Origin of the sequence: Azospirillum himalayense (assembly GCF_042657465.1) — a bacterium.
Classification (GTDB): domain Bacteria; phylum Pseudomonadota; class Alphaproteobacteria; order Azospirillales; family Azospirillaceae; genus Azospirillum; species Azospirillum himalayense.
This window is the reverse complement of sequence record NZ_JBHSLC010000010.1, coordinates 179,566-293,615: the sequence shown is the minus strand read 5'-3', so window position 1 is coordinate 293,615 and position 114,050 is coordinate 179,566. Positions and strand designations below refer to the sequence as shown.

General features: G+C 68.1%; 99 protein-coding genes (2 of these 99 only partly in view). 41 read left to right on the top strand and 58 right to left on the bottom strand.

The genetic code is table 11. The features are described 5' to 3' along the window. Positions 1-868, bottom strand: the 5' portion of a protein-coding gene (locus ACFPMG_RS08595) for a RimK family protein (protein ID WP_376994754.1). It extends 614 nt beyond the left edge of the window; 868 of the gene's 1,482 nt are visible here — the first part of the coding sequence; the start codon lies at positions 866-868; the stop codon falls past the left edge of the window. Beyond that, positions 868-2,061, bottom strand: coding sequence for a ribosomal protein S18-alanine N-acetyltransferase (gene rimI / locus ACFPMG_RS08590; RefSeq protein ID WP_376994753.1), 1,194 nt, complete (start codon positions 2,059-2,061; stop codon positions 868-870). Before rimI ends, ACFPMG_RS08595 begins: the two co-directional genes overlap by 1 nt. Before the next feature lie 301 nt (positions 2,062-2,362). Here rimI and ACFPMG_RS08585 point away from each other — a divergent pair, with 301 nt between their 5' ends. The 5 genes from ACFPMG_RS08585 (at position 2,363) to ACFPMG_RS08565 (ending at position 10,146) form a co-directional block, all read left to right on the top strand. After that, entirely contained in the window at positions 2,363-4,861 is a 2,499-nt protein-coding gene (locus ACFPMG_RS08585) for a glycogen/starch/alpha-glucan phosphorylase (RefSeq protein ID WP_376994752.1), read from the top strand. 285 nt (positions 4,862-5,146) lie between these two features. Further along, entirely contained in the window at positions 5,147-6,175 is a 1,029-nt protein-coding gene (locus ACFPMG_RS08580) for an aspartate-semialdehyde dehydrogenase (RefSeq protein WP_376994751.1), read from the top strand. A gap of 166 nt (positions 6,176-6,341) precedes the next feature. Continuing rightward, complete coding sequence (locus ACFPMG_RS08575) at positions 6,342-7,949, top strand: peptide chain release factor 3 (protein WP_376994750.1); 1,608 nt, start codon at positions 6,342-6,344, stop codon at positions 7,947-7,949. Between the two features lie 219 nt (positions 7,950-8,168). Then, positions 8,169-9,746 (top strand): sensor histidine kinase, encoded by a 1,578-nt coding sequence (locus ACFPMG_RS08570; RefSeq protein WP_376994749.1) that lies wholly within the window; start codon positions 8,169-8,171, stop codon positions 9,744-9,746. Then, positions 9,739-10,146: a response regulator gene (locus ACFPMG_RS08565; protein WP_376994748.1), complete on the top strand. Its 408-nt coding sequence runs from the start codon at positions 9,739-9,741 to the stop codon at positions 10,144-10,146. Before ACFPMG_RS08570 ends, ACFPMG_RS08565 begins: the two co-directional genes overlap by 8 nt. A gap of 10 nt (positions 10,147-10,156) precedes the next feature. Here ACFPMG_RS08565 and ACFPMG_RS08560 read toward each other — a convergent pair whose 3' ends face one another. The 8 genes from ACFPMG_RS08560 to ACFPMG_RS08525 form a co-directional block, all read right to left on the bottom strand. Continuing rightward, positions 10,157-10,936, bottom strand: coding sequence for a LamB/YcsF family protein (locus ACFPMG_RS08560; RefSeq protein ID WP_376994747.1), 780 nt, complete (start codon positions 10,934-10,936; stop codon positions 10,157-10,159). Then, positions 10,933-12,030 (bottom strand): 5-oxoprolinase subunit C family protein, encoded by a 1,098-nt coding sequence (locus ACFPMG_RS08555; protein WP_376994746.1) that lies wholly within the window; start codon positions 12,028-12,030, stop codon positions 10,933-10,935. The genes ACFPMG_RS08560 and ACFPMG_RS08555 overlap by 4 nt, the downstream gene beginning before the upstream one ends. Then, complete coding sequence (pxpB, locus tag ACFPMG_RS08550) at positions 12,027-12,749, bottom strand: 5-oxoprolinase subunit PxpB (protein WP_376994745.1); 723 nt, start codon at positions 12,747-12,749, stop codon at positions 12,027-12,029. The genes ACFPMG_RS08555 and pxpB overlap by 4 nt, the downstream gene beginning before the upstream one ends. A gap of 11 nt (positions 12,750-12,760) precedes the next feature. Continuing rightward, positions 12,761-14,062, bottom strand: coding sequence for a TRAP transporter large permease (locus tag ACFPMG_RS08545; RefSeq protein ID WP_376994743.1), 1,302 nt, complete (start codon positions 14,060-14,062; stop codon positions 12,761-12,763). A 3-nt stretch (positions 14,063-14,065) separates the two neighbouring features. After that, positions 14,066-14,575 (bottom strand): TRAP transporter small permease, encoded by a 510-nt coding sequence (locus ACFPMG_RS08540; RefSeq protein ID WP_376994742.1) that lies wholly within the window; start codon positions 14,573-14,575, stop codon positions 14,066-14,068. Between the two features lie 158 nt (positions 14,576-14,733). Continuing rightward, on the bottom strand, positions 14,734-15,720 hold the full coding sequence (locus tag ACFPMG_RS08535; protein WP_200478972.1) for a TRAP transporter substrate-binding protein: 987 nt from the start codon (positions 15,718-15,720) through the stop codon (positions 14,734-14,736). Positions 15,721-15,739: 19 nt separating this feature from the next. After that, positions 15,740-16,585 (bottom strand): putative hydro-lyase, encoded by an 846-nt coding sequence (locus ACFPMG_RS08530; RefSeq protein WP_376994741.1) that lies wholly within the window; start codon positions 16,583-16,585, stop codon positions 15,740-15,742. Positions 16,586-16,628: 43 nt separating this feature from the next. After that, on the bottom strand, positions 16,629-17,591 hold the full coding sequence (locus ACFPMG_RS08525) for a LysR family transcriptional regulator (RefSeq protein ID WP_119507067.1): 963 nt from the start codon (positions 17,589-17,591) through the stop codon (positions 16,629-16,631). Positions 17,592-17,754: 163 nt separating this feature from the next. On the opposite strand from ACFPMG_RS08525, the gene ACFPMG_RS08520 reads away from it, so the two are divergent. Continuing rightward, a complete protein-coding gene (locus ACFPMG_RS08520; protein ID WP_376994740.1) occupies positions 17,755-18,939 on the top strand; it encodes an efflux RND transporter periplasmic adaptor subunit in 1,185 nt (394 codons plus the stop codon). Further along, complete coding sequence (locus ACFPMG_RS08515) at positions 18,936-22,058, top strand: efflux RND transporter permease subunit (RefSeq protein ID WP_376994739.1); 3,123 nt, start codon at positions 18,936-18,938, stop codon at positions 22,056-22,058. Before ACFPMG_RS08520 ends, ACFPMG_RS08515 begins: the two co-directional genes overlap by 4 nt. A 137-nt stretch (positions 22,059-22,195) precedes the next feature. On the opposite strand, the gene ACFPMG_RS08510 is transcribed toward ACFPMG_RS08515, so the two are convergent. Next, on the bottom strand, positions 22,196-23,083 hold the full coding sequence (locus ACFPMG_RS08510; protein WP_376994738.1) for a LysR substrate-binding domain-containing protein: 888 nt from the start codon (positions 23,081-23,083) through the stop codon (positions 22,196-22,198). Positions 23,084-23,328: 245 nt separating this feature from the next. On the opposite strand from ACFPMG_RS08510, the gene ACFPMG_RS08505 reads away from it, so the two are divergent. After that, complete coding sequence (locus ACFPMG_RS08505) at positions 23,329-24,096, top strand: sulfite exporter TauE/SafE family protein (RefSeq protein WP_376994737.1); 768 nt, start codon at positions 23,329-23,331, stop codon at positions 24,094-24,096. A 4-nt stretch (positions 24,097-24,100) separates the two neighbouring features. Here ACFPMG_RS08505 and ACFPMG_RS08500 read toward each other — a convergent pair whose 3' ends face one another. Genes ACFPMG_RS08500 through ACFPMG_RS08490 form a run of 3 tightly spaced genes read right to left on the bottom strand, consistent with a single transcriptional unit; the run spans position 24,101 to position 29,065 of the window. Beyond that, positions 24,101-27,232 (bottom strand): efflux RND transporter permease subunit, encoded by a 3,132-nt coding sequence (locus tag ACFPMG_RS08500; RefSeq protein ID WP_376994736.1) that lies wholly within the window; start codon positions 27,230-27,232, stop codon positions 24,101-24,103. A gap of 16 nt (positions 27,233-27,248) precedes the next feature. Beyond that, positions 27,249-28,409 (bottom strand): efflux RND transporter periplasmic adaptor subunit, encoded by a 1,161-nt coding sequence (locus ACFPMG_RS08495; RefSeq protein WP_376994735.1) that lies wholly within the window; start codon positions 28,407-28,409, stop codon positions 27,249-27,251. Further along, on the bottom strand, positions 28,406-29,065 hold the full coding sequence (locus ACFPMG_RS08490) for a TetR/AcrR family transcriptional regulator (RefSeq protein WP_376994734.1): 660 nt from the start codon (positions 29,063-29,065) through the stop codon (positions 28,406-28,408). Before ACFPMG_RS08490 ends, ACFPMG_RS08495 begins: the two co-directional genes overlap by 4 nt. A gap of 341 nt (positions 29,066-29,406) precedes the next feature. Between ACFPMG_RS08490 and ACFPMG_RS08485 the strand changes: the two genes are divergently transcribed. The 3 genes from ACFPMG_RS08485 to ACFPMG_RS08475 all read left to right on the top strand — a co-directional run bounded on the left by ACFPMG_RS08485 (position 29,407) and on the right by ACFPMG_RS08475 (position 33,795). After that, a complete protein-coding gene (locus ACFPMG_RS08485) occupies positions 29,407-30,486 on the top strand; it encodes a lytic transglycosylase domain-containing protein (RefSeq protein WP_376994733.1) in 1,080 nt (359 codons plus the stop codon). A 267-nt stretch (positions 30,487-30,753) separates the two neighbouring features. Next, positions 30,754-32,703, top strand: coding sequence for a methyl-accepting chemotaxis protein (locus ACFPMG_RS08480; protein WP_376994732.1), 1,950 nt, complete (start codon positions 30,754-30,756; stop codon positions 32,701-32,703). Positions 32,704-32,805: 102 nt separating this feature from the next. Further along, entirely contained in the window at positions 32,806-33,795 is a 990-nt protein-coding gene (locus ACFPMG_RS08475; RefSeq protein WP_376994731.1) for a small ribosomal subunit Rsm22 family protein, read from the top strand. A 3-nt stretch (positions 33,796-33,798) separates the two neighbouring features. Here ACFPMG_RS08475 and ACFPMG_RS08470 read toward each other — a convergent pair whose 3' ends face one another. Beyond that, on the bottom strand, positions 33,799-34,917 hold the full coding sequence (locus ACFPMG_RS08470) for a DNA topoisomerase IB (protein WP_376994730.1): 1,119 nt from the start codon (positions 34,915-34,917) through the stop codon (positions 33,799-33,801). A gap of 130 nt (positions 34,918-35,047) precedes the next feature. On the opposite strand from ACFPMG_RS08470, the gene ACFPMG_RS08465 reads away from it, so the two are divergent. The 3 genes from ACFPMG_RS08465 (at position 35,048) to ACFPMG_RS08455 (ending at position 38,333) form a co-directional block, all read left to right on the top strand. Next, on the top strand, positions 35,048-35,359 hold the full coding sequence (locus ACFPMG_RS08465) for a hypothetical protein (RefSeq protein WP_376994728.1): 312 nt from the start codon (positions 35,048-35,050) through the stop codon (positions 35,357-35,359). Between the two features lie 74 nt (positions 35,360-35,433). Then, positions 35,434-37,059, top strand: coding sequence for an alpha-glucosidase family protein (locus tag ACFPMG_RS08460; protein ID WP_376994727.1), 1,626 nt, complete (start codon positions 35,434-35,436; stop codon positions 37,057-37,059). A 167-nt stretch (positions 37,060-37,226) separates the two neighbouring features. Beyond that, positions 37,227-38,333 (top strand): TRAP transporter substrate-binding protein, encoded by a 1,107-nt coding sequence (locus ACFPMG_RS08455; protein WP_376994726.1) that lies wholly within the window; start codon positions 37,227-37,229, stop codon positions 38,331-38,333. A gap of 61 nt (positions 38,334-38,394) precedes the next feature. Here the strand turns inward: ACFPMG_RS08455 and ACFPMG_RS08450 are convergent, their stop codons facing one another. Further along, the gene (locus ACFPMG_RS08450) at positions 38,395-39,015 is read right to left on the bottom strand and encodes a glutathione S-transferase family protein (RefSeq protein WP_376994725.1); all 621 of its coding nucleotides are present in this window, start codon (positions 39,013-39,015) and stop codon (positions 38,395-38,397) included. A 206-nt stretch (positions 39,016-39,221) separates the two neighbouring features. On the opposite strand from ACFPMG_RS08450, the gene ACFPMG_RS08445 reads away from it, so the two are divergent. Continuing rightward, entirely contained in the window at positions 39,222-41,048 is a 1,827-nt protein-coding gene (locus ACFPMG_RS08445) for an extracellular solute-binding protein (RefSeq protein ID WP_376994724.1), read from the top strand. Between the two features lie 17 nt (positions 41,049-41,065). After that, positions 41,066-41,470: a response regulator gene (locus tag ACFPMG_RS08440; protein WP_376994723.1), complete on the top strand. Its 405-nt coding sequence runs from the start codon at positions 41,066-41,068 to the stop codon at positions 41,468-41,470. A 12-nt stretch (positions 41,471-41,482) separates the two neighbouring features. Here ACFPMG_RS08440 and ACFPMG_RS08435 read toward each other — a convergent pair whose 3' ends face one another. Next, positions 41,483-41,605 (bottom strand): hypothetical protein, encoded by a 123-nt coding sequence (locus tag ACFPMG_RS08435; protein WP_376994722.1) that lies wholly within the window; start codon positions 41,603-41,605, stop codon positions 41,483-41,485. Positions 41,606-41,690: 85 nt separating this feature from the next. Between ACFPMG_RS08435 and ACFPMG_RS08430 the strand changes: the two genes are divergently transcribed. Next, a complete protein-coding gene (locus ACFPMG_RS08430) occupies positions 41,691-42,143 on the top strand; it encodes a hypothetical protein (RefSeq protein ID WP_376994721.1) in 453 nt (150 codons plus the stop codon). A 57-nt stretch (positions 42,144-42,200) separates the two neighbouring features. On the opposite strand, the gene ACFPMG_RS08425 is transcribed toward ACFPMG_RS08430, so the two are convergent. Then, positions 42,201-43,397: an E22 family MetX-like putative esterase gene (locus tag ACFPMG_RS08425; protein WP_376994720.1), complete on the bottom strand. Its 1,197-nt coding sequence runs from the start codon at positions 43,395-43,397 to the stop codon at positions 42,201-42,203. 103 nt (positions 43,398-43,500) lie between these two features. Next, the gene (locus tag ACFPMG_RS08420) at positions 43,501-43,821 is read right to left on the bottom strand and encodes a heavy metal-binding domain-containing protein (protein WP_014197078.1); all 321 of its coding nucleotides are present in this window, start codon (positions 43,819-43,821) and stop codon (positions 43,501-43,503) included. Positions 43,822-44,041: 220 nt separating this feature from the next. On the opposite strand from ACFPMG_RS08420, the gene ACFPMG_RS08415 reads away from it, so the two are divergent. From ACFPMG_RS08415 to ACFPMG_RS08390, 6 genes are all read left to right on the top strand, one after another. Further along, complete coding sequence (locus tag ACFPMG_RS08415) at positions 44,042-44,677, top strand: XRE family transcriptional regulator (RefSeq protein ID WP_376994719.1); 636 nt, start codon at positions 44,042-44,044, stop codon at positions 44,675-44,677. A 340-nt stretch (positions 44,678-45,017) separates the two neighbouring features. Further along, positions 45,018-45,959, top strand: coding sequence for a YqaJ viral recombinase family protein (locus tag ACFPMG_RS08410; RefSeq protein WP_376994718.1), 942 nt, complete (start codon positions 45,018-45,020; stop codon positions 45,957-45,959). Between the two features lie 31 nt (positions 45,960-45,990). Beyond that, on the top strand, positions 45,991-46,785 hold the full coding sequence (locus ACFPMG_RS08405) for a hypothetical protein (protein WP_376994717.1): 795 nt from the start codon (positions 45,991-45,993) through the stop codon (positions 46,783-46,785). 39 nt (positions 46,786-46,824) lie between these two features. Beyond that, positions 46,825-47,136 carry a hypothetical protein gene (locus ACFPMG_RS08400; protein ID WP_041812243.1) on the top strand — a complete coding sequence of 104 codons (312 nt, stop codon included), beginning with the start codon at positions 46,825-46,827 and terminating at the stop codon, positions 47,134-47,136. Positions 47,137-47,175: 39 nt separating this feature from the next. Then, entirely contained in the window at positions 47,176-47,496 is a 321-nt protein-coding gene (locus ACFPMG_RS08395; protein WP_376994715.1) for a hypothetical protein, read from the top strand. 90 nt (positions 47,497-47,586) lie between these two features. Then, a complete protein-coding gene (locus ACFPMG_RS08390) occupies positions 47,587-48,222 on the top strand; it encodes a LysE family translocator (protein ID WP_376994714.1) in 636 nt (211 codons plus the stop codon). Positions 48,223-48,253: 31 nt separating this feature from the next. On the opposite strand, the gene ACFPMG_RS08385 is transcribed toward ACFPMG_RS08390, so the two are convergent. Then, a complete protein-coding gene (locus ACFPMG_RS08385; protein WP_376994713.1) occupies positions 48,254-49,363 on the bottom strand; it encodes a diguanylate cyclase domain-containing protein in 1,110 nt (369 codons plus the stop codon). 106 nt (positions 49,364-49,469) lie between these two features. Beyond that, positions 49,470-51,839 (bottom strand): Tex family protein, encoded by a 2,370-nt coding sequence (locus ACFPMG_RS08380; protein ID WP_376994712.1) that lies wholly within the window; start codon positions 51,837-51,839, stop codon positions 49,470-49,472. Positions 51,840-52,234: 395 nt separating this feature from the next. On the opposite strand from ACFPMG_RS08380, the gene hyfB reads away from it, so the two are divergent. Genes hyfB through ACFPMG_RS08350 form a run of 6 tightly spaced genes read left to right on the top strand, consistent with a single transcriptional unit; the run spans position 52,235 to position 59,424 of the window. Continuing rightward, positions 52,235-54,268: a hydrogenase 4 subunit B gene (gene hyfB / locus ACFPMG_RS08375; RefSeq protein WP_376994711.1), complete on the top strand. Its 2,034-nt coding sequence runs from the start codon at positions 52,235-52,237 to the stop codon at positions 54,266-54,268. Then, complete coding sequence (locus tag ACFPMG_RS08370) at positions 54,265-55,221, top strand: respiratory chain complex I subunit 1 family protein (protein WP_376994710.1); 957 nt, start codon at positions 54,265-54,267, stop codon at positions 55,219-55,221. The genes hyfB and ACFPMG_RS08370 overlap by 4 nt, the downstream gene beginning before the upstream one ends. Position 55,222: 1 nt before the next feature. Then, a complete protein-coding gene (locus tag ACFPMG_RS08365) occupies positions 55,223-55,885 on the top strand; it encodes a hydrogenase-4 component E (RefSeq protein WP_376994709.1) in 663 nt (220 codons plus the stop codon). Then, a complete protein-coding gene (locus ACFPMG_RS08360; protein ID WP_376994708.1) occupies positions 55,882-57,339 on the top strand; it encodes a hydrogenase 4 subunit F in 1,458 nt (485 codons plus the stop codon). The genes ACFPMG_RS08365 and ACFPMG_RS08360 overlap by 4 nt, the downstream gene beginning before the upstream one ends. Positions 57,340-57,349: 10 nt before the next feature. Continuing rightward, the gene (locus ACFPMG_RS08355; protein ID WP_376994707.1) at positions 57,350-58,891 is read left to right on the top strand and encodes a hydrogenase large subunit; all 1,542 of its coding nucleotides are present in this window, start codon (positions 57,350-57,352) and stop codon (positions 58,889-58,891) included. Between the two features lie 11 nt (positions 58,892-58,902). Beyond that, positions 58,903-59,424: an NADH-quinone oxidoreductase subunit B family protein gene (locus tag ACFPMG_RS08350; RefSeq protein ID WP_376994706.1), complete on the top strand. Its 522-nt coding sequence runs from the start codon at positions 58,903-58,905 to the stop codon at positions 59,422-59,424. A gap of 72 nt (positions 59,425-59,496) precedes the next feature. Here the strand turns inward: ACFPMG_RS08350 and ACFPMG_RS08345 are convergent, their stop codons facing one another. From ACFPMG_RS08345 to ACFPMG_RS08250, 20 genes are all read right to left on the bottom strand, one after another. Further along, positions 59,497-60,729: an extracellular catalytic domain type 1 short-chain-length polyhydroxyalkanoate depolymerase gene (locus tag ACFPMG_RS08345; protein ID WP_376994705.1), complete on the bottom strand. Its 1,233-nt coding sequence runs from the start codon at positions 60,727-60,729 to the stop codon at positions 59,497-59,499. A gap of 167 nt (positions 60,730-60,896) precedes the next feature. Next, on the bottom strand, positions 60,897-61,316 hold the full coding sequence (locus ACFPMG_RS08340) for a CopG family transcriptional regulator (RefSeq protein ID WP_376994704.1): 420 nt from the start codon (positions 61,314-61,316) through the stop codon (positions 60,897-60,899). A gap of 181 nt (positions 61,317-61,497) precedes the next feature. Next, positions 61,498-62,307 carry a nucleoside triphosphate pyrophosphohydrolase gene (mazG, locus tag ACFPMG_RS08335; protein WP_376994703.1) on the bottom strand — a complete coding sequence of 270 codons (810 nt, stop codon included), beginning with the start codon at positions 62,305-62,307 and terminating at the stop codon, positions 61,498-61,500. A 584-nt stretch (positions 62,308-62,891) separates the two neighbouring features. Next, positions 62,892-63,311 carry a hypothetical protein gene (locus tag ACFPMG_RS08330; protein WP_376994702.1) on the bottom strand — a complete coding sequence of 140 codons (420 nt, stop codon included), beginning with the start codon at positions 63,309-63,311 and terminating at the stop codon, positions 62,892-62,894. Positions 63,312-63,387: 76 nt separating this feature from the next. Further along, complete coding sequence (locus ACFPMG_RS08325) at positions 63,388-63,663, bottom strand: hypothetical protein (RefSeq protein ID WP_376994701.1); 276 nt, start codon at positions 63,661-63,663, stop codon at positions 63,388-63,390. Between the two features lie 133 nt (positions 63,664-63,796). Next, on the bottom strand, positions 63,797-64,609 hold the full coding sequence (locus tag ACFPMG_RS08320; protein WP_376994700.1) for an inositol monophosphatase family protein: 813 nt from the start codon (positions 64,607-64,609) through the stop codon (positions 63,797-63,799). Continuing rightward, a complete protein-coding gene (locus ACFPMG_RS08315; RefSeq protein WP_376994699.1) occupies positions 64,606-65,136 on the bottom strand; it encodes a hypothetical protein in 531 nt (176 codons plus the stop codon). The genes ACFPMG_RS08320 and ACFPMG_RS08315 overlap by 4 nt, the downstream gene beginning before the upstream one ends. A gap of 97 nt (positions 65,137-65,233) precedes the next feature. Continuing rightward, positions 65,234-65,518: a hypothetical protein gene (locus ACFPMG_RS08310; RefSeq protein WP_035675976.1), complete on the bottom strand. Its 285-nt coding sequence runs from the start codon at positions 65,516-65,518 to the stop codon at positions 65,234-65,236. A 172-nt stretch (positions 65,519-65,690) separates the two neighbouring features. Continuing rightward, positions 65,691-66,950, bottom strand: coding sequence for a GTPase HflX (gene hflX, locus ACFPMG_RS08305; RefSeq protein ID WP_376994698.1), 1,260 nt, complete (start codon positions 66,948-66,950; stop codon positions 65,691-65,693). A gap of 52 nt (positions 66,951-67,002) precedes the next feature. After that, positions 67,003-67,251, bottom strand: coding sequence for an RNA chaperone Hfq (hfq, locus tag ACFPMG_RS08300; RefSeq protein WP_035675971.1), 249 nt, complete (start codon positions 67,249-67,251; stop codon positions 67,003-67,005). Positions 67,252-67,346: 95 nt separating this feature from the next. Next, on the bottom strand, positions 67,347-68,045 hold the full coding sequence (locus tag ACFPMG_RS08295; RefSeq protein WP_376994697.1) for an HAD family hydrolase: 699 nt from the start codon (positions 68,043-68,045) through the stop codon (positions 67,347-67,349). Beyond that, positions 68,042-68,905: a D-amino-acid transaminase gene (locus ACFPMG_RS08290; protein ID WP_376994696.1), complete on the bottom strand. Its 864-nt coding sequence runs from the start codon at positions 68,903-68,905 to the stop codon at positions 68,042-68,044. Before ACFPMG_RS08290 ends, ACFPMG_RS08295 begins: the two co-directional genes overlap by 4 nt. Positions 68,906-68,947: 42 nt before the next feature. Then, positions 68,948-70,324: a Trk system potassium transporter TrkA gene (gene trkA, locus ACFPMG_RS08285; protein ID WP_014197050.1), complete on the bottom strand. Its 1,377-nt coding sequence runs from the start codon at positions 70,322-70,324 to the stop codon at positions 68,948-68,950. A 207-nt stretch (positions 70,325-70,531) separates the two neighbouring features. After that, positions 70,532-70,840: a hypothetical protein gene (locus tag ACFPMG_RS08280; protein ID WP_376994695.1), complete on the bottom strand. Its 309-nt coding sequence runs from the start codon at positions 70,838-70,840 to the stop codon at positions 70,532-70,534. 359 nt (positions 70,841-71,199) lie between these two features. Next, positions 71,200-72,600: a nitrogen assimilation response regulator NtrX gene (gene ntrX, locus ACFPMG_RS08275; RefSeq protein WP_376994694.1), complete on the bottom strand. Its 1,401-nt coding sequence runs from the start codon at positions 72,598-72,600 to the stop codon at positions 71,200-71,202. Then, entirely contained in the window at positions 72,590-74,911 is a 2,322-nt protein-coding gene (locus ACFPMG_RS08270; RefSeq protein ID WP_376994693.1) for a sensor histidine kinase NtrY-like, read from the bottom strand. The genes ntrX and ACFPMG_RS08270 overlap by 11 nt, the downstream gene beginning before the upstream one ends. 186 nt (positions 74,912-75,097) lie before the next feature. After that, positions 75,098-76,543 carry a nitrogen regulation protein NR(I) gene (gene ntrC, locus ACFPMG_RS08265; protein WP_306704216.1) on the bottom strand — a complete coding sequence of 482 codons (1,446 nt, stop codon included), beginning with the start codon at positions 76,541-76,543 and terminating at the stop codon, positions 75,098-75,100. After that, entirely contained in the window at positions 76,540-77,742 is a 1,203-nt protein-coding gene (locus ACFPMG_RS08260) for a two-component system sensor histidine kinase NtrB (RefSeq protein WP_376994692.1), read from the bottom strand. Before ACFPMG_RS08260 ends, ntrC begins: the two co-directional genes overlap by 4 nt. Beyond that, positions 77,742-78,728 (bottom strand): tRNA dihydrouridine synthase DusB, encoded by a 987-nt coding sequence (dusB, locus tag ACFPMG_RS08255; protein WP_376994691.1) that lies wholly within the window; start codon positions 78,726-78,728, stop codon positions 77,742-77,744. The genes ACFPMG_RS08260 and dusB overlap by 1 nt, the downstream gene beginning before the upstream one ends. 125 nt (positions 78,729-78,853) lie before the next feature. Further along, positions 78,854-79,669 carry a cytochrome C assembly family protein gene (locus tag ACFPMG_RS08250; protein ID WP_040134121.1) on the bottom strand — a complete coding sequence of 272 codons (816 nt, stop codon included), beginning with the start codon at positions 79,667-79,669 and terminating at the stop codon, positions 78,854-78,856. 198 nt (positions 79,670-79,867) lie between these two features. Between ACFPMG_RS08250 and ACFPMG_RS08245 the strand changes: the two genes are divergently transcribed. Beyond that, positions 79,868-81,064 carry a bifunctional 2-C-methyl-D-erythritol 4-phosphate cytidylyltransferase/2-C-methyl-D-erythritol 2,4-cyclodiphosphate synthase gene (locus ACFPMG_RS08245; protein ID WP_376994690.1) on the top strand — a complete coding sequence of 399 codons (1,197 nt, stop codon included), beginning with the start codon at positions 79,868-79,870 and terminating at the stop codon, positions 81,062-81,064. A 60-nt stretch (positions 81,065-81,124) separates the two neighbouring features. Next, positions 81,125-81,628: a CinA family protein gene (locus tag ACFPMG_RS08240; RefSeq protein ID WP_376994689.1), complete on the top strand. Its 504-nt coding sequence runs from the start codon at positions 81,125-81,127 to the stop codon at positions 81,626-81,628. A 13-nt stretch (positions 81,629-81,641) separates the two neighbouring features. On the opposite strand, the gene ACFPMG_RS08235 is transcribed toward ACFPMG_RS08240, so the two are convergent. From ACFPMG_RS08235 to ACFPMG_RS08200, 8 genes are all read right to left on the bottom strand, one after another. Beyond that, on the bottom strand, positions 81,642-82,109 hold the full coding sequence (locus ACFPMG_RS08235; protein ID WP_376994687.1) for a type II toxin-antitoxin system RatA family toxin: 468 nt from the start codon (positions 82,107-82,109) through the stop codon (positions 81,642-81,644). 44 nt (positions 82,110-82,153) lie between these two features. Beyond that, positions 82,154-83,110, bottom strand: coding sequence for a lipoyl synthase (gene lipA / locus ACFPMG_RS08230; RefSeq protein ID WP_137116308.1), 957 nt, complete (start codon positions 83,108-83,110; stop codon positions 82,154-82,156). A gap of 262 nt (positions 83,111-83,372) precedes the next feature. Further along, complete coding sequence (gene lpdA, locus ACFPMG_RS08225; protein ID WP_137105200.1) at positions 83,373-84,770, bottom strand: dihydrolipoyl dehydrogenase; 1,398 nt, start codon at positions 84,768-84,770, stop codon at positions 83,373-83,375. Between the two features lie 13 nt (positions 84,771-84,783). Then, on the bottom strand, positions 84,784-86,130 hold the full coding sequence (locus ACFPMG_RS08220; RefSeq protein WP_376994685.1) for a pyruvate dehydrogenase complex dihydrolipoamide acetyltransferase: 1,347 nt from the start codon (positions 86,128-86,130) through the stop codon (positions 84,784-84,786). Positions 86,131-86,143: 13 nt separating this feature from the next. Further along, positions 86,144-87,541 carry a pyruvate dehydrogenase complex E1 component subunit beta gene (locus ACFPMG_RS08215; RefSeq protein WP_114860155.1) on the bottom strand — a complete coding sequence of 466 codons (1,398 nt, stop codon included), beginning with the start codon at positions 87,539-87,541 and terminating at the stop codon, positions 86,144-86,146. Between the two features lie 78 nt (positions 87,542-87,619). Next, the gene (pdhA, locus tag ACFPMG_RS08210; protein WP_014198781.1) at positions 87,620-88,636 is read right to left on the bottom strand and encodes a pyruvate dehydrogenase (acetyl-transferring) E1 component subunit alpha; all 1,017 of its coding nucleotides are present in this window, start codon (positions 88,634-88,636) and stop codon (positions 87,620-87,622) included. 212 nt (positions 88,637-88,848) lie between these two features. Next, entirely contained in the window at positions 88,849-89,220 is a 372-nt protein-coding gene (locus ACFPMG_RS08205; protein ID WP_014198780.1) for an FtsB family cell division protein, read from the bottom strand. A 164-nt stretch (positions 89,221-89,384) separates the two neighbouring features. Further along, entirely contained in the window at positions 89,385-89,801 is a 417-nt protein-coding gene (locus ACFPMG_RS08200; RefSeq protein ID WP_014198778.1) for an acyl-CoA thioesterase, read from the bottom strand. A gap of 122 nt (positions 89,802-89,923) precedes the next feature. Here ACFPMG_RS08200 and parE point away from each other — a divergent pair, with 122 nt between their 5' ends. Then, positions 89,924-91,912: a DNA topoisomerase IV subunit B gene (gene parE, locus ACFPMG_RS08195; protein WP_376994684.1), complete on the top strand. Its 1,989-nt coding sequence runs from the start codon at positions 89,924-89,926 to the stop codon at positions 91,910-91,912. A gap of 124 nt (positions 91,913-92,036) precedes the next feature. Next, positions 92,037-92,594, top strand: a complete 558-nt coding sequence (locus ACFPMG_RS08190) for a hypothetical protein (RefSeq protein ID WP_376994683.1) — start codon at positions 92,037-92,039, stop codon at positions 92,592-92,594. Between the two features lie 18 nt (positions 92,595-92,612). On the opposite strand, the gene ACFPMG_RS08185 is transcribed toward ACFPMG_RS08190, so the two are convergent. Together ACFPMG_RS08185 and ACFPMG_RS08180 are read right to left on the bottom strand one after the other, a co-directional pair. Further along, on the bottom strand, positions 92,613-93,317 hold the full coding sequence (locus tag ACFPMG_RS08185; protein ID WP_376994682.1) for an alpha/beta fold hydrolase: 705 nt from the start codon (positions 93,315-93,317) through the stop codon (positions 92,613-92,615). A 19-nt stretch (positions 93,318-93,336) separates the two neighbouring features. Further along, positions 93,337-93,879 (bottom strand): hydrolase, encoded by a 543-nt coding sequence (locus ACFPMG_RS08180; protein ID WP_376994681.1) that lies wholly within the window; start codon positions 93,877-93,879, stop codon positions 93,337-93,339. 277 nt (positions 93,880-94,156) lie between these two features. On the opposite strand from ACFPMG_RS08180, the gene ACFPMG_RS08175 reads away from it, so the two are divergent. From ACFPMG_RS08175 to ACFPMG_RS08160, 4 genes are all read left to right on the top strand, one after another. Then, positions 94,157-95,719 carry a DEAD/DEAH box helicase gene (locus tag ACFPMG_RS08175; protein ID WP_376994680.1) on the top strand — a complete coding sequence of 521 codons (1,563 nt, stop codon included), beginning with the start codon at positions 94,157-94,159 and terminating at the stop codon, positions 95,717-95,719. Between the two features lie 5 nt (positions 95,720-95,724). Further along, entirely contained in the window at positions 95,725-95,967 is a 243-nt protein-coding gene (locus ACFPMG_RS08170) for an Lrp/AsnC ligand binding domain-containing protein (protein ID WP_014198771.1), read from the top strand. Positions 95,968-96,139: 172 nt separating this feature from the next. After that, positions 96,140-98,545 carry an LPS-assembly protein LptD gene (locus ACFPMG_RS08165; RefSeq protein WP_376994678.1) on the top strand — a complete coding sequence of 802 codons (2,406 nt, stop codon included), beginning with the start codon at positions 96,140-96,142 and terminating at the stop codon, positions 98,543-98,545. Positions 98,546-98,641: 96 nt separating this feature from the next. After that, the gene (locus tag ACFPMG_RS08160) at positions 98,642-99,367 is read left to right on the top strand and encodes a hypothetical protein (protein WP_376994677.1); all 726 of its coding nucleotides are present in this window, start codon (positions 98,642-98,644) and stop codon (positions 99,365-99,367) included. An 8-nt stretch (positions 99,368-99,375) separates the two neighbouring features. Here the strand turns inward: ACFPMG_RS08160 and ACFPMG_RS08155 are convergent, their stop codons facing one another. From ACFPMG_RS08155 to ACFPMG_RS08140, 4 genes are read right to left on the bottom strand one after another with little or no spacing between them, the layout of a single operon-like run. After that, on the bottom strand, positions 99,376-101,388 hold the full coding sequence (locus ACFPMG_RS08155; RefSeq protein WP_376994676.1) for an O-linked N-acetylglucosamine transferase, SPINDLY family protein: 2,013 nt from the start codon (positions 101,386-101,388) through the stop codon (positions 99,376-99,378). A gap of 13 nt (positions 101,389-101,401) precedes the next feature. Beyond that, positions 101,402-101,737, bottom strand: coding sequence for a YdbL family probable chaperone protein (locus tag ACFPMG_RS08150; protein WP_376994675.1), 336 nt, complete (start codon positions 101,735-101,737; stop codon positions 101,402-101,404). Beyond that, positions 101,734-102,000 (bottom strand): YnbE family lipoprotein, encoded by a 267-nt coding sequence (locus ACFPMG_RS08145; RefSeq protein ID WP_376994674.1) that lies wholly within the window; start codon positions 101,998-102,000, stop codon positions 101,734-101,736. The genes ACFPMG_RS08150 and ACFPMG_RS08145 overlap by 4 nt, the downstream gene beginning before the upstream one ends. Next, entirely contained in the window at positions 101,997-103,442 is a 1,446-nt protein-coding gene (locus ACFPMG_RS08140; protein ID WP_376994673.1) for an intermembrane phospholipid transport YdbH family protein, read from the bottom strand. Before ACFPMG_RS08140 ends, ACFPMG_RS08145 begins: the two co-directional genes overlap by 4 nt. A 234-nt stretch (positions 103,443-103,676) precedes the next feature. Here ACFPMG_RS08140 and ACFPMG_RS08135 point away from each other — a divergent pair, with 234 nt between their 5' ends. Further along, positions 103,677-104,228, top strand: coding sequence for a peptidylprolyl isomerase (locus ACFPMG_RS08135; RefSeq protein WP_376994672.1), 552 nt, complete (start codon positions 103,677-103,679; stop codon positions 104,226-104,228). A gap of 117 nt (positions 104,229-104,345) precedes the next feature. On the opposite strand, the gene ACFPMG_RS08130 is transcribed toward ACFPMG_RS08135, so the two are convergent. Continuing rightward, a complete protein-coding gene (locus ACFPMG_RS08130; RefSeq protein WP_376994806.1) occupies positions 104,346-106,997 on the bottom strand; it encodes a serine/threonine-protein kinase in 2,652 nt (883 codons plus the stop codon). Positions 106,998-107,278: 281 nt separating this feature from the next. On the opposite strand from ACFPMG_RS08130, the gene ACFPMG_RS08125 reads away from it, so the two are divergent. Next, a complete protein-coding gene (locus tag ACFPMG_RS08125) occupies positions 107,279-108,217 on the top strand; it encodes an aldose 1-epimerase (RefSeq protein ID WP_376994671.1) in 939 nt (312 codons plus the stop codon). A 16-nt stretch (positions 108,218-108,233) separates the two neighbouring features. On the opposite strand, the gene ACFPMG_RS08120 is transcribed toward ACFPMG_RS08125, so the two are convergent. Both ACFPMG_RS08120 and ACFPMG_RS08115 read right to left on the bottom strand, forming a co-directional pair. After that, a complete protein-coding gene (locus ACFPMG_RS08120; RefSeq protein WP_376994670.1) occupies positions 108,234-109,043 on the bottom strand; it encodes a lysozyme inhibitor LprI family protein in 810 nt (269 codons plus the stop codon). A gap of 12 nt (positions 109,044-109,055) precedes the next feature. Continuing rightward, positions 109,056-110,120, bottom strand: coding sequence for a hypothetical protein (locus ACFPMG_RS08115; protein WP_376994668.1), 1,065 nt, complete (start codon positions 110,118-110,120; stop codon positions 109,056-109,058). A 122-nt stretch (positions 110,121-110,242) separates the two neighbouring features. On the opposite strand from ACFPMG_RS08115, the gene ACFPMG_RS08110 reads away from it, so the two are divergent. After that, a complete protein-coding gene (locus ACFPMG_RS08110; RefSeq protein ID WP_376994667.1) occupies positions 110,243-113,587 on the top strand; it encodes a transglutaminase family protein in 3,345 nt (1,114 codons plus the stop codon). 128 nt (positions 113,588-113,715) lie between these two features. After that, positions 113,716-114,050: the 5' portion of a circularly permuted type 2 ATP-grasp protein gene (locus ACFPMG_RS08105; RefSeq protein ID WP_376994666.1), read on the top strand. 2,260 nt of this gene lie beyond the right edge of the window; 335 of the gene's 2,595 nt are visible here — the first part of the coding sequence; its start codon is at positions 113,716-113,718; the stop codon falls past the right edge of the window.

The window sequence follows — 114,050 nt, the reverse complement described above, 5'->3', positions numbered from 1 at the left end:
CGGCCAGATAGACCTTGTTGGTGCATTTCAGGATCGAGTTCGGATCGTCGATCACCGGCATGCCTTCCGTCGCCGCCTTCTTGGCGAAGCGGTAGGTGTGGTGGTCGAGATTCGTCGTCTCGCGGATGAACAGCGCGTCGAACTCGGCGAGGCGGGCGTAGTCCTTCTTCTCGATCAGTTCGACCGCGATGCCCAGGCTTTCCCCGGCCTTGACGAATTTCTGGAGCGCGCGCGGGCTGGAGGGAGGAAGCTCCTCCTTCGGATTGTGCAGGATGGCCAGCGTGTAGCGCGGCGGCGCCTTGGTCGCCGGCTCCCGCCAGGACGTCCGGGTGTAAGCGTCGAGCGCCGCCTGGAACAGCGCTTCCTGGTCGGGGCGCAGGTCGGCCAGCGAGAGGGGCTCCAGGGCGTGAACGGTCCAACCGTTCTTCAGCCGCACCTGGACCTTCAGCAGGGGGCAGCGGAACAGGTCGAAGATCGTTCGGGCGATGTCCTGGAACCGCGCGTCGTCGGCGTGGCCGAAGAAGAGCGTCAGGTTGAAGGAGGCCTCCGGCGGGTGGTCCATCCGCTTGATGGCCTTGCGCAGCGCCTCCTCCACCTCAGCCAACTGGGCGCGGTAGAAGGTCTTCTGCGACAGGTCCAGGATGGTCCGGACGGAGGGGATCACCCGCTCGCCGCGCGCCTCCGCCAGCAGCGAGACGTAATAGCCGGTGCCCAGATAGCGGTAGCTGCGCGACAGGTTCAGCACCCGCGCGCCGCGCGGCGCCTGCTCCGGGTGGGCGATGTAGTCGCGGGCGCTGATCACCGGCAGCCCGTCCTTCGCCCATTTCACGTCCGCCCGGCGGTCGACGACCAGGAGATGCGCGGGCATCAGTCGGCGGACCCATCGGCGGCCCGATCAGAGAGCTGGGGGCGGAGGAGAAGGGCGGCCTTCAACTGGGCCTTTCCGTAGCGGGCCATGCGCTCGAAGTCGGCTTTCGGGATCGGCATGTTCATCCGGTCGATGTGAGCGTGGTGACGGTCGTACACAAGCGGATCATGAACATAGAGAAAGCGGTCGTCGGCACCGGTCACGACGACCCAATGCGGAAATTTTTCGTGATAGATCCGGTAGGAGCTGATGAGCACGATGGGGATGGCCCCGCCCGCCACCGCGTCGGCCATGTCCTGGGCGGTCAGGGTGTTGTGGCGGACGGTGGCGCCGCTGCCCTCCAGCTCGTCGAGGAAGTCCTCGTGCACGATGCGCATGACCTCCTTCTTCTCGTCGCTGCGCACGCTGTCCAGGAAGGGGGTGGCGTTGTCCTTGATGTGGATGTCCACCGCGAAGCCGCGCCGCGCTGCCGCCAGCGCCAGCCCGAACGGGCCGCAGCCGCCATGGCCGGAGGTCATGAAGACCGTGGTGGATTCCCGCCACAGGCGGATTTCCAGCTTCCGCCCCAGCTCGATCTCCGTGGGCTTCAGCGCCTTCATCGCCATCATCAGGGCCGACGGGCCGCAGGTGAAGTCCAGGGTCTGCTGGTAGTAGGGGACCAGGGGTCCGCCCAGCGGCGCGCTGGGACCGCTGTGGCCGAGGCGCTTTTCCAGCCGCAGCGCCTCCATGTGGTCTTCGTAATAGTCGGTGTAGACGCCGAACTCGCGGTAGCCGGCCTTCTTGTAGAGATCGATCGCCGCGGCGTTGTCGCGCCGTACCTCCAGCCGCAGGTAGATGCAGTCCCGCGAGCGGGCCGCCTGCTCCGCCGCGGCGAGCAGCCGTTTGGCGACGCCCTGGCCGCGGTGGTCGGGATCGACGGCGAAGGAGTAGAGCCGGGCGAGCGAGGTGCCGGAATGGAAGGACACCAGCGCGTAACCGACCACCACGCCGCTGTGGACTTCCACAAGGCCTGTGGCCTTGGCTTTCGTGAGCAAATATTGAAAACTACGTCGGGTCAGGCGGTCGGTGGCGAAACACCGCTCCTCGATGGCCAGCAGCGCGGCGATGTCCGCCGGCTGGGCCTGACGGAGCAGGATGGTGGCGTCGCCGGGAAGCTCCTGGCGAGAGTCCGCAGATACGGTATTGTCGAGCATCGGGAGGTTCAAAGAGGCTGACACGGACGCCATCTTACTCCCTCCAGCGGGGCTTCGCAGCGATTACCGAGCTTCGGTGCGCCGCGGGGGTGGTTCCCATTTTGGCACAGCGCGTGTGGCACAAGGGCAAGTCTTGGCTGTTGCTCTGGACGAACGGCCTAGCCAATTCGGCAGGCCAATTCGACTGGTTGGCGCAGCGACTTAAACGTTGCTTAACCATGGACCCCGGAAACTGCCGCCGATGGAAGACCGGCTAAATAACCGCCGCTCCAGTTGGCCCTGGAAAGAAGAAAGTCAAGACATGGACGCTCGGTATAAGTCCCGCGAGATCGAACGCCGCAGTCTGGATGTCGACGGGCTGAAGCGCTCGTTTCTGGAGTGGCTGGTTTATTCCGTCGGCAAGGACGCGCGGGCGGCGACCCGGCGCGACTGGTTCCACACCGTGGCGCTCGCCGTGCGTGACCGCCTCGTGGACCGTTGGATGGACACGACGCGGACCTATTACCAGCAGGACGCCAAGCGCGTTTACTACCTATCGCTGGAATTCCTGATCGGTCGCTTGCTGACCAACAGCCTCGCCAACCTCGGCATCACCGACCAGTGCCGTCAGGCGCTCGACCGCATCGGCCTGAACCTCGACGACGTGGTGGAGGCTGAACCGGACGCCGCGCTCGGCAACGGCGGCCTCGGCCGTCTCGCCGCCTGCTTCCTCGACAGCATGGCGTCGGAAGCGCTGCCCGGCTACGGCTACGGCATCCGCTACGAGTTCGGCCTGTTCGAGCAGCGCTTCGAGCATGGCTGGCAGGTCGAGTATCCGGAGCAGTGGCTGCAGTTCGGCAACCCGTGGGAGTTCCCGCGTCCGGAGGTTCTGTATCCCGTCCAGTTCTACGGCCGCGTCGAGGAGTTCCGGGATTCAGTGGGCGAGCGCGCCTACCGCTGGGTCGACGCCGAGCGCGTGCTGGCCATGGCCTACGACACGCCGGTGGTCGGCTACGGCGGGGACACGATCAACACGCTGCGCCTGTGGTCGGCCCGCGCCACGCGCGACTTCAACTTCGGCCACTTCAACGACGGCGCCTACATGAAGGCGGTCGAGCAGAAGGTGCTGACCGAGAACCTGAGCCGCGTCCTCTACCCGAACGACGCGACGGAGGGCGGCAAGGAGCTGCGGCTGAAGCAGGAGTATTTCTTCACCTCCGCCTCGCTGCAGGACATTCTGCGCCGCTATCTGCAGCACCATTCCAATTTCGACAGCCTGCCCGACAAGGCGGCGATCCAGCTCAACGACACCCACCCGGCCATCGGCATCGCCGAACTGATGCGGCTGCTGGTGGATCAGCACGGCGTGGTCTGGGACAAGGCGTGGGACATCACCCGCGCGACCTTCTCCTACACCAACCACACGCTGCTGCCGGAAGCGCTGGAGGCGTGGCCGGTGCGCATGATGGAGCGCGTGCTGCCGCGCCACATGCAGATCATCTACGAGATCAACGCCAAGTTCCTGAACCGCTCCAAGGCGCGGGCGGCGGGCGACAACGGGCGGCTGTCCCGCCTGTCGCTGATCGACGAGCGCGGCGACCGCCGGGTGCGCATGGGCAATCTGGCCTTCCTCGGCTCGCACAAGGTCAACGGCGTGTCGGCCCTGCACACCGAGTTGATGAAGCAGACCGTCTTCGCCGACTTCCACGCGGAGTTCCCGGAGCGCATCAACAACAAGACCAACGGCATCACCCCGCGCCGCTGGCTGCATCAGGCGAACCAGCCGCTGGCCGCACTGATCACCAGCCGCATCGGCAACGGCTGGATCAAGGACCTCAGCCAGATCAGCGCGCTGGCCGAGAAGGCCGACGATCTGGTCTTCCGCGAGGAGTTCCGCCGCGCCAAGCGCAAGAACAAGAAGCGGCTGGCCGCCTACATCGCGCGCCAGACCGGGGTGGACGTGCAGGTCGACAGCCTGTTCGACGTGCAGGTCAAGCGCATGCACGAGTACAAGCGCCAGCTCCTGAATATCCTTCAGGCGATCGCGCTGTACAACGAGATGCGCGACAACCCGACGGTATCCTGGGTGCCGGTGACCAAGATCTTCGCCGGCAAGGCGGCGCCGAGCTATCACATGGCCAAGCTCATCATCAAGCTCATCAACGATGTGGCGAAGGTGGTGAACCATGACCCGTCGGTGCACGACAACCTGAAGATCGTGCTGCTGCCGAACTACAACGTCACGGCGGCGGAGATCATCATGCCGGCAGCCGACCTGTCGGAGCAGATCTCCACCGCGGGCATGGAGGCGTCGGGCACCGGCAACATGAAGCTGGCCCTGAACGGCGCGCTGACCATCGGCACGCTGGACGGCGCCAACGTCGAGATCCGCGAGCATGTGGGCGACGACAACATCTTCATCTTCGGCCTGACCGCCGAGGAGGTGAACGACCTGCGGGCCAGCGGCGGCTTCAACCCGCGCGAGGTCATCGCCTCCAACCCCAGCCTGAAGCGGGCGCTCGACATGATCTCCACCGGCGTCTTCTCGCCGGACGATCCCCACCGCTACCACCCGATCCTCCAGGCGCTGACCGACGGCGGCGACCATTTCCTGGTGACGGCGGATTTCTCCGACTACTGCCAGGCGCAGCAGGCGGCCATGGACCTCTACCGCGACCAGGAGGAATGGACGCGCAAGGCCATCCTGAACACGGCCAACATGGGCTGGTTCTCCTCCGACCGCACCATCATGGAATACGCGACGGAGATCTGGGACGTGCATCCCGTGAAGCCGGAGCATCCTGCCGAAACCGAGACCTGACGCGGCCCGGTCCGGGGTCGGACAAAAATTGTGCTGCGAAGGCGCGGGCGCTTTACAAGCCCCGCGCCTTTCGTTTATCTACCAAGTTATGAATCGCTCGCTCGCCATCACCACCACCACTACCAAAACGACCCGCTCCGGCGGGCCGTCGGATGGTGGCGTGCGTTGATCGAGTAAGACGCTTCACCCACCACGAAGGCCCCGCCGGACACGGACGGGGCCTTGGTGCATCCGGGGCCGCCGTCCACGCTCGATCCGGGCAAGACCAAAGGACGGACCACACCCATGAGCACCTCTTCCCCTTCTCCCCGCCGCGTCGCCATCGTCGGTGCCACGGGCGCCGTCGGCCGCGAGATGGTCGATGTTCTTCACCGCCGTTCGTTCCCGGTCGCGGAACTCGGCCTGTTCGCGTCGGAGCGCAGCGCCGGCCGCACGGTCGAGACCCCGTTCGGCGAGAAGACCCTCGTGGCGTTCGACGTCGAGAAGGTGAAGGGCTACGACATCGTCCTGCTCGCCGTGTCCGGCGATTTCGCCAAGGAGCACGCGCCGGCCATCGCCGCGGGCGGGGCGCTGGTGATCGACAACTCCTCGGCCTTCCGCTACGACGACAACGTCCCGCTGATCGTGCCGGAGATCAACGCCCACGCCATGGGCGCCATCGAACAGGGCAAGGGGAAGCTGATCGCCAACCCGAACTGCACGACCGCCATCGCCGTCGTGGCGCTCGGGCCCCTGCACAAGGCCTTCGGCCTGAAGCGCGTCATCGTCTCCACCTATCAGGCGACCAGCGGCGCCGGTGCGGAGGGCATGGCCGAGCTTGAGGAGCAGACCCGCAACCAGCTCGACGGCAAGCCGGTCGTCAACAGCGTGTTCCGCCACCCGATCCCCTTCAACCTGATCCCCCAGATCGACGCCTTCCAGGAGAACGGCTACACGAAGGAGGAGATGAAGGTGACCTGGGAGACCCGGAAGATCCTGGAGATCCCGGACCTGCCGGTGAGCTGCACCGCCGTGCGCATCCCGACCTACCGCGCCCATTCCGAGGCGATCACGGTCGAGACGCTGTCGCCGGTGACCCCGGACGCCGCCCGCGCCGTTCTGGCCGACGCGCCGGGCGTGGTGGTGAAGGACGTGCCGGTGGACGGCGTCTACCCGATGCCGCTGAACGCCACCGGCCAGTTCGACGTCGAGGTGGGCCGCATCCGCACCAGCCTGATCTTCGGCGACCACGGCCTCGACCTGTTCGTCTGCGGCGACCAGCTCCTGAAGGGTGCGGCGCTCAACGCCGTCCAGATCGCCGAGCTGAGCCTGTAAGACATCCCGGAACCCTTCATCCCTCCATCCGACGGGTGGGAGGGATGAAGGCTGGAACGGGCCGGTCTTCGCTGCTATCTATAGGTCCGAACGAAGAGGGCCGTGGGGCGTTCCGCCTCCCGGCCCTCTTCGCCGTTGTCTGCACCGCTGAGTTACGGGAACGCGCATGTCCGAGCTTCTGGACGCTGTTTCCCGGCGTCGAACCTTCGCGATCATCGCGCACCCCGACGCCGGCAAGACCACCCTCACCGAAAAGCTGCTGCTGTTCGGCGGCGCCATCCAGATGGCCGGCGCCGTGAAGGCCCGCGGCGAGCAGCGCCGCGCCAAGTCGGACTGGATGAAGGTGGAGCGCGAGCGCGGCATTTCCGTGACCGCATCCGTCATGACCTTCGATTACGAGGGGCGCACCTTCAACCTGCTGGACACGCCGGGCCACGAGGACTTCTCGGAGGACACCTACCGGACGCTGACCGCGGTGGACAGCGCCGTCATGGTGATCGACGGCGCGAAGGGCATCGAGAGCCAGACCTTGAAGCTGTTCGAGGTCTGCCGTCTGCGCGACGTGCCCATCGTGACCTTCTGCAACAAGATGGACCGCGAGGCCCGCGACCCCTTCGACCTCATTTCCGAGATCGAAAGCTCGCTGGCGTTGGAGGTTACTCCGGCGAGCTGGCCCATCGGCATGGGCCGCGACTTCCTGGGCTGCTACGACCTGATCCGCGACCGCCTTATCCTGATGGACCGCACCAAGGGCGACGAGATCGACGACGGCATCGAGTGCAACGGCCTCGACGACCCGCGCCTCGACGAGCTTCTGCCGGACCACGCGGTGGCAAAGCTGCGCGAGGAGGTGGAGATGGCCCGCGGGCTGATGCCGCCCTTCGACTTGGAAGCCTATCGTGCCGGCCATCTGACGCCGATCTATTTCGGCTCGGCGATCAACAACTTCGGCGTGCGCGAGCTTCTCCAGGGCTTGGCCGAGAACGCCCCGCCGCCGCGCCCACAGCCGGCGGAGCAGCGCTCGGTCCAGCCGGACGAGGGCAAGTTCAGCGGCTTCGTGTTCAAGGTCCAGGCCAACATGGACCCCAACCACCGCGACCGCATCGCCTTCGTGCGCATCTGCTCGGGAAAGTTCAAGCGCGGGGCCAAGCTAAAGCATGTCCGGTCGGGCAAGCTGATGGCGGTGAACAACGCCGTGCTGTTCCTGGCCCGCGACCGCGAACTGGCGGAAGAGGCGTGGCCCGGCGACATCATGGGCATCCCCAACCACGGCAGCTTGCGCATCGGCGACACGCTGACCGAGGGCGAGGATCTGCGCTTCACCGGCGTGCCGAGCTTCGCGCCGGAACTGCTCCAGCGCGTCCGTCTGGAAGACCCGATGCGCGTGAAGCACCTGCGCAAGGCGCTGGAGCATTTCGCGGAGGAGGGTGCCTCGCAGGTGTTCAAGCCGCTGACCGGAGCGGACTGGGTGGTCGGCGTGGTCGGCCAGCTGCAGTTCGAGGTTCTGGCCGCCCGCATCGAGGCGGAATACGGCCTCGCCGCCCGCTTCGAGGGGGCCGGCGTGGACGCCGCCCGCTGGATCGAGACGGACGACGAGGACCAGCTCAAGAAGTTCCTGGACCTCAACCGCTCGGCGGCGGCAGAGGACCATGACGGGGCGTTGGTGTTCCTGGCCCGCAACGCCTGGCACCTGAACCGCACGCAGGAGGATTTTCCGGCACTGCGCTTCCTGAAGACCCGCGAACAAAACCGCAAGGTGCACACCGCGGCGTAACGCACATCCGAAACCATGCGGAGCGCGCCGACCAAAGGCTGGTATCGCGTTCCGCGTGTTGCCCCGCCCGTCTGATTCGAGTAGCGTTCGCCGATGCAGCCTCCGCGGCATGGTGCCGCAAGGCGTTGTGCTTCAAGGTTTCGGGGCGAGATCAGAGAAACGGCGGCGTTTCCGGACCCGGCTGGGCCGCGGACGGTGAGCGAAAAAAAGAGGGGCGGCATGTTCGGTGGCGTGGAAGCCTTCTTCGACACCAGCGCGTACTTGCCTCACGGCGTGTGCCTGTTCTGGCGTCCGGAAATCCTGACCCTGCACATCGTGTCCGATGTGCTGACCGGCTTGTCCTATTATTCGATCCCGGTGGCGCTGCTTTACTTCGTACTGAAGCGCCGAGACGTCGCCTTCACCTGGATCGTCTGGCTGTTCGCCGCCTTCATTCTGGCCTGTGGCACGACGCATTTCTTCAGCCTGTGGACCTTGTGGTACCCTGACTACGCCGTGGAAGGCATCGTCAAGGCGCTGACCGCGATGGTGTCCGTGCTGACCGCCGTCGCCTTGTGGGTGCAGATGCCCAAGGCCCTCGCCCTGCCCAGCGCCACGCAGCTCGCCGACGCGAACGGAGCCCTTCAGCGCGAGATTGAGATCCGGCGTCAGGCCGAATTGCGCTACGCCAGCTTCTTCAACAATCTGGCGGAGGGGTTGTTCGTCGTCACGGTGCTGCCGGATGGGGACTTCGCCTTCGACACGCTGAACCCCGCCCACGCGCGGGCGACGGGGATCGACCCGGAGACCATCCGCGGCCGGCTGGTCCGTGAGGCCGTTCCGCCGGAAACCGCCAAGGCGGTGATCGAACGCTACAGCGCCTGCGTCGCCGCGAGCGGTCCGATCGATTACGAGGAGACGCTGGACCTTCCCGTCGGACGGCGAACCTGGCACACCGTTCTGGTGCCGGTGCGCGGCGCGGAGGGGCGGGTGGTCCAGATTTTGGGCAGCTCCCGCGACATCACCGACCGCAAGAGGCTTCAGGAGGAACTGGTCCAGACCTCCAAGCTGGCGACGCTGGGCACGCTCGCCGCCGGCATGGCCCATGAGATGAGCCAGCCCCTGAACATCATCCGGATCTGGGCGGAGAACGCCCTGTCGCGCCTGCGCGACGGCGACACCGACACCGCGCGCCTGGACAAGGTGCTGACCATCATGTCGGAACAGGCGGAGCGCATGGGCCGCATCATCGACCATATGCGCACCTTCAGCCGCCGCGACGGCGCCACCCAGCGCTTCGACCCTGCGGCCAGCGTCCGTTCCTCCGTCGAGCTGGTGACCAACCAGTTCGCCTTGGAGAACATCGAGGTCTTGAGCGACGTCCCGGCCATCGACTGCGTCACGCGCGGTCGCCCGCTGCAATTGGAGCAGGTGCTGGTCAATCTGCTGTCCAACGCGCGCGACGCCATTCTGGAATGGCGCGCAGACCCCGACGGGTCGCCCGCCGCCGGGCGGATCGCCGTTGGGATGCGCTGCGACCTGACCGCCGGCCGGGCTGTCATCACCATCACCGACGATGGCGGCGGCATCGATCCGGACATTCTGCCGCGCATCTTCGACCCCTTCTTCACGACCAAGGAGGTCGGGAAAGGGTCCGGCCTCGGCCTGTCCATCGGCTATGGCATCGTCGATTCCATGGGCGGGCGGATCGACGCGGCGAACGTGACCCATGACGATGGAAGCCGCGGCGTCCGTTTCACCATCACCGTGCCGGTGTCCCATCCCTCCGTTCAGGACGTGGAGCGCGCTCATGCCTGACCCCGTCACCGCTCCGTTGCATGTTCTGGTGGCCGAGGACGAAGCCTTGGCCGCGATGGCGCTGGAGGATTTCCTGTCCCGCAAGGGATACCGGGTGACTCTGGCCCAGGACGGCCAGGAGGGGCTGGAGCGCTACAGCGCCGACCCCGCCGACCTCGTCATCACCGATCTGCGCATGCCGCGGATGGACGGCCGCGCCCTGATCCGCGAGCTGCGGATCAGGGCCGCCGGGCTGCCGATCCTGGTGATGACCGGCTTCCTGTCGATGGAGGCGGGAGAAGACGACCTGACCGCCGATCGCTGGCAGCCGTTGGTGGTGCTGCGCAAGCCGGTCAGCCCGCAGATCATCCTGGACACGCTCGCCAGCCTCGCCCAGGCGGCGAAGCTGCGGCCCGCATGACCGCAGCGCGTTAGAAACGGTCCCGCAGCTCCGGCAGCGGAACGATGCGGACCCCCTTGGCCTCCAGCGTGCGGCGCAGGTTGCCGGCCATGGCGACAGCGCTCGGCTCGTCGCCGTGGACACAGACGGAATGGACGGTGCAGGGAATGCGCGTGCCGGTGACCGACAGGATCACGCCCTCCTCCAGCATGCGCAGGACGTTGGCCGCCGCCATGTCCGGGTCGTGGACCATCGCGCCGGGCTGGCCGCGCGGCACGAGGTTTCCGTTGTCGTCGTAGGCGCGGTCGGCGAAGACCTCCTCCGCCGTGGGCAGGCCCAGCGTGCGCCCGGCCCGCGCCATCTCCGAGCCGGCGGTGGCGAGGTAGATCAGCGAGGGATCGACGCCCTTGATCGCCCGCCCGATCGCCAGGGCCAACCCCTCGTCCACCGCCGCCATGTTGTTCAGCGCGCCGTGCGCCTTCACATGGGTGACCGTGCCGGCGGCGCCGGCGGCGATGCCCATCAGGGCCCCGATCTGATAAGCCACCATCGCCTCCACCTCGGCCGCCGACATCCGCAGGGGGCGGCGCCCGAAGCCCTGGAGGTCGGGGTAGGAGGGGTGGGCGCCCAGGCTGACACCCTTCGCCACCGCGTTCCGGACGGTCCGGGTCATCACCAGCGGGTCGCCGGCGTGGAAGCCACAGGCGATGTTGGCGGAAGCGACGATGCCCAGCATGGAGTCGTCGTCGCCGATGTCGTAGGCGCCGAAGCCCTCGCCCAGGTCGGCGTTCAGGTTCACGGTGATGGTCATGGTGCCCTCCCGCACATCTGTTCTTGGTTCAGGATGTCGCCGTTGCCGTTGACGATGTCGACGACCCCGGACACGAGGTTCTCCGCGTAGAGCGCCTCCAGATCGACGCCGCCAGCCGGGCGCACCGGACGGATGGCGCGGACCCAGGCGGCGATGGTCTGCTCCTGGCGCCGCCGGATGGCCTCCGCCTCCTCCACCGTGACGGCGCGGAAGCTCAGGGCGCCGCCGGGGCTCAGCCGGCCGACGCGGGGCAGGTCGGCGGAGATCACCGTGGCGATCTTGGCGTAGCCGCCGGCCGTCTGGTGGTCGTTCAGCAGAAGAATCGGCTGGCCGTTGCCCGGCACCTGGATGGAGCCGGTGACCAGCCCGTCCGACGGGATGTCGGCGGAGCCGGTGTGGGCCAGCGTCGGCCCGTCGAGCCGCAGGCCCATGCGGTCGGCGTCCTTGCCGACGCGGTAGGTGGCCGACAGGAAGGTCTCCACGGCCTCCGCCGTGAAGCGGTCATCCTGCGGGCCGAGCACCACCCGCACCGGCCCGCCGCCATAGTCCGGCGGTTCCGGCAACTCCATGTCGGCACCCGGCGGGGCGTCGTTTCGGTTGAGCGGCAGGCGCGTCCCGTCGCCCAGCGGCTTGCCGCCGAGCGGCCCGATGCCGGCGCGCACGTAGATGGAGAGGCTGCCCAGGAACGGCTCCAGCGCGAAGCCGCCGGCCACCGTCAGGTAGGCAACCGCCGCCCCGGTGACGGCGCCCAGCTTCAGCACGTCGCCGCGCGCCAGCGTGTGGCTGCGGTGGGATTCCAGCGGCTGGGGCGATTGCCCATCGCGCTCCAGGCTCAGCGCCATCGGGCCGACGACGGCGACGCGCACGCCGTCGGCCTCCACCTTCAGCGCCGGACCGAGCAGGGCGATCTCCACCCCCGCGGTGCCCGGCGGGTTGCCGACCAGCGCGTTGGCGAGGCGCAGGGCGATGGGGTCGAGCGCGCCGGCCACCGGCATGCCGAGTTCCTGATGACCGAAGCGGCCGAGGTCCTGGATGGTGGCGAACAGCCCCGGCCGGACGACGGTGAGGCAGGGCGCAAGGGCGGGCGTGCTCATGGCGCGGCCCTCAGCGTGTCGGGATCGAAGCGTCCCGCTGCGGCCTCGGCCGACAGCGCGTCGAAGCGGGCGCGGTCCACCGCCTCGAAGCGCACCCGGTCGCCTGCGGCCAGCAGGACCGGGGAAGGGCGGGCGCCATCGTAGAGCGGCACCGGGCAACGCCCGATCAGGTGCCAGCCGCCGGGGCTCTCCCATGGGTAGACAGTGGTCAGCCGCCCGGCGGTCGCGACCGACCCCGCCGGTACGCGGACCCGCGGCTCGCTGCGCCGTGGCTTCTCCATCTCCGCCGGCAAGTCGCCCATGTAGGCGAAGCCCGGCATGAAGCCCAGCATGTAGACGAAATACTCGGTCGATCCGTGGAGAGCGATCAGCCGCTCCGCCGACAGGCCGAGCGAGGCGGACAGCTCCGCGAGGTCCGGGCCGAACTCCGGGTCGTAGCAGACGGGCAGCCGCCACAGGCTGCCTTCGACCGGGGCGTCCCCGGCATGGGCGAGTTCCGCCTCGACGGCGGCCTGGACCTCCCGGCGGCTGGTGACCGCCGGGTCGTAGACGACCTGGAGCGAACGGAAGGTCGGCACCGTCTCCACCAGACCCGGCGGGGCGGCAGCCTTCAGCCGGGCGTGCAGAGCCATGACGCGGGCGTTGGTCGGGCGGTCGATGCCCTCGCCGAACTCCACGTTGAAGGCCGTGTCGCCCGCCGTGGTGAAACGGACGTCCATGATGCCGCTCCTCACCCGATCATCAGCGAGGGCAGCCACGACACCATGCCCGGGAAGATCCAGAGCAGGGCCACCATGACGATCATCATCAGGAAGAAGGGCAGGCTGGCCTTGGCGATGGTGAAGATGTTCTTGCCCGTCATCGACTGCAGGACGAACAGGTTGAAGCCCACCGGCGGGGTGATCTGGGCCATCTCCACCACGATGATGATGTAGATGCCGAACCACAGCAGGTCGATCCCGGCGTTCTGCACCATCGGCAGGATGACCGAGGTGGTCAGCACGACCATCGAGATGCCGTCGAGGAAGCAACCCATGACGATGAAGAACAGCGTCAGCACGACCAGCAGCGACGCGGTGGAGAGCTGCATGGAGGTGATCCACTCCGCCAGCAGGCGCGGGATGCCGGTGTAGCCCATGGCGACCGTCAGGAAGGCCGCCCCTGCCAGGATGAAGCCGATCATGCAGGAGGTGTGCGCGGCACCCAACACGCTGTCGCGGAAGGTCGCCCAGCTCATCGTGCCGGTGACCAGCGCCAGCAGCAGCGATCCCAGAACGCCGATGCCTGCGGCCTCCGTCGGCGTGGCTATGCCCGCGTAGATGGAGCCGAGCACGCCGGCGATCAGCAGCATGACCGGGATCAGCGACCCGGTATCGCGGATCTTCTCCGTGAAGCTCTGGTGCGCCTCCCGCGGAGGCACGCGGTCGGGGTTCAGAAGCGACCAGCCGCCGACATAGAGCATGAACAAGCCGGTCAGCACGATGCCTGGGATGACGCCGGCGATGAACAGCCGGGCGATGGACACGTCCGCCGCCACGCCGTAGACGATCATGATGATCGAGGGCGGGATCAGCAGGCCCAGCGTTCCGGCGCCGGCCAGCGAGCCGACGATCATCATCGGGTCGTAGCCGCGCCGGGTCAGTTCCGGGATGGTCATCCGCCCGATGGTCGCGGCGGTCGCGGCGGAGGAGCCGGAGACGGCGGCGAAGATCGTGCAGCCGACGATGTTGACGTGCATCAGCCGTCCCGGCAGCCAGCCCGTCCAGGGCGCCAGCCCCTTGAACATGTCCGACGAGATGCGCGTTCGGAACAGGATCTCGCCCATCCAGATGAACAGGGGCAGGGCGGTCAGGGTCCAGCTCGTGCTGGCGCCCCAGATGTTGGTCGCCATGACCATGCCGACGGGGCGGGTGGTGAACAGCGCCATGGCGACGAAGCCGACGCCGGCGAGCGCCAGGGCCACCCAGATGCCGGTCCCCAGCATCAGGAGCATCGTCACCACGACGACGATGGAAGCGGTTGTCTGGTCCATCGGTCAGCCCTCGCTCTGCATGCCGGCGCTTTGATAGGAGGCCTCGCGCCCCCGGATCACCGCCAGCAGGTCGTCGAGGAAGGCGATCACAAGGATCACCAGCCCAACGGCCATGGCGGCCTGCGGAATCCACAGCGGAATGGGCAGCACGCCCTGTCCCAGATCGCCGAAATCGTAGGAATCGTACGTCATGCGCAGCCAGTACCACGCGAAATAGCCGCTCAGCGCCGTGCCGAAGCCGAGGCAGACCAGTTCCACGACACGGCGGGGGCCGCCGCGCAGCCGGTCGACCAGCACGCCGACGCGAATGTGCGCGCCGCGGCGCAGCGCCGGACCGAGCATGAGGAAGAAGGAGGCGGCCATGCAGTAGCCGGCCAGCTCGTCGGCTCCCGGCACCATGCGGTTGGCCAGCCGGGCGAAGACCTGGGACACGATCAGCACGGCGATCAGCACCAGGAACACCGCGCCCAGGATCTCGGCGGCGCGGTAAAGGAAGGTCAATGCGGTGCGCATGGCGCGACCACCTCCGGGTAGGGCGGGCGGGATATTTTTTTGGTGGTGGGCGTATTGCCCCCACCCCGGCCCTCCCCCGCTAACGCAGGGGAGGGAGTTTAAATCCCCTCCCCTGCGAAGCGGGAGAGGGTTAGGGTGGGGGCCAGCGTCGCCGCCGCTTACTTCCGGAAGGCCGAAATGATCGCCTCGCCGTCGGCGCCGGCGGCCTTGGTCCACTCGTCGGTCATCGTCTTGCCGATGGCGGCGAAGCCGTCCTTGATCGCCGGGGACGGGGTCAGCACCTTCATGCCGTTGCCGGACAGCGTCTGGTTCAGCTCCGCCGTCTTCTTCTCCCACTCGGTCCAGCCGGTGGCCTCGGCCTTGGCGGCGGCCTGCTCGACGGCCTTCTTCGTGGCGTCGTCCAGGCCCTTCCAGACCTCGGTGCTGACGAACACCATGTTGCGCGGCAGCCAGGCCTGCACGTCGTAATAGACGTTCACGAAGTCCCACGCCTTGGTGTCGACGCCGGTGGCGGCGGAGGTCATCATCGCGGTGACGATGCCGGTGCCGAAGGCCTGCGACACCTCGGCGGCCTCGATCTTGGTCGGCACGGCGCCGGCCAGTTCGGCGATGCGGGTGGTGGCCGGGTTGTAGGCGCGGAACTTCTGCCCCTTCAGGTCGGCGACGGAGGCGATCTCCTGCTTCACGTAGAGGCCCTGCGGCGGCCACGGGATCGAGTAGAGGAGCTTCAGGCGCTGACGCTCCAGCTTCTTCTCCAGATAGGGCTTCGACGCCTCGTAGAGCTTCTTCGAGGCGGCGAAGTCGGTCGCCAGGAAGGGCACGGAATCGAGGCCGTAGAGCGGGTCCTCGTTCGCCCAGGAGCTGATGAGGACCTCGCCGATCTGCGCCTGGCCCGACTGGACGGCGCGCTTGATCTCCGGATGCTTGACCAGCGAGCCGTTGGAATGGACGGTGATCTGGATCTTGCCGTTGGTCGCCGCCTTCACGTCCTCGGCGAACTGGCGCACCGTGATGGTGTGCAGGTTCGTGTCGGGATAGGGGGTCGGCATGTCCCAGGTCTCGGCGAAGGCCGCGACCGGGGTGGCGCAGAGGCCGATGCCGAAGGCGGCGGCGGCGAGGCGGGTCCGCAGGGTGATCGCGGTCATGTGATGAAGCTCCCTGTTCTTATCGGAAAAGTTGCGCGACCGAAGGGGACACGCCCTCCAGCTCGGCGTTCAGCCGGTCGGTGACCAGCATGTGGCCGGGGCTGTGGGCGATGGCGAAGGGCAGGCGGGCGGCGGCGAGCGCCACCTGGGGGGTGACCCCGCAGGCCCAGAAGACGGGGACCTCGCCGGGGGCGAGCGGAACGGCGTCGCCAAACTCCGGCTGCGACAGGTCGCGGATGCCGAGTGCGGCCGGGTCGCCGATGTGGACCGGCGCGCCGTGGACGGCGGCGTAGCGCCCGGTCACCGCGGCGGCGCGCTCGGCCTGGGCGGGCGTCATCGGACGCATCGACACCACCATGCGCCCGGCGAAGGGCGGAACGGCCACGCAGTCCCGGTCGGTCACGTACATCGGCACGTTGCAGCCGCGCTCGATGTGGCGGACCGGCAGGCCGGCGGCGAGCAGCGCCTCCTCGAAGGAGAAGGAGCAGCCGATGGCGAAGGCGACCAGATCGTCGCGCCAGACCGACAGCAGGTCCTCCGGCTCCTCCGCCAGCCGGCCGTCGCGGTAGACGCGGTAGCGCGGGAAGTCGGTGCGCAGGTCGAGGTCCGCGCCCAGCTCCGCGAAGCGGTGATCGCCGGGCCGCGACACGGCGAGCAGCGGGCAGGGCACCGGGTTGGCGCGGCAGAAGCGCTCGAAGGCGGGGGCCACTTCGGCGGGGACGATGGCGAGGTTCGCCTGAACATGGCCGGGCGCCAGCCCGGCGGTCGGCCCGCGATGCTCCCCCCGGCGGATCGCCAGACGCGCCAGCAGGGCGGCGGACGCGGCGCCGGTCGGAGACGGGGTGCTTGGGGTCACGGACTGCATGGCCGGCAAAACCTCGGTGACCGAACTGTTGTGTCCTAAGGGTTCACGCATCGGACCGATCCGTCAAATTTTCATTTTGGATCGTTTGCGATAAACGGCGTTTATCGGTCGGCGCCCCGTGCCGCTGCGCCCGCACAATCTCCAAGGCCATATCCGCCACGATGGGCACCAGCGGGTTGTCGCTGTCCACCGGGTGGCAGATGGTGAAGTCGAGGTCGGGCAGCGGGTCCTCCGCCGGGATCAGCCGCAGCAACCCTTCCGCCAGTTCACGCTCGATCACCGCGGGCGGGATGGCGCTGATGCCGATGCCGTCCAGGGTCATCCGCACGATGCTGGCGAGCGAGCTGTTGCCATAGAAGCGCAGCGGCGGCAGGCCGGGCCGCTTGAACATCTGCTGGATGGCCACCGACGGCTTGGTTTGCCGGGAAAAGGTGATGACGGGGTAGCGCGCCAGATCGGCCAGCCCCAGCCGTCCGGCGGGCAGGTCCAGCGAGGGGCTGGCCACCCAAGCCATGGGGTAGCTGCTCAGCGCCTCGTTGCGCATGTCCGGCTCGGCCACCGGCCCCAGCATGAAGGCGATGTCGAGGTCGTGCGCCAGCAGCCCGTTGCGCAGATGGATGGAGGTGTCCACCTCGATCTCCAGGCTGACCAGCGGGAAGCGGTTGTGCAGCCGCTCGATCAGGCGGCTCAGCCAGGTGTGGACGATGGTTTCCGCCACCCCCAGCCGGATCAGCCCGCGCAGGGTCGTCGATTCGGCGACCGCATGCACCAGCTCGGCCTGAAGCGTCAGCATCCGCTCGGCGTGGTCCAGCAACTCCATGCCCTTCAGCGTCAGCGTCACCCGCCGCGTGCCACGGTTGAACAGCTGGACGCCCAACTCCTTTTCCAGCTGGGCGATGCGGGCGGAGATGGCGGGCTGGGTGGTGTTCAGCCGTCCCGCCGCGGCGCGGAAGCCGCCCAAACGGGCGATCCACACGAAGGCTTCCAAATTCTTTAGGTCCAGCATCGCCGAATCGCTCCGCAGCCCATACCCGCTGTTACAGTCTGTTACCAAATGGCTGTAGGATGGACATTAACCTGCAAAGCCTCTCCTGCGATAATGGGCCGCATTGCCTTATGGCGGGATGGCGCGCTCCGGCCGGACCGGGCAGCCCCACCGGGAGTTCGATGTGACGAAACGCATAGCGCTGTTTGCGCTTCTGCTGGCCGCGCTGATGGGCGGCGGTTACTGGTACACGCATCGGGCGGGCGGGGCCGACGCGCAAACGGCGAAGGCCGCCGCCCCGGCCGGACCGCGCGCCCTCCCGGTGGTCATCCGCACGGTTGAGCAGCGCGCGGTGCCGGAGCGGCTGGGCACCATCGGCTCGGTCCAGCCGGTGGCCGCCATCGCCATCAAGGCGCGCGTCGATTCGGTGGTCGAGACGGTCCATTTCACCGAGGGGCAGGAGGTGAAGGCGGGCGACCTGCTGTTCACCCTCGACTCCCGCGCGCTGGAGGCGCAGCTCCGCCAGGCCCAGGCCAATCTGGAGCGCGACCGCGCCAACCTCGACAAGGCGCGCGGCGACGTGAAGCGGTACGAGCAGCTCGTCCGCTCCAACACCGTCGCCCGTCAGCAGTACGACGCCGCGGTGGCCGCCGCCGACGCGCTGGAGGCCACGGTGAAGGCCGGGCAGGCGGCCATCGAGGCGGCCAAGGTCTCGCTCAGCTTCACCCGCATCGCCGCCCCCATGGACGGGCGCACCGGTGCGGTGAACGCCAAGCCCGGCACGATGGTCCGCGCGGCGGACGCCACGCCGCTGGTCACGCTGACCCAGCTCCGCCCGATCACCGTCGCCTTCAACGTGCCGGAACGCCACCTGCCGACCATCCGCGCGGCGATGGAGACGAGCAAGCTGTCCGTCACCGCCGGCATCCCCGGCGCCGCCGTGCCGCCCGCCGAGGGCGTCCTGAACTTCGTGGACAGCCAGGTCGACCAGCAGACCGGCACGATTCTGGTGAAGGGCCAGTTCGAAAACGCCGACACGCGGCTGTGGCCCGGCCAGTTCGTCGACGTGGTCCTGACCCTGCGGGTCGAGCCGCAGGCGCTGACGCTGCCGGAGGAGGCGGTGCAGACCGGCCAGCAGGGCCGTTTCGTCTATGTGGTCAAGCCCGACGACACGGTGGAGATCCGCAATGTCACCGTGGCGCGCAGCCAGGAGGGCACCGCCGTCATCGCCGACGGGGTGCAGGCCGGTGAGCGCGTGGTGGTCGACGGCCAGTCTCGCCTCTATCCCGGCGCCAAGGTCGCCGCCGCCAAGAACGGCGGCAAGGATGGCACCAACGGCAAGGCTCCGCTCACCGGAGGCGCGTCATGACCCTCTCGGAACTGTGCATCCGCCGTCCGGTGATGACCATCCTGCTGACGGCGGCGCTGGTTCTGGGGGGCCTCGCCGCCTACCGCCAACTGCCCGTCGCGGCGCTGCCGCGGGTGGATTTCCCGGTCATCAACGTCTCCGCCACGCTGCCCGGCGCCAGCCCGGAAACCATGGCGGCGTCCGTCGCCAGCCCGCTGGAGCGTGAGTTCTCGACCATCGCCGGCATCGACACGATCACCTCGACGTCGAGCCTCGGCAACACCTCGATCACCATCCAGTTCGTCCTGGAGCGCGACATCGACGCCGCCGCCCAGGACGTGCAGGCGGCCATTGCCCGCACCCAGCGCCGCCTGCCGGCGGAGATGACCACCGCGCCCAGCTACCGCAAGGTGAACCCGGCCGACCAGCCGGTGCTGATGCTGGCGCTCTCCTCGCCGACGCTGACCCTGTCGGCGCTGAACGACTTCGCGGAAACCGCGGTCCAGCCCAAGGTCGCCACGCTGCCGGGCGTCGCCCAGGTGCAGATCTACGGCGCGCAGAAATACGCCGTGCGCGTCCAGGTGGACCCCAACGCGCTGGCCGTGCGCGGCATCGGCATCGACGAGCTTCAAAAGTCGCTGGCCGCCGCCAACGCCAACACGCCGGTCGGCACGCTGTCCGGCGCCAAGCAGCAGCTCGTGCTGGCCGCCAACCCGCAGCTACCCGACGCAGACGCCTTCCGCGGTCTGATCGTCGCCTACCGCAACGGCGCCCCGGTCCGGCTGGGCGATGTGGCGAACGTCTTGGACAGCGTCGAGAACGCCCGCACGGCGAGCTGGCACAACGGCACCCGCGCCATCGTCATGGCCGTGCAGCGCCAGCCCGACGCCAACACGGTGGACGTGGTCGACCGGGTGCGCAATCTGCTGCCCACCTTCCGCGCGCAGCTTCCGCCCAGCGCGAAGGTGGAGGTGGTGAACGACCGCTCCACCTCGATCCGCGAGGCGGTGGAGGACGTGCAGTTCACACTGGGCCTGACCATCGCGCTGGTCGTTCTGGTCATCTTCCTGTTCCTGCGCCGCCTGACGGCGACGATGATCCCGGCGCTGACCGTGCCGATCTCGCTGATCGCGACGGCGGGCGGGATGCATCTGATGGGCTTCTCCATCGACAACATTTCGCTGATGGCGCTGACGCTGGCGGTCGGCCTCGTCGTCGACGACGCCATCGTGATGATGGAGAACATCGTCCGCTACGTCGAGGAGGGCATGCCGCCCTTCGAGGCGGCCCTCAAGGGCTCGCGCGAGATCGGCTTCACCATCATCTCGATCACCGTGTCGCTGGTGGCCGTCTTCATCCCGATCCTGCTGATGGGCGGGGTGGTCGGGCGCGTCTTCCACGAGTTCGCGCTGGTGGTGACCATGGCGATCAGCGCCTCGGCCTTCGTGGCGCTGACGCTGACGCCGATGATGTGCGCGCGCCTGCTGACCCACGAACCGCATGGCGCCAAGGAGGGCTGGTTCGGCCGCGTCCTGGAGGGCGGGTTCAGCGCGCTGCACCGCGGCTACGCCGTGACCCTGCGGCTGGCGCTGAGGCACCGGCCGGTGATGGGCCTCGTCATGATCGCGACGGTGGTGGGCTCCGCCCTGCTGTTCCAGGCGATTCCCAAGGGCTTCTTCCCGACCGAGGACATCGGCCAGATCACCGTCTCGACGGAAGCCGCGCCCGACATCTCCTTCCCGGCCATGGCCGAACGGCAGCAGGAGGTGGCGCGGATCATCAAGGCCCATCCGGCGGTGGCGGACATGACCTCGTCCGTCGCCATCGGCGGCAATTCGGTCAACACCGGCCGCATGTTCGTCGTGCTGAAGCCGCGCGCCGAGCGGCCGCCGGCCGGTGAGGTGATCCAGCAGCTCCGCCGCCAGCTCGCCGGCATACCCGGCATGGCGGTCTACATGCAGCCGGTGCAGAATCTGCGCATCGGCGGACGTTCGTCCAAGAACGAGTTCCAGTACACCATCCAGGGCCTGAACACGGAGGAGCTGTACGCCTGGTCCGCAAGGCTGGAGCGGGCGATGCACGATATCCCGATCCTGCAGGACGTGACCAGCGACCTCCAGCTCAACAGCCCGCAGGCCTATGTGCATGTGGACCGCGAAAAGGCGGCGACGCTGGGGATCGGCGTCGATCAGGTGCGCTCCACCCTCTACAGCGCCTTCGGCCAGCGGCAGGTCTCGACGATCTACACGCCGACCAACGACTATCAGGTGCTGATCGAGTTGGCGCCGAAGTACCAGCAGGACGACAACGCGCTGTCGCGAATCTATGTGCGCTCCGGCTCCGGCAAGCTGGTGCCGCTGGACGCCTTCGCCAGCGTGCAGCGCACCGCCGGGCCGCTGACGGTCAACCATCAGGGCCAACTTCCCGCCGTCACCCTGTCCTTCAACGTGGCGCCCGGCCATTCGCTGGGCGAGGCGGTGAACGCCGTCCGGCAGGCGGAGACGGAGATGGCCCTGCCGCCGGGCATCACCACCGGCTTCGCCGGCACCGCCCAGGTCTTCGAGGATGCGCAGAAGAGCCAGGGGTTGCTGCTGCTCGCCGCGGTGCTGGTGATCTACATCGTGCTTGGCGTGCTGTACGAGAGCTTCATCCACCCGCTGACCATCCTGTCCGGCCTGCCGTCCGCGGCCATCGGGGCGCTCGCCACGCTGATGGTGTTCGGGCAGGAGCTGAGCGTCATCGCGATCATCGGCATCCTGATGCTGATCGGCATCGTGAAGAAGAACGCGATCATGATGATCGACTTCGCCATCGACGCGCAGCGCAACCAGGGCATGACCGCGCGCGAGGCGATCGAGCAGGCCTGCCTGCTGCGCTTCCGCCCGATCATGATGACGACCATGGCGGCGATCATGGGCACCCTGCCCATCGCCGTCGCCCACGGCGCCGCCGCGGAGCTTCGCCAGCCGCTCGGCCTCGCGGTGGTCGGCGGCCTGTGCGTGTCGCAGATCCTGACGCTCTACATCACGCCGGTGCTGTTCCTTTACATGGAGGACGCCGGCAACGCCGTCTCCCGCCTGTGGAAGCGCCGTCACGGAGCCGCCCCGGAGGCGCCGCACCCGGTGCCGGGGGCTGAATGAGATCTCCACATGGTTGTTTTCCCTCTCCCCTCCGGGGAGAGGGTTAGGGTGAGGGGGTTGCGCGTGGTGATGCGTCCGGCACAAGCGCAACCCCCTCACCGGCCCTCCGGGCCACCCTCTCCCCAGAGGGGAGAGGGTTAAACAGCACCGGCCAGCCGCTTCACCAACTCGCGGCTGTGGCTGGACAGCGCGTCCAGTCGGCGCACGCAGACGACCAGCGAGCGCACCGCCCAGGCATCAGTGAGGCGCACCGCGCGGATCTTCGTGAAGCGGCGGCAGCGCTTCGCCGAGGCTTCCGGGACGATGCCGAGCCCCACCCCCTGCTCGACCATCCGGCAAATCCCGTCGAAGCCGCGCACCCGCACGCGCAGCTTCAGCGGGCGGCCGGCACGGATGGCGTGCTCGTTGATGTGCTGCTGAAGGGCGTTGCGCGTCGCCAGCCCGACGAAATCCTCCTCCAGAATCTCGCGCAAGGCGACGCTGCGGCGGTTGGCCAGCGGGTGGCCGTGCGGCGTGACCAGCACCATGCGGTCGGTGCGGAAGGGAAAGACCTCCAGCCCTGACAGGTCGGCGTGATCGGACACCACCCCGGCGTCGGCCAGCCCCTCCGCCACCGCCCGCACGATCTCATGGCTGGGCCTTTCCTCCAGATCGATGTCGATGTTGGGGTGGGCGGCGAGGAAAGGCGCCAGGGCCTCGGGCAGGAATTCCGCCAGGGCGGCGGTGTTGGACAGCAGCCGCACATGGCCCTTCAGCCCCTTTGCGTAATCGCCCAGCTCGCCGCGCATCCGCTCCACCTGCTGGAGGAGGAGGCGGGCGTGATGGACCAGCGCCTCACCGGCCGGGGTCGGGCGGACGCCACGCCGCCCGCGCTCCAGCAGCGGCACGCCGAGCGTCTCCTCCATCCCGCGGATGCGCGCGCTCGCCGAGGCGAGGGCGAGGTGCGTGCGCTCCGCGCCGTGGGTGATGCTCTCCGCCTCCGCCACGTTCAGGAACAGCCGCAGGTCGGTCAGGTCGAAGCGCATGGGCGGGTCTCCGGCGGGGCGCCAGCCTTCGTCTAAACCGAAGGCTGGCTGCGTGACATCCACATTGCCGGAAGGCGCGGTGGAGCTTCAAGTGGCACTAGATCCCTCTCCCGTCCCGGGAGAGGGTGACCGCGAAGCGGGCGGGTGAGGGTCGCACGAGGATTGATGCATGATCCTCGGCGGCACCCTCACCCTTCCCACGCTTTGCGCGGGCCCCTTCCCTCTCCCGAGGCGGGAGAGGGAAATTGAAGAAGGTTGCCGTGATGATCGACCTGCCTCTCCTCATCGTCGCCGCCATGGCCTTGACCTTCCTGCTGGCCGGGTTCGTCAAGGGCATGATCGGCCTGGGCCTGCCGACCGTCGCCATGGGTCTGCTCGGCCTCGTCATGCCGCCCGCCGAGGCGGCGGTGATCCTGATCGTGCCTTCGCTGGTCACGAATCTCTGGCAACTGGCCTTCGGCCCCGGCCTCGGCGCCACCATCGAGCGATTCTGGCCGATGATGCTGGGGATCACGCTGGGCACCTGGGCCGGGGCGGGGCTGCTGGCCGGCGCCTCGTCGGGGCAGGCCGCGGCGGCTCTGGGCGGAGCATTGGCGCTCTACGCGGTGGCCGGGCTGGTGAAGCTGCCGCTGCGGGTGCCGCCGCCGGCGGAATCCTGGCTGTCGCCGCTGGTCGGCGTGGCGACCGGTGTGGTGACGGCGGCCACCGGCGTCTTCGTCATCCCCGCCGTGCCCTACCTCCAGGCGTTGGAGCTGGAGCGCGACCGGCTGATCCAGGCGCTCGGCCTGTCCTTCACCGTGTCCACGCTGGCGCTGGCCGCCGGGCTGGCGCAGCACGGGCTGTTCGACGGCACGCTGGCCTGGGGATCACTGGCCTCGCTGCTGCCGGCCCTGGCCGGGATGGCGCTCGGCCAGAGCCTCCGCCGCCGGGTGCGGGCGGAGGTGTTCCGGCGCTGCTTCTTCCTTGGCCTGCTGGCGCTCGGGCTGTTCCTGATGCTGGAGCATCTGGGGTGACGAGCTACTCCGCAGCCGTGCCGTGCGCCACCGCGTCCGGGTCCTTGTGGGCGAACCAGCGCTTGAAGCGCCGGGACAGCGCGTCGAGGTAGGTCAGGATCACGGGAACCACCAGGAGGGTGAGCAAGGTGGAGCTGATGAGGCCGCCGATCACCGCGTGGGCCATGGGTGCGCGCTGCTGCGCGCCTTCGCCGATGCCGAGCGCCAGCGGGATCATGCCGAAGATCATCGCCATGGTGGTCATGACGATGGGGCGCAGACGGATGATGCCGGCCTCAACCACCGCATCGCGCAGTTCCACCCCGCGGGCGCGGGCCTGGTTGGCGAAGTCGACCAGCAGGATCGCGTTCTTGGTCACCAGCCCCATCAGCATGATGAAGCCGATGGCGCTGAAGATGTTCAGCGTGGAGCCGGCGACGAGAAGCCCCAGGAACACCCCGACCAGCGACAGCGGCAGCGACATCATGATGGCGATGGGCTGGAGGAAGCTGCCGAACTGCGAGGCCAGGATCAGGTAGATCAGGATCACCGCCAGCAGCAGCGCCTGGGTGGCGTAGGCCGACGTCTCGGCGATGTCCTTGGTCGAGCCGCCGAAGACGATGCGGTAGCCGGGCGGCAGCTTGATCTCCGCGATGGCCGCCTGAAGCTCCTTGCCGGCGTCGCCGGCCGGGCGGCCCTGGACGTTGGCCTGGACGTTCACCTCGCGCGACAGGTCGCGGCGGTTGATCTGCGAGGCGCCGAGCGTCGTCTCGACCCGGCTGACCTGCGACAGCGGCACCATGCGCGGCGCGCCCTCGGCGTCGTTGGAGCCGGTCAGGTAGATGCGGTCGAGGTCGGCGCGGCCCACCCGGTCGCTTTCCGGCAGACGCACCAGCACGTCGTAGGTCTCGCCGTCCGGCGCTTTCCAGGTGGACACCTTGTCGCCGGCGAAGAGGGGACGCAGCGTGTTCGCCACCTGCGCCGTGCCGACGCCGAGGTCGCTCGCCAGATCGCGCTCCAGCCGCACCGACAGGGTCGGCTTGGCGGCCTTCAGGCTGACATCCACGTCCACGAAGCCGCGGATGCCGGCCATGGCGGCGGTCACCTGCTTGCCGATGCGGTCCAACTCCGCGATGTCGCGGCCCTGGACGGACACCTGGATCTGCTTCTGCACGCCGCCGACGCCGGGAATGCCGATTCCGATCTGCACACCGGGGATCGCCGACAGCCGGTCGCGCAGCGGCGGCGCCAACGTGTTGGGCGTACGCGTGCGCTGGTCGATCGGCTTCAGCCGGACATAGACGCTGCCCCGGTTCTTGCCGACCGACGCCCCCGTGTTGACCGTGGAGTAGGTGTAGGCGACCTCCGGGAACTCGCGGATCGCCGCCTCGACCTGCCGCAGCTTGGCCGCCGTGTAGTCGAGCGAGGAGCCGACCGGCGTTTCCACATCGACGATGGATTCCCCGAGGTCGGCGGCGGGCACGAACTCCACGCCGATGCGCGGCACCAGGAAAAAGCTGCCGACGAAGATCGCCAAGGCCATCAGCAGGACCAGCCAGCGCCAGCGCAGCGCCCAACGCAGCGTTCGGCCATAGACCCGCGCCAGCGCGTCGAAGGCGGCCTGGAAGCCCGCCGCGAAGCGCCCGAAGACGCCGCGCCCGTGCCGCCCGTGGGCCGCCGGATCGTACCACAGGCTGGACAGCATGGGGTCCAGCGTGAAGGACACGAACAGCGAGATCAGCACCGCCGCCGACACGGTGATGCCGAACTGCAGGAAGAAGCGCCCGATGATGCCGCCCATGAAGGCCACGGGCAGGAACACCGCCACGATGGTCAGCGTGGTCGCCAGGACCGCCAGACCGATCTCCTTGGTGCCGTCCAGCGCCGCCTGCCGGTGCCCCTGGCCCTTGCCGAGGTGGCGCATGATGTTCTCACGCACCACGATGGCGTCGTCGATCAGGATGCCGATGGCCAGCGACAGCGCCATCAGCGTCATCGTGTTCAGGGTGAAGCCGAAGGCCGCCAGCACGCCGAAGGTGCCCATCACCGCCACCGGCAGGGTCAGCGCCGTGATCACCGTGCTGCGCCAGGACCCCAGGAAGATCATCACGATGGCGATGGTCAGCACGCCGCCTTCGACCAGCGTGCGCTGGACGTTGCTCAGCGAGTTGGTGATCCCGCGTGAGGTGTCGCGCACCACCTCCAGGGCGACATCGGAGGACAGGGAGCCGTCGCGGCGCAGCTCGTCCAGCGCCTTGTAGAGACCGCGCGCCACCTCCACCGTGTTGGAGCCCTGGATCTTCACCACGTCGACGGCCAGCGCCGGCTGCCCGTTGAACAGGGCGACGGACTCCTGCTCCTCCTGACCGTCCAGCACCTCGGCGACCTGGCGCAGCCGCACCGGCTCGCCGCCGCGGCGCGTGACGATGATGTCGAGAAGCTCGCGCGGGTTGATGACGCGGCCATCGACCTGGACGACGCGCTCCGCCCCGTTGCCCGAGACAGTGCCGGCGGGAATGTCCTGGTTCTCGTCGCGGATCGCCTTGAGGACCTGATCGACGCCGACGCCCAGCGCCTCCAGCCGTTCGGGACGCAGCCGCACCTGGACCTGCCGCTTGACCCCGCCGGCGATGGTCGCCCGCCCGACGCCGCGCACGTTCTGCAGGCGCTTCAGCACGATCTGGTCGGTCATGGTGGTCAGGTCGCGCAAGCTGCGAATGTCCGACTTCACCGCGAGGGACAGGATGGGCTGGTCGTCCGGGTTGAAGCGGGTGATCTGCGGGTCCTTCACCTCGTCCCGGAACTTGGGGCGCAGGGCCGACACCTTCTCGCGCACGTCCTGCAACGCCTGGGTCGAGGCGGTCTTCAGGTCGAACTCGGCGATCACCACCGACTGGCTCTCGTAGGAGCGGGAGGTCAGCGTCTTGATGCCGGCGATGGTGTTGACCGCGTCCTCGACGGGACGAGTGACGTCGGTCTCGACCGATTCCGGGCTGGCGCCGGGGTATTCGGTGGAGATGACGACCAGCGGGAAATCCACGTCGGGAAACTGGTCGACGCCCAGCCGGTTGTAGGAGAATAGGCCCAGAACCATCAGCGCCACCATCATCATGGTGGCGAAGACGGGGTTGTCGACGCTGATGCGGGTGATCGGCATGGCGCGGCGCGTTCCCTTACGAACCCATGACCTTGACGGCCCGCCCGGCGGTCAGGCCGGGCAGGGGAGCGGTCACCGCCAGATCGCCGTCGGCCAGCCCGCGCACCTGAACGAGATCGCCGCGCGACCAAGCGCCCAGCACCTCGACCTTGCGGCGCTCCACCCGCACCCCGGAAACGACCAGCACGAAGTCGCCGTCCTGGTCGTGGCGGACCGCGGCCGGGGGCAGGGCAAAGGCGCCCTCCACCTCGTCCACGACGGCGTCGCCCGCGGCGAACATGCCGCCGCGCAAGGCCCCGTCGGCGTTGTCGAGGACGATGTAGACGGGGATGGCGCGGGTGCCGGCGCGGGCCATCGGGTTGATGCGGGCGATCTGGCCGACGAAGTCGCGCTCGCCGAAGCCTTCCACGCGCAGCCGCACGGTCTGGCCGGGCTTCAGACGAGCCACGTCGTCGGCGGGCACCGCCGCCTCGACCTCGACGCGGCTGAGATCGACGACGGAGAACATCTTGGCGTTGACCGCCAGCGTCTCGCCGGGGTTGACCGCCCGTTCGGCCACCGTTCCGTCGATCGGGCTCGCCACCACCGCGTCGCGCAGCGCCTTGCGGGCGAGGTCCACCTGGGCCTCCAGCGCTGCGACTGTGGCCTGCTGGAAGCGGAAGGTGCTCTGCGCCTGATCCATGTTGGTTTCCGAGACGATGTCCTTCTGGCGCAGCGCCAGATTCTTCGCGCGGGTCTTGTCCGCCAGGACGAGCTGCGCCTTGGCGCCCTCCAGATTGCTCAGCTTCTCATCCAGCTTGGCCTGAAGCTCCACCGTGTCGAAGCGGGCCAGCACCTCGCCCTTCCGGACGGCCTGCCCCTCGCGCACCGGCACCTCGACCAGCCGGGCGGCGACCTCCGATTTCACCATGGACTGCTCCATCGGCTTCACGGAACCGCTGAGCCGCACCAATTCGGTCAGGCGGCGCGGGGCCATGCGGGTCAGCTCGACGGGCGACAGCTCCACCGCCCGCTCCGCCGGGGGCAGGCCGGCCACCGCCGGGGAGACCGCGTCATGGCTGCTCGTGGCCTTCCAGGCGACGCCGCCCGCGGCCACAGCCCCGACGATCAGCAGGGGGAACAGCAGGCGCCGCCGCGGCTTGGCGGCGAGACCATCGGAACGGGCGGCGTCGATCATGGGGTGCGGTCCTTGGGTTCGGCCCTCAGCCCGTTGAGGACGAGGTCGAGATAGGCGTCGAGGTAGAATTCGGCGGAGGCCGCGGCGGGGTCCGGCTCGAAGGGGCGCAGAGAGTGGTTCCACAGCGAGAGCATGCTGAGCGGGGCGGCGATGACGCGGGCCATCTGCTCCACGTCGACGGGCCGGAACTCTCCGCGCTCGATGCCGCGGCGCAGGATGCGCGCGAAGAAGCGCCGTCCGCGCAGGACGACCTCCTCCATGTAGAAGCGGGCGAGGTCGGGGAAGTTCTGCGCCTCGGCGATGACCAGCTTCGACAGCCCGGCGTTGGGGCTCTGCTCCATCTCCCAGAAGCCGCGGGCGAGGCCGCGCAGGAACTCCTCGCTGCTGCCGGTGAAGCTGTCCAGCAGGTCCTCGCCCATCTGGAACTGCGGCAGGATGGACTGCCGGACGACCGCTTTGAACAGCCCTTCCTTGTTCTCGAAATAGAGGTAGGGCAGCCCGACGCTGACGCCGGCCTTGCGGGCGACATGCTCCAGCTTGGTTGCGGCAAATCCGCGCGAGATGAACAGGTCGCGCGCCGCCTCGATCACCTCGGCGGGGCGGGCCTCCTTGCGGCGGGACCGGCGGGAGGGGGGAAGGGGAGAGCTGTCGGGCATCGGTGAGCGGCTATAAATGAACGTTCATTCAATATGGAATGGCCTCTGAAAAGTCAAGCGGTTGAGAGGACTGCGGCAATCGGGCCGCAAGTTTAGGGCGTGACAGGAGTGGGTCTCTCGCCTGCATTCGCAAAGACGCCAACAGTGCCAAATGGGGCAGAAAAACGGCCAATACGGATGAACAGCATTTGCCTGAAAACCATTCCAATGGGCTATGAAAAAGGGAAAGGCCGTAAAATCAGGACATTACACCCGCCTTGTTGCTTGACAGCCGGCACCATTACATCGCAAAGAGAGGGTAACGCTTTCGATCTTTGTGCAACCAGCACGGACCCCTCCTCGTGGCTTATCGCGACTTCACCGCGGCCCGCGCCGCCGGTGCCGCCCTGATTCTCGCCCTCGGCTTGGCGGGTTGCGCTTCGAACGCTCCGGAAACGGCGGAGCTTGTCGTCAAGGCCCCGGAGGTGGCCGAAGTCCCGATTGATCCGAAGGACCCGCTCGGCCGCTGGGTCCCCCACATCCGCGAGGCGTCGGAACGGTTCGACGTGCCGGAGAAGTGGATCAGGGCCGTGATGATGCGCGAGAGCGGCGGGCGCTCCGTCGTGAACGGCCGCACCATCACCAGCCATGCCGGTGCCATCGGGCTGATGCAGGTGATGCCCGGCACCTACGACATGATGCGCACGCAATACGGGCTGGGGTCCGATCCGTCCGATCCGCGCGACAACATCCTGGCCGGCACCGCCTATCTGCGGGAGATGTATGACCTGTTCGGCGCGCCGGGCTTCCTCGCCGCCTACAATTGCGGCCCGGCCTGCTACGCCTCGCACCTCGCCGGCAAGCAGCGGCTGCCGCGGGAAACCCGGATGTACATCGCGGCATTGACGCCGAATCTGCGCGGCGTGGCGCCCCGCGAACCGTCGCAGGCGGCGGGCGCCAGCGCGATCGAGGTCGCCATCGTTCCGGCGAGCGCCCCCACGCCGACGACCGTGGCGGTGGCCGCCAAGCCCGCCACCAAGCCGGCGGCGCCGGAACCGATCGCCGTCGCCGCGGTGGTGCCGGAACCGGTGGCGCCGGTGCCGCAGACCCCGGCATCCCCGGCGCCGGTCGCCGTGGCCGCTCTGGAGCCCCGCCCGGCTCCGCTCGTGGTGGAGCCCATGGGTCGCGGCGAGGTCCGCCCGCCCGCGGAATTCGTCGCCGCCACCGATCGGGACGCGCCGGCCGCGGCCCGCTCCGGACGGACGCCGTCGCGGACGGTGGAAACCCTGGTCGCCGAGGCGATGCTGCCGCCCCATGCGGTCGGCAAGGGGGAGCGGGTGGTCATCCGCTTCGTGTCGCAGCGCAGCGGCGGCTGCGGCAGCCTGGAGGGCCGGGACCGCGTCTGCGTCGCCCTGGCCGGAGGGGAAGGCGCCGGCCTGTAACCACCCCGTCCGCTTCCGTTTCACAGCATCGGCAACAACCACAGGCGGCGCCCACCGGACGGTCGGGCGCCGTCTTCGGTTTTCCACAATAGCCTCACACCCACGTCCCCGAGCATATAGGTACTCAAACAATAAAGCCCCGGAGGAGCCGCCCCGCGCGATTCATCCGGAACAACGAAGAGTTCGGGGAAACGCTGCGGATGAGGTGCGGAGATGGTATCCGGTGCAGGTGAACGGGCCAAACGCTCGACTTTCCAAGTCGTTGTGGTGGATTGCCTGATTGCGGGCGTCGTGGTGGCCGCATTGGCTGTGTTCGGCGGCATGACCGCCATGGAGGCGACGCGCATCGCCGACGGCAACGCCGAGCTGGCGCAGCGGGTGGCCGAAAACCAGAGGATCGCGCTGGAGGCCGAGCGGCTCGCCAAGCTGGGCGAGGCGGTGATTGTCAGCGGCGACGAGGCGACGCGCGGCGACGCGCTGACCAGCCTGGACGCTCACGCCGCGCGGATGTCGGCCAACGCCGCGCCGGAGATCGCGCAGACCGTTGCCAAGGCGGTCGCGGCGAGCCGGGAGGCCGCGGCCATCGGCGCCAAGGTCGAGGCGCTGGACAAGAAATTCGGTTTCAACATCAGCCGCGCGGAGAGCCTGTCGGGCGACATCGCCCGTGGCCTGTCGGCGGCGATGCGAGCGACGACGCAACCGACGGATGAGCAGGCGCTCGCCACGCTCTTCTCGACGATCCGCGACGCCAAGTTCCTGCTGACCCGCCTGCCGTCCCAACTCTATCCGCCGGCCGTCGGCAACGACCTGCGCCAGTTCCGCGAGCACATGGCGAAGGCCATGGAACTGCGCCGGCATCTGCCGTCCGCCGACGAGTTCGAGAGCGTCGCCGACGACATCGCGTCCTTCGCCGCACTTGACGAGGCCTTCGCGCAGCGCACCGAAACGCTGCGCCTGACCACCGACGCCCACGCCCACAACCAGGAGGTCCGGACGCTGGTCGATGGGCTGGTGCAGGGGATGAACGCCGCCTCCGACGCGGTGACCGCGCGCAGCCAGGAGGGAGCGGCGGCGCTGACCGCGGTGCTCGACCGGCTGACGCTGATCGCGCTGGGGGCCTTCGTGCTGATCGGGCTGATCGGCGGCGTGAACATGCTGCTGGGCTACCGCTTCATCATGCAGCCGGTGCGCGACGCCAGCCGGGCGCTCCAGGCGCTGACCCGCGGCGAGGGCGCGGTGCCGTTGCGCCCTTCGCCCCTGCGCGAGATCGCCGACATCCATGGCGCGGTCGAGGCCTTCCGCGAGGCGCTGGACGCCCGCCAGCGGGCGGAGGAGACCCGCCGCCACCAGGAACGGCGCGCCGAGGAGGAGCGCCGCGCCCTGATGTCGGAACTGGCGGACGGGCTGGAGCGCACCGTGCAGGCGGTGGCCGGCTCGCTGTCCGTGGCGGCGTCGGAGGTCACCGGCTCCGCCCGCGCGGTGGCCGGCATGGCGTCGGACACCGCGCAGCGCACCCGCGCCGCCGCGGACGCCGCCGGCACGGCGACCAGCAACGTCGGCGCCGTGGCATCGGCCAGCGAGCAGCTCTCCGCCTCCATCGACGGGATCGGGCGGCAGATCGCCCAGTCCCGCAGCGTGGCGGAGGACGCCGTCGCCGAATCCCAGCGCGCCGACGGTCTGACCAAGGGCCTGTCGGACTCCGCCCAGAAGATCGGCGAGGTGGTCGCCATCATCACCGCCATCGCCCAGCAGACCAACCTGCTGGCGCTCAACGCCAGCATCGAGGCGGCGCGGGCCGGCGACGCCGGAAAGGGCTTCGCCGTCGTCGCGACGGAGGTGAAGGCGCTCGCCTCCCAGACCGCCTCCTCGACGGAGGAGATCGCCACGCTGGTCCATGGCATCCAGCAATCGACCATGGGGGTGGTGGACGCCATCGCCCGCATCGGCTCCACCATTGGCGTGATCGGCGAGAGCGTGAGCGGCATCGCCGCGGCGGTCGAGCAGCAGCGCCAAGCGACCTCGGAAATCACCCACAACGTGCGCATCGTGGAGTGCATGAACACCGATGTGTCGTCCAACATCGGCGATGTCAGCCGGGTGGCGGTGGACACCGGGCGCTCCGCCGACGCCATGATGGGGGCGGCCGACCGCCTGTCGGAACTGGCCGGCACCCTGAACGGTGCGGTGGACGATTTCCTGCGGCAGGTGCGGGCGTAAGCGCCGGTTCCCTGTTTTGTCCCGGGCTCTGTTTTGTCCGTGTGCGCGGGGCGGGCGGCGTGCTAACAGGCGGAACGAGACCACGCCTGCCCCTCCGGACCCATGGAACTTCCCCCCTCGCTCCGCCACGCGGTGGACCGCGCGCTCGACGGCATCGCCCTGTCCGACCTGAAGCGCGCGGCGGACCGCCTCTCCCAACGCTACCGGGCGGAAGTGCGGGACGGACGCTTCCACCTGTCGGACGATCTGGCGGCGCGGGCCTATCTCGCCACACGCCTGCCGGCCACCTTCGCCGCCGTCCGCTCCAGCATGGAAGCGGTGGCCGAGGCGCTTCCTGACTTCGCCCCGGTCACCGCCCTGGACGTGGGGGCCGGGCCGGGAACCGCGCTGTGGGCGGCGTCCGACTGCTGGGCCAGCCTGGACGACGCCCTGCTGATCGAGGGCAGCCCGGCCATCCGCGCGGTCGGCGAGACGCTGTCGCAAGCGGCGGCGCCCGCGCGGATCGTGTGGCGGGCCGGCGACGCCACGGGTGACCTGCCCGGTTTGGAGCAGCGCGATCTGGTGACCCTGGCCTATGTGCTGGACGAGTTGGCGGAGCCGGCGCGCGACCGGCTGGTCGACCGGCTGTGGTCGCTCACCGCCGGCACGCTGTTGATCGTCGAACCCGGCACGCCCGCCGGCTGGGCGCGTATCGTCCGGGCGCGGCAGCGGCTGGTCGCCGCCGGTGCCCATCTGGTGGCGCCCTGCGTGCACAGCGCCGCCTGCCCTCTGGCGGCTCCCGACTGGTGCCATTTCTCCCGCCGGGTCGCCCGTTCCCGCCTGCACCGCATGGCCAAGGGGGCGGAGGTGCCGTGGGAGGACGAGAAGTTCGTCTACATCGCCGCCTCCCGCCAGCCCGGCGCACGCCCCGACGCCCGCATCATCGCGCCGCCCTGGAGCGCGGGAAACGGACGCATCGGCTTCAAGCTCTGCGGCCGGGACGGCACCCGGACCGAACGGATTCTCGGAAAGCGCGACGGCGCCGCCTTCAAGGCCGCGCGCCGGCTGGACTGGGGCGATGGCCTGTCCACCCCGGACCAGCCGGAGGTCTAGGCCCTACGCCGCGCGCCGCCGCCGGCTCTCGCTGGCGCGGGATCGGCGTTCGCGCTCCAGCCGGCCGCGCAGGAACGCCAGAACGGCGGCCTCCTCGGCCTCCAGCTCGGGAAGCTCCTCGCGCAGCTCGGTCTCCACCTCGCGGGTCAGGGAGTCCAGCAGGTTGCCCTCCAGATAGGCGTCCAGGATCTCGGGGTGGACGTAGCTCTTGCGGCAGACGCTGGCGGTGTTGCCGAGGCGGGCGGCCACCTGCTCGATGGCGTGGGTGACGTTGCGCTTGGCCTTGGCGGTGCTGTCGAAGGTTTCGAACTCGCGTAGCGCCATGGCGGCCAGGACGGTGCCCGCCCAGGTGCGGAAGTCCTTGGCGGTAAAGTCCTGTCCGGTGACGGCGCGCAGATACTCGTTCACGTCGCCGGAACTCACGGCGTGGCGCTGCCCGTCGCGGTCCATGTACTGGAACAACTCGTCCCCCGGCACGTCGCGGCAGGCGCGGACGACGCGGGCAAGGCGGCGGTCCTTCAGCGCGACGTTCCATTCCTTTCCGGACTTGCCCTTGAAGGTGAAGCGGATGTCTGCCCCCTCGATGTCGGCGTGGTCGTCGCGCAGGGTGGTCAGGCCGTAGCTGCTGTTCTCCCGCGCGTAGCTTTCGTTGCCGACGCGGATCAACGTGGTTTCCAGCAGCCGGACCACGGCGGCCAGCACCTTTTCCCGCGGCAGGCCGCGGCGGGCGAGGTCGCCGTCCACCTGACGGCGAATGGCCGGCAGGGCGCGGCAGAAATCGAGCATGCGCCCGAACTTCGTGCCCTCGCGCATCTCGGTCCAGCGGGGATGGTAGCGGTACTGCTTGCGCCCGCGCGTGTCGCGGCCCGTGGCCTGGAGGTGGCCGTCCGGGTCCGGGCAGATCCAGACGTCGCGATAGGCCGGGGGAATCGCCAGCTTGCGGATGCGCTCCAGCGTGTCCTCCTCGGTCACCCGCGTGCCGTCGGGCCACCGGAAGGAGAAGCCCTTGCCGGCGCGGCGTCGCCGGATGCCCGGCTCGTCGTCGCAGACATAGGTCAATCCGGCGCAGGCCGCGGCCTCTTCCGCGTCGGTGCGGGGATCGGTGACCGTCACTCCGTCCATGCTGGAATCCCCATCGGTTGCCAGCGGGAAACATCGGCGCCGCGTTTTGGTTGCATGGTTGCGGCGGGCGCGCCGTTCGGCGACCATGGCCCCGGCCAAGTGGCCCGCCGGCACCGAAGGGAAGAGGACGATGGAAGAGACCAAGCTGACCGCCGCCCTGCCGAACCTGGACATCCAGATCCTGCACCGGGACGACCCGGAGCGCGGGGCCGAGACGATCGCCATCCAGATCACCGCCACGCCGTCCTTCGACGCGCTGCGCGGGATGATGGGGCCGGCGCTGCTGGCCTCGGCCAACCCGCTGCTCAACCCGGCCCTCGCCAACGCCAACCCGATGCTGGCCCTGTGGACGGCGCCGATGCGGATGTGGAGCGACGCCGTGCGGCAGGCCTGGGCGCCCTGGCTGCGCCTGACGCCATGGCCGGACGCTCGGAAGCCGTGACCAAAACCGGCTCGGTAACCGATCGTTAGGGCTATGGGGGGACCCTTTCCACGAGTCTCTTGTGGAGGGTCCTTATGTCCCAGGCGTCTTCGTGGCTGCGCGGTGCCGCGCTGTACCAGATCTATCCCCTCAGCTTCCTCGACCGGAACGGTGACGGCTGGGGCGATCTGGACGGCGTGCTGGAGGGCCTCGGCCATGTGGCGTCGCTCGGCGTGCAGGGGGTGTGGATCAGCCCCTTCTACCCGTCGCCGCAGAAGGACTTCGGCTACGACATCACCGACCACCGGGCGGTCGACCCGCGCATGGGCCGGCTGGAGACGGTGGACCGCATCATCAAGGCGGCGCACGGCCACGGGCTGAAGGTGATCCTGGATCTGGTCTGCGGCCACACCTCCGACGCGCACCCGTGGTTCAGCGACAGCCGCCGGTCGCGCGGTGGTGCGTTCGCCGACTGGTACGTCTGGGCCGACCCGCGCCCCGACGGCACGCCGCCCAACAACTGGCTGTCGGTGTTCGGCGGTCCTGCCTGGACATGGGAGCCGCGGCGGCGCCAGTACTACCTGCACCATTTCCTGTCCAGCCAGCCCGCTCTGAACCTGCACGACGAGGCGGTGCTCCAGGCGCTCGCCGACACCGCGGCCTTCTGGCTGGAGCGCGGGGTGGACGGCTTCCGCATCGACGCGGTGGACTTCTTCGCCCACGACCCGCAGCTCCGCTCCAACCCCGCGGGGGCCTGGAGCGGGGCGGAGCCGCCGGCCAAGCTGTTCGCCCTGCAACAGCATCTCTACGACATGATGCACCCGGCCATTCATACCGTGCTGAGCCGGCTGCGCGCGGTGGTCGACCGCTATCCCGACCGGGTGCTGCTGGGCGAGCTGTCGAGCCAGCCGGGCGCGGCGCGGCGCATCGCCGCCTACTGCGGGCCGCAGGGACTGCACGCCGCCTACACCCTGTCGCTGGCCAAGCAGCCCTTCACCGCGCAGAACTTGGCCGGGGCGCTGACCGGCACGCCGCAGCCCGAGGCGATCTGCTGGAGCTTCTCCAACCACGACGTTGAGCGCGCCGCCAGCCGCTGGCTGCCGCCCGGCGCCGATCCGGAGCGCTTCAACGCCCTGCTCGCCACCCTGTTCGCCACGCTGCCCGGCACCGTCTGCCTCTACCAGGGGGAGGAGCTGGCGCTGCCCAACGCGGCGCTGGAGCCGGAGGACCTGCGCGACCCCTTCGGCATCGCCTATTGGCCCGACTTCCAGGGGCGCGACGGCAGCCGCACGCCGATGCCCTGGCGGTCCGGCGCCGCCAACGCCGGTTTCTCCAGCGCTGTCGAGACGTGGTTGCCGGTGGCGGAATCCCACCATGCCCTGGCGGTGGACGCGCAGGAGCGGCGTACCGGCAGCCCGCTGGACGTCTGGCGGGACGCCCTGCGCCTGCGCCGCCGTCATCCGGCGCTGCGCCAAGGCGGCGTGGCGGCGGTGGAGGAGGCCGGCAGCGTCCTGGCCTTCGAGCGCACGGCGGAGGGCGAAGAGCTTCTGGCCGTCTTCAACCTGTCCGACCAGCCGGCGGAATACGCGTTGAAGCGCAAGCCGCCGATGGCGGCGCTTGACCTGCCGCGACCGCCGGGCGCGCCTGTTCCCGAGGTCAGCGCGGACGGGCGGACGCTGGTCCTGCCGCCGCTCTCCGCCTTCCTGGGGCGGCGCGGCTGAAGCGGTCGCCTAATCCGTAGGACCAGGGTAGACCTGTCATGCGCATTTGTGCGATGAATCGGAACGAAAACGCTGCTTTGTTACAGTTGTGAAAATTCCCTCGCAACAAGTGGTCCGACGGGCCGCTTGAAACGAAAAGGGAAGGCGGAGTCCACGGGAGAAGAATCGTGAAAAGACGTGCGTTTCTGAAGTCGGCGGGTGCGGGCGCTGCGGCCGCGGGTGCGGGGCTGGCGGTGGCCGGCGTGGCCGCGCCGGCCATTGCGCAGTCGCAGCCGGAAATCCAGTGGCGCCTGGCGTCGAGCTTCCCGAAGAGCACCGACATCCTGTTCGGCGCGTCGGAGCTGATCGCCCGCCGCGTCGCCGAGAGCACGGACGGCAAGTTCCAGATCCGCGCCTTCCCGGGTGGTGAGCTGGTGCCCGGCCTCCAGGTGCTCGACGCCGTGCAGAACGGCTCGGTCCAGTGCGGCCACACCTGTGGCTATTATTATGTCGGCAAGGACCCGACCTTCGCCTTCGACACGGCCATTCCGTTCGGCCCGAACGCGCGCCAGACCACCGCCTGGTTCCAGGCCGGCGGCCTCGACCTGATGCGCGCCTTCATGAAGAGCCACAACGTCATCCAGTTCCCGGCGGGCAACACCGGCGCCCAGATGGGCGGCTGGTACCGCAAGGAAATCAAGACCGCTGCGGACTTCCAGGGCCTGAAGATCCGCATCGCCGGCATCACCGGCCAGATCATGTCGAAGATGGGCGCCACCCCGACCCAGATCGCCGGCGCGGACGTCTATCCGGCGCTGGAGAAGGGCACCATCGACGCGACCGAGTTCGTCGGCCCCTACGACGACGAGCGTCTCGGCTTCCATCAGGTCGCCAAGTACTACTACTACCCGGGCTGGTGGGAAGGCGGGCCGAACGTCTCGCTCTACGTCAACCTGCAGGAGTGGGAGAAGCTCCCCAAGGCCTATCAGTCGATCCTGACGGCCGCCTGCGCCGAGGCGAACACCTACATGATCGCCCGCTACGATTCGGAAAACGCCAAGGCTCTGAAGCGTCTGGTTGCCAAGGGCACCATCCTGCGCGCCTACCCGCGCGACCTGATGGAGCAGGCGCACAAGATCGCCTTCGAGTATTACGACGAGCTGGCGAGCACCAACCCGAACTTCAAGACGATCTACGAGAGCTGGAAGCCGTTCCTGGACGAGACCCAGCTGTGGTTCCGCGTCGCCGAGCTGCCCTACGACAGCTTCGCGGCGACGGCCGGCACCAAGAAGTAAGAGCGTCCGCTTAAAGAAAGGCCCCCATCCGCATCGCGGGTGGGGGCCTTTTCCTTTGGGATCAGCCGACGTCCTGCTGCGGCATCAGCGCCATCTGGCGCTTGGCGCCGGGCTGGGCCAGCATGCGGGCGTGCCACGCCTGGACGTTGGGGTAGGTGGCAATGTCGATGTTCGACTCCTCCACGAGGTCGATCCACGGGAAGGCGAAGATGTCGGCGATGCTGAGCCGCTCGCCCTCGATGAAGGTCCGCCCCGCCAGATGGCGGTCGAACTGGGCAAGCCCGCCGGCCGCCGCGGCGTCGATCCACGGCAGGGCGTTGGCGTCGCCGTGGAACTTGCGCACCGCGCGGGCGCGCTGGACCGGCAGCAGCACGTCGGCCAGCCAGGACAGCCACTCCGCCAGCTTGATCCTCTCCGCCTCGTCCCGCCCGCCGAAGCGGCCGGTCTTCTCCGCCAGATAGGTCAGGATGACACCCGATTCGGAAATGCTGAGGTCGCCATGGACCAGGGTCGGCACCCGGCCGAAGCGGTTGATGGCGAGATAGTCCGCGGACTTCTGCTGGCCGCCGCGCAGGTCGACATGGCGGTAGGCGTAGGGCACGCCGGCCATCGACAGGAACAGGACGACGCGGGTGGCGGGCTGCGAGTTGAAATTGCCGTAGACGGTGAATTCGGCGGACACGGTCGAAGAACCCTCCATGCTGATCGCGCTTGGCCGCGCGGATTGCCGAAAACCATGACCGCAAGCCCGCCGGGACACCAGAGCAAATCACGGGGCGCGATGCCGCGGGGTGGGGAAGGGGGTTTTGCACCGCTTCACCCCACCCACATGTTATCAGAGCGGAACCGGGGCCGAACGCCCTGGATCGAACGATGGGAGGATGGGGCATGCGCCGTGTGGCCGCTGGACTGTTGATGGGGCTGATCGCCGCCGCCGTGGCCGGACCGGCGGGCGCGCAGACACAGAACGGCATGGCGCGGCACGGCATGGCGCTGTACGGCGAGCCGAAATACGGGCCGGACTTCCGGCATTTCGATTACGTCAACCCGGACGCCCCGAAGGGTGGGAAGGTGACCCTTCAGGCCATCGGCTCCTTCGACACGCTGAACCCCTTCACGTTGCGCGGCGTGCCCGCGGCGGGGGCGACGCTGATCTACGACACGCTGATGACCGGGTCGGCGGACGAGGCCTTCACCGAATACGGCCTGCTCGCCGAAAGCGTGGAGATGCCGGAGGACCGCTCCTCCATCACCTTCAATCTGCGCTCCGGCGCGCGGTGGCACGACGGAAAGCCGGTCACCGCGGATGACGTGGTGTTCTCCTTCACCATCCTGACGGAGAGCCATCCCTTCTACCGCAGCTATTACGGCGCCGTGGAGAAGGTCGAGGCGGACGGAGAGCGCCGCGTCCGCTTCACCTTCAAGCCGGGCGACAACCGCGAGCTTCCGATGATCGTCGGCCAGTTGCCGGTGCTGCCGAAGCATTATTGGGAGGGCAAGGACTTCCAGTCGACCACGCTGGAGCCGCCGCTGGGCAGCGGTCCCTACCGCATCGCGTCCTTCGATCCGGGCCGCGGCATCACCTATGAGCGGGTCGCCGACTATTGGGGCAAGGACCTTCCGGTGAATGTCGGGCGGAACAATTTCGGCGCCATGGCCTACGAGTATTACCGGGACGCCAGCGTCGCCCTGCAGGCCTTCCGCGGCGGGCTGTACGACTTCCGCCAGGAGAACGTCGCCAAGACCTGGGCCACAGGCTACGACTTCGACGGGGTGCGCGACGGCAAGGTGGTGAAGGAAGAAATCGCCAACGAGGTGCCGGCGGGCATGCAGGGGTTCGTGTTCAACACGCGCCGCCCGGTCTTCGCGAATCCCAAGGTGCGCCAGGCCATCGCCTACGCCTTCGACTTCGAATGGACGAACCAGACCCTGTTCTACGGCGCCTACAAACGGACGGAGAGCTATTTCGAGAACTCGCCGCTCCAGTCCAGGGACCTGCCGCAGGGCCGTGAACTGGCAATCCTGGAGCCGCTGCGCGGGAAAATTCCCGCCGAGGTCTTCGAGAAGACCTACCACCCGCCCAGCACGGAGGGCCAGAACGGCCTGCGCCGCAATCTGCTGGAGGCCAAGCGGCTGCTCGACGAGGCGGGAACCGACGTGCGCAACGGGGTGCGGGTCGACGTCGCGACCGGCAAGCCGCTGGACTTCGAAATCCTTCTGGACAGCCCGACCTTCGAGCGGGTCACGCTGCCCTTCATCGAAAATCTGAAGCGTCTGGGAATCCGTGCCAGTATCCGCACGGTGGACACGACCCAGTACGAGAACCGCACGCGCGACTTCGATTTCGACATGGTGGTCCATGTCTGGCCGCAGTCCCTGTCGCCGGGGAACGAGCAGACCGGCTATTGGGGTTCGGCATTCGCCGACCGTCCGGGAAGCCAGAACATGGCCGGGGTGCGCAGCGAGGCAGTCGATCATCTGATCGGCGAGATCGTCCGCGCCAACAGCCAGGAGGATCTGAAGGCCGCGGTGTCAGCCCTGGACCGGGTGCTGCTGTGGAACCATTACGTGGTGCCGCATTGGTACTCCGGCGTCTACCGCGTGGCCTATTGGAGCCGCTTGAAGCGCCCCGACACCGTGCCGCCTTATTCCATCTCGTTTGATTCCTGGTGGCTGACGGACGCTTCATCCGCCGGCACCGGCAAGACGCCCTGACGAGCGGAGCGGACGCTATGGATTCCCATTCGTTGGACAGGACGCGGACCATCCTCGTCGTTGATGACAACGCACTGATGCGCAAACTGCTGGTTCGTTGCCTGGAGGAGGGCGGCCACCGTGTCACCGAGACGGACGACCCGCGTGGCGTCCTGGACCTGATGCGTACGCTGAAGCCCGATCTGGTGATCATGGACGTGGTGATGCCGGGCCTGTCCGGCGTCGAGCTGGTCCGGATGATCCGCGCCGACCGGGCGTTGGCGCGCACGCTGGTCGTTGCCGTCACCAACCTGTCCACGCCCACGGACATGCTGCGCTTCTCCCGCGCCGGGTTTGACGGGCATGTGCCCAAGCCGATCCAGCCGAGGGACTTCCTGGCGACGATCACCGGCTATCTGGACGGCAAGGGGGAGCGGATATGAAGTCACTATAATTCAGTCGCTTGGAAGATTTTTATGAATTTCCGCTTGAGGAGTGGAGGCGATCGCGCTTCTTGATTGATCATCTGAGAAACCAACTCCAATCAACTGATTAAAAACAATTTCTTTACCCATCATCGTCCCATTCGCCGGCGACCGTTCCCCACCGGCGGGCAATCCGTGCTATGGTCTTGTCGCCCTTGGCCTTTTCTCCGCTCTGCCCATGAAAGCCGTCGCCGCCGTTCCGCTGTTGCTTGCGTTGCTGGCTGCGCCGGCGGCGGCGGACCCGATGCGGGTCGAGCGGACCGATCCCAACCATCTGCGCGCTTTGAATCGCTCCTCCCTTCCCCAGGACGTCATTCCCCCCCGTCTCCGCTATGTGCGCAGCCAGGCGGTCTACAACCTGCCGAAGGGATTGGATGGACTGACCCGCTACGACGCCGCACTGTCGCGCCTGTGCCAGCGCGGCGCCTTCGGGCAGGAGATGGACGGCTTCTACTGGGCGCGGACGCCGGACAAACGTTATGGCGTGGCCTTCTCCGGCGGTGCGAATCTGTCCGACCCGCAGAACAAGCGGAAGACCGGTCAGGTGTATTTCTTCGACGCCCAGGACAGCCGATGCAACGTCTACGTCGGCGATCAGGCCAAGCTGATGCCGCTCTACGTCGGCCCCTGATGAAAAACGGAAGAAGGGCCCCGCCGAGGGCATAACCCGGCGGGGTGGCATGGATCGTTACTTCGCCATGAAGGACGTTATGGTGTCCCCCGCCTTGGCGATGTTGGCAATGCCGTCGAGATGGCCGAGGCTGGTGGTGATCGCATCGGTGTAGGTGACCGCGACGCCCTGCTTCTCCAGACGCTCCTTCAGCGGGTGCATGGCGCGTTCCGGCGGGAAGACAAGGTCGTCGTCAGAGGGGATCAGCAGGACCGGCGCCTTGATCTTCGCCAGACCTTCGTCCAGCGACCCGCCGCCGCCCACCAGGAAGGTCTGGTTGGCCTTCACCAGATACAGGAAGTGGTTGGCGTCGCTGACCGCGGCGCGGGCCGCCGCCGCTTTGTCCAGCCACGCTTCGATGGCGTACTGGTTGTTCATGCTGACGGCGGGGTCCTTGCCGTCCTCCGCCCAACCGCGGCCGAAGGTGGCATCGGCCCATTTCCAGTGGCGGGCGTGCAGGGTCACCAGCTTCAGCGCTTCGGTCAGCCCGGCCTTGGGCTCCGCCTTGCCGTAATAATCGCCGCCCTGCCAGTTCGGATCGACGCGGATCGGGGCCGCCCACAGATTCAGCCAGCCGATCAGGAACGGGTCGGCCTCGGCCCCGCCGATCACCGCGACGACGCGCTTGACCATTTCCGGATGGGCGGCCCCCCATTCCAGCGCCTGGAGCGATCCCATGGACCCGCCCATCACCGCATGCAGAGACTTCACATCGAGACTGTCCAGCAAAGCCTTCTGTACATTGACGAAATCACGGATGGTGACGACCGGGAAACCCATGCCGTAGGGCTTTCCGGTGTCCGGGTTGACGCTGGCCGGGCCGGTGGTGACGACGGTCGGGTCCTTGGGCGACAGGTTCACCAGCGTGTCGGAGCTGATGATGAAATATTTGTCGGTGTCGAGCGGCTTGCCCGGCCCGATGATGGAATCCCAATAGCCGGGAGCCGGGTCCTCCATCTTGTATTTTCCAGCGGCGTGGCTGTTGCCGCTGAAGAAATGAGTGACGAGGATGACGTTGTCCCTGGCGTCGTTCAGCTTGCCGTAGCTTTCCCAGCCGATCCGGACGTTCTTGATCGTGCCGCCTCCCACCGTGGTGTAGGACGGCATCTCGAACACCTTCTTCTCCACGAGGCCTTCGAAGGCCAGGGCCGGCGCCGCGCAGAAAAGCGCGGCGGCCAGGGCCAGGCCGCCGAGCCGTTTCGCCAGAGAACGCATGTCGTCCCTCCCGTTTCTCAGGTCCCTATCGATGCGGGGAGGGAGTGTAAGGGGGTGCGCCCGCCCGTCCAGGCGGGCAATCGGCCTAAACGATTGGGAGAACTCAGCCCAGCCGGACGGCGGTTCCGTTGATGGAGACCATCAGCATGCCGTTCTCCTTGCCCAGCACCTCGTAATCGATGTCAACGCCGACGATGGCGTCAGCGCCCAGCGCCCGCGCGGCGTCCTGCAGATCGGCGAAGGCGGCTTCGCGAGCGTCGCGCAGAGCGTTCTGATAGCCGCCGGCCCGGCCGCCGACGATGTCGCGGATGCCGGAAAATAGGTCGCGGAACATGTTCACGCCGAGAATCGCCTCACCCGCGACCATGCCGAGATACTGGGTGACGGGACGGCCTTCGACGGTGTCGGTGCTGGTGACGATCATCGGTTCCTCCGGATGTGGTTTCGCGCCCTCCAGATGGCGGCGCGCACGGCGCATCGCAATGGGTGGGGAAAGGGCGCAGCCGGAGGAAAGGAGAGTCCGATGCGATACTGCGAAATCGCAGCGCATCCTCGGCGAAATTGCGACATAAGCGAAGAAACCTTGCGCGTTCCTTCAACGTTCTCTCTTATAAGGGCGCTCTTTCGGCGGGGAGGACGGCGGCATGGACGACACACGGCGGGCGATCCTGCGCTGGATGACCGGCGTGATGGAAGCCCAGGGCTGGAGTGCCGGGGCCTGGGCGCGGCTGGCCGAGGTCACGCCGACCAACATCACGCGCTTCCTGCGCGACCCGGCGCGGGGCAGCGTTCCCAGCGCCGAAACCCTGGGCCGCTTGGCCCGTGTCGCCGGCTCCGAGCCGCGCTTCCTCGATGATGCCGCCTATCCGGCCGTGGCACGGGTGCCGCTGCTGTCGGTCGAGCAGGTGCGGGACTTTCTGGAGTTGGGGCGGAGGGCCGGGGAAGCCTTCATCGCCGCGGCCCTGACGGGCGGCGCACGGGGCATTGCCCTGGACCGACCAGCCTCGCGCCGCGCCTTCGCGCTGACCATCGCCTCCTCCAGCCTGAACGCGGCCGGCGTCCTGCCGGACGACTGTGTGGTGCTGGAACCGCTGGACGTGTTGGCCCCGCAGACCGGCGACGTGGTGGTTACGGTGGGCGACGGAACGGTGTGCGGCTACCGCTTCTTCCCGCCCCATCTGCTGCCGGTCAGCACAGACCCCGGCTGCCGCCCGACGCCCATCGAGCGCGCCAACGTCGCTGGTGTCGCGGTTCACATAACGCGTTGCCTGCGCGCCTGATCGCGCGTATTTGCCGGGAATCTGGAAGAAAAGCCGCCAATTTCGGCGGTGAAATTCTTTTCCGCCGACCCCTTTGACACCACGAATCCATACCCATCTGTGCCGAGTCGCCCGACTCGGCCACAGCGGGACCGCGGCTGCGCTGCATTCTACTTAGTTTTTTGAAAAGGTTCGAAGATTCGATCCTACGGCCAAGCCGCAGGTTCTCTTTTTGTTCTTGAATCCTGCGTGTTCGCAGCCCATATTCACGACACAGTTTATGGTTAACGGCAATGACGCTGCGAAGACGCATCGACGCGAAGCCAGAGACGCACCGAAACGGCTGGGGGCCGGCAGGGGAATGGCGATTACGGACGCGCAGCGCGCCGCGCGGGCAGGGCGTATCGGGTCTTCCGACGCCACCCGCATCATGGCGGGCGACTGGCTGAACCTGTGGCGCGAGAAGACGGGGCGGTCGGCGCCGGCCGACCTGGACCTCGTCGCCGCGGTGCAGATCGGCATCGCGACCGAGCATCTGCACCCCCGCTTCGTGGAGAAGGCCACCGGCCTTCCCTGCGTGCCGGCGGAACGCACCTGGGTCCATCCGGAGCATGACTGGATGGTCGCCCACCCGGACTTCCTGACCTGGGAGGGCGACACGGACGCCGGTGAGCCGGACACGCTGGTGGAGGCGAAATTCACCGGTGGCTTCCAGACGGATGCGGAACTGGCCCAACGCTACCACTGGCAGGTCCAGCACCAGCTGGTGGTCACCGGGCTGGACCGGGCGATGCTGTCCATCCTGCGCCCCACCGGCCACGCGCTCGTCCGCGTGCCGCGGCGGGAGGCGGATTGCGGGCATCTGATGGAGACGCTGGACGCCTTTTGGTGGCATGTCGCCAACGACGTGGAACCCGGCGACCCGCTGGCCGCCGAGGCGCCAGCCTACGAAACCCGCCGGGTGGTCGACATGGCCCGGCACAACCGCTTCGCCGCTCTGGCGGCGGAGCTGGTGGACCGCCGCGCCGCCGCGCTCGCCGCCCGCGAGGCGGAGGCCGCCCTGAAGGCGCTGATGCCCGCCGATGCGCGCATCGCCTTTGTGGCCGGGGAGGAGCCGGGCCGCGGCCTTTACCTCGCCCGTGACCGCGAGGGACGCCTGTCGTTGCGCTACGGCGCGCCGCCCCGGCGGGCGCTCGACACCGCCGAACCGTGGCGGCCCGCCACGGCCGATCCGTCCCCTGACCCGAGCCTGGACGCTGTGCTCAGCGGCGGCTGGGGTGAGGGGAGAGACGAACGCTACTGATCAAAAGGGGAACCCGACGACCATGGGACGCATGAGCAAGACCGACACCGTTGCCGAAACCGAGAAGACCGTCAGCACGGCCGCTCCGAAGGTCGCGGGTTCCCAGACCGCCACCGCAGGGCCCGGCGCCCCGGACCCCATGCATTTGTGGAACCGGCTGAAGCGGACCGACCCGAAGGCGACCAAGCCCTTCACCCGCTCCGGCGGCTTCCGCGGCACGCAGATCGACCCGACCTGGCGCCTGATGATGATGACCGAGGTGTTCGGTCCGGTCGGCAAGGGCTGGGGCTATGAGCAGATGGATTGGACCATCGCCGAACGCATGGTCTTCATCTGTGCCCGCGTCTGGTATCTCGACCCCGAGACGGGCGAGAAGTGCTGGACCGGGCCGCAGTGGGGCGGCACGGAGATGGTCCGCCGCCGCAACGGCATCGAGGCGCCCGACGACGAGTGCTTCAAGATGTCGATGACCGACGCGGTGGGCAAATGCCTCGTCCAGCTCGGCCTCGCCGCCGACGTCCATATGGGCCAGTTCGACGACAGCAAGTACCGGGAGGAGGCCGAGGCCTTCTACGCCGCCAAGTCCAACCCGGACCTGCAGCCGGCCGCCATCGCCGCCTTCGAGGAGGAGATCCGCAAGCGGCTCGGCGCCTGTCTGGACCTGGACGACCTGGAGGAGCTGTGGCGCACCGGCGCCGGCACCCGCCTGCGCGAGATCGGCACGGTGGACCGCACGGCCCAGCACCGCATCACCAGCCTGTTCGCCCAGAAGAAGGCGGAAATCCTGAAGCAAGACGAAGAGGGCGGCGATCTGGAGGCCGCCTGAGCCACGCCATTCGTGCGGCGTGGAAGGGAGAAGCCCTGAATGACACCCGCAAGCAGCACCACTGAACGTTCCCCAAGCGGCCTGTTCCGCATGAGTGCCTGGGAAGGCGAGATGGAGCGCAGCTACCCCCAGCTTCCGCGCTGGTACTGGAACGAGGCGGAACGCCGGAAGCAGTATGCCCGCTGGGTCGAGGCGGAGGCGGAATCGCTGGCCCTGCGGCTGGCGGGGCTGCTCCGCCCCGACACCCCGGCGGACTCCGCCGGCCCGGCCCGCCTGCTGGTCGAATCGCTGGCCCGCGACGCCGAATGGGCGCGCAGCCTGGAAGACCGGCTGCTCCGCAACGCCGCGTGATCGAAAGGCCGCCTGATGTTTAAGAAGGATGCACGCGCCATGACCATCGAAGAGGTCCAGTCCCGGCTGCGCGCGGCCCACGCCCGCATCGGGCATGAGGGACGCTTCGCCCTGACGCTCACCCTGAACGGGACCGAGGACGGCTACATCACCCACTGGTTCCGCCCCGACCCGCACGCCTTCGAGGATTGTCGGGCGGTCGGTTCCGGTTCGATCGCCGAGTGCCTCGCCGCGCTCGACCGCTATGTGGAGACCTACCGGCGCCAGCCGACGACCGAGGAGGTCGGGCGGACGATCGGCCTCCCCGACATTCCCCCGCGCGCCCATCACGGCACGAGCTTTCTGATGGCCGCGGAGTGAGCCGGCAGGGCGCCTGCGATCATTTTGTCGGCTGACGATCCCGTTCGCCATCCATAAACTGCGGCTTTCCCGAACAGCGGAGCCGCAGCCATGGATGGGTCCGTTCTTACCCTTTTGAGCGTTCTCGGCGCCTTGGCCATCGGCGCCATCAGCCCCGGCCCCAGCTTTGTCCTGGTGGCACGCACCTCCATCGCGGTGTCGCGTGGCGCGGGTGTTGCCGCCGCCGTCGGCATGGGGGCCGGCGGCGTGGTCTTCGCCACCTTGACCCTCCTCGGTCTGCACGCCCTGTTGGTCCAGGTCGGGTGGCTCTATCTGGTCCTGAAAGTCGCAGGCGGCCTTTACCTCATCCATCTGGCGGTGCGGATCTGGCGGGGGGCGGCGGAGCCTGTCCGCGTTCCGGATGGCGCCGCCAAGTCCCACGGCATCCTGCGCTCCTTCGGGATCGGGCTGGCGACGCAGATCAGCAACCCGAAGACCGCCATCGTCTACGCCAGCATCTTCGCGGCCCTTCTGCCGGCCTCGCCGCCGGCCTGGGTTCTGCTGGCCCTGCCGCCCGCCGTGTTCCTGGTCGAGACGGGTTGGTACACCATCGTCGCCGTGGCTTTCTCCGCCGGCCGCCCCCGCGCCGCCTATCTGCGCTCCAAGGCGTGGATCGACCGGCTGGCGGCCTCGGTCATCGGCGCGCTGGGCATTCGGTTGGTGATGGACGCGGCCAAGCCGTCCTGACGGCCAACCCTTCTGGCGGTGGCCGTCCCGCTCAGGCGGTGCCCAGTTCCAACCGGTTCTTGCCCAGGCGCTTGGCGCGGTACATGGCCTGATCGGCGCAGCGCAGCAACACGCCGGCGTCGGCGCCGTCCGACGGGTAGAAGGCCATGCCGACGCTGGCCGACACCGACAGGTCAAGGCCGGGCAGGGGCCGGTCGATGGAGTCGATGACCTTTTCCGCCACGGCCCGGGCGTTCTCGACCGAGATGTCCCCCTCCAGCAGCACGGCGAACTCGTCGCCGCCGATGCGGGCGGTGGTGTCGCTGTTGCGCAGCGCGCCCGACAGGCGTTGGGCGGTGGTCACCAGCACCTCGTCGCCCTTCTGGTGACCGTGGGTGTCGTTGACCTCCTTGAACCCGTCGAGGTCGAGGAAGAGCAGGGCGAAGCTCTTGTCCTCGCGCTTGGCGCGGGCGATGGCGTGCTCCAGCCGGTCCTCGAAGCGGATGCGGTTGCACAAGCCCGTCAGCGCGTCGTGCCCGGCGAGGTAGCGCAGCCGCTCCTCCAGATGATGCTGGGCAGTCGTGTTGCGGGCAATCCCCTCCACCCCGATGGGACGCCCGGCGGGATCGCGGCGGATGTAGGCGTTGGCGGAAATCCAGAAGGTGGTGCCGTCCTGCCGCCGCATCGGCATGCGGTGGTCGCGGACCTCGCCGCCCGCCTCGTCCAGCGCCGCGAGGAATTTGTCGCGCCCATCCTCCTCCACGTAATGGTCGGCGATACTGGTGCCGATCACCGTTTCGGGCGTCAGGCCGAACTCCCGCGCGAACTGGGGAGAGGCCATGCTGACCCGACCGTCGAGGTCCGTGCGGAAAAAGGCGTCCGGCAGCTTCTCGATGACCGAGCGGAGATCGGCCTCCGACTGGGCCAGCCGCTCCAGCGTGGAACGCAAGGCGTCCTCCGACCGGGTGCGGCGCTGGAACTCCTGGCGCAGGAACCCCCACAGCACCAGGGCGGTGAACAGAACGAAGGCGGTGCCCTTGACGTTCTGGATCAGCACCACCTCGCCCAGACCGGCAGCGTCCAAAAGGCGGTCGGACCCCACCACCCACGCGGTGGCGAGGACCGCGTACAGTCCGACGATTCGGGTTGCCGAAGAGAACATGGGCGCCTATGCGGTTGGCGTCGGTGCACACTATCCTTTGGCGCACGAACCGTCCATGGGGAGAGTACCGGAGTGTGTCCGGCACCCGCCCCACGCTTGCAGAGCCTTACCGCTTCTTGCCGGCCTGCGCCCGCGCGAAGGCTTCGGCGAAGGCGTTGTTGATGGGCTCCGGCGCTTTGGCGGGCTTCGGCGCCGGCTTCGGAGCCGATCCTCCCTTGCCGGGCGGCGGGCCGCGGCGGTCGTCGCGGCGCTTGTCGTCGCCACGCTGGCCTTCCGCACGGCTTTGACCACGCTCGGGGCGCGGGGCGGCGTCGGTCAGGCGCATGGTCAGGCCGATGCGCTTGCGCGGGATGTCCACCTCCAGCACCTTGACCTTCACGATGTCGCCGGCCTTCACGACGGTGTGCGGGTCCTTCACGAAATTGGTCGAAAGCTGCGAGATGTGGACCAGCCCATCCTGGTGCACGCCGATGTCCACGAAGGCACCGAAGGCGGTGACGTTGGTCACCACCCCTTCCAGAACCATGCCGGTCTGAAGGTCCTTCAGCTCTTCGACCCCCTCCTGGAAGGTGGCGGTCTTGAATTCCGGACGCGGGTCGCGGCCCGGCTTCTCAAGCTCCTTCAGAATGTCCTCGATCGTCGGCACGCCGAACCGCTCGTCGGTGAAGTCCTCCGCGTTTAAGCTGCGCAGGAATCGGGCGTCACCGATGACGCTGCCCAGATCCTTGCCGGTCTTCTTCAGGATGCGCTCGACCAGCGGGTAGGCTTCGGGGTGGACGGCGGAGGTGTCCAGCGGGTTGTCGCCCTCGCGGATGCGCAGGAAGCCGGCGGCCTGCTCGAAGGTCTTCGGGCCGAGGCGCGTCACGTCCAGCAGCTGCCTGCGCGAGCGGAAGGCGCCGTTGCGGTCGCGGTGCTCCACGATGTTGCGGGCGATCGTCTCGTTCAGGCCGGACACGCGGGTCAGCAGCGGAACGGACGCCGTGTTCAGGTCGACGCCGACCGCGTTCACGCAGTCCTCAACCACCGCGTCCAGCGAGCGGGCGAGCTTGCCGCCCGACACGTCGTGCTGGTATTGGCCGACGCCGATGGACTTCGGCTCGATCTTCACCAGTTCGGCCAGCGGGTCCTGAAGGCGGCGGGCGATGGAGACGGCGCCGCGCAGGCTGACGTCCAGCTTCGGGAACTCCGCCGCCGCGGTCTCGGACGCGGAATAGACCGACGCACCGGCCTCGCTGACCACCAGCTTGGTGAGCTTCAGCTCGGGATGGCGCTTGAACAGGTCGGCGACCAGCTTGTCCGTCTCGCGGCTGGCCGTGCCGTTGCCGATGGAGATCAGCTCCGCCTTGTGGCGCACCGCCAGGGCGGCGATGGCGGCGATGGCGCCGTCCCAGTCGTTCCTCGGCTGGTGCGGGTAGACGGTGGCGGTGTCGACCAGCTTGCCCGTGGCGTCGACCACGGCGACCTTCACGCCGGTGCGGATGCCGGGGTCGAGGCCGATGGTGGTGCGCGGGCCGGCGGGGGCGGCCAGCAGCAGGTCGTGCAGGTTGCGGGCGAAGACGCGGATGGCCTCGTCCTCGGCGCGCTCGCGCAGGTCGCCCATCAGGTCGGTCTCGACATGCGGGCCGATCTTCAGCTTCCAGGTCCAGCGCACCACGTCGGACAGCCACTTGTCGGCCGGGCGGCCCTGGTCGCGGATGCCGGTGTGGGCGGCGATGGTGCGCTCGGCCGGGTGGGGCTGTCCCTCCTCGACCGGCAGGTCGAGGCGGATGTCCAGCACGCCCTGCGTCCGGCCGCGGAACAGCGCCAGCGCGCGGTGCGAGGGCACCTTCGCCCAGGGTTCGTCGAACTCGAAGTAATCGGAGAACTTGGCGCCTTCGGCCCGCTTCTCCTCGATCACCTTGGAGGTCACCACGCCCTTGTCGGCCATGGTGGCGCGCAGCCGGCCGACCAGCTCGGCGTCCTCGCCGAAGCGCTCCACCAGGATGTGGCGGGCGCCGTCCAGCGCCGCCTTGACGTCGGCAACCCCCTTGTCGGCGCTGACGAAACCGGCGGCCTCGGCGTCCGGCTGGAGCGAGGGATCGGCGAGAAGCCGGTCGGCCAGCGGCTCCAGCCCCGCCTCGCGGGCGATCTGCGCCTTGGTGCGGCGCTTCGGCTTGTAGGGCAGGTAGAGGTCTTCCAGGCGTGTCTTGGTGTCGGCCTGACGGATCTGCAGCTCAAGCTCCGGCGTCAGCTTGTCCTGCTCGCGGACGGAGGACAGGATCGCCGCGCGACGGTCTTCAAGCTCGCGCAGGTAGGACAGCCTTTCCTCCAGCGTGCGCAACTGCGTGTCGTCGAGCCCGCCCGTGGCTTCCTTGCGGTAACGGGCGATGAAGGGGACGGTCGATCCTTCGTCGAGCAGCTTGACGGCCGAGGCGACCTGGGATTCACGGACCGAAAGCTCGTCGGCGATGCGTTGGCTGATGGACGTGGACGGCATGGAGGACCGGTGACTGGTGAATGGGAAGGGGGCCTCCTATAGCGCGAAGCGGGCCTTCCCGGCCAGTGCCGATCTGGGAGAGGGCGGGGAGACCGGTCCGGAGTGGACACGCGAATCCGCAGCCCGGCCCTTGCGAAAAAGTATAGTCAAAGAAAAACCCGCGTTCTTTACGCACCGTTAACCTTAACGGGCACATATCTTCCCCTGCAACTTGGTTGCGTTTCCTCCCGAACAGACTTCGGCGGCTCCCCATTTGGTGAGCCGCCTTTTTTCTGTGCGCGTGGCGCCCAAAGCACGCGCACTCGCAAGATGAACACGACAGAGTTTTTCCCCTTGCGTTCGTTGGGAGAAACATCCTTACTGATTGTGGGACTAATCCAAACGGATTCGCTGCTTTGGGACTGGTCGTTTCGGCAATCGCCTTCCTGTTCGCTGTGGCCGTTGCTGGCGCCGCGGCAAGGCGGCTGCCGCAAGCCTCTACGGTGGTCTATGGCGGAACGGCGGGGGCCTGCGCGCTGATTGCGCTGTGGGCGGCGCTCCGGCTGGCCGGGGGCGGGCCGGATGCGGCGCTGGTCCTGCCCGTCGGGCTGCCCTGGATCCAGGCCCATCTGCGCGCCGACGCGCTGTCCGCCGTCTTCCTGATCGTCGTCAATCTGGGCGGCATCACCGCCAGCCTGTTCGGCTGGGGGTACGAGCGGGCGCATCACGATGCCCATGGCGGATCCCTGGACGGGCCGGTGCTGCCGCTCTACCCGCTGTTCCTGGCGGGCATGAACATGGTGCTGATCGCCGCCGACGCCTTCACCTTCCTGCTGTCCTGGGAGTTCATGTCGCTGGCCTCCTGGCTGCTGGTTCTGTCCACCCATCGGGACCCGGAAACGCCGAAGGCCGCGCGCCTCTACATCATCATGGCGAGCTTCGGCACAGCCTGCCTGCTGCTGGCCTTTGGGGTGCTGGCGACGGCGCACGGCGACTACAGCTTCGCCGCCATCCGCGCCCACGCGCCGGCGGCGGGGGCCGCGGCGCTGGTCGTGGTGCTGATCCTGCTGGGGGCGGGGTCGAAGGCCGGGCTGGTGCCGCTGCATGTCTGGCTGCCGTTGGCCCATCCGGCGGCCCCCAGCCACGTCTCGGCCCTGATGTCCGGCGTGATGACCAAGGTCGCCGTCTACGCGATGATCCGCGTGTTGTTCGACCTGCTGGGCGAACCGGAGTGGTGGTGGGGCGGCGTGACCATGGGGTTCGGCGCGCTGACCGCCGTGATGGGCGTGCTCTACGCGCTGATGCAGGACGACGTGAAGCGGCTGCTCGCCTATTCCACGGTGGAGAACATCGGGGCCATCGTCATCGCGCTGGGACTGGCGCTGGTCTTCAAGGCCGCCCACACGCCGGTGATCGCCGCGCTCGCCCTGGCCGCGGCGCTGCTCCATGTGGTCAACCATTCCCTGTTCAAGAGCCTGCTGTTCTTCGCGGCGGGCGCCATGCTGACCGCCACGGGGTCGCGCGATCTGAACCGGCTGGGCGGGCTGATCCACCGGATGCCGACCACCGCCGTCCTCGCCCTGATCGGCGCCGCGGCGATCTCGGCCCTGCCGCCGCTGAACGGCTTCGTCGGGGAATGGCTGCTGTTCCAGGCCATCCTGAACGCCCCGGCGCTGTCGGAATGGTCGCTGAAGATCGAGATCGCCGTGGTCGGCGCCGCCCTGGCGCTCGCCACCGCGCTCGCCGGCGCCTGCTTCGTCCGGCTCTACGGCATCGCCTTCCTCGGCCGCCCGCGGTCGCGCGCCGCCGGGGAGGCGGTGGAGGTCGGGCGGGCGATGCGGCTTGGCATGGCGTTTCCGGCGGTGCTCTGCGTCGTGCTCGGCGTTCTGCCGACCCCGCTGATCCGCCTGTTCGAGCCGGCGTTGCGCCTGCTGGTGGAGGCCGGGCCGTTCGACGGCCGCGCCTACCAGCCCTGGTTCTGGCTGGCTCCGACCTCGGCCATCGGCAACTCCTACAACGGACTGATCATGCTGGTGGTGATCGCGCTGCTGTCGGTCGTGCTGGTGCTGGGCATCCACCGCAAGGCGAGCGACCGGGTGCGCTGGTCGACCCCCTGGGGCTGCGGCTTCGACGGGCCGGACCCGGCGGCGGTCACCCAATACACGGCCTCCAGCTTCGGCCAGCCGATCCGCCGCGCCTTCGGCAGCACGGTGTTCCGCGCCCGCGATCATGTGGACATGCCGGCACCGGGCGACACGCGCCCCGCCCGCTTGTCGGTGACCTGGACCGATCCGGCCTGGGTCGTGGTGGTGGAGCCTCTGTCCCGCGCGGTGGGCTGGCTGGCCGACCGGGCCAACCGGCTGCAGTTCATGACCATCCGCCGTTACCTGACCCTGATGTTCCTGGCGCTGGTCGTGCTGCTGGTGATGGTGGCGGTGACGCAACGATGACGCTGCTGCTCGCCACCTTCTATCAGATCCTGCAGATGATGCTGGTGCTCACCCTGGCGCCGCTGCTGACCGGCTGGGTGCGGCTGGTCAAGGCGCGGCTGGTCGGGCGGCGGGGGCCGTCCGTGCTCCAGCCCTACCGCGACCTGCTGCGGCTTCTGCGCAAGGAGGTGGTGCTGGCCCGCAACGCCTCCTGGCTGTTCCGCTCCGTGCCCTACATGATGTTCACGGCGATCTGGCTGGCGGCGGGGCTGGTTCCGGTCTTCACCACGCAACTGGCGCTTGCCCCCACGGCGGACCTGATCGCGCTGATCGCCCTTCTGGGCTCCGCGCGCTTTTTCCTGGCGCTCGCCGGGATGGACACGGGGACCAGCTTCGGCGGCATCGGCTCGTCGCGCGAGATGATGATCGCGGCGCTCGCCGAACCGGCGATGCTGATGATCGTCTTCTCGGTGGCGATCCTGGTCCGCAGCACCTCGCTCGCCGAGATCGCCGATTTCATGTTGTCCGGCGCGGTCGGGCTGCGCATTTCCCTGGCCTTGGCGCTGATCGCGCTGGTCATGGTGGCGATCGCCGAGAACGCGCGCATCCCCATCGACAACCCGGCCACCCATCTGGAACTGACCATGGTGCACGAGGCCATGGTGCTGGAATATTCCGGCCGTCACCTCGCGCTGGTCGAGGCGGCGAGCATGCTCAAGATGCTGCTCTACATGGCGTTGATCGCCTGCGTCTTCGCGCCCTGGGGCATGGCCACCGCCGGGGCTGGCGTGGCGGCGGCGCTGGGGGGGATGCTGGTCTTTGTGGCGAAGCTGGCCGTCGGCGGCACCCTGCTGGCGCTGTTCGAGACCTCCATCGCCAAGATGCGCGTCTTCAGGGTCGGCGAGTTCCTGGGCGGCGCCCTGCTGCTGAGCCTGCTGGGCGCGATCTTCCTCTACGTGTCGCGGGGGGTGTGAGGTGAGCGACCTGGGTTATGACGCCGCGCACATGCTGGGGGCCGTCGTCCTGCTGATGAGCTTTGCTCTGCTCTACCAGCGGCGGCTGTTCTCCCTGCTCAACGTCTTCACGATGCAGGCCTTGGCGCTGACCGCGACGGCGGCGTGGCAGGCCTATTCCCACGGGGAGCCGCACCTCTACATCACCGCCCTGCTGACCCTGGTCCTCAAGGCCATCCTGATCCCGGTGGCGTTGCACCGCATCATCGTGAAGATGAAGATCCACCGCACCATCGAGCCGGCGCTGGGGATCGGGCTGACCATGGTGGCGGGCGTGTCGCTGGTCACCCTGTCGATCCTGTTGGTTCTGCCGGTGACGGCGGACGCCACCGCCCTGACCCGCGAGAATCTGGCGCTGTCGCTGTCGGTCGTCCTGCTCGGCCTGCTGATGATGATCTCCCGGCGCAACGCGGTCAGCCAGGTGGTCGGCTTCATGTCGATCGAGAACGGGCTGATCCTGGCGGCGGTCGGGGTCGCCGGCATGCCGCTGGTGGTCGAGATGTCGGTGGCCTTCTCCGTCATGGTGGCCTTCATCATCTTCGGCATCTTCCTGTTCCACATCCGCGAGCGGTTCGACACGCTCGACATGCAGAAGATCGAAAGCTTCCGGGGGGAGAGCGATTGAGCGCCGTCTCCGTCATCGTCGCCACCCCGCTGATCGGCGCCGCCGTCCTCGCCCTGGTTCCCGGCCACCGGCTGGGCTCGCGGCTGAACATCGGCTTCTCGGCCGTCACGCTGCTGGCATCCCTGGTCCTGTTCGGGATGGAGCCGTCGAGCGATGCGCTGTTCGTGGTCGACGCCTTCAACATCTACCTGATCGCGCTCACCGCCTTCGTCGGGCTGACCACCAGCGTCTTTTCCGCCGGCTATATCGCGCATGAGATCGCGGTGGGAAAGCTGGACGAGCGTAAGCTGCGCTTCTACCACGCCATGTATCAGGCCTTCATGTTCACCATGCTGCTGGCCCTGTCGGCCAACAACCTGGGCGTCATGTGGGTAGCGGTGGAGGGGGCGACGCTGACCACCGTCCTGATGGTCAGCCTGTACCGCACCGCGGCCAGCATCGAGGCGGCGTGGAAATACTTCATCCTGTGCGGCGTCGGCATCGCGCTCGCCCTGTTCGGCACCATCCTGATGTACATGGCCGCCCAGCCGGTGATGGGTCCGGGCATGGCGGCGATGACCTGGACGGAGCTGATGGGCCATGTCGCCAAGATCAGCCCGGCGATCCTCAACCTCGCCTTCGTCTTCCTGCTGATCGGCTACGGCACCAAGGTCGGGCTGGCGCCTCTGCACGCCTGGCTGCCGGACGCCCACGCGGAAGGGCCGACGCCAATTTCTGCCGTGCTGTCGGGCCTGCTGCTGAACGTGGCGCTCTACGCCGTGCTGCGCTTCAAGATGCTGCTGGCCGCGAACGGGCAGGCCATCGCGCCGGGGCCGCTGATGATCGCCATGGGGCTGGCCTCGCTGCTGCTGGCCGGACTGATGCTCTACCGGCGGCGTGACGTGAAGCGCTTCTTCGCCTACAGCTCCATCGAGCATATGGGCATCATCACCTTCGCCTTCGGCATGGGCGGGCCGCTCGCCAACTTCGCCGGGCTGTTGCACATGGCGATGCACAGCCTGACCAAGTCGGCCATCTTCTACGCGGTCGGCCACGCGGTTCAGGTGACGGGTACGCAGCGGATCGAGCGGATTTCCGGCCTGACGGTCAGCCATCCGGCGCTGGGCTGGGGCCTGCTGGCCGGGGTGGTGGCCATCGCCGGCCTGCCGCCCTTCGGTGTGTTCATGAGCGAATTCCTGCTGGTCACCAGCACCTTCGCGCGGGAACCGCTGCTGGCCCTGCCGCTGGTCGTGGGCATCCTGGTCGCCTTCGGGGCTCTCGTACTGCGGATCCAGCAGTTGTGCTTCGGCGCGCCCGGCACGGTGGAGGGCAGCGGCGTCTCGGTGGCGACGGTGCCGCTGGAGGGAACTCTGGTGCCTCTTTACGCGCATCTGGCGCTGGTTTTGGTGGCGGGGGTCTGGCTGCCGGGGCCGCTGGTCGCGTGGTTCCAGACCGTCGCGGCGCTGCTGGGGTAGGGGAGGCGGCATGTACGGGGAAGAACCGCTGTTCGGCCTGTTGAACCGCATCGGCACGCCGGTCGAGGAGCACCGGCCCTGGCCGCGCTACCGGCTGGGCCGCGACGGCTGGCTGCGCCTGATCGAGGGGCTGGCGGGCAACGCCTGGAGCCTGCTCGGCCTGTGGGGCGAGCCGAGGGCGGTCCACGCCGCCTTCCGCGAGGATTTCTCCGGCGACGTCGCGGTGGTCAGCCTCGACTGCCTGCAGGGCCGCTTCCCGAGCGTGAGCGCCGTGCGCCCCGCCGCCAACCGGCTGGAACGCGCCGCCCACGACCTCTATGGCTTGGTGGCGGAGCGCACGACCGACCCGCGTCCCTGGCTGGACCACGACGCCTGGGGTGTGCGCCGCCCCCTATCGGAGCAGCCGGCGGCACCGGTGCCCAACCCCGGCCCCTACACCTTCCTGCCGGTGGAGGGCGAGGGGCTGCACCAGATTCCGGTCGGCCCCGTCCATGCCGGCATCATCGAGCCCGGCCATTTCCGCTTCACCGCCAACGGCGAGACCGTCGTCCGGCTGGAGGAACGGCTCGGCTACGTCCACCGCGGGGTGGAGGGGCTGATGCAGGGCAGGCCGGTGGCGGAGGCGGCGAGGCTGGCTGCCCGCATCTCCGGCGACGCGACGGTCGCGCACAGCCTCGCCTTCGCCCGCGCGGTGGAGGCGGCGCTCGGCGTCGAGGTGCCGGCGCGGGCGGTGTGGCTGCGCGCCCTGATGGCCGAGCTGGAGCGGATCGCCAACCATCTCGGCGACATCGGCGCCATCTGCAACGACGCCGCCTTTGCCTTCATGCTGGCCCAGACCAGCCAGCTGCGGGAGCGCGTGCTGCGCACGGCGGACGCCTGCTTCGGGCATCGGCTGATGATGGACCGGGTGATCCCCGGCGGCGTCGCCATCGACCTGCCGGAGCGCGGCGCGGGCCTGCTGCTGGAATTGGTGGCGGAGCTGCGCAAACGCTTCCCGCCGCTGGTCGCCATCTATGAGGGCAAGGCGTCCTTGCAGGACCGCACGGTCACGACGGGGATCGTCTCCGCCGAGCTGGTCGCCCGCTTCGGGGCCGGCGGCCATGTCGGGCGCGCCTCCGGCCGCGACCAGGACGCCCGCCGCAGTCCCGGTTACGCGCCTTACGACGAGCTGAAGTTCGAGGTGCCGGTGCTGACCGAGGGCGACGTGAACGCCCGCGTCTGGGTTCGCATCCGCGAGGTGGAGCAGTCCTTGTCGCTGATCGAGCAGATCGTGGCCCGCCTGCCGGCGATTTCCCGCGGCCTCGACCACCCGTCGGTCCCGCTGGAGGCCGGCCGGGGCGGGGAGGGCATGGCCCTGGTCGAATCCTTCCGCGGCGAGATTCTGACCTGGGTGCGGCTGGACGGGGAGGGCGTCGTCACCCGCTGCCATCCGCGCGATCCCTCCTGGTTCCAGTGGCCGTTGCTGGAGGCGGCCATCGGCGGCAACATCGTTGCCGACTTCCCGCTGTGCAACAAGTCGTTCAACTGTTCGTACGCGGGACACGACCTGTAAGGAGGCCGCCGATGCTGAAGCACATCCTGACCTCCCTGACCGGCGGCCCGGTCACCGAAGCCGCTCCGGCCCCCGCCGATCCGGCTTTGGCGGAACTGGCCGGAAAGCTGGACAAGGCCGCCAGGGCCCGTCTGGGCCGCAGCCTGTCGATCCGCGAGGTCGATGCGGGGTCCTGCAACGGGTGCGAGCTGGAAATCCACGCACTGAACAACCCGATCTACGATCTGGAGCGATTCGGCATCCGCTTCGTCGCCTCGCCGCGGCACGCCGACGTCCTGCTGGTCACCGGCCCGGTCGCCCGCAACATGCGCGAGGCGCTGGTCCGCACCTGGGACGCCACGCCCGGCCCGAAATGGCTGGTGGCCTGCGGCGACTGCGCGGTCAGCGGCGGGCTGTTCGCCGGCGGCTACGCCTGCGTCGGTCCGGTGGAGGAGGTGCTTCCGGTGGACCTGCGCATTCCCGGCTGCCCGCCGCGGCCGACCGATCTGCTGGCCGGCCTGCTGGCGCTGCTGGAAACCAGCGCTTCGTGCTGAGAGCGGCTTAAGTCGACCGCGGTGCATGCCGGTGAAGAGGCGGGATGCCGATGACTCCCTTTCCGGCGGCGGTTACGGCGCGGATGGTCGGCGCCGCGGGTTTGCGAGGAAGAAGCGCAGCATCTCCCGTGAGGCATCCGGCCCGCGTGGGTCGGTATAGGAACCGGCCGGACTGCCTCCCGCCCAGGCGTGCCCTGCGCCTCGGATCGTCCACTGCTCGCACAGCACATGACCGGAGGCATCGGTGTGGATGTGGCGGCTGTAGCCATGCCCGCCCGGCACTTGGCCGTGTTCCACCGCAGTCCGCGGTCCCGCCGCTCCCATCTTGGATTGCGCGGCGACGTCATCGCCGTTGCGTGGGTGCACCGTGGTATCCCGGTCGCCGTGAAAGACGATCGTCGGCACGGCGGGGCCGGATTGCGGTTCCATTGGTCCCCCGCCCTGGCGCATGGCGACGAACGCGGAGGGAAGGTCGGAGGCTGCACCTCGGGGAAGGCCGGAATGCACCCCGACGGCGGCATAGAGATCGGGATACGCGGCCCCCATGATGGCCGCCGCCGCCCCACCGGCCGAGAGACCCGCGACAAAGACGCGGTCCGCGTCGACGGCATAGTCGCGCATGATCTGCCGAGTGATTCCCGCGATCAGCGAGGGCTCTCCGTCGCCGCGCCGCTGGTCGACCGGGTTGAACCAGTTCCAGCACTTCTGGGCGTTGGCCGAGGAAGGCTGTGCCGGGTAGATGACCAGACAACCATGCTCCTCCGCCAGCACGTTCATGCGGGTGCCGGCGGCAAAATCGTCTGGCGATTGGGTGCAGCCGTGCAGCATCACCACCAGGGGACATGGCCGGCCGTCACGGCGGTTGGCGGGAACATAGAGCTTGTAGGAGCGCGTGCCAGCCTTGTTCGCGAAGGACGCCGTCGTGAACGCAGCGCCGTCCGGCAACGGGTCGGCGGCGGGACGGACGGTGCCGTTTGCCCCGAAACCGGCGCCAGCCGGCATGGTTCCGGCGGCAAGGCCGCGCAGGGTCTCGCCCAGGCCCACCCGCGGTCCGGGGTGGAAACGGCCGACGAACGCGCCGGCGGGCCTGAATGCCGTGGTGCAGTGCGGTGGCGCCGGGTCCGGCGTGTCCGGCATAGCGTTCACCGTGACCGGCTCAGCATCGATGATGGTTGGGGTGGCGCCGGGCGGCACGGGCGCGGCACCCCGCAACAGGCGTTGGATGTGAGCGGTCGCCCCGGTGAGGTTGCCGGCCTGGGTCAGGCGCAGTGCCTCGGCCATTCCGGCGGGGACACGGTTGTTCATGTCAGGAGCTTTCTGTGCTCGGACAAGGCATGCGGAAAAGCCATGTCCGTCGTCTTTCAGGAATGCGACCTGCGCTCTTAAAGCGGATTCCAATCCGCTTTGGACCGCGACTGCGGTCCCGGCCGGCAAATGAGGCCGTATGAATCTAAAGCGAATGGAAGTTCGCTTTAGCGCATGCGGTCCGCGAGAGCCGCTTTGACGGCGCTGCTGGCGTGCAGCGCCCCCAGCACGGCGACCGAAGCGATGGTGGCACGGGCGAGTTCGGGGGTGACGTCCTGGGCGATGGTGGCCAGACCGAGGACACGGATGTGGAGCATCTGTCCGGCCCCCCGCGCCGCTTCGAGGTCGTCGCGGGTGTAGTGGCGCAGGCCGAGGTCGACGCTCTTGCGTGTCACGGCCTGCCGCAAGGCGTCTCCATGGCGGTCGATCTGGTTGCGGATGGCGGTACGGATGAGGTCCGTCCGATTCGCATAGAATCCTTCCTGCACCAGCAGATCGATGTGACCGAGGTCGATATAGCCGAGGTTGATCGTGATTTTTTCGCTGTCGCCGGACTTCGGCTTCGGATCGAGTGCGTTTGTAGACATCCCCTTGCCATCCTCATACCATCCAATGAGATGGTAAATGGGGGCGGCGGCGAACCGATCAAGGGGACATGACGGCGTGGGGATGCCGTCATGGGGACAAGGCCGGCCAAAGGCACAGGAGCCGGCATGCGGCGACCTGATCGTGCTCGCAGCTGACCGCGAGGGGTTCTGGAGACCGGACTTAAGACTCGCCGCGTTCCTCCCTCTTGGCCTGCACCCAGAAGGCTTCCATCTCGTCAAGCGTCGCTTCCTTTGGCGTGCGGCCCTGTTCGGACAGAAGCGCCTCGATGCGGTGGAAGCGGCGTTCGAATTTGGCGTTGGTGCCGCGCAACGCCGATTCCGGCTCGACCTTCAAGCGGCGGGCGAGGTTGACGAGCGCGAAGAGCAGGTCGCCCAGCTCGTCGGCCACCCGGTCCGGAGCAGAGCCGCTGTCCATCTCGTGGCGGAGTTCGCGGACCTCCTCCTCGATCTTGTCGAGGATGTCCCGCGCGTCGGTCCAGTCGAAGCCGACGCGGGCGGCGCGGTTCTGCAGCTTCAGGGCGCGGGTGAGGGCGGGCAGGCCGGCGATCACGCCCTCCAGGGCGGACGGGGCGCGGCCTTCCTCGGCGGCCTTGGCGGCGCGCTCGGCGGCCTTGTGGTCTTCCCAGCGCGAGGTCTGCATATCGGCGCCCTTCACCTCCTCGGCGCCGAAGACGTGCGGGTGGCGGCGGATCATCTTGTCGGCGATGACGCCGGCCACCTCGTCGAAGTCGAACAGATTCTCCTCGCGGGCCATCTGGCTGTAATAGACCACTTGGAAGAGCAGATCGCCCAACTCCTCGCGCAGCGCCGGCATGTCGCCTTTTTCGATGGCGTCGGCCACCTCATAGGCTTCCTCGATCGTGTGCGGAGCGATAGTGGCGTAGGTCTGCTCCAGATCCCACGGGCATCCGCCGTTGGGGTCGCGCAGGCGGGCCATGACGTCGATCAGGCGGTCGATGTTGCGGGCCATGGGAAGGTCTTCTTCGGCAGCGGGATGGGACGGGACAGCGACCTTAGCCGACCCGTCACAGCGAGAAAAGGAAACACGCCCCGCGCGGATTCAAACCCAGACCGCGGCCGTCGGGGCCATAGATGAAGCGATAGATGGTCTCGTGCGAGACGGTGCCGCAGGGCAGGGGCTCGTCATGGCGACGACGGAGGACACTGCGCCGGGACCCGCCTCACGGCCGGTCCGCGGCTAGGCGCCCTTTGATCCAGCAGCTGTAGTCCTGAATGGCCCAACAGACCGGGTCCCAACAACGTTCCGCCATCACACACTTGCGGGCGTAAGCGTCGGCCGTGGTGCAGTAGCAGCCCCGATATTCCTGGCCTCAGCGGTCGCGAAAAGGATCGTGGTAAAAGTTGCGCCGGATCTCGCGATGAATGGTCGAGCGGTGCCGGCCCAATTCCGCTAAGCCCTTGTACTGTCACAAGAGTTGCACTTCAGGATAGAATCTACCCGCCAGCAAACCAAAATCATATAAGCGAGATTATGGAAAATAAATTGTGAGAGATGAGGAGGGGGCGTCTGGCCTCCCTCCGTTCTTCGGTGCCTCAGCCGCCACGAAACCCCTTCAGGCTTTCGGCGGGCGGCGGCGGTGGGAAATGCGCGTCACGGGCGGCCTGGATCAGCGATTCGACGAAGGACATGTAAGGATCGCCGGAGGTCTTGGGGGCCTCGGCCGGTTCGATCGGCCCGTCATAACCGGTGTCGCTCGGAATGAGGGCTCCATACTCCGAGTTTTCCAGCGTCGGCGACAGGAAAATCGAATGGGTTGTCGCGTCGGGTTCGCCGATGTGGCGTTGGGAGCGTGTCAGCGAGAAATTCCCGTCGGCGTCCGGCATCGACAGGATCATCACCCCATGCTCCACTGCCTCCTTGTCGCGCGCATTCTGCCGCGCGTCGTTGTCGAAGGCGCTTCGCGGATACACGCTCTCGATGCTCGAGGGATCGTGGATGTTGGCCGTCTGCATGGATCACCCGCCGTTGTTGCGTTGGTCCAACACGCACCGGCAAAGGCAGGTTCCATGACCGGCGCCCCTCACTCCGTCATGGATTGTGGGCCATGGACGGGGCGTGCATGGTTGGCCGCGCCTTCCGACGCTGAGGCGGCGCCACGCTGAGCACCGGCTCCGCGTCAATCGCGCGAACCACCTCATGATCCTGGGCGACGTCCGCGGCCTCGGAATCGGTGGAACATTGCGACGCACCGGCGGCTGAGGCCGTCACGCCTGGGGGCTGACAGTCGGCGATCCGCTCCGCGCAGGCTGTGGGCGCCAGCAACGACGTCACCAACAGCACGCGCTTCAGGGCAATGGCCTTCATGATCGGGCGCTCCGCAAGGCTCACGGCGGCCGTTTCCGGCATCCTGGGACTATAAGGCCGCCATGCCCAGGGAGTTCCCACCGAATCCGGTCCCCAACGGAGGACGTGTGCGGTAGTCCGGTGCGCCCTTGCCTTAACCGAACAGATGCCGGTGCATCGCTTCCCAACTCGCACGGTCGGGGGTCAGCATCACCCCACCGTTGAGGACGGTCGGACGATAGGGCGAGCCATCGAACAGCGCGCCGTAGCCGCCGGCCTCCGCGTGAAGCAGAACACCCGCCGCGTGATCCCAGGGCATCAGGCGGTGGTACATCGAGAAATGCGCCCGGCCGTCGAGCAGGCGCAGATACTCCTGCGCGGCGCTGGACAGGCAGACGCGCGGGCCAAGGGAGCGGCCGCGCTCGTCCAACTGGCGCCCCAGATCCTCCGCGCAGAATCGCGTCGACAGGGCTCCGGTCATCTCGGCCAGGGGCACCGCCGGGGCGACCGTCACGCGCCGGCCGTTCAGATAGGCGCCCTGCCCTTTCACCGCCGTGGCGATGCGCCCGTCGCACGGGTCGTAGATCCAGCCGGCCAGCGTCTCGCCACGGCAGGCCAAGGCGATGATCACGGCGAAGAGCGGGCGCCCGTTGGCGAAATTCAGGGTGCCGTCGATCGGGTCGATGATCCAGACCGGTGCGTCGCCGTGGATGCGGTCGAGCAGGGACTTGTCGACGGACACCGCCTCCTCCCCCACCACCGTGCTGCCGGGAAGCAGGTCCAGCAGACGCGGCGTCAGGGCGCGTTCGCCCGCCTCGTCGGCCAGGGTCACGAGATCGGCCGGCCCGGTCTTCTCGCGGATGCCGGCGTTCGCCAGATCACGGAAATAGGGAAGAATCTCGCTCTCCGCGACCTCGCGGATGATCGCGGAGACGCGGTCGACGTCAGGAATCGGAAAATTCGTCACGGTTTCGGGGCCGCTTTGTTGGATCGGGGGTCGAGTCTCAGAACCGTTCCGCCATCCTTCGGCGGTTCCGGCAGCATGACTTTGCCGTCCAGACCGCTGTCTTTCAACGCTTTGACCAGTGCGTCATAGGTGGCTTGATCGGCCGCGGGGTTCGGGGCGGGCGGCGTGCCGGTCAGCGGGCCGGGTTCCGGCGGCTTGCGCGGCGCGTTCGGGTCGGGCGGGGGCTGCGGCACGTCGCGCGCTTCCCGCGTCTCCTCCCTGGGCGGCGGCGGAGGCGGACGCCACAGGCGGAAACAGTCGGTGAAGGTGGCTTCCTTGCAGGCCTTCAGCAGTTCCTTCGGGTCCGGCGCCACGACCAGCGGGCTGAAGGGGGCGGAAGGAAACTCCGCGGGCTCCGGCGGCAGGGGATCTTCCGGCGCGACCGGCGGCTCCTCCACGAATCCCGGTGGCAACACCCGCTCGGCGGCGGCGGCGGTGCCCGCGAAGGCCAGAAACGCCAGGGACAGGAGAGCGATCGGGACGCGCAAGGGAATCCGAAAAAAGAAAGCGGGCCGAGCCCCCATTATGGCGCCCTGCCCGCTGCATAGCCACGGACAAATCCTTGTCCCGGCACCCCCGCCTCCGTCAGGAGCGCGGCAGGCTGTCGCTCGGGGTGGCGTGCAGCGCCCAGGCGGCCAGTTCGGACCGCAGGGCGGCAATCTTGCTGCTTTCCGTCGGGTTGGTTTCCTTGCGCCAGGCGTCACTGATGATTTCCAGAAGACGGGCGCGACCGGCGTTGTCGCGCGACAGTTCCTGGATGCGCAGCACCGCGGCACCGGGCGACAACTGCTCCTGCCGGGCGACCAGGGTCACCTGATCGGCCAGGAAGGCGGTGATCGAGAAGTGTGTTGGATCGGTCTGCAAACGCATAGGCGGGCCTCCTCCCGGGGATAACCCATCGGCTCCCCGTCTCGAATATCGGGGGCGCGTTGGGAAAAGGCTACACCTCGGACGTCGTAGGCCGGGTCTGAAATCGGGCGCGTCATATCGTCGCACGTGCACGAACGAATTATGACGCGCCCGATGCCTTTATGGCGAAAGATCAGCCGTGCACGAACCGTTTCTCGAAACGGGCCAGATCCGCTGGGTCGATGGCCACCTGGATGTGGGCCTGGACCTCGTCGTCCCGCCGCTCCAGCACCTCACCTTTTGCATAGAGCCACGCGAGCGCCGCCCCGTCCCCCAGCTCCACGGACAGGTCCACCACATGGCGGTGGGCGTTCATCCGCTGGTCGAGCAGCCGGTCGAGATCGGCGATCCCCGCCCCCGACAGGGCGGACACCGCGACGGCGCGCGGGTTGCGGGCCGTCTGGGCCAGGATCGCCTCGCGGGATTCCTCGTCCAGCGCGTCGATCTTGTTCAGCACCTCGATCACGCGGTCGTCGGCGTCCGGGTCGATGCCCATGTCGCTCATGACCTCGTGCACGTCGGCCTTCTGGGCCTCGCTGTCCTGGTGGGACACGTCGCGGACATGCAGGATGATGTCGGCGGCGTCGACCTCCTCCAGCGTGGCGCGGAAGGCGGCGACGAGGCCGTGCGGCAGGTCGGAGATGAAGCCCACCGTGTCCGACAGGATCACCTTGCGCCCGGACGGCAGGGTCACCTGACGCATCGTCGGGTCGAGCGTGGCGAACAGCAGGTCCTTGGCGAAGACGTCGGCGTTGGCCAACCGGTTGAACAGCGTCGACTTGCCGGCGTTGGTGTAGCCGACCAGCGCCACCACCGGGTACGGCACCTTGGCGCGGGCCTTTCGGTGCAGGCCGCGGGTGCGGCGGACCTCCTCAAGCTCCTTTTTGATCTTGACGATGCGGTCGCCGATCAGGCGGCGGTCCATCTCAAGCTGGGATTCACCGGGGCCGCCGAGGAAGCCGAAGCCGCCGCGCTGGCGTTCCAGGTGGGTCCAGGAGCGGACGAGGCGCGACTTCTGGTAGGTCAGGGCGGCGAGCTCGACCTGGAGCATGCCTTCGCGCGTGCGGGCGCGGGCGCCGAAGATCTCCAGGATCAGACCGGTGCGGTCGATGACCTTGACCTTGAGGGCCTTTTCCAGATTGCGCTGTTGCACCGGCGACAGCGCGTGGTCGAGGATGACGAGGGATGCCTCCGTCTCCTCCACGATCTGGGCAAAATGCTCCACCGTCCCCGACCCGAGAAGGATCGAAGGCTGCGGGCGGTTCACCCGCGCGCATTCGGCGTGCACGACCTCCAGATCGATGGCGCGGGCAAGGCCCGCCGCCTCGTCCAGGCAGGATTCGGGATGGCGCAGGACCCCGTCCGCCTCATTGCGGAGGACGGGGTGGACCACGATGGCGCGGCCGGAGGCATCAGGCGTCCGGCCGTTGCCATTGGTCGGAAAATCAGACGTTTTCACCTTCCTTGGGCGGCTCGAAGAGTTGAATCGGATGCGCGGGCATCACGGTGGAGATGGCGTGCTTGTAGACGAGCTGCGAATGCGCATCGCGCCGCAGCAGTACCGAGAAGTTGTCGAACCAGGTGATGATTCCCTGAAGTTTAACACCGTTCACGAGGAACACGGTCACGGGAGTCTTGTTCTTGCGGACGTGGTTGAGGAACACGTCCTGCACATTTTGGCTTTTTTCAGACATTTTATGTCGCCCCCTTCTTCAGTGTTTTTTGGGGCCCCTTGTTAGAAGCCCGCCCCCTGCAGCGATAAGGTCATGGTTGGTCGCAACCGTCTCGACTACTGGTCATCCGATATGGTGTCACCACCGCTGCCCACCAACCCGCACAATGCATGGCACGTGTCGTACCGATGGGCCGGAGGGAAGCGGGTGAAGCCGCTCCCCTCGCCCGCCCCTATTAGCACCGGGACCATTCCCGCGCCATGGGCACATTCCATGTCGATGTCGGCGTCCCCCACGAACCAGACGTCCGGGCCGGGCGAAATGTTCGCCGGTTCCAGCGCCATCAGCACCGGCGCCCCGTGCGGCTTGTCGAATTCGGCGTCCTGGGCGCCGACCAGACGCCCGAAATAGCCGGTCCAGCCCAGCGCGTCGGCTTCCGCCCGCAGGAAGCGGCCGGTCTTGTTCGACACCACCGCCTGATAGATTCCGCGCTCCGCGAAGCCGCGCAGCAGGGATTCCGCACCCGGCAGGGGCCGGAGATGCTCCAGGTGATGCGCCTCGAAATAGGCGTAGAAGAGGTCGCGCGCGTCGGTCCAGCGCTCCCCGAAGATGCGGGGGAAGCTGTCGCGCAGCGACTGCTTGATGCGCTCGCGCGCCTCCTCCTCGGTCCAGGCCGGGTGGCCGAAGGTGACCAGCGCGTGGTTCAGCGCGGCGCGCACGGTGCCCCAGTTGTCGACCAGCGTGTTGTCCCAGTCGTAGAGGACGGCGCGCGGCAGCACGGGCAGGCGGTCGATGACGGCGGCGGCGTCGCTCATGACGGGACCTGTCCGGCCACGTAATCCAGATAGGCCTGCCGCAGCATCCGTGTGATCGGCCCTGGCCTGCCCTCGCCCACCGGCTTGCCGTCGATGCGGGTCACCGGCAAAGCGAAGGTGCCGGCGGAGGACACGAAGGCCTCGCGGGCGGCGAGTGCCTCCTCCATGGTGAAGCTGCGCTCCTCCACCGGGATGCCGCGCTCGCGGGCCAGCCGCAGAAGCGACAGGCGGGTGATGCCGTTGAGGATCTTCTGCGACGGGGCGCGGGTCACCAGCACGCCGTCCTGCGTGACGATCCAGGCGTTGGAGGAGGAACCCTCCGTCACCGTGCCGTCCGGATCGATCAGCCACGCCTCGTAGGCGCCCGATTCGGCAGCCTGCTGCTTGGCCAGCACCGGGGCGAGAAGGCCGACCGTCTTGATGTCGCGCCGGCCCCAGCGGATGTCGGGCACCGTGACCACGGCAACGCCCTTTTCGAGCTGCTCCGGCTTGGCGAAGGCGGTGACCCGCTTGACGGTCATCACCAGGGTCGAGGGGACGTCCGCCGGGAACTTGAAGTCGCGCGGGGCGACGCCGCGGGTGACCTGGAGGTAGAGCGACCCGTTGCGGACGCCGTTCCGCCGCACCAGCTCGCGGGCGATCATCGTCACGATGCGCGGCGCCGCCGGCCAGTCCATGCGCAGCTCCGACAGGCTGCGGCCCAGACGCTCCATATGGCCGTCCAGGTCCGCGAAGCGCCCGTCGAGGAGGGTCACCACCTCATAGACGCCATCGGCGAACTGGAAGCCGCGGTCTTCCACATGGACCGCCGCCTGCCGGTGCGGCAGGTAACGGCCGTTGACGTATGCCCATCGAGCCATGGAGGTTCTTTTTGTTGGTGCCAAAAACGATACGGGAGGCGATCAGAAGAATTCAAGCCGGACGGCGAACATCTTCTCCACCTTTTTCACCTGACCGGCGGTGGCGAGGATGATGACGCGGTCCTTCGGACGGATCACCGTGGCGGGGCGCGGGATGATGACCTCGTCGCCGCGTACGATGGCTCCGACGATGACCCCGGAGGGCAGCTTCACCTCCCGCAGCGGCGTGTTCACCACCGCGGAGGTTTCCAGCGCCTCCGCCTCGATCACCTCGGCGAAGCCGTCGCGCAGGCTGTGCACCGCGCGGATGCGGCCGCGGCGGACATGCTGGAGGATGTTCGACACGGTGATGGCGCGCGGGCTGACCACCGCGTCGATCCCCAGCGGCGACACCAGCGAGGTATAGGACGCCTTGTTGATCAGCGTGATGGCGCGCTTCGCCCCATGCCGCTTGGCGAGCAGAGAGGAGAGGATGTTGCCCTCGTCGTCGTTGGTCACCGCGACCACCGTTTCGGTGGCGCGGACGTTGGCCTCCTCCAGGATTTCCGGATCCAGCCCATCGCCGTGCAGCACCATGGTGCGCGACAGGCGCTGCGCCACGAACTGGGCGCGGCTGCGGTTCATCTCGATGATGCGGGCGGTGACGTGGGGGTACTTCGCCTCCAGTTCCTCCGCCAGGCACAGCCCGATGTTGCCGCCGCCCAGGATGATGATGCGGCGGGCCTCCACCTCCTCATGGCCGAAGGCGGCCATGGCGCGGTTCAGATGGCGGTTGTCGCAGGCGAAATAGACCTCGTCACCGGGCAGCATCTGGTCGTCGCCGCCGGGAATGAAGGACCGGTCGTTGCGGATGATTGCCACCACCTCCAGCCCGAGGTCGGGGAACAGGCCGGTCAGCTGGCGCAGCGGCGTGTGCAGCACCGGGCACGTCTCGGTGCACAGGACGCCGACGACGCGGACCTTGCCGTCCGCCAGAGGGATCATGTCGAAGGCGCCCGGCACCTGGAGCCGGCGGGCGATGGCCCGGGCCACCGCGATCTCCGGCGAGATGATGACGTCGATCGGCATATGGTCGCGGCTGAACAGGTCCGCCCAGATCGGCTTCAGATAGCTCTGGTTGCGGACGCGGGCGATCTTGGTCGGCACCTTGAACAGGGCGTGCGCGACCTCGCAGGCGACCATATTGATCTCGTCGATCTGGGTGACCGCGATGATCATGTCGGTTTCGCCCGCCCCCGCCGCCTCCAGAACGTCGGGGTGCGAAGCATGGCCGACCATCGCCTGCACGTCGAGCGTGTCGCTGATCCGCTGGATGAGTTCCGGCGAATGATCGATCACCGTGACGTTGTTTCCCTCGGACGCCAGATAGCGCGCGATGTTCGAGCCGACCTGCCCGGCTCCACAAACGATGACCTTCACGGCCTTTGCACCCTTCCCCGCCCAATTTCCAGGCACTTAGGACAGGGACCTTATCATTTTGCGGCAGGGTGCACCAACTCTATGTTCGCGAAGGGAAATACGGGCCAACGTGCATGCGTGGACAGGAAGAAGGGCGACGGATGCCCTGCCCTATCACCCTCTCCCAGAAGTCGTCGCGAAACGGAAACCCGTTTGCCGGCCTTGGCGTCAGCTGTTGTCGATCGTGTAATAGAACTGCGTGACGACTCCCTCCGGAGCGCCGTCCTTGCGGGTGTCGAAGTTGAAGTCCTGCGACCGGCCATTGATGTTGACCGATCCCTGGAGGTGGGCTGGTCCATTGAAATTCACCCCGATCAGCAGAAGCTGATTCACGCCGGCCTGGAGATTGCCGGTCAGCACGACCTGTTCGTTGATCGCTTCGCCACCGCCAATGCGGTTGTAAACCTGGGCGCCATTCAAATAAGCAACAAGCTGGTTGTCAGTGTAATTGACGGTCAGAACGGCTGTTGTGGCCATCTTGCAATTCCTCCTCACAAGGGAAATTTCTGCTTGGCTTTGTTAAAAGCAATCACAAGATAATAAATATTTAGGAAATCACCTTCGATCAACACCAAAAATGTTACCTCATATTTCACAAAATACATAAATACAATTGTATATCTATATTTTTCCAAAAGCCAAACCACATAGCGCATTCTAAATATTAAAATTACGTCAGCGCAACTTCAGAAGACACAGTTCAAGACACAAGTCGGAAAGCGCTGATCTCAGACAAAGAAAAAGCAGGCTCCCAAGCCGTCCGCGTTCAGGACATGCTTGGGCAACCTGCTTCAGGAGAAATGACGGCGCCTTGTGCTTGACGATGCTGAGCAAGCCTACTCGACGAACAGCTTTCCCTTCTCGCTGCCGTGCACACCAAGCGACTTCAGCTTCCGGTGCAAGGCGGAGCGCTCCATCCCCACGAAGGAAGCGGTGCGGGAGATGTTTCCGCCGAAGCGGGTGACCTGGGCCAGCAGATACTCGCGCTCGAACACCTCGCGGGCCTCGCGGAGCGGCAGGCCCATGATCTCGCCCCCTTTGTCCCATTTCAGGACGGTGGGGGTGATGGCGCCGATCTCCGGCGGAAGCTGGTCGGCGCGGATCGGCTCCTTGGGGTCGCCCTGCGCCATGATGAGCAGCCAGTCGACCACGTTGCGCAGCTGGCGCACATTGCCCGGCCAGTCGTAGGCCTGGAGCGCAGCCATGGCGTCCTCGCCGAACTCACGGATCGGCAGGCCGGCGGCTTCGGCGGAACGCTGCATGAAATGGCGGGCCAGCAGCGGAATGTCCTCGCGCCGCTCGGCCAGCGAGGGCACGCGGATCGGAACGACGGCCAGCCGATAGAACAGGTCCTGGCGGAAGCGGCCCTGGTCGATCTCCGCCTGAAGGTCGCGGTTGGAGGTGGCGACGACGCGCACATCCACCTCGACCCGCTGGCCGCCGCCGACCCGCTCGAAGACCTGCTCCTGCAGGGCGCGGACGATCTTGCCCTGGGTTTCCAGAGGCATGTCGGCCACCTCGTCCAGCAGCAGCGTGCCGCCGTGCGCCTGCTCGAAGGTGCCGATCTTGCGCCCGCCACCGTCCACCCCGGCCTCCGTCCCGAACAGCTCCATCTCCAGCCGGTCGGGGCGCATGGTGGCGCAGTTCAGCCCGACGAAGGGGCCACCGGTACGGCGTGAGCGAGCGTGGATCAGCCGGGCCACCACTTCCTTGCCGGAACCGGCGGGGCCGGTGATGAGAACGCGGCTGCCGGTGGGCGCCACCTTCTCGATGCTCTGGCGGACGTGGTTGACAGCGGTGGACCGGCCAACCAGTTCCACCTCGCCGCCGGCGCGCAACTTCAGTTCCTCGTTCTCGCGCTTCAGCCGGGCCGCCTCGATGGCGCGATCCACCATCAGCAGCAGCCGGTCGGCCTTGAAAGGCTTCTCGATGAAGTCGTAGGCGCCGATCTTGATCGCCGACACGGCGGTCTCGATGTTGCCGTGGCCCGAGATCATGATGACCGGCAGGTTCCGGTGGTCGCGCATCAGCTGTTCGAGGATCTGAAGCCCGTCCAACCGGCTGCCCTGCAGCCAGATGTCCAGCACCACGAGGCTCGGACGGCGCGCGGACACCTGGGCGAACGCCTGATCGGCGTCGGCGGCCTCGCGCGTCTTCATGCCTTCGTCGTTCAGGATGCCGGCGATCAGCATCCGGATGTCCGCTTCGTCGTCGACGATCAGAATGTCATGCGCCATGGGCTGCGTGCCTCTTCTCTTCACCGGTCTCCGCCGGCGTGCCAACGCCGCCGGGGGCGTCGCCCGCGGCCGTGCCGGAGCTGGTGGACGTGTTGGGGATGACCAGACCGACGCGTGCCCCGCCGCCTTCGCGGTCCTCCAGGGTCAGCACGCCGCCGTGGTCCTCCATGATCTTCTTGACGATTGCCAACCCCAGACCCGTGCCTTTGGCGCGTGTCGTCACATAGGGTTCGGTCAGCCGGTCGCGCTCTTCGGTGGGCAGGCCCTTGCCGTTGTCCTCGACGATCACGGCGATGCGCTCGGCATCGACCTCGACGCGGATGGCGATGTGGGCGGGCGGCAACTCCGCGCCATCGGGGGGCGGCGGGCGGCCTTCGATGGCGTCCGCGGCGTTCTGCAGCAGGTTGGTCAGCGCCTGGCTGATCTGGCGGCTGTCGCAGGGCACGGTCAGCGGCCCCTGGGGAAGCGCCATATCGAACTTGATCCTCCCGGCGTGCGCGCTGGATTGCAGGAACACCGCCTGCCGGACGAGGTCGTTGAGGTTGCAGGGCTTCATCACCGGCTGCGGCATGCGCGCGAAGGCCGAAAACTCGTCCACCATGCGGCGGATGTCGTCCACCTGCCGGACGATGGTGTCCGTGCACATGGTGAAGACCTCGGTATCGCTGGTGATTTCCTTGAGGTACTTGCGGCGCAGCCGTTCGGCCGAGAGCTGGATCGGCGTCAGCGGATTCTTGATCTCGTGAGCGATGCGGCGGGCGACGTCGGCCCAGGCCGCCTTGCGCTGGGCGGAGACCAGTTCGGTGATGTCGTCGAAGGTCACGACGTAGCCGCGAATCTCCCCACTGCCCCGCCCTTCGGTGGAGATGCGGACGAGCAGCGTCAGCGGCGTCGTGCCGGGACGGCGGATCTGGATCTGGTCCTGCACCACCCGCCCGGGACGGCCCGGCGCGTGATCCAGAAGCTCCCCCATCTCCGGCGACAACTCGGCCAGCTTCATCCCGATCAGGCTTTCCGCGTCCTCGACGCCGAGAAGGCGCGCGGCCGAGAAGTTGGGAAGGGTGATGCGCCCCTCCGCGTCCAACCCGATCACGCCCGCCGACACGCCGCCCAGCACGGTCTCGGTGAAGCGACGGCGCTCGTCGATCAGACGGTTGGCGGAGAGAAGCTCGTGCCGCTGGCTTTCGATCTCGGTCGTCATGCGGTTGAAGGCGCGCGACAGCAGGCCAAGCTCGTCCTCGGCGGGCGGCTCGGTCACCCGGACGGTCAGGTCGCCGGCGCGCACCCGCTCCGCCGCGCCGATCAGGGCGCTGATCGGCCGCGCCAGCCGCGTCGCGAAGATCAACCCGGCCCACACCGCGGCCAGCAGCAGCAGCATGGCGACGACCAGGAAGATCAAGGTGAAGGTGATTTGCAGGCTGCCGCGCTGGCTTTCCAGAGCACCGAACTCCCGGACCGCCCCTTCCGCCGAGGCCATGTGCGAAAGCACACGCGGTTCCACCATGCGCCCGACATAAAGATAGGTGTCGGCGAAGCGGTCGAGCCGGACCAGCGCCCGGACGCGGTCGTCGTTCTCGCTGACGATCATCGCCACCTCGCCGCGGCGGGCGGTGGCGAGCTTGTCGTCGGGGATCGGGTCGAACTCTAGAGCGAAGGTGTAGCCGGAGCGCGCGACGATGGCGCCGGTCGTCCCGTTGAAGACAATCGCTTCCGACAAGGCGCGCAGCATCGCCTGGGTGGCGACCACCTGCTCGAACCGCTCCGGATCGCTGGCGAGGCGCGCCGCCTCCTGGTTGAGGTCGTTCGCCATGGCGAGCGCGTCGGCGCGGATGTTCTGCTGGTGCTCGTGCAGATAGGCGCTGGCCACCGCCAGCGATTCGTTCACCGCGGTGCGCACCCGTTCGCTGAACCAGGACTGCACGCCGACATAGAAGAAGACCGTGGAAAAGATGGCCATGATGATGGCCGGCGCAACGGCGAGCAGGCTGAACACCGCGACCAGACGCACATGCATCTGCGACCCGGCCAGACCGCGTCGCCGCCCGATCCACAGATAGACGATGCGCCGCGCGATCAGCACGCCGAGCAGCAGCAGAAGGGCCAGATCGAGGGTCAGCAGCCATGTGACGGTGCGCGGGTTGGTTTCCCCGAAGGGCGCGCTCTCCGTCAGTGCCGTGTACGTCGCGAAGCCAGCCACCAGTGCGGCCAACGACAGCGCGAAGGCAAGCCGCTTCGCCAACCCGACCCGGGCTGCCCAGCGAAGGAACTGTTGCCAAAGCGGCGTGGCGGTTTCAGGGGGTGTGGGCGACATCAATCCGGCAACCAGTCTGTTGCCAGAATGATACATGAGCTGTTGCCGTCCTGCCAAGCGGCAACCCCTCTGCCTTTCGCACAGTCCCTAAGGAGCATTGCGAAGGGCAGAGGCGCCGAAAGCCTGTCGCAAAAAGAACACGCTGTGGGAATGGCGCGATGCCCGGCCGGTCCACCGGGCGCCGGATCACTTCAGCCCGCGCACCACTTGGATATCGAGATCGCGGATCTTCTTGCGCAGCGTGTTGCGGTTGAGGCCGAGCAGCTGCGCCGCCTTGATCTGGTTGCCCCGCGTGGCCGAAAGGCTGAGCGAGATCAGCGGCCGTTCCACCTCGCGCAGCACGCGGTCATAAAGGCCGTTCGACGGCATGCCGTCCTTGTGCGCGGCGAAGTAATCCTTCAGATGCCGTTCCACGGCGGCGGACAGGCCCTCGCCCTGCGGCTCCTCCACCGGCTGGGCGGCGGGGGTGGCGTCGGCAAGCTCCGCCTCCACGACGTCCAGCCCGATGACCTCCTGCGAATAGAGCGCAGCGAGGCGGCGGACCAGATTCTCCAGTTCGCGCACGTTGCCCGGCCAGCGGTAGCGCTTCAACCGGTCCATGGCGGGCTGGTCGATGCTCTTCACCGGCAGTCCCTGCGCCGAGCACTGGTTTAGGAAATGGCGAACCAGAAGCGGCACGTCCTCCGTGCGCTCGCGCAGCGGCGGCAGACGGATGGGGACGACGCACAGCCGGTAGAACAGGTCCTCGCGGAACAGGCCCTGGCGGATCAGGGTGCGCAGGTCGCGGTGGGTCGCGGCGACGATGCGTACGTCCGTCTTGATCGGTGTACGCCCGCCGACGGTGGTGTACTCGCCCTCCTGCAGCACGCGCAACAGGCGGGTCTGCGCCTCCAGCGGCATGTCGCCGATCTCGTCGAGGAACAGGGTGCCGCCCTGCGCCTGCTCGAAGCGGCCGGTCGACCGGTTGGTGGCTCCGGTGAAGGCGCCCTTCTCGTGACCGAACAGCTCGGATTCGATCAGTTCGCGCGGGATGGCCGCCATATTGATGGCGACGAAGGGACCGTTGCGACGCTTGCCGTAATCGTGGAGTGCGCGGGCCACCAATTCCTTGCCGGTGCCCGACTCGCCGGTGATCGTCACCGTCAGGTCGGTGCCCATCAAACGGGCAAGGACGCGGTAGATCTCCTGCATGGCCGGCGAGCGGCCGATCAGGGGAAGCTGCTCGTCCGCCTCGCCGGCGTCGGCCGGCAGAGCGGCCGGCGGCGTGTTGGAGTTCAGCGCACGCTCGACGACGGAGACCAGCTCCTTCAGGTCGAAGGGCTTGGGCAAATATTCGAAGGCGCCGCGCTCCGCCGCCTTCACGGCGGTGATCAGCGTGTTCTGCGCGCTCATCACGATGATGCGCAGGTCGGGTCGGATCTTCTTGATCCGCGGGATCAGGTCCAGCCCGTTCTCGTCGGGCATCACCACGTCGGTGATGATGAGGTCGCCCTGCCCGTCCGCCACCCAGCGCCAGAGCGTGGAGGCGTTGCCGGTGGTGCGCACCTCGTGCCCGAGGCGGGCGAGCGCCTGGGTCAGAACGGTGCGGATGGCGCGGTCGTCGTCCGCAACCAGGATCGTGGCTGCACTCATCCGATGGCCCCTCGGATGCCTCTGGCCGGTGCAGGATCGCCGCTCATCTGCGCTTCATCGAACATGGGTAGCGAGACCTTGAAGACGGTGCGGCGCGGCTGGCTGTCAAATTCGATGACGCCACCGTGGTCGCCGACGATTTTGGCTACCAATGCAAGCCCCAGGCCAGTTCCGTTGACCTTCGTCGTAATGAAGGCATCGAACAGGTTGGAGCGCAGGTCGTCGGGTATGCCGTCCCCATTATCCTGAACGGACACCAGCAACGGCAGGTGCAGGCGGGTGTCGCCGCCGGGCAGGGCCATGCGGACGCCGTGCTGATAAGATGTGCTGAGAATGATCTCGCCGCCCGATTCCGGTGCAGCTTCTGCCGCATTTTTAATCAGGTTGAGGAAAATCTGGATAAGTTGGTCGCGGTTGCCATAGACCGGCGGCAGAGACGGGTCGTACCGCTCGATGAAGCGGATGTTCCGCGCGAAGCCGCTCTGGGCCACCTTGCGGACATGCTCCAGAACGGTGTGGATGTTCACCGGATCGCGCTCCAGCGGGCGCTGGTCGGAGAAGACCTCCATCCGGTTGACCAGAGCGACGATGCGGTCGGCCTCGTCGCAGATCAGCCGGGTCAGCACCCGGTCGGACTCGCTGCAATTCTCCTCCAGGAGCTGCGCCGCGCCGCGGATGCCCGACAGCGGGTTCTTCACCTCGTGCCCCAGCATAGACGCCATGGCGGTGACCGAGCGGGCGGCGTTGCGGTGGGTCAGGGAATTGTCGATCTTGCGGGCCAGCGTACGCTCATTGACCGTCAGCAGCACATGGTCGGCCGGCTCGCCCAGCGCGGTCACCCGCACGGTGACGTGGTGCGGGCCGATGCGCGGCGTGTCGATGACGACGCCCTCCTGGGAGGCACGGTGCCGGCCCTGCTGCACCTGCTCGATCAACTGGCTGACCGGGCTGTTGGGCGGCAGCAGTTCCGCCAGCGGCATGCCTTCCATCATGGCGGCGGACAGGCCGAAGAACTCCTGCGCCTCCAGATTCACGTAGCGGATGTCGCCGGCACCATCGACGACCAGCACGGGGTCAGGGAGCGCGTTCAGCATGACGGATGGATCGATGCAGGAGCGGACGGGACGGTAGGAACTGGAGGGCGCACGGGGCCGCGCCGGGCGGCGGGGCAACGGAGCAGCGGCAGATGCACGAGCCATCAAGCAGCCATCCTTTCGATCGCCGGGGCGTAGAAGTCGCGGATGAAGCCGCGCACTCGTTCGGGATCGGACATGCGGTTGACCTCCGAGCGGAATTCGGCGGAGTCGCGCAGGCCCGTCGAGTACCAGGAAATGTGCTTGCGGGCGACGCGCAGCCCGCCCTCGACGCCGTAATGGGTCAGCATGGCGTCGTAATGCTCCAGCAGCGTGTCGAGCTGCTCGTGGAGCGGCGGATCGGGCAACCGTTCGCCGGTGCGGATGTAATGCATCACCTGGGCGGGGAACCACGGCCGCCCGTAGCTGCCGCGCCCGATCATCACTCCGTCGGCCCCGGACTCGGCGAGCGCCCGGTCCACGGAGTCGAAGGACGTGATGTCGCCGTTGACCACCACGGGGATCGACACCGCCTCTTTCACGGAGCGGATGAAGGACCAGTCGGCGGTGCCGGTGTAGAACTGCTCGCGGGTGCGGCCGTGAACGGTGACCAGCTTGATCCCGCACTCCTCCGCGATGCGGGCGAGACGGGGCGCGTTCAGGCTGTTGTCGTCCCACCCCTTGCGCATCTTCAGCGTCACGGGAATGGAAACCGCCTTCACCGTGGCTTCCAGGATGCGGGCGGCGAGCGCCTCGTCGCGCATCAGGGAGGAGCCGGCGTGGCCGTTGACCACCTTCTTCACCGGGCAGCCGAAATTGATGTCGACGACGGCGGCGCCGCGATCCTCGTTCAGCTTCGCCGCCTCGGCCATCACGTCGGGCTCGCAGCCGGCGAGTTGGACCGCCATGGGGAACTGCTCAGGCTCGCATTCGACCATGCGCAGGGTCTGGCGGTTCTCGCGGATCATCGCCTGGCTCGCGACCATCTCCGAGACGACCAGCCCGCAGCCGGACTGCTTCACCAGCCGCCGGAACGGCAGGTCGGTGACTCCGGACATAGGGGCGAGGATCACCGGACCCTCAAGCGAGATGGTGCCGATTTGAATGGCCATGTTCACCTGCCCACATGATGGGCACATTAGCGATATGATGAGAATTTGTGCACGGTAGCACAGCGTTTCGGCATGTTGCAAGTGCACATACCGCGAGCGCCGCGCTGGCTGTCATGCGCGGGGGGCTAGCCGAGCAGGACGTCGGTGACGAACTTGACGCCCGGATAGGCGAGGGTCAGGAGCAGATAGGCGATCAGCACGAGACGCGCCGCCATCCGCCCGCGCACGCCGGTGCGGGCGTGGGCGAGCAACAACCCGCCGATGACGACGAAGCTGGCGACCGACAGCAGCGTCTTGTGATCAGCGCGCAGCAGCGCGCCGGTTTCGTAATAGAGCACCGCCATTCCCGTGGCGAGACCGGCTCCCAGTACCGCCTCCGACGCGCCGAGAAGGTGGAGCTGCATCCGCTCGCTTTCTGTCACCGGGGGCAGGAAACGGGTCAAGGGGGTCGGACGTTTCGACTTCAGCGCCCGTTCCTGGAGAAAGGCGGCGAGCGACGCCACGGCGGCCATGGTCAGCAGCGCATAGGTGATGACCGACACCGCGATGTGCAGGTCGATCCAGATGCCCGGCGCCCCGCCGCGCAGGACCGGCGCCGGGGCCTGCTGGGCCAGCGTCGCGAAGGCGCCGACGGTCAGCAGGTAGGGCAGCAGCAGCGGCGACAGCCGCCACGCCGACCGGGTCAGCGCGCTCATTGCCATGAACAGCAGCATGCAGGCGGCGATGGTGATCCACAGCGCGGTGGACAGGCCGGTGTGCCAGCGTCCCGCCACCTGGGTAAGCGCCCAGGCCGCCGGCCCGGCGAAGCCCAGAGCCAGGGCGCCCCAGAAGTAGGCGGACCGACCGTCCGCCCCCTGCCCCGCGATCCGGTGGTACGGGTAGATGGACGCCGGCAGCAGAGCCATCAGCGCGGTCAGGCTGTAGACGATGTTCTGCGACATGCGGCGGACCCGTGCCCTTCCCTCTGCGGAAACCCAAAGTCGCTGTTGGACAAGTCTTCGCTGCTCCAGCCCCAGGGGCTCTTGGCGGAACGCTGGTGACCGGCTAGGCTCCGGGGCGTCCGGCCGCCATGACGTAAACGTCACGCGGACGGCCCGTCAAGCGCGGATACCATAGCCCAAACGGCAGGGAAACGCCCCATGTCTTGCGTCAACGCGTCTTCCTTGAACGCGTCTTCCTGCATCGCTCTGATCGTCGCCGCCGGCACCGGACAGCGGTTCGGCGCCGAGCGGCCCAAGCAGTATCTCGATCTGGCCGGCCAGCCCGTTCTGCGCCGCACGGTGGAGGCCTTCCGGCGCCACCCCAAGGTGAGTGCGGTGCGCGTCGTCATCAATCCCGCGTTTCGCGATCTCTACGATGCGGCGGTCGCGGGGCTGAACCTGCCCGAGCCGGTGGCTGGGGGGGCGTCCCGCCAGGATTCGGTGCGCAACGGGTTGGAGGCGTTGACCGACTCGGCGCCGGGCCTCGTGCTGATCCACGACGCGGCCCGTCCGCTGATCGACGCCGGCACCATCGACAGGGTGATCGCGGCTCTGGCCACCCACCCCGCGGCGCTCGCCGCCGTGCCGCTCGCCGACACGCTGAAGCGCGGCAATGGCGGTCCGGACGGCGGGCTGGTGGCCGAAACGGTCGACCGCAGCGGCCTGTGGCGCGCCCAGACCCCGCAGGGTTTTCGCTTTCCCGAGATTCTGGCCGCGCATCGCGACGCCGCCGGGCTCGAACTGACCGACGACGCGGCGGTCGCCGAACGCGCCGGGCTGCCGGTCGCGCTGGTGCCCGCCAGGGAGGAGAATTTCAAGGTGACGACCCCCGACGACCTGACCCGCGCCGCCCGTGCGCTCGATTCCGCCCTGTCCGACATCCGAACCGGGTCGGGCTTCGACGTGCACCGCTTCGCCGAGGGCGATCACGTCACGCTCTGCGGCGTGCGGGTTCCGCACACGCACCGGCTGGACGGCCATTCGGACGCTGACGTCGGGCTGCACGCGCTGACCGACGCCATCCTGGGCGCGCTCTGCGCCGGCGACATCGGCAGCCACTTCCCGCCCAGCGACCCGCAATGGCGCGGCGCCGACAGCGCGCTGTTCCTGAAACACGCGGCGGAGTTGGTGACGGCGCGCGGCGGGCGGATCGCCCATGTCGACGTGACGATCATCTGCGAGCGCCCGAAGGTCGGCCCGCACCGCGAGGCGATGACCGCGCGCGTTGCCGAAATTCTGGGCATGCCGGTGGACCGGGTCAGCGTAAAGGCGACGACGACGGAACGGCTGGGCTTCACCGGGCGCGGCGAGGGCATCGCGGCGCAAGCGATGGCGACGGTCCGCCTGCCGGGATAAGTGCCCTTAACCCTCTCCTCTTTGGCGGGAGGGATTTTTACGACGACGAAAGGGACCCGCATGTTTCCCGATCACATCCGCGAACTCGCCGCCAAGCTGCTCGCCGAGTATGAGCTGGCCGGCTACACCCTGGCAACCGCCGAATCCTGCACCGGCGGCCTCATCGCGGGCGCGCTGACCGACATCGCGGGGTCGTCCAAGGTGGTGGACCGCGGCTTCGTCACCTACTCCAACGTCGCCAAATCCGAGATGCTCGGCGTGCCGCCCAGCCTGATCCATGCCCACGGCGCGGTCAGCGCGGAGGTCGCGGTGGCGATGGCGGTGGGCGCCCTGGCGAAGTCGAAGGCCGACGTGACGGTGGCTGTCACCGGAGTTGCCGGACCCGGCGGCGGGACACCGGAAAAGCCGGTCGGGCGCGTCTACATCGCCACGGCGGTCCGCCGCGGCGCCGCCAAGCACAAGGAATACACCTTTCCCGGAGACCGCGAGGCGGTGCGGCTGGCGACCGTGCAAGCCGCGCTGGAGCGGCTGCGCACGGCCCGCCCGGAAACCGCGATCCGTTGAGGAAGGACCGGCCTCAGGCGGTCCGCGCCGTGGCGGGCCGGGTGGCGCCGGCACCGTAGAGCTGATTGGCGCGGGTCTCGAACGCTTGCACCATCCGGCGCACCGCCTCGTTGAACAGAACGCCCATGATCTTCTGCAGCATCTTCGAGCGGAACTCGAAGTCCACGTAGAAATCCACGCAGACGCCGCCCTCGTGCGGGGTGAAGATCCAGTGGTTGTTCAGGTACTGGAACGGACCCTCGGTGTACTGGACGTTGATGCGGCGGTTCACCTCGTCCAGCTCCACGCGCGAGGTGAAGCGTTCGCGGACCATCTTGAAGCCGATGACGAGGTCCGCGAACATCACGTCGCCTTCGCGGCGGCGGATGCGGGCGGCGAGGCACCAGGGCAGGAATTCCGGGTACTTCTCCACATCGGCGACCAGCCGGTACATCTGTTCCGGCGTGTAGGGAAGAACCTTCTTTTCCGCGTGCGTCGGCATACCCGCTCCGTTTCTCTTTCGGCCGCCTCTCAGCCCGCCGCCTTTCAGCCCGCCGTTGCCGCGAGCTTGCGGAGGCGAGCCTCCCGCAGCTTGGCGAAGTCCGCCCCCGCGTGATAGCTGGAGCGGGTCAGCGGCGTCGAGGCCACCATCAGGAAACCCTTGCCGCGGCCAAGTGTTGCGTAGCTCTGGAATTCTTCCGGAGTCACGAACCGATCCACCGCCGCGTGCTTGGGCGTCGGCTGGAGGTACTGGCCGATCGTCATGAAGTCAACATCGGCGGCGCGCAGGTCGTCCATCACCTGCCCGACCTCCTCCTTCGTCTCGCCCAGCCCGACCATGATTCCGGACTTGGTGAACATGGACGGGTCCAGCTCCTTCACCCGCGCCAGCAACTGCAGCGAGGTGAAGTAGCGCGCACCCGGACGAATCGTCGGGTAGAGGCGCGGCGCGGTTTCCAGATTGTGGTTGAAGACGTCCGGCTTCGCCTCGACCACCACCTCCACCGCACCTTTCTTCTTCTGGAAGTCGGGGGTGAGGATTTCGATCGTCGTGTCGGGCGACGCGGCGCGGATGGCGCGGATGGTCCGGGCGAAATGCTCCGCCCCGCCGTCCTCCAGGTCGTCGCGGTCCACCGAGGTGACGACGACGTGGCTCAGCTTCAACTGGGCCACCGCCTCCCCCACATTGTCCGGCTCGTGCGGGTCGAGCTGGTCGGGGCGGCCGGTGCCGACGTTGCAGAAGGCACAGCCGCGGGTGCAGACGGAGCCGAGGATCATGAAGGTCGCGTGCTTGTGCTTCCAGCACTCCCCGATGTTCGGGCAGGCGGCCTCCTCGCACACGGTGTTGAGCTTGAGCCCGCGCATCAGGTTGCGCGTCTCGTTGTATTCCTGGCTGGTCGGCGCCTTGACGCGAATCCAGCCCGGTTTGCGCTGGATCGGGTTGTCGGGCTTGTGGGCCTTTTCGGGATGGCGAAGCTTCTCGGGGTGATCGGCCACGGTCATGGTCTGAAGTGCTCCCACGGGCTGCCCGATGGCAGCGCCGATGCTGAACGGTAACGCGCCGCCGACCGCGCAAGGGGCGGCGCAGGGAAACGGCGCAAGGCCGGCGGACACGGTCCCGCCGGATAGGCCGGAATGACCGACCGGTCAAGTCTGATTATCGGCCGAGACGACGCAACACCGTCAAAATGATGACGGAGTCGCAATCGTTGCTCCCCCGCCCTGGAGGACGAGGGAGGAAACGACCGTAGCTCAGACTCGCCACTTAGAAGTGGATGGCCCGGCCATAGGCATCAAGAACCGACTCGTGCATCATTTCCGACAGGGTCGGATGCGGGAACACGGTCTGCATCAGCTCCTGCTCGGTGGTCTCCATGGTCTTGGCGACCGTGTAGCCCTGGATCAGCTCCGTCACCTCGGCGCCGACCATGTGGGCACCCAGCAGCTCGCCGGTCTTGGCGTCGAACACGGTCTTCACCATGCCGTCCGCCTCGCCCAGCGCGATGGCCTTGCCGTTGCCGATGAAGGGGAAGCGGCCGACGCGGACTTCGTAGCCCGCCTCCTTCGCCTTCTTCTCGGTCAGACCGACCGACGCGATCTGCGGGTGCGAGTAGGTGCAGCCCGGGATGTTGCGGACATCCAGCGCGTGCGGGTGCTTGCCGGCGATGTGCTCGACAGCGATGACGCCCTCGTGGCTGGCCTTGTGGGCGAGCCAGGGAGCCCCCGTCACGTCGCCGATGGCGTAGACGCCCGGCTCGTCGGTCTGGCAGTTGGCGTTGGTCTTGATGTGGCCGCGGTCGGTCTGGACCTTGGTGTTCTCCAGGCCCAGGTTTTCCGTGTTCGGCGAAATGCCGACGGCGAGAATCACGCGGTCGACCGTGATGTCCTCGGTCTTGCCGTTGGCTTCCACCGCCACCGTCACGCTGTCGGCGCCCTTGCGCAGGTTGCCGGCCTTGCCGTTGGTGATGATCCGCATGCCCTGCTTTTCGAACTGCTTGCGGGCGAAGGCCGAGATTTCCTCGTCCTCGACCGGCAGGATGCGGTCCATCACCTCGACCACCGTCACCTTGGCGCCCAGCTCGTTGTAGAAGCTGGCGAACTCGATGCCGATGGCGCCGGAGCCGATGACCAGCAGCGACTTCGGCGTCGTGTTCGGGGTCATCGCCTTGCGGTAGGTCCAGACGAGGTTGCCGTCGTCCTCCAGACCCGGAAGGGTGCGGGCGCGGGCGCCCGTGGCGATGATGATGTTCTTCGCCCCGAAGGTGCCGACCGCCGCACCGCCCTTGGTCACGGCCACCTGCCCCTTGCCGAGCAGCTTGGCCTCGCCCTCGATGACGGCGACCTTGTTCTTCTTCAGCAGGTGCTTGACACCGCCGTTGAGCTGCCCCGCCACCTTGCGGGACCGCTGAACGACCTTGTCCAGGTCGAAGGACGGGTTCTGGATGACCAGCCCGTACTCCGCGGCGTGCTTGGCGTTGCGCAGCACCTCGGCGGAGCGCAAAAGCGCCTTGGTCGGGATGCAGCCCCAGTTGAGGCAGATGCCGCCGAGATTCTCGCGCTCCACCACCGCGGTGCTGAGGCCGAGCTGGGCGGCGCGGATCGCCGCCACATAGCCGCCCGGGCCGCCGCCGATGACGATGAGGTCGTAGTTCATGTCAGCCATGGTCAGCGCCCCCTTACAGCAGCATGCTCAGCGGGTCCTCGATCAGCTTCTTGAAAGCCGCGAGGAATTCCGCACCCTGCGCGCCGTCGGCGACGCGGTGGTCCACGGTGACCGAGACCGTCATCACGGTGGCGATGGCGAGCGCGCCGTTCTTGACGACCGGACGTTGCTCACCGGCGCCGACCGCCATGATGCAGGCCTGCGGCGGGTTGATGATCGCCGCGAACTCCCGGATGCCGTACATGCCGAGGTTGGAGATCGAGAAGGTGCCGCCCTGATACTCCTCCGGCTTCAGCTTGCCGTCGCGGGCGCGCTCCGCCAGACCCTTCATCTCGTTGGAGATTTCGGCCAGCCCCTTGGTCTCCGCCTTCTTGACGATGGGCGTGATCAGGCCGGTCGGGGTGGCCACGGCGACCGAGATGTCGACGTGGTCGTAACGGAGGATGGCTTCCTCCGACCAGGCGGCGTTGATGTTCGGGAACTTCTTCAGCGTCAGCGCGGCGGCGCGGATGATGAAGTCGTTGACCGACAGCTTGTAATCCTTGGAGCGGGCGTTCAGGTCGGAGCGGACCTTCAGCAGCGCGTCCAGCTCGCAGTCGATGGCCAGGAAGTAATCCGGCACCGTCTGCTGCACCTCGGTCAGACGACGCGAGATCGTCTTGCGCATGGAGCTGTTCGGCTGCGCCTTGTAGCGCATGCCCAGCTTGTCCGACAGGTCCTTGGCGTCGATGCCCGCGGCCTTCGGGGCCGGAGCGGCGGCCGGCGCAGCCGCCGGGGCGGCGGCGGGAGCCTGGGCGGCCTGCGGAGCGGCGGCCTTGGCGGTGCCGCCGACCTTGGCGGCCTCGACGTCGGCCTTGACGATACGGCCGTTCGGGCCGGTGCCCGTGACGGCCTTCAGGTCGAGACCGGCCTGCTCGGCCAGACGGCGGGCCAGCGGGCTGGCGAACACGCGGCCACCGCCCTGGGCGGCGGGAGCCGGAGCGGCCGCGGCCTGCGGAGCCGGAGCAGCGGAGGGGGCCGGAGCGGACGCCGCCTGGGTCTGGGCCGGGGCCGGAGCCGCGGCGGGCGCCGCCGCCGGGGCGGGAGCGGCGGCCTTGGCGAGCGCGCTGTCGTCCTCGCCCTCTTCCAGCAGCACGGCGATCGGGGTGTTCACCGCGACGCCCTGCGTGCCGGCCTGCACGAGGATCTTGCCGAGACGGCCTTCGTCGGCCGCCTCCACTTCCATGGTGGCCTTGTCGGTTTCGATCTCGGCGATCACGTCGCCGGACTTCACCGAGTCGCCTTCCTTCTTCAGCCATTTGGCGAGGTTGCCCTCGGTCATGGTCGGAGAGAGGGCGGGCATGAGAATCTGGATGGTCATTCGCTCGCCCTCCTTACTTGCGGTAGCAGGCCTTCTTCGCCGCTTCCGCGATGCGGTCGGGCGAAGGAAGGACGAGCTTTTCCAGGTTCGCCGCGTAGGGCATCGGCACGTCGAGGCCGGTCACGCGGATCACCGGGGCGTCCAGATAGTCGAAGGCCTGCTCCATCATCAGGGCCGACAGCTCGGCGCCGATGCCGCAGGTCGGCCAGGCCTCCTCGACGGTGACGAGGCGGTTGGTCTTCTTGACGGAGTTGACGATCGTCTCGGTGTCGAGCGGACGGATCGTGCGCAGGTCGATGACCTCGGCGCTGATCCCGTCCTTCTCCAGCAGATCGGCGGCGGCGAGCGCGTAGCTGACCATCAGCGAATGGGCGGTGATGGTCACGTCCGTGCCGGCGCGGCGGATCTTGGCGCGGCCGATCGGAACGATGAAGTCCTCGCTCTCCGGCACCTCGAAGGACTGGCCGTAGAGGATCTCGTTCTCGAGGAAGATGACCGGGTTCGGATCGCGGATCGCCGACTTCATCAGGCCCTTGAAGTCCGACGCGCTGTAGGGTGCTACGACCTTCAGGCCGGGCACGCTGGCGTACCAGGGGGTGAAGTCCTGGCTGTGCTGCGCGGCGACGCGGGCGGCCGCACCGTTCGGGCCGCGGAACACGATCGGACAGCCCATCTGGCCGCCGGACATGTACAGCGTCTTGGCGGCGGAGTTCACGATGTGGTCGATCGCCTGCATCGCGAAGTTGAAGGTCATGAACTCGACGATCGGGCGCAGGCCGCGGAAGGCCGCACCAACGCCCAGGCCGGCGAAGCCGATCTCGGTGATCGGCGTATCGATGACGCGGTCGGCGCCGAACTCCTGGAGCAGGCCCTGCGACACCTTGTAGGCGCCCTGGTACTGCGCGACCTCCTCACCCATCAGGAAGACGGTCGGATCGCGGCGCATCTCTTCGGCCATGGCGTCGCGCAGCGCTTCGCGGACGGTCTTCTTCACCGTCTTGTCGAAGAACTTGTCCTCGTCCGACGCCGGCGGCGCGGCGGCCGGGCCGCTGGCCGGACCGACCGGCAGGGTGGCCGGGGCGTGGGCGCCCGTGTCCTTCACCACCGGCTCGGCGGCGACCTTCGGCGCCGGCGTCGGGGAGCCGGACACGGCGTCGGTGACGCTCTCGCCCTCGCCGAGGATCACGGCGATGGGGGTGTTCACGGCGACGTTCTCGGTGCCCTCGGCGACCAGGATCTTGCCGATGCGGCCTTCGTCGACCGCCTCGACCTCCATGGTCGCCTTGTCGGTCTCGATCTCGGCGAGCACGTCGCCGGACTTGACCTCGTCACCTTCTTTTTTGACCCATTTCGCCAGCTTGCCCTCGGTCATGGTGGGCGACAGCGCCGGCATCAGCACTTCGATCGGCATTCCTCAACCTCCGGCGGCGCGGGTTCACCGGAAGGCGAAGCCTCCGGCCCTCGGCACCGCTCCTGCTTATCGTTGTCGTCAGGCTTCGACCAGGACGTCCGTCCACAGCTCCGCCGGATCGGGCTCGGGGCTCTGCTGCGCGAATTCGGCAGCCTCGGTCACCACGGCCTTGACCTCGCGGTCGATCTCTTTGAGCTGGTCCTCGGTCACGTAAGCGCCTTCCAGCAGGACGCGCTTCAGGTTGTCGATCGGATCGGACTCGCTCCGCATCTTCTCGACCTCCTCCTTGGTCCGGTACTTGGCCGGGTCGGACATCGAGTGGCCGCGGTAGCGGTAGGTCTTCATCTCGAGGATGACCGGGCCGTTGCCGGCGCGGATGTATTCCACCCACTTGTCGGCGGCCTCGCGGACCTCGAGGACGTCCATGCCGTTGACCTGATGGCCGGGAATGCCGTAGGCCGCGCCGCGCTGGTGCAGTTCGCCCGCCGAGGCGCGCTCCTGCGAGGTGCCCATGGCGTACTTGTTGTTCTCGATCACGTAGAGCACCGGCAGCTTCCACAGCGCCGCCATGTTGAAGCTCTCGTAAACCTGACCCTGGTTGATGGCGCCGTCGCCGCAATAGACCGCGGACAGGCCGTCATCCTTGTTGTACTTGTGCGAGAAAGCCAGCCCGGTGCCCAGCGGAACCTGCGCGCCGACGATGCCGTGGCCGCCGTAGAAGTTCTTCTCGCGGCTGAACATGTGCATCGAGCCGCCCTTGCCCTTGGAGTAGCCTCCACGGCGACCGGTCAGCTCGGCCATCACGCCCTTCGGGTCCATGCCGCAGGCCAGCATGTGGCCATGGTCACGGTAGCTGGTGATGACGTCGTCGTTGTCCTTCAGCGCGGCCTGAATGCCGACCACAACGGCTTCCTGGCCGATGTAGAGGTGGCAGAAACCGCCGATGAGGCCCATGCCGTAGAGCTGGCCCGCCTTCTCCTCGAAGCGGCGGATCAGCAGCATCTCACGGTAGTACTTGATCAAGTCCTCGGTCGAAGCGGCCTGCTTCGAAGCGGAGTCAGTCTGCGCCTTCGGACGGCGTCGTGACGCGGCCATGTTTCCTCCCCAGGGTTTATGCAGCGACGGCAAGCGAACAGCCAGGGCTGCAGCACGTTGCGAGGGTACATCCCACTTATGAGGGTGCATCCCCCTCGCACCGGAAGCGGATGCGGGGCGCACAGTACACGACAAGCGCGAGCGACGCAAATATCTGTTTTTAAACGCGAAATTCGGCGTTAACCGACTTTCGGTTAATTCACTGATATGACCTACTTCTCAGCGCTAGCATCACCTTCGACCTGCGCCGGAGGGAGTGCGATTATGACGTCGCGGGGGCCTGAAAGGTTCAACATCGTGCGCGCACGCTCGTCCAGCATGTCACGGTCCAGGTGGTCGCTGCGCATCAGTTGCGCGCGACGGTCCATTCGCTCGCGCTCGGCCTTCACCTGATCCAGGACGGATTCCGCCGTGGCGATCTCCGCCTTCAGGTGGTTCATGGCGAGCAGCCCGCGGTCCCCCTGGACGGCGTAATAGACGAAGTAGGCGACGACGCAGGAGCCGATGGCCGGCCCGATGGCCTGGCGAAGGGCGCTTTTCGCGGCGCGTTTCAGCGAGTCGGTGAGGTTCTGGAGCATGGTCATGGCGGTATGATGGAATCATACGCGATTCCTTCGGTCAAACGGAAAAGAAGCAATCCGAAAGAATTCACCGCGCCATGCTCTTTGCGCCGCCGAGTAATAGGCGGATTACACCCCCAAAGGAAGGTGACACAGTGCGCAACCTTCGAAAGAAGGCGGGTGGCGCTTCACTCCGGCGGGACCTCGCGCGGGCGGCGGTCCTCGCCGATGGCGACGTAGGTGAAGACGCCTTCCGTCACCTTGATCGCCTCCCCCGCGCTGCGCTGGCGGCGCACCCAGGTCTCGACCCGCACGCGGATGGAGGTTCGGCCCACCTTGGTGACATGGGCGAAGCAGCTTACCTCGTCGCCGACATAGACCGGCTTGTGGAAGGTCATCGCCTCGATCCCCACCGTCGCCACGCGCCCGCCCGCGCGGCGCAGAGCGGCGACGCCGCCGGCCAGATCCATCTGGGACAGCAGCCAACCGCCGAAGATGTCGCCGTTGGGGTTGGTGTCCGCCGGCATGGCGATGGTGCGCAACGCCGGGCCGCCCTCCATGTCGGGTTGGGCCTGGTTCTGATCGGTGGGAGTGCCGTCGCTCATCGTGCCTCCGCCCTCGTTCGTTCTGGGGTCGAAAAAGCGCATCACAAAATGTGGTGCGGGGAGTATATAGGAGCCACCGCATGCGCTTGCGCAGCCCTGACGAAATTCCTATAACTGGGGCCATGAGCGATCTTTTCGAGAACACGGCGCGCAAGGCCGAGACCTATTCCGCCCAGGATATCGAGGTTCTGGAAGGGCTTGAGCCCGTCCGCCGGCGCCCCGGCATGTACATCGGCGGCACCGACGACCGGGCGCTGCACCATCTGGTGGCCGAGGTTCTGGACAACGCCATGGACGAGGCGGTGGCCGGCCACGCCAGCCGCATCGACCTGGAGCTGACCGCCGACGGCACGGTGGTGGTGCGCGACAACGGGCGCGGCATCCCGATCGACGACCACCCCAAGTACCCGGGCAAGTCGGCGCTGGAGGTCATCCTCACCACCCTGCATTCGGGCGGCAAATTCTCCAACAAGGTCTACCAGACCTCCGGCGGCCTGCACGGCGTCGGCCTGTCGGTGGTGAACGCCCTGTCCGACCGGCTGACGGTCGAGGTGGCGCGCGACCGCCAGCTCTACGTGCAGCATTACAGCCGCGGCCTGCCCCAGGGTCCGCTGACCCGCCAGGGCGCGGCCAATCGCCGCGGGACGACCATCCGCTTCCACGCGGACCCCGAGATCTTCGGCGAGGCCGCCCATTTCGAGCCGCACCGGCTGTACCGGCTGGCGCGCTCCAAGGCCTACCTGTACCGGGGCGTGGAGATCCGCTGGAGCTGCGACCCGTCGCTGCTGTCGCCCGACAGCACCACCCCGTCACAGGAGACGCTGCATTTCCCCGGCGGCCTGCTCGACTACCTGAACGCCGCCCTGAAGGAACGCCGGACGCTGACCCGCCTGCCCTTCTCCGGCGCGCTGGATTTCCCGAACCAGCAGGGCCGCGTGGAATGGGCCATCGCCTGGCCGGAGGATGACGAGGGGTTCTCGCACACCTACTGCAACACGGTGCCCACCCCGCAGGGCGGCACGCACGAGGCCGGCCTGCGCGCCGCGCTGACCCGCGGACTGAAAGGCTATGGCGAGCTGACCAGCAACAAGCGCGCCGCCCAGGTCACCGCGGACGACGTGATGGGCGACGCCTGCATCCTGCTGTCGGTCTTCATCCGCGAGCCGCATTTCCAGGGCCAGACCAAGGAGAAGCTGGTGACGGCGGAAGCCCACCGGCTGGTCGAGGCGGCGATCAAGGATCACTTTGACCACTGGCTGTCGGGCGACCCGTCTTCCTCCAAGGCCCTTCTGGAACGGCTGATCGAGAAGGCGGAAGAGCGCGCCAAGCGCAAGCAGTCCAAGGAGTTGGGACGGAAGTCCGCGACCCGGCGCCTGCGCCTGCCCGGCAAGCTGGCCGACTGCTCCCGCAACTCGCCGGAGGGGACAGAAATCTTTCTGGTCGAGGGCGATTCGGCGGGCGGCTCCGCCAAGCAGGCGCGCAACCGCGAGACCCAGGCCATCCTGCCGCTGCGCGGCAAGATCCTGAACGTCGCGTCGGCCTCCTCCGACAAGATGAAGGCGAACCAGGAGCTGAACGACCTCACCCAGGCGCTCGGCTGCGGGGTGGGCAAGGACTTCTCCAGCGACAAGCTGCGTTACGAGCGGGTCATCATCATGACCGACGCCGACGTGGACGGCGCGCACATCGCCTCGCTGCTGATGACCTTCTTCTACCGGGAGATGGGCGGGCTGATCCAGAACGGGCATCTGTATCTGGCCCTGCCGCCGCTCTACCGCATCAGCCACGGTGCCAAGTCGGTCTACGCCCGCGACGACGCCCACAAGGACCAGCTCATGAACAAGACCTTCAAGGGCAAGAAGGTGGAGATCAGCCGGTTCAAGGGCTTGGGCGAGATGATGCCGGCCCAGCTCCGCGAGACGACCATGGACCCGGCCAAGCGCACGCTTCTGCGCGTCGTCGTGCCGAACAGCGCCGACCCCGAACAGGCGGAGGACGTGAAGGCCACCAAGACCCGTGTCGAGGAGCTGATGGGCCGCCGTCCGGAGCTGCGCTTCCAGTTCATCCAGGAGAACGCGAAGTTCGTCCGGGTCGACGACATCGACGTGTGATGATGCACGCCGCCGGGTTGCGCGGTCGGCTGAGCGGCGGCTCTTCCGGAGGCGCGGGCTTGCCGGTGCTGCGGCGGCGTCCCATGATTGGTCGCCCCACGTCCACTCAGCAGCCAGGCGAGCCATGACCTTCCTGCCCCGTGCCAGCCTTCTCGCCCTCTGCGCGATGCTGGCGGCCTGCACCAACGAACGCGTGGTGGCCGACCTGCCCGTCCCCGCCTATACGCTGAGCGAGGTGTCCTATGCGGCCTCCAACCGGGACCTGCGCGTGGTGATCCACGGCAATCCCTTCGGCATGGACCCGCAGACCTTCGGGCCGCTGGTGACCGCCAACATGCAGAACCGCATCTCCGGCGTGCGCACCAACTTCACGACGACGCCGAACCAGACGGCGCGGCCCGACTACCGGGTCGTCCTGGCCTTCAACCCCGCCGAGACGATGCTGAACTCGTACCTGTGCAGCGGGCAGCCCCTGCGCACCAGCCCGCCCGGCGGCCCCATCGTGGTACAGGGCGCCTTCTGTCGGGGCGGTGGAACGCTGTCCTCGGCCACCGGCTGGCTCGACCGGCCCCAGGGACCCAATGACCCGGATTTCCGGTCGCTCATCAGCGACATGACCTTCGCTCTTTTTCCGGCCCGCCGCGCCGACCTGGACGGCTGCGGCGGGGGGCCTGACTGCTGAGGCGACCGAAGATGGCGTTCAGGCGTAGAGAAGCCACTGCCGCAGCAGGGCGGTGACCGCCTGCGGCTGCTCCATGGCCGACAGATGGCCGCAATCCTCGATCAGTGCGAGGCGGGCGCCGGGTATGCCCCCGGCGATCTCCTCGTGCAGCGCCGGGGGCGTGATGGCGTCCTGCCGTCCACACAGCACCAGCGTCTGGCAGGCGATGGCCGCCAAGCCGGGCCGACTGTCCGGGCGGTTCATGATGGCGGTCTGCTGGCGCGCGTAGCCGCCCGGCCCGACCCGCTGGGCCTGGGCCTGCACCGAGTCGACCAGGGCGGCTTCGCCGGTGCGATCGGGATGGACGAGGCGCGGCATGCCGGCGGCCACCACCTGCCGCAGTCGCCCCTGCCCCACCAGTCGAACGGCGTCCTGGCGTGTGGCCGTCTGCTCCGGCGTGTCGGGACGGGCGCTGGTGTCGAGCAGGGCGAGCTTCACCACCCGGTCCGGCGCCTGCCGCAGAATCTCGAAGGCGACGTAGCCCCCCATCGACAGGCCGGCGAGGGCGAACCACTCGGGCGCCCCCGCCAGCACCGCGGCGGCGAGGGCGGCCATCGAATCATGGCCGGTCAGGTCACCGACGGCCGGTTCCGCCACATCGGCGAGATGGCGGGTCTGGTGCTCCCACAGCGCGGCGTCGAGCGGCATGCCGGGCAGCAGGATCAGGGGGATCCGGTCGTTCATTCCTTGTCCTTTCCCGAGGTCAGCGGATCAAATCCAGCACCGCCTTGAAGGCGGGAATGTCCGACCGCTCCATCCACTCGAACAGAACCATCTCCGTGCTGACGATGGTCGCCCCGGCGGCGCGCATGCGGGCGATGCCCAACTCCGCGTTGGCGGGCGTGCGCGACGACACGGCATCGGCCACCAGCACCACCTCGAACCCCAGCCCGACCAGCGACAGCGCGGTCTGCATCACGCAGACGTGAGCCTCCGACCCGGCCAGCACGACCTGCCGGCGGCCCAGCCGCTCCAGGCGCTCCAGGAAAGCCGGCTCCCGCGCGGCGGAGAAGCTGATCTTCTCCACCACCCCGTCCGGCGGCAGCATGGCGCGCAAGGAGGCGGCGGTCGGACCCAGGCCCTTGGGATACTGTTCGGTGGCGAAGGCGGGGACGCCAAGCAGGGCGGCGGCCTTCAGCAGTGTGGCGGCGTTGCGCTCCACCCGCGCGGACTCGGCGATCGCCGGCATCAGCTTTTCCTGGATATCGACCACCACCAGGACAGAGCGTTGGGAGGAAAGAAGCATCGCAGGACTGCCTTTTTTCATTGTCCGGTCCCGGCGGAGAAAAATGCCGGAAGAGGGTCCACACCCCCCGCACGGGCCGGATTTCCGCGGTTTATACGGTCTTTCCACAGCCTAGCCGAGCGGGCGCGGAGCGCCAAGCGGCCCGTCCGTATCCACGCGATGTGCGATTCCATCACAAGGTCTATTGACAGCGCCCTTTGACTTCATATTCTGCCGCACCATCTACTCGTCGGGCCGTATCGGCACGATTTTCGCACTCCAGACAGAAACAGGTTGGATGCTCTTTTCGGAACTTGGGCTTGGACCTGACGTCCTGCGGGCAATCGAGGACAAGGGTTACACCCAGCCGACGCCAATTCAGGAACAGGCCATTCCCTGGGTCCTGCAAGGCCGCGACGTGCTCGGCTGCGCACAAACCGGCACCGGGAAGACGGCCAGCTTCACCTTGCCGATGATCAGCATCCTGGCCTCGGGCCGGGCGCGGGCGCGCATGCCCCGGTCGCTCATCCTGGAGCCGACTCGGGAGCTGGCGGCGCAGGTCGCCGAGAGCTTCGAGACCTACGGCAAGCACCACAAGCTCAGCATGGCGCTCCTGATCGGCGGCGAGACCTTCACCGAACAGGTGAAGCGGCTGGACCGTGGGGTGGACGTGCTGATCGCGACGCCGGGCCGTCTGATCGACCTGTTCGAGCGCGGCAACATCATGCTCAACGACATCAAGGTCTTCGTCATCGACGAAGCGGACCGGATGCTCGACATGGGCTTCATCCCGGACATCGAGCGGATCGTCAGCAAGCTGCCCAAGCTGCGCCAGACGCTGTTCTTCTCCGCCACCATGCCGCCGGAGATTCGCCGTCTCGCCGACGCCTTCCTGTCGAACCCGAAGGAAGTGACCGTCGCCCCGCCGGCCTCGCCGTCGGAGACGGTGACCCAGGCCATGGTCCTGGTGCACGAGGAGGACAAGCGCAAGGCGTTGCGCCACCTGCTGCGCACCGAGGACGTCAAGAACGCCTTCATTTTCTGCAACCGCAAGCGCGACGTCGCCATCCTGCAGAAGTCGCTGGAGAGCCACGGCTTCAACGCCGGCGCGCTGCACGGCGACATGGTGCAGTCGAAGCGGATGGAGACGCTGGAGGCCTTCAAGAAGGGCGAGATCACGCTCCTCGTCTGCTCCGACGTGGCGGCGCGCGGCCTGGACGTGCAGGGGCTCAGCCACGTCTTCAATTTCGACGTGCCGATCAGCGCGGAAGACTATGTCCACCGCATCGGACGCACCGGCCGGGCGGGTCGTTCCGGCCGCGCCTTCACGCTGGCCACCCCACTGGACGGCAAGCAGGTTTCGGCCATCGGCCGTCTCATCAAGCGGGAGATTCCGTTGATCGCCATTGACGGCCTCGAGTCGGCTGAGTTCCTCAGCGAGGATGAGGCGCGCCGCGGCCGCAGCCGGGGCCGTGGCAAGGACAAGGAGCGCGGCGACCGGGCACCGCGTGAACAGCGGGCCGAACGTCCCGAGCGTGAGGATCGGGCGCCCCGTGAGGAGCGTCAGGCCCGTGAGGAGCGTCAACCGCGTGAGGATCGCCCGAGCCGCGACGATCGCCCGGTGCGCGAGGACCGGCAGCCCCGTGAGGACCGGCAGCCGCGCGAATCGCTGGCCGCCGCCGAGAGCCGCCGCCAGGAGCCGCGCCGCGATCGTGACCGCGACCGCCGCCGCCGCCGCGACGAGGACGAGGACGATACACCCGTGATCGGCTTCGGCGACCACATGCCGGCTTTCATGCTCCGCTCCGCCCGGCGCCCGGCCCCGGCTGAACCCGCCGAGCAATCCTCGCAGGAGGGCTGATCGCCATGCAGACCATCTTCGTCATGGTCAAGTGCGAGCTGGGCAAGGCCTATCAGGTGGCCGACCAAGCCGTTCAGGACATCGAGCAGGTGTCGGAGGTGCATTCCATCTCCGGCCAGTACGATCTACTGATGAAGTGCTATCTGCCCCAGGATCTGGACATCGGCCGATTCGTGACCGAAAACATCCAGACTCTGACCGGGGTCCGCGACACCTTCACCCTCATCGCCTACAAGGCCTTCGCCTAGGGGCCGAGCCGCCACCTGGGCGCCTTGGAAAAGGCCTGAAACAGGGGACTTCGGCCTTTCGCCGCAAGTCCCTTTTTTCATGGCTCGCCCGACCGGCAACAGACATCGGACAATTCGCGAAACGTGCTGCGAAACCGTTGACTTGGCCGGTTGGTTACCTCAAACGTTCGGCATGTCCCAGCTCCCGTCCCGACATGCCCGGCGCGCCCGCGCCACCAGCCCGAAGATGCACCGCCCGTTGGACCGCCGGTCGCTGGTCCTGCGATCCGGCATCGTCGCCCTGATGGCCGCCTGCGGCATCGTCCTGGCCGATCTGGCCGACGCGCAGCAGCCTCCCGCTCCGGCGCCTCAGGCGAACGCCTCGCCGCCGGCCGGACAGGACCAGGGCGGACGGTTTGAAGTCGTCGCTCCAACGCCGGGGCCGTCCGACGGAAAGCCGCAGGATCCCCCGGTCCTTCTTGGAGCGGACTCGGTCACCTTCGACGAGGCGAACAGTCTCGTGACGGCTTCGGGCAACGTGGAGCTGTCGCAGGGCGCGCGGACGGTCCACGCCGATACGATCACATACAACCAGCAGACCAAGGTGGTGATCGCCTCCGGCAACGTCCGTCTGGTCGAGCCGTCGGGCGACATCCTGTTCTCCAACTACGCGGAACTGACCGACGACATGCGCGACGCGTTCGTCGAGAACGTCCGCGTGCTGATGACCGACAACAGCCGCATGGCCGGCGCCGAGGGCGAGCGCCGCGGCGGGCGGCTGATCCGCCTGAATCGCGCTGTCTACAGCCCCTGCGAGCTTTGCAAGACCGATCCGACCCGTGCTCCGGTTTGGCAGATCCGCGCTGCCCGCGTGGTGCAGGACAACGAGGATCACGAGGTCCGCTACCGCGACGCCTTCATGGAGATGTTCGGCGTTCCGTTCTTCTACACCCCTTATCTTTCCCATCCCGATCCGACGGTGGACCGGCGCTCGGGCTTCCTGACTCCCAGTTTCCGAAACACCTCCGAACTCGGCTTCGGCGCCATCACCCACTACTACTGGGACATTGCGCCGGACCAGGACGCGACGTTCGATCTTGGCGGCTACTCGAACCAGGGGGTGTTCCTGGGCGGCCAGTACCGCAAGCGTTTTGAGAACGGGCGGCTGCAGCTCGACGTGTCGGGGACTCAGGGCGAGATTCCCAACGGCACGCTGAAGGACGCCGACGACCGGCGCTGGCGCGGCCACGCCTTCGCCAGCGGCCTGTTCGACATCGACGAGACATGGCGCTGGGGCTTCAACCTGAAGCGGGCCAGCGACGAGCTGTATCTTCGCCGTTACTTCAACATCCGCGACGAGGTGCTGACCAGCCGGGCCTTCGTCGAAGGCTTCAACGGCCGCAATTACGCGGTGGTCAACGCCTACGGCTTCCAGGATCTCCGGTGGGGCAACCCGGTGCAGGAACCCTACGTGCTTCCCGAGGCGCGCTACAACGCGCTGGGCGAGCCGGGCAGCCTGATGGGGGGGCGCTGGTCTCTGGACAGCAGCCTGCTGGCCATCGCCCGGCCGGGCAGCGGCGGTCCCGACACCCAGCGTCTGGCCATGCAGCCCGGATGGCAGCGCGACATCTACTCCAACCTCGGTTTCGTCACCACGGTCGAAGGCAGCGTCCTGCTGGCCGGTTACACCGCCCAGCGGTTCGATCCGAACGACCCCGCCGGAACCGGCAACGACAGTATCCAGCGCCTGCGCTTCTTCCCGCAGGCCACGACGACGGTCCGCTACCCCTTCGTCCGCTACGGCGAGAACAACTTCCAGACCATCGAGCCCATTGGTCAGATCAGCGTATCGCCGAAGGTGAACAATGATCCCGCCTTCCCGAACGAGGACAGCCTCGACGTCGAATTCGACGAGATCAACCTGCTGATGCCAAACCGCTTCACCGGCATTGATCGGCTGGACGGCGGACTTCGCGCCACTTATGGCCTGCGCACGACGTTCCAGGGTTACAAAACGGGGTCGGCCAGCCTGTTCGTCGGCCAGAGCTTCCGCGCCGACGACACCGAGAACTTCCGCGGCGGATCGGGCCTCGACAAGAAGTCGTCGGATTATGTTGGTCGTCTTGACCTGCGCCCGGCGGACTGGCTGGACCTGAACTACGGCTTCCGCATCGACCATGACACGCTGAAGCCGCGGCGCCATTCGGTCAACGTTGCGACCGGTGTGCCGCTGCTGCGCCTTTACAGCACCTACACCTACGTCGACCAGACGGAAAACCCCTACGTCGTGGAGCGGAACGAGGTCGAACAGGCCAGCCTCACCCTGGCGTCGCAGTTTTCGCAAAACTGGTCGCTCAGCCTGTCCCATTCCCAGGCGTTCCGCCCCGATGCGGGTCCGCGCTCCAGCGCCGGCGTGCTCCGCTATCAGGACGAATGCCTGATCTTCGAGACCATCGCCCAGCGCGACTACACCACGATCCAGAACGGCGAGCAGGAAGGAAACACCATCTTCTTCCGCTTCGTGTTCAAGAATGTGGGCGAGTTCCGCACGCCGGGCATCAGCGCCGGGTTCCTCGGCCCGTCCGGAGCCAGCAACTGACCTGAAAGAGCTTTTCCTGCCAAGGTCAAGGGGTTGCATCGGACGGCCGATCTGGGTAGCCATAGCACCCTCCTCTTCCGCTCGGGTTTGCTGCACATGGCCTTGGGACGCTACGACTACGAACGCCGTTATCGCCGCCGCTTCTGGGCTGGGTTCGCGAAGTTCGGTCTGTTCGCCGCCGTTCTCCTCGGTATCGGCCTGTTCGCCTACCAGATGGGCATCGAGCAGTTGAAGGGCCGCGACGTCACGCTGCGGGAGGAGATCTCCACCCTGTCACGCCAGAAGGCGGAACTGGAGTTGCTGGCGAGCCAGATGCAGCACGCCGCCCGCACGGCGGAGGCCCGCGCGGCGGAGCTGGAGGCCAGGCTCCAGCGCGAGGTGCCTTCCGGCGATCTCGCGCGGCTTGCCGGCCTCGTGTCGGAGCGGTTGAAGGGCGGCATGGACCCCAACCGCCTCGCCTTCGTGATCGCCCAGGTCCAGGCGGTGCGCAACTGCCAGCCGGCGGAAACCAAGCGCTTCGCGCTGGCCACGCCCCTCCTGAAATCGGGGAACCGCAGCACCAGCTTCAACAACGGCGCGGTGACGGTCAGCGGCGAGGGCCAGTCGTCGCGCAACGCGCAGGGCAACGCCGAGAGCTGGTTCGATCCGGCGCAGCCGGTGACCATCAAGATCGCCGGCATGGGCGGCAAGGAGACGGTCGCCAAGGGCGTTCTGCCGCTCCACCAAACGGTGGTCATCGACAACACCGAATACCGCTTTACCTTCGCGCCCGGCGCCCGCTCCTTCGTGGACGTCACCGCCGACCGCTGTCCCTTCCCTTAACCCACCCCTTAACCCTCGTCCGGGACGAAGAACGGGCGGGGTGGCTTGCCCACCGTGTGAATGTCCCACATCGTCGCATAGGCGCGCTCCAGGGCGCGGGCGAAGCGGTCGGTGTCGAACAGCGGTGCCCGTCCCCGCTCCGCGGCGAGACGTGCCTTCAACTTGGCGAGGCCGTCCGGATCGCCGGCCAATCGCAAGGCCGTGGCCTCGTAATCGGCAAGCGAGCGCACGGCTAGTTCGGGCAGCCCTGCGGCGCGCAGGAGGCTCGCCCCGACGCGCGACGCGAACCCTTCCCCCGGCACCGTCAGCACCGGAAGACCCGCCCAAAGCGCGTCGCTGGCGGTGGTGTGAGCGCCGACCGGGGTGGTGTCCAGGAACAGGTCAGCCAGACGGTAACGCGCCAGATGCTCCGCCGGGGGCCGCCGGGGAGCGAAGACCAGCCGGTCCTCCACCACGCCACGGCGTGCCGCCTCCCGCCGCAGGTTCGCGCTTGATTCCGGATGGCTGTCGAGCAGCCACAGCACGCCGTCCGGCACCGCGCGCAACAGGCGGCACCACAGGTCGAACAGGGCTGGCGTGATCTTGTAGGCGGCGTTGAAGCAGCAGAAGACCATACCCCGCTCCGGCAGGCCGCAGGCCGCTCGGGACGGCGGCGGGCCGATCGGCCGGCTTCGGTCGTTGGGTTGGTAGCAGAGCGGAAGCTGAACGATCCGCTCCGCGTAGAAGGGCTGGTGATCGAACGGCGTGACCAGGGGGTCGCCGATCACGTAATCGATGAAACCCGCCCCCATTGTCCCCGGATAGCCCAGCCACTGCACCTGCACGGGGGCGGGCCGATGGGCGGCGATCTCCGGCCGGGCGTGCTGGGTGTAGCCCTTGAGGTCCACCAGGATGTCCACTCTGTCCGCCCGGATGCGCGCCGCCGCCTCGGCGTGGGAAAGGGCGGCGAGGTTCACGAATCCGTCGAAGGCGGCGGTCAGCCGGCGCCGCATCGGGCCGCCATCGTCAGGCCCATAGCTGTAACCGATGACCTCCACCCGATTCCGGTCGTGACGCTCAATCAGTTCCGCGATGAGGGCGGCTGTGGCGTGCTCGTGATAGTCGGCGGACAGATAGCCGACGCGCAGCCGGCCGTGCGGTCCGGCGGCGCGGCGGACCGGCATGGCGGCGATGCCCTGCGTCCGCCAGTCCGCGTAGCGGCGGGCGCAATCCAGCTCCGCTGCCGGGCCAGCCCCCTCGCCAAGGAAGATCCAGGGATGGACCTGCCGCGTTCCGCCGCCACGTACCAGGGCGGTCAGTTGCGTGGAACGCTCCGCCAACCCGTCCCAGCGGCCGAGATGCCGCATCTGCTGGACAAGCTGGGCGAGCACGCCTCCCGCGTCGGGCAAGCCGAGCGCCAGGGCCCGCTCGAAGGCCGGCAGGCTGTCGACGACGCGCCCGTCCTCCTTGACCGCCAGCCCGAGATTCGCATGGGCCTCGGCCAGATCGGGACGCAGGGCCAAGGCGTTGCGGTAACAGCCGGCGGCGGCGGTCTCCCGGCCGAGCCCCTGGACCACCGCGCCGAGGTTGAGCCAGCCGGGAACCAGCGTCGGGTCGAGCGCCACGGCCCGGCGCAACGCCGCCTCCGCCGCCTCCCGCCGCCCCAGCGCGCGGAGCAGGACGCCCTGGTTGCACGGGGCCGGGGCGAAGCGCGGCATCAGCCTTGCGGCCTCGCCATAGGCGTCCGCCGCATCGGCGGTGCGGCCCAGCGCTTGGAGGGTCAGGCCCAGATTGAAATGATTGCCGCCGAAATCGGGCAACCAGGACAAGGCGGCGCGATGGTGCGCCTCAGCCTCGGCCGCCCGCCCCTGCCGCCGCAACGCCTCTCCGAAGGCGGATCGGGCGACCGCCTCCGCCGGCGTTCCGGGCTCGCCCAGCGCGTCGAGCGCGCCGAACAGCCCGGCCAGCGCCGCGGAATCGCCCGGCGCGGTCGCCAGGGCCGCACGGCACGCTCCGATCCGAGCGCGGAGGTCGGCGGTCATCGGGGCCGGTGGCTTACTTGCGGACCCAGCGTCCGCCCGACAGCACATACTGTCCGGCGGGCGTCCGCTCGATCAGCTGCTTTCCGGCCAGCGCCTGGACCTGATCCACCGACGTGCCGTTGCTTCCCGCGATCTCGCGGTAGCGGGCGATGCGCTGGGCGTTGACCTGCTCGGCGAGTTGGGACGCCGCGGCCGGCGCGCCGGGAATCGCCCCGACCAGCCCGTCCGGCCGCTCGCCGATCTGCCCGGCGGCCTTGGCGGCGCCCAGGGCGTCCTGGGCCGGCGCCGTCGCGGGACCCGACAGGGCGAGCGCCAGGACCAGCCCGGCGGCGGCGAACATGCGCTTCATGGCTTTTTCCCTCCCTTCGCGCCGCCCAGGCTGTCCTGGGACGGCGGCAGGCCGAACAGGGCCGGATCGTCCGCGATGGCCTTTTCCAGGTCGCGTTCGACCTTCACCCGGACTTCCTGTTCGATCCGGATGTTCAGGTTGATCTCGATGGGCTTGTCGGGCGCCTCGACCTTGACGGTTGGGGTGCAGGCGCCCAATCCGGCCACCAACCCGGCGAACAGTGCGGCGGTCGGGACGCGCCGGCTTCGAACCGTGTGTCTCATGGATTCTTTCGTTGAAACTCCGTCATGCGGTCGCGCACCGTCTCGGGGATGCGGTAGGTGTCGAGGCTCTGCCGCAGGATCCGGTCGAGCGCGCCGCTCACCTTAAGATTAAGCGCGACCGGATAGCCATCGTAGAATGCCGGGTTGGAACCGCGGATGGCGATGCCGACCGCCAGCTCGCCGCCGGCCTGCCCATCGACACTGGCGGTCAGCGTGTCGTAGCGGAAGTCGGTCAGCGCCCCCATCAGCAGGGCCGTCGGGCTGCCCTCCTCCCCCTTCAGGAAGCCGGGCGGGTTCTCAGGGTCGTAGCGCAGCGTGCCGGGAGAGTCGGCTTCCAGAAGTCCGCCGTCGAGATGGACGGAGTCGGCCGCGATGCGCACCGGCAGGCGCCCGCTGACCGTTCCGCTGGCCTCCAGCCCGTCCACCGCGACCATCGCCAGCATGGGGCCGAGATGCACGCGCTCCGCCCGCAGCGTGACCGTCCCCCGCGGCGCCGCCGGATCGATGGCGAAGGGGTCCGCCCGCAGCACCCCGTCGGCCCAATGCCATTCCGCGCGCTCCACGCTCAGACGTCCCTTCGTCCCGTAGCCGAACCGGAGCGTGCCGTCGGTCAGCGGCAACCCGACGTCGAGCAGCTTCACCGCCAACATCTGGCCGGGCGCCACCACCGGCGGGAACAGGCTGGGGAGGGACAGCACCCCGTTGATCCCACTGGCCGACACCGGCCCGAACCGCCCGGCGAGGTCGGCGAGCAGAAGGTCCCCTTGGGCCTTCAGCGCCGAGCCGTCCCAGGTTAGGCGCGCCTTGGCCGTCAGGGTGCCCACCGTCTCGGCAATCGTGCCGGCGCCCGTCCAGTGGGTCAGGGCCGGCAGGCCCTTGGCCGGGGCGGTCAGGGTTGCCTGCCCGCGGTGCAGCGCACCGTCGCGGGTCATGGTCAGGCGCAGCGTCCCATCGGCTGTGCCCCGCGGTGTCGCCAACGTCACCGCCGTGTTGTTGAGTTGGATGGTGTCGATGGGGATCGCGAAGCCGTCATCGCCGGCCGCCGCGCCGCCGTTGCCTCCCGCCCCGTCGGAACCGGTCAATGGATAGCCGGCGACACGCAGGCTGCCGTCCTTGGCCACGTCCAGCCTCAGTCGGGCGTCCGCAAGGTCGAGCCGTTCGATTCGCCCCTCCCGGAGGATGTCCAGCGGGTGACTCAGAGTTAGGGTGCCCCGAACCGTTCCTTGGCGGTCCAGTCGGACCACGGCGCGGGTCTGCTCCGCCGACAGGTCGGTCACCGTCACTGCGGCGTCCGGGAAGCCGGCACGGCGCAACGCCTGCGTGGCGGCGGTGCCGGCCAGTTCGGTCCGGTGCTGAACGAGCAGGGCGACCGTACCGCCGATCAGCGCCAGCTTCACCAGCACCAGCCATCGTCTCAACCGCCGCACGCTTTGCTGCCGCACGCCCCACCCCTCGCCGTCGCACTCGCCATCGGTCTCTTTCGGGTATGAACACCCGAAAGGCAGTCTATCGTCCATCGCGGGCGGGGCGCGACCGTGCAGCGTTGGGACAACGATGAGCCGGCGGACGGGGGGCCGGACAGGTGCCGATGAAGGCAGTCCCGCAGGGCGTCTTTGCATCCGCGTCGGTTTCCCCTATGGTCGCGTCCGCGGAATCGGCACATCGGAGTGTTTCGCATGTTGCGGTGGACGCGCATTCTCATGGTGGCCCTGTTCGCCACTTTCTTTTTCGCTCAGGGGGAGGCCAAGGCCTTGGATCCGGAAAACACCCTCTATCTCGACCTCAAGGACGGCCGCGTGGTTATCGAACTGCGCCCCGACCTGGCACCGAACCACGTCGCCCGCATCAAGGAGCTGACCCGTCAGGGCTTCTACAACGGCGTCGTCTTCCACCGTGTGATCGACGGCTTCATGGCCCAGACCGGCGACCCGACCGGCACCGGCACCGGCGGTTCCGGCAAGAAGCTGAAGGCCGAGTTCAGCAACGAGCCACACGTCCGCGGAACGCTGTCGATGGCCCGCACGCCGGACCCGGACAGCGCCGACAGCCAGTTCTTCATCTGCTTCGCCCCGGCAGCGTTCCTGGATAAGCAGTACACCGTCTGGGGCAAGGTCGTCGAAGGCATGGAATTCGTCGACAAGATCAAGAAGGGCAGCCAGTCCCGCAACGGTCAGGTCAGCGACCCGGACAAGATCGTCAAGATGCAGGTTGCCGCCGACGCCAAATAACGGCTTCGGAAGCGTAACGGCTTTGGAAACGGACCGCCGACCACGGCGGTCCGCATCAGGCGATCGGGGCGGTGAAACCGCGCACCGCCCCGCTTCCTGTCACACGTCTTCGGGCACTCACGGCCCGTTCATCGCCGCGGTCAGCGCCACCAGGAGGTCCCGCATGCTGCGGGGGCGGTCCTGCCAGCGCATCGACAGGCCGCTCAACAGCACCTTCTCGAACCCCGGCGGCACCGTGGCGCCGCTTTCGGCCAGACGGGGCACCCGGTCGTTCATGAAGCGGCTGGTGGCGTCCGGCGGCGTCTTGCCGGTCAGCGCGTAATGGATGGTCGCGCACAGCGCGTAGACGTCCGTCCAAGGCCCCTGCTTGCCATCCGGCGCGTATTGCTCGGGCGGTGCGTAGCCCGGCTTCAGGATCACCGTCAGGTCTGCGCTTTTTCCCGCGGCGTGACGCGCAGCGCCGAAGTCCAGCAGTTTGCGTTCCCCGCCGCTCGTCAGGAAAATGTTGTCGGGGCTGATGTCCCGGTGAATGAGCCCCTGTTCGTGCACGGCGTGCAGCGCCCTGATGATCGGCGACAGCAGGGCCAGCGTCTGGCGCGCGACGATCCGCCCACCGCTTTCGGAGACATGCCGCTTCAAGGTCCGCCCGTCGAGAAGCTCCATGACGAGGTAGGCGGTCTCGTTCTCCTCGAAAAAGTCCTGGACGCTGACGATCTCCTTCACCTCCCGCAGGCGGGCGAGCATCCGCGCCTCCTCCAGGAACTTTGCCAGACCGGCCGAGAAGCCTCGCGCGTGCTCATCGGAGAAGGGAATGACACCCGATGATCCGGCGGCGCGGGACACCAGATTGGCCGGATAGAACTCCTTCACCGCGACCTTGATCTGAAGCCGCTCGTCCCAGCCGAGATAGGTGGCTCCAAAGCCCCCCTGCCCCAGGACCCGGCCCACGAGATAGCGCCCGAGAAGCCGTGTTCCGGGAAGCAGATGGACGCCGGCGCGGTTCTGGACGCGGACGGGATAACCGCAGTCGCGGCACGCCTCGCGCGGCGCCTTCGGCACGAAGCAGGCCGGGCACATGCCCGGCGCGGCGCCGGCGGCCACCAGGGTTTCCACGGTCACCGCGGCAACGCTGGTCGGCGGGACAATGCCGCGGACCGGTGGCGCCACGACGGTCGGCAACGCCGTCGCACCGCAGGGTTCGAAAGCAGCCCCCGCTCCCGACTGGATGGCCGGAGGCGACGGCTTGGCCGAGGGCAGCGGCATCTGGCTCAGCCGGTCCAGCAGTTCGTACAGGCGGCGGACCTCCGCCTGGGCGATGTCGTCGCTCTGGGACCCGGCCAGTTCGGCCTGGAATTGCGGCTGGCGGACCGTGTCCAGGATGTGCTGGCGCAGCACCGAGAGCGCCCCGTCATCACCGACCAGACCGGAGCAGGCCAGTTCGCCCAGCCGGATGATCCGGCGGCGCGGCAGCGGTTCGATCTGGCGCAGGCGCTGGACGAGCCGGCCCCGGCGGGCGAACTCGTCGACCACCGAATCCGCGCGGGCGGCGATCCGCTCGCGGTCGTGCTCCGCCAAGGCCGAACCACGGATGGCCTCCACCGCGCCGGACAGGGCCTGCCGCACCAGCGCCGTGTCGGGCGTCTGGAGCACCATGTTTTCCACCAGCAGCTCGTTCTTCAGCGCGGCGTCCAACGCGTCCACGATCTCGCCCATGTGCCGCTCCGCGGCGGGCGCCGCGGAGACAGCAGCCAGATAATGGATTCGGCAGGTCAGGTCCGGCTGCGTTTCGCTGAGCCCAACGATGGACCGCCGGTAGGCGCTCGCCCCGCCCTGTTCCAATCGACGGGAATAGCGGACGGTCAGCGCGTCGGCCATGGCGGCTCCGCCGGTCAGCCCCGTCGGGGACAGCAGATGCCCCATCAACGTACGCAACAGTTCGGCCTCCTGCTCAACAGTCCCGCGCCCGAGCGGCTGCGGCGCACGGAGCTGGCGCCGGATGCGCTCCTGCACCATGCCGCGGGCGGCGGGCAGACGGCCCTGGCGAAACAGGCCGTTGAGAACGCCCAGGCGGTTCGGCCCGAAGGCATCCATCGGCACACGTCCGAACATCAGATTGCACAGCGTCACCAGCGGCGCTCCGCCGGCCGGCGTGCTTCCGAACAGCTCCTGGGTGGCGGCGGGCGAGGCCAGCACGTCGCCGATCACCTCGTCCAGCGCCGCGGACAGCGCGTCCTGCCGCTCCGTCGGGAACAGCTGAATCAGCGCGTCGAGCTTCGATGTCCAGGTCCGGTGTTCCTCCAGTTCCATGGAGAGCGCCACGCGCAGATCGAACCCCGCATCGCCGGTCGGCGACTTTCCCGGCGCGCTGCGCAGGATGGCATCGATGAGGGCGCGCCCTCGCGCCAGCCCGGAGAAGGCGGTCTGGGCGGCACGCGCCTTCGCCGCGGTTTCGGCAACCGCGTTGTCCAGCGTGCGGCGGCGGGCCTTCGCTTCCTGGCCGGGAAGGCGGGCCTGCGCCGTGGCGATCCGACCCAGGGCGGACTCCATCAGCGTGGCCTTGGCCTGGAGCGCCTTCAAATGACGGCTGTTGTGGATCAACTCCGTCGGGGTCAGCACGAGGCCGTCGAGATGTTGACGCAAAACGATGCCGATGACCATCCGCGCCGGCCCGCCATGGTGTTCGGCGAGCGTTTGGCACAGCACCGCCTCGTCGAGCGCGCCGGCGGGGCCGGGCGCCCCTGCTGGAGCGGGTGTCCTGGAGGCGGGCATTGACACGGGCGGCCTTTGGGCAGAATCGGCGCGGCGCGCGGATGGCATGGACGGTGCGCCATAATCCGGGCGATCCGGTAAACAGCCGGTATACGGGGACCAAAATGGCTGAATGGCCCGGTTGCGCAACGCACTGAGCCGTTTGCGCAAAGGTGTTGCAAGAGGCCATCGGGCTTGGGCGATGGCACACTTTTGCGCGCAGCCCCGCCCTTCCCTTCCCCTGCGGGCTGTGCGATACCCGGACGATACCGGCGTCCAACCACCGCCGGCAGGAGGTCCGGATGCAGCAGGTCGAGTTGGACCAGGGAATCGGCGCCCACACTCTTACATTGAATCGCAGCGCTGCGAACGGCACTTTGGAATGCACGCTGTGCCCGGGTCGGGGCGGCGTCGTGGCCCGCCTCGCCTGGCACGACGCGAATGGCAGCATCGACCTGCTTCGCCCGGCTCCCGACTGGGCGCTGCACCACGGCTCGGCCACGGATATGGGCTGTTTTCCGCTGGTTCCTTTCTCCAACCGCATCGCCGGAGGGCAGTTCACCTTCGACGGACAGCGGGTGCGGCTTCCGCTCGATGGGGATGGCAACCCGCATGTGATCCATGGCCATGGGTGGCGAGCCGCCTGGACGGTGGAGGACGTCTCCGCCTCGGCCGCGCGCATGGTCTTCCGGCACCGCGCCGACGCTTGGCCCTGGCGCTACCGCGCGACGCAGACCGTGGTGCTGGAGGAGGACGGGGCCAGCGTGACGCTCTCTCTGGTCAACGAGGACGTCAGCCCGATGCCCGCCGGGATCGGGCTGCACCCCTACTTCCCGAAGCCGCCGGGCACCCGGCTGACCACCCGGGTCGGCGGTGTTTGGCTGAACGGCCCGACGATCCTTCCGGTGGAGCGTGTCGCGGTACCGCCACGCTGGGCCTTCACGGACGGGATCGTCATGGACCGGACCGTTCTCGACAACGGCTTCACCGGTTGGGACGGGGTGGCGGCGCTGGACTGGCCGACGCTCGACCGGCGGCTGTCGATCGAAACGGACGGCCCGTTCGGCCATCTGATCGTCTACGCCCCGCCGGACGCGGATTATCTTTGCGTCGAGCCGGTGTCCCACATGACCGACGCGGTCAACCGCCCGGAGGAGCCCGACACCGGCCTGCGCCGTCTCGAACCGGGCGAGGAGCTGAGCGGCACGCTGCGCCTGCGCCTGGAGCCGCTCGTCCGCTGAACGCCGGTCCGCGGCCTCAGCGGCAACGGACGAAGGTGGCGCCGAAGGCCGGCGGATCCAGCGTCAGGAACAGGCGATCCAGCCGCGGCGTCTCGGCGGCGTCCAGCCGCAGCACCCCCTCCGGCAAGCCCTCCTCTCCGCCGAAGGACAACCCGTCCGCCACATCGCCCTCGCCGGGCGCCAACGGGCCTTCCAGCGGGAAGGCGGCGATCCGCGGGTCGTGCAGACTGAAGCCGCCGTCGCCGGTGATCTCCAGATAGGAGGTCCGGCAATCGTCGATGGGGGTCCGGGTGGCCGGATCGGCCTTGGCCCAGCGGCCGGTCAGGGCCGGCAGGTCCGCCGAGCGCTTCGCCGCGCCCGGTCTCGCCTGCCCCGGCGGGCTGGCCGGAGCCGGGCGTTGCGGAGCGGACGCCGACACGGTCAGCGGCTCGTCCGCCACCGGAGCGCGGCGGGCGGCCAGTTCCAGTTCCAGCGCCTTGGTGCGCTCGGCCATCTGGCGCGTCAGACAGGCCGCGCGGTCCTTGCCCTTCTTCGCGTCGGCCAGATCAGCCTCCGCAACCGGGCAGGCGGCGTCACGCCGCTGGACCCACGCGCGCTGGCCGGCGGCCACCGCCTCCTCTCCGGCTTTCCCCGCCTCGTCGGACAGCGTCCGCAACGCCGAATCGAGCTTCTCGGCGGCTGTGGCGAGCGACGCGTCTCGGCACAGCAGAAGCGCGACCGGCGCATCCCCGGCGCAATCCGTGGGCTTGGCGGTCTCCCCGCTGGTGTCCGCCGCCATGGCCGTGCCGGCCATCAGCATGCCTGCCAGAAGAATCGCTGCCCGCATCGCACACATCCCTTACGCCGGAAACGCTTCCAGGACGGCCTTCACCTGCCGCTGGAAATCCTGGTCGCTGCGATAGCGCGTCAGGACCGTCTTGTCACGCTGAACGAGGAAAAAGATGTCCTCGCGGCTGGGAAGGGAGCGCGGGTTGGGCTTGTCCAGCAGGTCCCCGTTCCAACCGATCCGCGCCATGAAATAGACGGCACGGGAATTCAGCATGAACAGCTTGTTGTCCGGCGCCATTTTTTCCCTACGCAGCAGGGCGTAGAGATAATAGTTCCGTCCATGGAAATAATTGACGTAGATCGACTGCAGCGCAGCAAAGCGTTCTTCAGGGCTCGTGTATTTCTTGATCTGCCGTTCTAGCTTGAATCCTGCGAAGAAATACTCCCGCGCCTCGTTTTCGAAGGAGAAGGCGGAGCCGCGGATCTGGGTGAGTTGCTCCCCATACTTGCGCAGGACGCGTCCCATCAGCAGTTCGAGGAAGCGCCGCTCCGCCGCGAGGTCGTCGGGAGACTGCAGGATCATCTCGAAGACATGGCGGAGATGATAGGGGTGCCGGACCACGATGACCGGAACGCTCGACGCCGGGCGTTTCTCCGGTCCCCGCCGCTCCCCAAGCATGGTCGCCGACGGCGACACCGAGGCGATCACCGAGGAAATGGTGTCCTGGATCTTCCAGCGCCGCTTCGCCTGCGCGGATTGCTTGCCGATGTGGAAACGCGCCAGCCGGCGCTGCCACCTGCTGCGCCACGTCTCCTTCGGCGCCTTATGGGTCGGCAAATTGGCGACAACCAATGGATTGCCGAGCATATCCGCCGGAGGCGGCAACGGGTTGAAGTTGAAGTATTTGCCGGTGACGACTCCGCGCGTGGCACCGCCGGGCGCTCCATCGCCCGCCGATGCACCGCCACCCAAGGACAGGCCAGCCAGCGTCGCCATTTCCGATTCACACTCTGCCTGGGTCGCTCCCGTCCGGCGAACGGGGCCGGCGGACAGGAATTGGGTCTTTATAAAGCGGGTGGAGCGGTGATGAAAGGCGCAACCGGTCCAATATGCATGTGCTTGTTTTTTGTGCAACCAGTTCGTGCCGCGCGTGCGAAGGCGCTCTGGTCTGCACGAACTCTTCGATGGTACTATGCCCTCTCCGTGCGGCGGAGAGCCGCAGGGGACCGGCCAGCGCAGACAACGGGTGGAACTTCATGGCGATCCACGTCGCTCTCAACCACAAAACCGTCTACCGTTACGACCGTTTGGTCAATCTGGGGCCACAGATCATCCGGCTCCGCCCGGCTCCCCACTGCCGCACCCCGATCCTCAGCTATTCGCTGCGCGTCACCCCGAAGCATCATTTCCTGAACTGGCAGCAGGACCCCCAGTCCAACTATCAGGCCCGCTTCGTCTTCCCGGAGAAGACCCGCGAATTCGTGATCGAGGTCGATCTCGTCGCGGAGATCGCGGCGATCAACCCCTTCGATTTCTTCCTGGAAGAGAAGGCCCAGACCATCCCCTTCGCCTACGAACCGTGGCTGGAGCGCGAGCTGCGCCCTTATCTGGAGGTGGAGGAGCCGGGGCCGCTGCTGGCCGATTACATGACCGGCATTTCGCGGGAGCCGGCGGCGTCCATCAACTTCCTGGTCGACATCAACCAGCGGCTCCAGAAGGACATCGGCTACGTCATCCGCCTGGAACCGGGCATCCAGACCTGCGAGGAGACGCTGGGCAAGCGCACCGGGTCCTGCCGCGATTCGGCGTGGCTGCTGGTGCAGATCCTGCGCAACCTCGGTCTGGCCGCGCGTTTCGTCTCCGGCTACCTGATCCAGCTCACCGCCGACCAGAAGGCGCTCGACGGCCCGTCCGGCCCCGAAGAGGACTTCACCGACCTGCACGCCTGGACCGAGGTCTTCCTGCCCGGCGCCGGCTGGGTCGGCCTCGACCCTACCTCGGGCCTGCTGGCGGGCGAGGGGCACATCCCGCTGGCCTGCACGCCCGACGCGTCCTCCGCCGCCCCCATCTCCGGCCTCATCGACGAGTGCGAGGTGGAGTTCGGGCACGAGATGTCGGTCACCCGCATCTATGAGGCGCCGCGCGTCACCAAGCCCTACACCCCCCGGCAGTGGGCGGGGATCGAGGCGCTGGGCCACCGCATCGACGAGGAGCTGTCCGCCGGCGACGTCCGCCTGACCATGGGCGGCGAGCCGACCTTCGTGTCGATCGACGACATGGACGGGGCGGAGTGGAACACCACGGCGCTCGGCCCCAACAAGCGCAAGCTCGCCGCCGACCTCGTGCACCGGCTGGCCAACCGCTTCGCGCCGGGCGGGCTTCTGCATTTCGGCCAGGGCAAATGGTATCCCGGCGAATCGCTGCCGCGCTGGGCGATGACCGTCTACTGGCGCCGCGACGGCGAGGCGCTGTGGGCGAACAGCGACCTGCTGGCCCGCGAGGACACCGACTACGGCCACACCGCGGAGGACGCCGGCACCTTCCTGGTCACGCTGGCCAAGAAGCTGGGGCTTGACCCGGCGCTGGTGCTCGCCGCCTACGAGGACCCCTGGCACTATCTTCGCCGCGAATCGCTGCTGCCGGTCAACGTCGATCCGCTGGACAGCAAGCTGGAGGACAAGGAGGAGCGCGCGCGCCTCGCCCACGTCTTCACCCGCGGCCTGAACGAGCCGGTCGGCTTCGCCCTGCCGATCAACCGCAAGGTGACCCAGCAGGGGCCGGTCTGGCTGTCCAGCGCGTGGCCGTTGCGCCAGGAGCGGCTGCTGCTGATGCCGGGCGACAGCCCGGTCGGCTTCCGCCTGCCGCTCGGCTCCCTGCCCTGGGTGTCGCCGCAGGACTATCCCTATTCCTGGGAGACCGACCCGTTCGAGGAGCGGGCGCCGCTGCCGCCAAACCGGGTGCCGCTGCGCCAGCACGCCCTGCGGGAGGAGGCCGGACGCCAGGACGACCCTCGGCGGAACGAGCGTGTCCAGCGCGCCATGGCCGAGGTGCGCAGCGAGATGCCGGAGCACGGCAAGTCCGCCTGGTGGGTGGTCCGCACCGCCCTGACCTGCGAGGCGCGCAACGGGCGCATCCACCTCTTCCTGCCGCCGATGAACACGCTGGAGGACTATCTGGCGATGCTGGCGGAGATCGAGGCGACGGCGCTCGAGCTGGACATGCCGGTGGTGATCGAGGGCTACCAGCCGCCGAAGGACCCGCGCCTGAACTCGCTGGCCGTCACCCCCGACCCCGGCGTGATCGAGGTGAACATCCACCCCTCGCACAACTGGGACGAGCTGGTCCGCAACACGCTGGAGCTCTATGAGGACGCCCGCCAGTCGCGGCTGGGCGCCGAGAAGTTCATGATCGACGGGCGCCACTGCGGCACCGGCGGCGGCAACCATGTGGTGATGGGCGGTGCCACGGCGGCGGACAGCCCCTTCCTGCGGCGGCCCGACATGCTGCGCAGCCTGATCACCTTCTGGCAGAATCACCCGTCGCTGTCCTACGCCTTCTCCGGAATGTTCATCGGGCCGACCAGCCAGGCACCCCGCGTGGACGAGGCCCGCGACGACGCGCTCTACGAGCTGGAGATCGCCTTCAACCAGATCGACAAGGCCGCCGCGACGGGCGATTGCCCGCCTTGGATGGTCGACCGCGTGCTGCGCAACCTGCTGACCGACGTGCAGGGCAACACCCACCGGGCCGAGTTCTGCATCGACAAGCTCTATTCCCCGGACAGCTCCACCGGGCGGTTGGGGCTGGTCGAGTTCCGTGCCTTCGAGATGCCGCCCCACGCGGAGATGAGCCTGACCCAGCAGCTTCTGCTGCGCGCCCTGGTCGCGCGCTTCTGGAAGACGCCCTACAAGGGCAAGCTGGTGCGTTGGGGGACGGAGCTGCACGACCGCTTCATGCTGCCCTACTTCGTGCAGCAGGATCTGGCGGACGTCATCGCCGACCTGCGCGACCATGGCTATCCCATCGAGGAGCGCTGGTTCGACCCGCACATGAACTTCCGCTTCCCGGTCTATGGCCACGTCAACCAGCGCGGCATCTCGCTGGAGCTGCGCATGGCGCTGGAGCCCTGGAACGTCCTGGGCGAGGAGCCGGGCGGCGGCGGCACCGTGCGCTACGTCGACAGCTCGGTCGAACGGGTGCAGGTGCGGGTCACCGGCCTGACCGACGCGCGCTACGCCATCACCTGCAACGGCCGCCGCGTGCCGCTGATCCCCACGGGGACGGAGGGCGAGTTCGTGGCCGGCGTGCGGTACCGGGCGTGGCAGCCGCCCTCCTGCCTGCACCCGACGATCCCGGTGCACACGCCGCTGGTCTTCGACATCCTGGACCTGTGGGCGGGCCGCTCCATCGGCGGCTGCACCTACCACGTCATGCATCCGGGCGGGCGCAACTACGACACCTTTCCGGTCAACGCCAACGAGGCGGAGGGGCGGCGCCTCGCCCGATTCTTCCCCTTCGGCCACACCCCCGGCCCGATGGAGGCCCCGGCGGAGGAGCGCAACCCGCAATTCCCCATGACCCTGGACCTGCGGCGGGGCTGATCGGTCCTCCCCGCCACCCGGCCGGAATACGCCTTTCGGCCGGGAGGCGCCGATGCGCCGCTTGCATCGGCGGGACCGGGCGTTCACACTCGCTGTGCATTGCACCGCCGTGAACCTACGATCCGACCTTGGCTGACCGCGATTCGCCCTTTCTTGACCCCAGCGCGCCCCCTCCACCGGGGCTGCGTCCGGTGCCGTTCCTCCAGGGGTCGCTGTTCGGCGAGGCCGACGCCATGGGCTACGGCCGCGGCGAGGTCTACGACGAGATGGTCACCGGGCAGGGCCGCCTGCGCCCGCACTGGCAGACCTTCATGGGCACGCTGGGCCCCCTCGACCCGGAACTGATGGCCGAACGCTGGGAGGAGGCGCGGCGCCTGCTGCACCAGAACGGCGTCACCTACAACATCTACGGCGACCCCAAGGGAATGGAGCGGCCTTGGCCCCTCGACATGGTGCCGCTGCT

Excerpts from the sequence above, each read along its gene's own strand:
- ACFPMG_RS08340 (WP_376994704.1), bottom strand. The coding sequence starts at position 61,316 with ATGTCTACAAACGCACTCGATCCGAAGCCGAAGTCCGGCGACAGCGAA.
- ACFPMG_RS08205 (WP_014198780.1), bottom strand. The coding sequence starts at position 89,220 with ATGACCATGCTCCAGAACCTCACCGACTCGCTGAAACGCGCCGCGAAA.
- ACFPMG_RS08240 (WP_376994689.1), top strand. The coding sequence starts at position 81,125 with ATGTTTCCCGATCACATCCGCGAACTCGCCGCCAAGCTGCTCGCCGAG.
- ACFPMG_RS08280 (WP_376994695.1), bottom strand. The coding sequence starts at position 70,840 with ATGGCCACAACAGCCGTTCTGACCGTCAATTACACTGACAACCAGCTT.
- ACFPMG_RS08245 (WP_376994690.1), top strand. The coding sequence starts at position 79,868 with ATGTCTTGCGTCAACGCGTCTTCCTTGAACGCGTCTTCCTGCATCGCT.
- ACFPMG_RS08390 (WP_376994714.1), top strand. The coding sequence starts at position 47,587 with ATGGATGGGTCCGTTCTTACCCTTTTGAGCGTTCTCGGCGCCTTGGCC.
- ACFPMG_RS08430 (WP_376994721.1), top strand. The coding sequence starts at position 41,691 with ATGAAAGCCGTCGCCGCCGTTCCGCTGTTGCTTGCGTTGCTGGCTGCG.
- ACFPMG_RS08150 (WP_376994675.1), bottom strand. The coding sequence starts at position 101,737 with ATGAAGCGCATGTTCGCCGCCGCCGGGCTGGTCCTGGCGCTCGCCCTG.
- pdhA (WP_014198781.1), bottom strand. The coding sequence starts at position 88,636 with ATGGCCGCGTCACGACGCCGTCCGAAGGCGCAGACTGACTCCGCTTCG.
- ACFPMG_RS08260 (WP_376994692.1), bottom strand. The coding sequence starts at position 77,742 with ATGGCTCGTGCATCTGCCGCTGCTCCGTTGCCCCGCCGCCCGGCGCGG.
- mazG (WP_376994703.1), bottom strand. The coding sequence starts at position 62,307 with ATGGCCCGCAACATCGACCGCCTGATCGACGTCATGGCCCGCCTGCGC.
- ACFPMG_RS08435 (WP_376994722.1), bottom strand. The coding sequence starts at position 41,605 with ATGATGGGTAAAGAAATTGTTTTTAATCAGTTGATTGGAGTTGGTTTC.
- ACFPMG_RS08180 (WP_376994681.1), bottom strand. The coding sequence starts at position 93,879 with ATGCTTCTTTCCTCCCAACGCTCTGTCCTGGTGGTGGTCGATATCCAG.
- ACFPMG_RS08355 (WP_376994707.1), top strand. The coding sequence starts at position 57,350 with ATGTACGGGGAAGAACCGCTGTTCGGCCTGTTGAACCGCATCGGCACG.
- ACFPMG_RS08220 (WP_376994685.1), bottom strand. The coding sequence starts at position 86,130 with ATGACCATCCAGATTCTCATGCCCGCCCTCTCTCCGACCATGACCGAG.
- ACFPMG_RS08175 (WP_376994680.1), top strand. The coding sequence starts at position 94,157 with ATGCTCTTTTCGGAACTTGGGCTTGGACCTGACGTCCTGCGGGCAATC.
- ACFPMG_RS08215 (WP_114860155.1), bottom strand. The coding sequence starts at position 87,541 with ATGCCGATCGAAGTGCTGATGCCGGCGCTGTCGCCCACCATGACCGAG.
- ACFPMG_RS08235 (WP_376994687.1), bottom strand. The coding sequence starts at position 82,109 with ATGCCGACGCACGCGGAAAAGAAGGTTCTTCCCTACACGCCGGAACAG.
- ACFPMG_RS08460 (WP_376994727.1), top strand. The coding sequence starts at position 35,434 with ATGTCCCAGGCGTCTTCGTGGCTGCGCGGTGCCGCGCTGTACCAGATC.
- hfq (WP_035675971.1), bottom strand. The coding sequence starts at position 67,251 with ATGTCTGAAAAAAGCCAAAATGTGCAGGACGTGTTCCTCAACCACGTC.
- ACFPMG_RS08580 (WP_376994751.1), top strand. The coding sequence starts at position 5,147 with ATGAGCACCTCTTCCCCTTCTCCCCGCCGCGTCGCCATCGTCGGTGCC.
- ACFPMG_RS08540 (WP_376994742.1), bottom strand. The coding sequence starts at position 14,575 with ATGCGCACCGCATTGACCTTCCTTTACCGCGCCGCCGAGATCCTGGGC.
- ACFPMG_RS08170 (WP_014198771.1), top strand. The coding sequence starts at position 95,725 with ATGCAGACCATCTTCGTCATGGTCAAGTGCGAGCTGGGCAAGGCCTAT.
- ACFPMG_RS08135 (WP_376994672.1), top strand. The coding sequence starts at position 103,677 with ATGTTGCGGTGGACGCGCATTCTCATGGTGGCCCTGTTCGCCACTTTC.
- lpdA (WP_137105200.1), bottom strand. The coding sequence starts at position 84,770 with ATGGCTGACATGAACTACGACCTCATCGTCATCGGCGGCGGCCCGGGC.
- ACFPMG_RS08425 (WP_376994720.1), bottom strand. The coding sequence starts at position 43,397 with ATGCGTTCTCTGGCGAAACGGCTCGGCGGCCTGGCCCTGGCCGCCGCG.
- ACFPMG_RS08500 (WP_376994736.1), bottom strand. The coding sequence starts at position 27,232 with ATGCCGATCACCCGCATCAGCGTCGACAACCCCGTCTTCGCCACCATG.
- ACFPMG_RS08185 (WP_376994682.1), bottom strand. The coding sequence starts at position 93,317 with ATGAACGACCGGATCCCCCTGATCCTGCTGCCCGGCATGCCGCTCGAC.
- ACFPMG_RS08555 (WP_376994746.1), bottom strand. The coding sequence starts at position 12,030 with ATGAGCACGCCCGCCCTTGCGCCCTGCCTCACCGTCGTCCGGCCGGGG.
- rimI (WP_376994753.1), bottom strand. The coding sequence starts at position 2,061 with ATGCTCGACAATACCGTATCTGCGGACTCTCGCCAGGAGCTTCCCGGC.
- ACFPMG_RS08155 (WP_376994676.1), bottom strand. The coding sequence starts at position 101,388 with ATGACCGCCGACCTCCGCGCTCGGATCGGAGCGTGCCGTGCGGCCCTG.
- ACFPMG_RS08475 (WP_376994731.1), top strand. The coding sequence starts at position 32,806 with ATGGAACTTCCCCCCTCGCTCCGCCACGCGGTGGACCGCGCGCTCGAC.
- ACFPMG_RS08565 (WP_376994748.1), top strand. The coding sequence starts at position 9,739 with ATGCCTGACCCCGTCACCGCTCCGTTGCATGTTCTGGTGGCCGAGGAC.
- ACFPMG_RS08585 (WP_376994752.1), top strand. The coding sequence starts at position 2,363 with ATGGACGCTCGGTATAAGTCCCGCGAGATCGAACGCCGCAGTCTGGAT.
- ACFPMG_RS08530 (WP_376994741.1), bottom strand. The coding sequence starts at position 16,585 with ATGCAGTCCGTGACCCCAAGCACCCCGTCTCCGACCGGCGCCGCGTCC.
- ACFPMG_RS08440 (WP_376994723.1), top strand. The coding sequence starts at position 41,066 with ATGGATTCCCATTCGTTGGACAGGACGCGGACCATCCTCGTCGTTGAT.
- ACFPMG_RS08385 (WP_376994713.1), bottom strand. The coding sequence starts at position 49,363 with ATGTTCTCTTCGGCAACCCGAATCGTCGGACTGTACGCGGTCCTCGCC.
- lipA (WP_137116308.1), bottom strand. The coding sequence starts at position 83,110 with ATGACCGTGGCCGATCACCCCGAGAAGCTTCGCCATCCCGAAAAGGCC.
- ACFPMG_RS08490 (WP_376994734.1), bottom strand. The coding sequence starts at position 29,065 with ATGCCCGACAGCTCTCCCCTTCCCCCCTCCCGCCGGTCCCGCCGCAAG.
- ACFPMG_RS08525 (WP_119507067.1), bottom strand. The coding sequence starts at position 17,591 with ATGCTGGACCTAAAGAATTTGGAAGCCTTCGTGTGGATCGCCCGTTTG.
- ntrC (WP_306704216.1), bottom strand. The coding sequence starts at position 76,543 with ATGAGTGCAGCCACGATCCTGGTTGCGGACGACGACCGCGCCATCCGC.
- ACFPMG_RS08110 (WP_376994667.1), top strand. The coding sequence starts at position 110,243 with ATGGCGATCCACGTCGCTCTCAACCACAAAACCGTCTACCGTTACGAC.
- ACFPMG_RS08295 (WP_376994697.1), bottom strand. The coding sequence starts at position 68,045 with ATGAGCGACGCCGCCGCCGTCATCGACCGCCTGCCCGTGCTGCCGCGC.
- ACFPMG_RS08560 (WP_376994747.1), bottom strand. The coding sequence starts at position 10,936 with ATGACCATCACCGTGAACCTGAACGCCGACCTGGGCGAGGGCTTCGGC.
- ACFPMG_RS08165 (WP_376994678.1), top strand. The coding sequence starts at position 96,140 with ATGTCCCAGCTCCCGTCCCGACATGCCCGGCGCGCCCGCGCCACCAGC.
- ACFPMG_RS08250 (WP_040134121.1), bottom strand. The coding sequence starts at position 79,669 with ATGTCGCAGAACATCGTCTACAGCCTGACCGCGCTGATGGCTCTGCTG.
- ACFPMG_RS08515 (WP_376994739.1), top strand. The coding sequence starts at position 18,936 with ATGACCCTCTCGGAACTGTGCATCCGCCGTCCGGTGATGACCATCCTG.
- ACFPMG_RS08200 (WP_014198778.1), bottom strand. The coding sequence starts at position 89,801 with ATGAGCGACGGCACTCCCACCGATCAGAACCAGGCCCAACCCGACATG.
- ACFPMG_RS08350 (WP_376994706.1), top strand. The coding sequence starts at position 58,903 with ATGCTGAAGCACATCCTGACCTCCCTGACCGGCGGCCCGGTCACCGAA.
- ACFPMG_RS08545 (WP_376994743.1), bottom strand. The coding sequence starts at position 14,062 with ATGGACCAGACAACCGCTTCCATCGTCGTCGTGGTGACGATGCTCCTG.
- ntrX (WP_376994694.1), bottom strand. The coding sequence starts at position 72,600 with ATGGCGCATGACATTCTGATCGTCGACGACGAAGCGGACATCCGGATG.
- ACFPMG_RS08410 (WP_376994718.1), top strand. The coding sequence starts at position 45,018 with ATGGCGATTACGGACGCGCAGCGCGCCGCGCGGGCAGGGCGTATCGGG.
- ACFPMG_RS08570 (WP_376994749.1), top strand. The coding sequence starts at position 8,169 with ATGTTCGGTGGCGTGGAAGCCTTCTTCGACACCAGCGCGTACTTGCCT.
- ACFPMG_RS08395 (WP_376994715.1), top strand. The coding sequence starts at position 47,176 with ATGACCATCGAAGAGGTCCAGTCCCGGCTGCGCGCGGCCCACGCCCGC.
- ACFPMG_RS08325 (WP_376994701.1), bottom strand. The coding sequence starts at position 63,663 with ATGAAGGCCATTGCCCTGAAGCGCGTGCTGTTGGTGACGTCGTTGCTG.
- ACFPMG_RS08470 (WP_376994730.1), bottom strand. The coding sequence starts at position 34,917 with ATGGACGGAGTGACGGTCACCGATCCCCGCACCGACGCGGAAGAGGCC.
- ACFPMG_RS08310 (WP_035675976.1), bottom strand. The coding sequence starts at position 65,518 with ATGCGTTTGCAGACCGATCCAACACACTTCTCGATCACCGCCTTCCTG.
- ACFPMG_RS08415 (WP_376994719.1), top strand. The coding sequence starts at position 44,042 with ATGGACGACACACGGCGGGCGATCCTGCGCTGGATGACCGGCGTGATG.
- ACFPMG_RS08145 (WP_376994674.1), bottom strand. The coding sequence starts at position 102,000 with ATGAGACACACGGTTCGAAGCCGGCGCGTCCCGACCGCCGCACTGTTC.
- pxpB (WP_376994745.1), bottom strand. The coding sequence starts at position 12,749 with ATGGACGTCCGTTTCACCACGGCGGGCGACACGGCCTTCAACGTGGAG.
- ACFPMG_RS08120 (WP_376994670.1), bottom strand. The coding sequence starts at position 109,043 with ATGCGGGCAGCGATTCTTCTGGCAGGCATGCTGATGGCCGGCACGGCC.
- ACFPMG_RS08465 (WP_376994728.1), top strand. The coding sequence starts at position 35,048 with ATGGAAGAGACCAAGCTGACCGCCGCCCTGCCGAACCTGGACATCCAG.
- ACFPMG_RS08370 (WP_376994710.1), top strand. The coding sequence starts at position 54,265 with ATGACGCTGCTGCTCGCCACCTTCTATCAGATCCTGCAGATGATGCTG.
- ACFPMG_RS08125 (WP_376994671.1), top strand. The coding sequence starts at position 107,279 with ATGCAGCAGGTCGAGTTGGACCAGGGAATCGGCGCCCACACTCTTACA.
- ACFPMG_RS08575 (WP_376994750.1), top strand. The coding sequence starts at position 6,342 with ATGTCCGAGCTTCTGGACGCTGTTTCCCGGCGTCGAACCTTCGCGATC.
- ACFPMG_RS08445 (WP_376994724.1), top strand. The coding sequence starts at position 39,222 with ATGCGCCGTGTGGCCGCTGGACTGTTGATGGGGCTGATCGCCGCCGCC.
- parE (WP_376994684.1), top strand. The coding sequence starts at position 89,924 with ATGAGCGATCTTTTCGAGAACACGGCGCGCAAGGCCGAGACCTATTCC.
- dusB (WP_376994691.1), bottom strand. The coding sequence starts at position 78,728 with ATGGCCATTCAAATCGGCACCATCTCGCTTGAGGGTCCGGTGATCCTC.
- ACFPMG_RS08130 (WP_376994806.1), bottom strand. The coding sequence starts at position 106,997 with ATGCCCGCCTCCAGGACACCCGCTCCAGCAGGGGCGCCCGGCCCCGCC.
- ACFPMG_RS08270 (WP_376994693.1), bottom strand. The coding sequence starts at position 74,911 with ATGTCGCCCACACCCCCTGAAACCGCCACGCCGCTTTGGCAACAGTTC.
- ACFPMG_RS08345 (WP_376994705.1), bottom strand. The coding sequence starts at position 60,729 with ATGAACAACCGTGTCCCCGCCGGAATGGCCGAGGCACTGCGCCTGACC.
- ACFPMG_RS08420 (WP_014197078.1), bottom strand. The coding sequence starts at position 43,821 with ATGATCGTCACCAGCACCGACACCGTCGAAGGCCGTCCCGTCACCCAG.
- ACFPMG_RS08510 (WP_376994738.1), bottom strand. The coding sequence starts at position 23,083 with ATGCGCTTCGACCTGACCGACCTGCGGCTGTTCCTGAACGTGGCGGAG.
- ACFPMG_RS08160 (WP_376994677.1), top strand. The coding sequence starts at position 98,642 with ATGGCCTTGGGACGCTACGACTACGAACGCCGTTATCGCCGCCGCTTC.
- ACFPMG_RS08535 (WP_200478972.1), bottom strand. The coding sequence starts at position 15,720 with ATGACCGCGATCACCCTGCGGACCCGCCTCGCCGCCGCCGCCTTCGGC.
- ACFPMG_RS08400 (WP_041812243.1), top strand. The coding sequence starts at position 46,825 with ATGACACCCGCAAGCAGCACCACTGAACGTTCCCCAAGCGGCCTGTTC.
- ACFPMG_RS08405 (WP_376994717.1), top strand. The coding sequence starts at position 45,991 with ATGAGCAAGACCGACACCGTTGCCGAAACCGAGAAGACCGTCAGCACG.
- ACFPMG_RS08495 (WP_376994735.1), bottom strand. The coding sequence starts at position 28,409 with ATGATCGACGCCGCCCGTTCCGATGGTCTCGCCGCCAAGCCGCGGCGG.
- ACFPMG_RS08290 (WP_376994696.1), bottom strand. The coding sequence starts at position 68,905 with ATGGCTCGATGGGCATACGTCAACGGCCGTTACCTGCCGCACCGGCAG.
- ACFPMG_RS08380 (WP_376994712.1), bottom strand. The coding sequence starts at position 51,839 with ATGCCGTCCACGTCCATCAGCCAACGCATCGCCGACGAGCTTTCGGTC.
- ACFPMG_RS08330 (WP_376994702.1), bottom strand. The coding sequence starts at position 63,311 with ATGCAGACGGCCAACATCCACGATCCCTCGAGCATCGAGAGCGTGTAT.
- ACFPMG_RS08190 (WP_376994683.1), top strand. The coding sequence starts at position 92,037 with ATGACCTTCCTGCCCCGTGCCAGCCTTCTCGCCCTCTGCGCGATGCTG.